105 protein-coding genes and 3 pseudogenes are annotated in these 113,555 nt (G+C 71.2%); 54 read left to right on the top strand and 54 right to left on the bottom strand.

The features are described 5' to 3' along the window. Positions 1 to 37: 37 nt before the first annotated feature. The 3 genes from H295_RS0132965 (at position 38) to H295_RS0132955 (ending at position 5,797) form a co-directional block, all read left to right on the top strand. Positions 38 to 601, top strand: a complete 564-nt coding sequence (locus H295_RS0132965; RefSeq protein ID WP_020139621.1) for a CGNR zinc finger domain-containing protein — start codon at positions 38 to 40, stop codon at positions 599 to 601. Positions 602 to 866: 265 nt separating this feature from the next. Then, a complete protein-coding gene (locus H295_RS0132960) occupies positions 867 to 4,949 on the top strand; it encodes a discoidin domain-containing protein (RefSeq protein WP_020139620.1) in 4,083 nt (1,360 codons plus the stop codon). 293 nt (positions 4,950 to 5,242) lie between these two features. Then, positions 5,243 to 5,797, top strand: coding sequence for a hypothetical protein (locus tag H295_RS0132955; RefSeq protein WP_020139619.1), 555 nt, complete (start codon positions 5,243 to 5,245; stop codon positions 5,795 to 5,797). Between the two features lie 124 nt (positions 5,798 to 5,921). On the opposite strand, the gene H295_RS0132950 is transcribed toward H295_RS0132955, so the two are convergent. From H295_RS0132950 to H295_RS0132925, 6 genes are all read right to left on the bottom strand, one after another. Further along, positions 5,922 to 6,521: a GPP34 family phosphoprotein gene (locus H295_RS0132950; RefSeq protein WP_020139618.1), complete on the bottom strand. Its 600-nt coding sequence runs from the start codon at positions 6,519 to 6,521 to the stop codon at positions 5,922 to 5,924. Next, positions 6,518 to 7,963, bottom strand: coding sequence for a dihydrolipoyl dehydrogenase family protein (locus H295_RS0132945; protein ID WP_020139617.1), 1,446 nt, complete (start codon positions 7,961 to 7,963; stop codon positions 6,518 to 6,520). Before H295_RS0132945 ends, H295_RS0132950 begins: the two co-directional genes overlap by 4 nt. 44 nt (positions 7,964 to 8,007) lie before the next feature. Continuing rightward, positions 8,008 to 8,454, bottom strand: a complete 447-nt coding sequence (locus H295_RS0132940; RefSeq protein ID WP_020139616.1) for a VOC family protein — start codon at positions 8,452 to 8,454, stop codon at positions 8,008 to 8,010. Between the two features lie 58 nt (positions 8,455 to 8,512). Next, positions 8,513 to 8,710: a hypothetical protein gene (locus H295_RS0132935; protein WP_020139615.1), complete on the bottom strand. Its 198-nt coding sequence runs from the start codon at positions 8,708 to 8,710 to the stop codon at positions 8,513 to 8,515. A gap of 90 nt (positions 8,711 to 8,800) precedes the next feature. After that, complete coding sequence (locus H295_RS0132930) at positions 8,801 to 9,226, bottom strand: Ohr family peroxiredoxin (RefSeq protein WP_020139614.1); 426 nt, start codon at positions 9,224 to 9,226, stop codon at positions 8,801 to 8,803. Between the two features lie 429 nt (positions 9,227 to 9,655). Further along, a complete protein-coding gene (locus H295_RS0132925) occupies positions 9,656 to 11,098 on the bottom strand; it encodes an aldehyde dehydrogenase (RefSeq protein WP_020139613.1) in 1,443 nt (480 codons plus the stop codon). 484 nt (positions 11,099 to 11,582) lie between these two features. On the opposite strand from H295_RS0132925, the gene H295_RS0132920 reads away from it, so the two are divergent. From H295_RS0132920 to H295_RS47285, 6 genes are all read left to right on the top strand, one after another. Then, entirely contained in the window at positions 11,583 to 12,707 is a 1,125-nt protein-coding gene (locus H295_RS0132920) for an alpha/beta fold hydrolase (protein ID WP_020139612.1), read from the top strand. Positions 12,708 to 12,814: 107 nt separating this feature from the next. Then, positions 12,815 to 13,675: an alpha/beta fold hydrolase gene (locus tag H295_RS0132915; protein WP_020139611.1), complete on the top strand. Its 861-nt coding sequence runs from the start codon at positions 12,815 to 12,817 to the stop codon at positions 13,673 to 13,675. 107 nt (positions 13,676 to 13,782) lie between these two features. Next, positions 13,783 to 14,661: a helix-turn-helix domain-containing protein gene (locus H295_RS0132910; RefSeq protein ID WP_020139610.1), complete on the top strand. Its 879-nt coding sequence runs from the start codon at positions 13,783 to 13,785 to the stop codon at positions 14,659 to 14,661. Between the two features lie 178 nt (positions 14,662 to 14,839). Next, positions 14,840 to 15,073, top strand: coding sequence for a hypothetical protein (locus H295_RS47615; RefSeq protein WP_020139609.1), 234 nt, complete (start codon positions 14,840 to 14,842; stop codon positions 15,071 to 15,073). Positions 15,074 to 15,429: 356 nt separating this feature from the next. After that, positions 15,430 to 15,666 carry a hypothetical protein gene (locus tag H295_RS47290; protein WP_020139608.1) on the top strand — a complete coding sequence of 79 codons (237 nt, stop codon included), beginning with the start codon at positions 15,430 to 15,432 and terminating at the stop codon, positions 15,664 to 15,666. After that, complete coding sequence (locus H295_RS47285) at positions 15,663 to 15,803, top strand: hypothetical protein (protein WP_158691086.1); 141 nt, start codon at positions 15,663 to 15,665, stop codon at positions 15,801 to 15,803. Before H295_RS47290 ends, H295_RS47285 begins: the two co-directional genes overlap by 4 nt. Before the next feature lie 67 nt (positions 15,804 to 15,870). Here H295_RS47285 and H295_RS0132895 read toward each other — a convergent pair whose 3' ends face one another. Then, positions 15,871 to 17,442: an MDR family MFS transporter gene (locus tag H295_RS0132895; RefSeq protein ID WP_028809971.1), complete on the bottom strand. Its 1,572-nt coding sequence runs from the start codon at positions 17,440 to 17,442 to the stop codon at positions 15,871 to 15,873. Positions 17,443 to 17,640: 198 nt separating this feature from the next. Between H295_RS0132895 and H295_RS0132890 the strand changes: the two genes are divergently transcribed. Beyond that, positions 17,641 to 18,129, top strand: a complete 489-nt coding sequence (locus H295_RS0132890) for a TetR/AcrR family transcriptional regulator (RefSeq protein ID WP_020139605.1) — start codon at positions 17,641 to 17,643, stop codon at positions 18,127 to 18,129. 551 nt (positions 18,130 to 18,680) lie between these two features. Here H295_RS0132890 and H295_RS0132880 read toward each other — a convergent pair. Then, the gene (locus tag H295_RS0132880; protein WP_020139603.1) at positions 18,681 to 19,349 is read right to left on the bottom strand and encodes an HAD-IA family hydrolase; all 669 of its coding nucleotides are present in this window, start codon (positions 19,347 to 19,349) and stop codon (positions 18,681 to 18,683) included. Between the two features lie 387 nt (positions 19,350 to 19,736). On the opposite strand from H295_RS0132880, the gene H295_RS0132875 reads away from it, so the two are divergent. After that, a complete protein-coding gene (locus H295_RS0132875) occupies positions 19,737 to 22,481 on the top strand; it encodes a helix-turn-helix transcriptional regulator (RefSeq protein WP_199788642.1) in 2,745 nt (914 codons plus the stop codon). On the opposite strand, the gene H295_RS43850 is transcribed toward H295_RS0132875, so the two are convergent. After that, the gene (locus H295_RS43850; protein WP_020139601.1) at positions 22,420 to 23,286 is read right to left on the bottom strand and encodes an alpha/beta hydrolase; all 867 of its coding nucleotides are present in this window, start codon (positions 23,284 to 23,286) and stop codon (positions 22,420 to 22,422) included. The genes H295_RS0132875 and H295_RS43850 overlap by 62 nt on opposite strands. 291 nt (positions 23,287 to 23,577) lie before the next feature. On the opposite strand from H295_RS43850, the gene H295_RS0132865 reads away from it, so the two are divergent. Further along, positions 23,578 to 24,030, top strand: a complete 453-nt coding sequence (locus tag H295_RS0132865; protein ID WP_020139600.1) for an SsgA family sporulation/cell division regulator — start codon at positions 23,578 to 23,580, stop codon at positions 24,028 to 24,030. Positions 24,031 to 24,612: 582 nt separating this feature from the next. Here the strand turns inward: H295_RS0132865 and H295_RS0132855 are convergent. Further along, on the bottom strand, positions 24,613 to 25,548 hold the full coding sequence (locus tag H295_RS0132855) for an SDR family oxidoreductase (protein ID WP_028809970.1): 936 nt from the start codon (positions 25,546 to 25,548) through the stop codon (positions 24,613 to 24,615). 204 nt (positions 25,549 to 25,752) lie between these two features. On the opposite strand from H295_RS0132855, the gene H295_RS0132850 reads away from it, so the two are divergent. Continuing rightward, complete coding sequence (locus tag H295_RS0132850; RefSeq protein WP_199788648.1) at positions 25,753 to 26,595, top strand: helix-turn-helix transcriptional regulator; 843 nt, start codon at positions 25,753 to 25,755, stop codon at positions 26,593 to 26,595. Positions 26,596 to 27,014: 419 nt separating this feature from the next. Then, positions 27,015 to 27,728, top strand: coding sequence for a DUF3472 domain-containing protein (locus H295_RS0132840; protein WP_158691085.1), 714 nt, complete (start codon positions 27,015 to 27,017; stop codon positions 27,726 to 27,728). 400 nt (positions 27,729 to 28,128) lie between these two features. On the opposite strand, the gene H295_RS43845 is transcribed toward H295_RS0132840, so the two are convergent. Beyond that, a complete protein-coding gene (locus H295_RS43845) occupies positions 28,129 to 30,324 on the bottom strand; it encodes an MMPL family transporter (protein WP_020139594.1) in 2,196 nt (731 codons plus the stop codon). Between the two features lie 314 nt (positions 30,325 to 30,638). Here H295_RS43845 and H295_RS0132830 point away from each other — a divergent pair, with 314 nt between their 5' ends. The 4 genes from H295_RS0132830 to H295_RS0132815 all read left to right on the top strand — a co-directional run bounded on the left by H295_RS0132830 (position 30,639) and on the right by H295_RS0132815 (position 35,411). Beyond that, positions 30,639 to 32,018, top strand: a complete 1,380-nt coding sequence (locus tag H295_RS0132830) for a flavin monoamine oxidase family protein (RefSeq protein WP_020139593.1) — start codon at positions 30,639 to 30,641, stop codon at positions 32,016 to 32,018. 43 nt (positions 32,019 to 32,061) lie between these two features. Next, on the top strand, positions 32,062 to 32,550 hold the full coding sequence (locus H295_RS0132825) for an SRPBCC family protein (RefSeq protein WP_020139592.1): 489 nt from the start codon (positions 32,062 to 32,064) through the stop codon (positions 32,548 to 32,550). A gap of 145 nt (positions 32,551 to 32,695) precedes the next feature. Continuing rightward, complete coding sequence (locus tag H295_RS0132820; protein ID WP_020139591.1) at positions 32,696 to 33,283, top strand: TetR/AcrR family transcriptional regulator; 588 nt, start codon at positions 32,696 to 32,698, stop codon at positions 33,281 to 33,283. 628 nt (positions 33,284 to 33,911) lie between these two features. Continuing rightward, positions 33,912 to 35,411, top strand: coding sequence for a hypothetical protein (locus tag H295_RS0132815; RefSeq protein WP_020665702.1), 1,500 nt, complete (start codon positions 33,912 to 33,914; stop codon positions 35,409 to 35,411). A 219-nt stretch (positions 35,412 to 35,630) separates the two neighbouring features. Here the strand turns inward: H295_RS0132815 and H295_RS0132810 are convergent, their stop codons facing one another. Continuing rightward, the gene (locus H295_RS0132810; RefSeq protein ID WP_020139590.1) at positions 35,631 to 36,317 is read right to left on the bottom strand and encodes an alpha/beta fold hydrolase; all 687 of its coding nucleotides are present in this window, start codon (positions 36,315 to 36,317) and stop codon (positions 35,631 to 35,633) included. Positions 36,318 to 36,487: 170 nt separating this feature from the next. On the opposite strand from H295_RS0132810, the gene H295_RS0132805 reads away from it, so the two are divergent. Then, a complete protein-coding gene (locus H295_RS0132805; protein WP_020139589.1) occupies positions 36,488 to 37,459 on the top strand; it encodes a helix-turn-helix transcriptional regulator in 972 nt (323 codons plus the stop codon). Positions 37,460 to 37,516: 57 nt separating this feature from the next. Here the strand turns inward: H295_RS0132805 and H295_RS0132800 are convergent, their stop codons facing one another. Both H295_RS0132800 and H295_RS0132795 read right to left on the bottom strand, forming a co-directional pair. Continuing rightward, positions 37,517 to 37,978: a hypothetical protein gene (locus H295_RS0132800; protein WP_020139588.1), complete on the bottom strand. Its 462-nt coding sequence runs from the start codon at positions 37,976 to 37,978 to the stop codon at positions 37,517 to 37,519. Positions 37,979 to 38,074: 96 nt separating this feature from the next. Next, positions 38,075 to 38,929 carry a LysR family transcriptional regulator gene (locus tag H295_RS0132795; protein ID WP_234021724.1) on the bottom strand — a complete coding sequence of 285 codons (855 nt, stop codon included), beginning with the start codon at positions 38,927 to 38,929 and terminating at the stop codon, positions 38,075 to 38,077. Between the two features lie 81 nt (positions 38,930 to 39,010). Here H295_RS0132795 and H295_RS0132790 point away from each other — a divergent pair, with 81 nt between their 5' ends. The 6 genes from H295_RS0132790 (at position 39,011) to H295_RS0132765 (ending at position 43,260) form a co-directional block, all read left to right on the top strand. Then, positions 39,011 to 39,505, top strand: a complete 495-nt coding sequence (locus H295_RS0132790) for a cupin domain-containing protein (protein WP_028809966.1) — start codon at positions 39,011 to 39,013, stop codon at positions 39,503 to 39,505. Positions 39,506 to 39,590: 85 nt separating this feature from the next. Beyond that, a complete protein-coding gene (locus tag H295_RS0132785; protein WP_020139585.1) occupies positions 39,591 to 39,950 on the top strand; it encodes a DoxX family protein in 360 nt (119 codons plus the stop codon). Between the two features lie 312 nt (positions 39,951 to 40,262). After that, positions 40,263 to 41,120, top strand: a complete 858-nt coding sequence (locus H295_RS0132780; RefSeq protein WP_020139584.1) for a hypothetical protein — start codon at positions 40,263 to 40,265, stop codon at positions 41,118 to 41,120. 699 nt (positions 41,121 to 41,819) lie between these two features. Beyond that, complete coding sequence (locus tag H295_RS43840) at positions 41,820 to 42,005, top strand: hypothetical protein (protein ID WP_020139583.1); 186 nt, start codon at positions 41,820 to 41,822, stop codon at positions 42,003 to 42,005. A 68-nt stretch (positions 42,006 to 42,073) separates the two neighbouring features. Further along, entirely contained in the window at positions 42,074 to 42,442 is a 369-nt protein-coding gene (locus H295_RS0132770) for a hypothetical protein (protein ID WP_020139582.1), read from the top strand. A 188-nt stretch (positions 42,443 to 42,630) separates the two neighbouring features. Next, entirely contained in the window at positions 42,631 to 43,260 is a 630-nt protein-coding gene (locus H295_RS0132765; RefSeq protein WP_106960999.1) for a chloramphenicol phosphotransferase CPT family protein, read from the top strand. Positions 43,261 to 43,545: 285 nt separating this feature from the next. Here the strand turns inward: H295_RS0132765 and H295_RS45895 are convergent. Further along, positions 43,546 to 44,353 (bottom strand): annotated as a pseudogene (locus H295_RS45895) (IS5 family transposase). A 62-nt stretch (positions 44,354 to 44,415) separates the two neighbouring features. Here H295_RS45895 and H295_RS0132755 point away from each other — a divergent pair. The 4 genes from H295_RS0132755 to H295_RS0132740 all read left to right on the top strand — a co-directional run bounded on the left by H295_RS0132755 (position 44,416) and on the right by H295_RS0132740 (position 47,414). After that, positions 44,416 to 44,775 carry a hypothetical protein gene (locus H295_RS0132755; protein ID WP_028809965.1) on the top strand — a complete coding sequence of 120 codons (360 nt, stop codon included), beginning with the start codon at positions 44,416 to 44,418 and terminating at the stop codon, positions 44,773 to 44,775. 270 nt (positions 44,776 to 45,045) lie between these two features. Further along, positions 45,046 to 45,855: an ABC transporter ATP-binding protein gene (locus H295_RS0132750; RefSeq protein WP_028809964.1), complete on the top strand. Its 810-nt coding sequence runs from the start codon at positions 45,046 to 45,048 to the stop codon at positions 45,853 to 45,855. Continuing rightward, entirely contained in the window at positions 45,852 to 46,613 is a 762-nt protein-coding gene (locus H295_RS0132745; RefSeq protein WP_020139576.1) for an ABC transporter permease, read from the top strand. The genes H295_RS0132750 and H295_RS0132745 overlap by 4 nt, the downstream gene beginning before the upstream one ends. A gap of 15 nt (positions 46,614 to 46,628) precedes the next feature. Continuing rightward, positions 46,629 to 47,414 (top strand): MerR family transcriptional regulator, encoded by a 786-nt coding sequence (locus tag H295_RS0132740; RefSeq protein WP_020139575.1) that lies wholly within the window; start codon positions 46,629 to 46,631, stop codon positions 47,412 to 47,414. A 273-nt stretch (positions 47,415 to 47,687) separates the two neighbouring features. Here H295_RS0132740 and H295_RS48135 read toward each other — a convergent pair. The 3 genes and pseudogenes from H295_RS48135 to H295_RS0132730 form a co-directional block, all read right to left on the bottom strand. Next, positions 47,688 to 47,774 (bottom strand): annotated as a pseudogene (locus tag H295_RS48135) (Lrp/AsnC family transcriptional regulator); the annotation flags it as partial. A gap of 55 nt (positions 47,775 to 47,829) precedes the next feature. After that, positions 47,830 to 48,480, bottom strand: a complete 651-nt coding sequence (locus H295_RS0132735; RefSeq protein WP_028809963.1) for a response regulator — start codon at positions 48,478 to 48,480, stop codon at positions 47,830 to 47,832. Beyond that, a complete protein-coding gene (locus H295_RS0132730) occupies positions 48,477 to 49,670 on the bottom strand; it encodes a sensor histidine kinase (protein WP_020139573.1) in 1,194 nt (397 codons plus the stop codon). The genes H295_RS0132735 and H295_RS0132730 overlap by 4 nt, the downstream gene beginning before the upstream one ends. 132 nt (positions 49,671 to 49,802) lie before the next feature. Here H295_RS0132730 and H295_RS0132725 point away from each other — a divergent pair, with 132 nt between their 5' ends. The 3 genes from H295_RS0132725 (at position 49,803) to H295_RS0132715 (ending at position 52,195) form a co-directional block, all read left to right on the top strand. After that, a complete protein-coding gene (locus H295_RS0132725; protein WP_020139572.1) occupies positions 49,803 to 50,528 on the top strand; it encodes a class I SAM-dependent methyltransferase in 726 nt (241 codons plus the stop codon). Beyond that, complete coding sequence (locus H295_RS0132720; RefSeq protein WP_020139571.1) at positions 50,525 to 51,139, top strand: DedA family protein; 615 nt, start codon at positions 50,525 to 50,527, stop codon at positions 51,137 to 51,139. Before H295_RS0132725 ends, H295_RS0132720 begins: the two co-directional genes overlap by 4 nt. Positions 51,140 to 51,676: 537 nt before the next feature. Beyond that, on the top strand, positions 51,677 to 52,195 hold the full coding sequence (locus H295_RS0132715; RefSeq protein ID WP_020139570.1) for a DUF2231 domain-containing protein: 519 nt from the start codon (positions 51,677 to 51,679) through the stop codon (positions 52,193 to 52,195). Positions 52,196 to 52,287: 92 nt separating this feature from the next. Here H295_RS0132715 and H295_RS0132710 read toward each other — a convergent pair whose 3' ends face one another. The 9 genes from H295_RS0132710 to H295_RS0132670 form a co-directional block, all read right to left on the bottom strand. Then, on the bottom strand, positions 52,288 to 52,500 hold the full coding sequence (locus H295_RS0132710) for a ferredoxin (RefSeq protein WP_020139569.1): 213 nt from the start codon (positions 52,498 to 52,500) through the stop codon (positions 52,288 to 52,290). Continuing rightward, on the bottom strand, positions 52,497 to 53,840 hold the full coding sequence (locus tag H295_RS0132705; RefSeq protein WP_020139568.1) for an NADH-ubiquinone oxidoreductase-F iron-sulfur binding region domain-containing protein: 1,344 nt from the start codon (positions 53,838 to 53,840) through the stop codon (positions 52,497 to 52,499). Before H295_RS0132705 ends, H295_RS0132710 begins: the two co-directional genes overlap by 4 nt. Further along, on the bottom strand, positions 53,837 to 54,523 hold the full coding sequence (locus H295_RS0132700; protein ID WP_020139567.1) for a ferric reductase-like transmembrane domain-containing protein: 687 nt from the start codon (positions 54,521 to 54,523) through the stop codon (positions 53,837 to 53,839). The genes H295_RS0132705 and H295_RS0132700 overlap by 4 nt, the downstream gene beginning before the upstream one ends. Further along, positions 54,520 to 55,509, bottom strand: a complete 990-nt coding sequence (locus tag H295_RS0132695; RefSeq protein ID WP_020139566.1) for an FAD:protein FMN transferase — start codon at positions 55,507 to 55,509, stop codon at positions 54,520 to 54,522. The genes H295_RS0132700 and H295_RS0132695 overlap by 4 nt, the downstream gene beginning before the upstream one ends. After that, a complete protein-coding gene (locus H295_RS0132690; protein WP_028809962.1) occupies positions 55,506 to 55,910 on the bottom strand; it encodes a hypothetical protein in 405 nt (134 codons plus the stop codon). Before H295_RS0132690 ends, H295_RS0132695 begins: the two co-directional genes overlap by 4 nt. Before the next feature lie 79 nt (positions 55,911 to 55,989). Continuing rightward, a complete protein-coding gene (locus H295_RS0132685) occupies positions 55,990 to 57,390 on the bottom strand; it encodes a sensor histidine kinase (protein WP_020139565.1) in 1,401 nt (466 codons plus the stop codon). Next, a complete protein-coding gene (locus H295_RS0132680; protein WP_020139564.1) occupies positions 57,387 to 58,052 on the bottom strand; it encodes a response regulator transcription factor in 666 nt (221 codons plus the stop codon). The genes H295_RS0132685 and H295_RS0132680 overlap by 4 nt, the downstream gene beginning before the upstream one ends. 92 nt (positions 58,053 to 58,144) lie before the next feature. Continuing rightward, positions 58,145 to 60,832, bottom strand: coding sequence for a pyruvate, phosphate dikinase (ppdK, locus tag H295_RS0132675; RefSeq protein WP_020139563.1), 2,688 nt, complete (start codon positions 60,830 to 60,832; stop codon positions 58,145 to 58,147). A gap of 56 nt (positions 60,833 to 60,888) precedes the next feature. After that, complete coding sequence (locus tag H295_RS0132670; RefSeq protein WP_020139562.1) at positions 60,889 to 61,776, bottom strand: universal stress protein; 888 nt, start codon at positions 61,774 to 61,776, stop codon at positions 60,889 to 60,891. Positions 61,777 to 62,004: 228 nt separating this feature from the next. Here H295_RS0132670 and H295_RS0132665 point away from each other — a divergent pair, with 228 nt between their 5' ends. The 11 genes from H295_RS0132665 (at position 62,005) to hypE (ending at position 72,474) form a co-directional block, all read left to right on the top strand. Further along, positions 62,005 to 62,511, top strand: coding sequence for a hydrogenase maturation protease (locus H295_RS0132665; protein WP_020139561.1), 507 nt, complete (start codon positions 62,005 to 62,007; stop codon positions 62,509 to 62,511). Beyond that, on the top strand, positions 62,508 to 64,793 hold the full coding sequence (gene hypF, locus H295_RS0132660; protein ID WP_020139560.1) for a carbamoyltransferase HypF: 2,286 nt from the start codon (positions 62,508 to 62,510) through the stop codon (positions 64,791 to 64,793). Before H295_RS0132665 ends, hypF begins: the two co-directional genes overlap by 4 nt. A 6-nt stretch (positions 64,794 to 64,799) precedes the next feature. Continuing rightward, the gene (locus H295_RS0132655) at positions 64,800 to 65,093 is read left to right on the top strand and encodes a HypC/HybG/HupF family hydrogenase formation chaperone (protein ID WP_020139559.1); all 294 of its coding nucleotides are present in this window, start codon (positions 64,800 to 64,802) and stop codon (positions 65,091 to 65,093) included. 123 nt (positions 65,094 to 65,216) lie between these two features. Continuing rightward, on the top strand, positions 65,217 to 66,356 hold the full coding sequence (locus H295_RS0132650) for a 4Fe-4S dicluster domain-containing protein (protein WP_020139558.1): 1,140 nt from the start codon (positions 65,217 to 65,219) through the stop codon (positions 66,354 to 66,356). A 3-nt stretch (positions 66,357 to 66,359) separates the two neighbouring features. Further along, positions 66,360 to 66,824: a Crp/Fnr family transcriptional regulator gene (locus H295_RS0132645; protein ID WP_020139557.1), complete on the top strand. Its 465-nt coding sequence runs from the start codon at positions 66,360 to 66,362 to the stop codon at positions 66,822 to 66,824. Then, positions 66,821 to 67,627, top strand: coding sequence for an FAD/NAD(P)-binding protein (locus H295_RS0132640; protein WP_020139556.1), 807 nt, complete (start codon positions 66,821 to 66,823; stop codon positions 67,625 to 67,627). The genes H295_RS0132645 and H295_RS0132640 overlap by 4 nt, the downstream gene beginning before the upstream one ends. 1 nt (position 67,628) lies before the next feature. Continuing rightward, a complete protein-coding gene (locus H295_RS0132635; RefSeq protein ID WP_020139555.1) occupies positions 67,629 to 68,387 on the top strand; it encodes an oxidoreductase in 759 nt (252 codons plus the stop codon). Beyond that, positions 68,384 to 69,733, top strand: coding sequence for a Ni/Fe hydrogenase subunit alpha (locus tag H295_RS0132630; RefSeq protein ID WP_020139554.1), 1,350 nt, complete (start codon positions 68,384 to 68,386; stop codon positions 69,731 to 69,733). The genes H295_RS0132635 and H295_RS0132630 overlap by 4 nt, the downstream gene beginning before the upstream one ends. Continuing rightward, positions 69,726 to 70,349, top strand: coding sequence for a CBS domain-containing protein (locus tag H295_RS0132625; RefSeq protein WP_020139553.1), 624 nt, complete (start codon positions 69,726 to 69,728; stop codon positions 70,347 to 70,349). Before H295_RS0132630 ends, H295_RS0132625 begins: the two co-directional genes overlap by 8 nt. Next, positions 70,346 to 71,443 carry a hydrogenase formation protein HypD gene (gene hypD / locus H295_RS0132620; protein ID WP_020139552.1) on the top strand — a complete coding sequence of 366 codons (1,098 nt, stop codon included), beginning with the start codon at positions 70,346 to 70,348 and terminating at the stop codon, positions 71,441 to 71,443. Before H295_RS0132625 ends, hypD begins: the two co-directional genes overlap by 4 nt. Then, on the top strand, positions 71,440 to 72,474 hold the full coding sequence (hypE, locus tag H295_RS0132615; protein WP_020139551.1) for a hydrogenase expression/formation protein HypE: 1,035 nt from the start codon (positions 71,440 to 71,442) through the stop codon (positions 72,472 to 72,474). Before hypD ends, hypE begins: the two co-directional genes overlap by 4 nt. An 18-nt stretch (positions 72,475 to 72,492) precedes the next feature. Here the strand turns inward: hypE and H295_RS0132610 are convergent, their stop codons facing one another. The 8 genes from H295_RS0132610 to H295_RS0132575 all read right to left on the bottom strand — a co-directional run bounded on the left by H295_RS0132610 (position 72,493) and on the right by H295_RS0132575 (position 83,108). After that, the gene (locus tag H295_RS0132610) at positions 72,493 to 73,482 is read right to left on the bottom strand and encodes an Acg family FMN-binding oxidoreductase (protein ID WP_020139550.1); all 990 of its coding nucleotides are present in this window, start codon (positions 73,480 to 73,482) and stop codon (positions 72,493 to 72,495) included. A gap of 182 nt (positions 73,483 to 73,664) precedes the next feature. After that, entirely contained in the window at positions 73,665 to 74,171 is a 507-nt protein-coding gene (locus H295_RS0132605) for a flavodoxin domain-containing protein (protein ID WP_020139549.1), read from the bottom strand. A 21-nt stretch (positions 74,172 to 74,192) separates the two neighbouring features. Beyond that, positions 74,193 to 74,924 carry a CBS domain-containing protein gene (locus H295_RS0132600; RefSeq protein ID WP_020139548.1) on the bottom strand — a complete coding sequence of 244 codons (732 nt, stop codon included), beginning with the start codon at positions 74,922 to 74,924 and terminating at the stop codon, positions 74,193 to 74,195. Positions 74,925 to 74,937: 13 nt separating this feature from the next. Further along, positions 74,938 to 77,631 carry a bifunctional GNAT family N-acetyltransferase/acetate--CoA ligase family protein gene (locus tag H295_RS0132595; RefSeq protein WP_020139547.1) on the bottom strand — a complete coding sequence of 898 codons (2,694 nt, stop codon included), beginning with the start codon at positions 77,629 to 77,631 and terminating at the stop codon, positions 74,938 to 74,940. Between the two features lie 156 nt (positions 77,632 to 77,787). Next, positions 77,788 to 78,693 (bottom strand): universal stress protein, encoded by a 906-nt coding sequence (locus tag H295_RS0132590; RefSeq protein WP_020139546.1) that lies wholly within the window; start codon positions 78,691 to 78,693, stop codon positions 77,788 to 77,790. A 149-nt stretch (positions 78,694 to 78,842) separates the two neighbouring features. Further along, positions 78,843 to 79,451, bottom strand: a complete 609-nt coding sequence (locus tag H295_RS0132585) for a membrane protein (protein WP_020139545.1) — start codon at positions 79,449 to 79,451, stop codon at positions 78,843 to 78,845. A 208-nt stretch (positions 79,452 to 79,659) separates the two neighbouring features. Further along, a complete protein-coding gene (locus H295_RS0132580) occupies positions 79,660 to 82,329 on the bottom strand; it encodes a cation-translocating P-type ATPase (protein ID WP_234021723.1) in 2,670 nt (889 codons plus the stop codon). A gap of 2 nt (positions 82,330 to 82,331) precedes the next feature. Next, a complete protein-coding gene (locus H295_RS0132575; RefSeq protein ID WP_028809960.1) occupies positions 82,332 to 83,108 on the bottom strand; it encodes a universal stress protein in 777 nt (258 codons plus the stop codon). Between the two features lie 269 nt (positions 83,109 to 83,377). Here H295_RS0132575 and H295_RS0132570 point away from each other — a divergent pair, with 269 nt between their 5' ends. Both H295_RS0132570 and H295_RS0132565 read left to right on the top strand, forming a co-directional pair. Then, on the top strand, positions 83,378 to 84,247 hold the full coding sequence (locus tag H295_RS0132570) for a universal stress protein (RefSeq protein WP_020139542.1): 870 nt from the start codon (positions 83,378 to 83,380) through the stop codon (positions 84,245 to 84,247). 20 nt (positions 84,248 to 84,267) lie between these two features. Further along, positions 84,268 to 86,589: a heavy metal translocating P-type ATPase gene (locus H295_RS0132565; protein WP_020139541.1), complete on the top strand. Its 2,322-nt coding sequence runs from the start codon at positions 84,268 to 84,270 to the stop codon at positions 86,587 to 86,589. A 243-nt stretch (positions 86,590 to 86,832) separates the two neighbouring features. Here the strand turns inward: H295_RS0132565 and H295_RS0132560 are convergent, their stop codons facing one another. The 7 genes and pseudogenes from H295_RS0132560 to H295_RS0132530 form a co-directional block, all read right to left on the bottom strand. Continuing rightward, positions 86,833 to 87,759 carry a carbamate kinase gene (locus H295_RS0132560; protein WP_020139540.1) on the bottom strand — a complete coding sequence of 309 codons (927 nt, stop codon included), beginning with the start codon at positions 87,757 to 87,759 and terminating at the stop codon, positions 86,833 to 86,835. A gap of 3 nt (positions 87,760 to 87,762) precedes the next feature. Continuing rightward, positions 87,763 to 88,532, bottom strand: a pseudogene (locus tag H295_RS45885) (ornithine carbamoyltransferase subunit F). Further along, positions 88,529 to 89,743, bottom strand: coding sequence for an arginine deiminase (locus H295_RS0132550; protein ID WP_020139538.1), 1,215 nt, complete (start codon positions 89,741 to 89,743; stop codon positions 88,529 to 88,531). Before H295_RS0132550 ends, H295_RS45885 begins: the two are co-directional and overlap by 4 nt. A 303-nt stretch (positions 89,744 to 90,046) precedes the next feature. Further along, on the bottom strand, positions 90,047 to 91,024 hold the full coding sequence (locus H295_RS0132545; RefSeq protein WP_020139537.1) for an Acg family FMN-binding oxidoreductase: 978 nt from the start codon (positions 91,022 to 91,024) through the stop codon (positions 90,047 to 90,049). A 14-nt stretch (positions 91,025 to 91,038) separates the two neighbouring features. After that, positions 91,039 to 91,314, bottom strand: a complete 276-nt coding sequence (locus H295_RS0132540) for an SHOCT domain-containing protein (protein ID WP_020139536.1) — start codon at positions 91,312 to 91,314, stop codon at positions 91,039 to 91,041. A gap of 18 nt (positions 91,315 to 91,332) precedes the next feature. Beyond that, positions 91,333 to 92,214, bottom strand: coding sequence for a universal stress protein (locus tag H295_RS0132535; RefSeq protein WP_028809958.1), 882 nt, complete (start codon positions 92,212 to 92,214; stop codon positions 91,333 to 91,335). A gap of 209 nt (positions 92,215 to 92,423) precedes the next feature. After that, positions 92,424 to 93,299: a universal stress protein gene (locus tag H295_RS0132530; RefSeq protein ID WP_020139534.1), complete on the bottom strand. Its 876-nt coding sequence runs from the start codon at positions 93,297 to 93,299 to the stop codon at positions 92,424 to 92,426. 230 nt (positions 93,300 to 93,529) lie between these two features. On the opposite strand from H295_RS0132530, the gene H295_RS0132525 reads away from it, so the two are divergent. The 3 genes from H295_RS0132525 (at position 93,530) to H295_RS43830 (ending at position 95,122) form a co-directional block, all read left to right on the top strand. Continuing rightward, positions 93,530 to 94,246, top strand: a complete 717-nt coding sequence (locus tag H295_RS0132525) for a CBS domain-containing protein (protein WP_020139533.1) — start codon at positions 93,530 to 93,532, stop codon at positions 94,244 to 94,246. Between the two features lie 36 nt (positions 94,247 to 94,282). Next, the gene (locus tag H295_RS0132520) at positions 94,283 to 94,504 is read left to right on the top strand and encodes a hypothetical protein (protein WP_020139532.1); all 222 of its coding nucleotides are present in this window, start codon (positions 94,283 to 94,285) and stop codon (positions 94,502 to 94,504) included. A gap of 117 nt (positions 94,505 to 94,621) precedes the next feature. Next, positions 94,622 to 95,122 (top strand): universal stress protein, encoded by a 501-nt coding sequence (locus H295_RS43830; protein WP_020139531.1) that lies wholly within the window; start codon positions 94,622 to 94,624, stop codon positions 95,120 to 95,122. A gap of 101 nt (positions 95,123 to 95,223) precedes the next feature. On the opposite strand, the gene H295_RS43825 is transcribed toward H295_RS43830, so the two are convergent. The 5 genes from H295_RS43825 to H295_RS0132490 form a co-directional block, all read right to left on the bottom strand. Continuing rightward, entirely contained in the window at positions 95,224 to 95,433 is a 210-nt protein-coding gene (locus H295_RS43825) for a hypothetical protein (RefSeq protein ID WP_020139530.1), read from the bottom strand. A gap of 135 nt (positions 95,434 to 95,568) precedes the next feature. Beyond that, positions 95,569 to 97,005 carry an MBL fold metallo-hydrolase RNA specificity domain-containing protein gene (locus H295_RS0132505; RefSeq protein WP_051135649.1) on the bottom strand — a complete coding sequence of 479 codons (1,437 nt, stop codon included), beginning with the start codon at positions 97,003 to 97,005 and terminating at the stop codon, positions 95,569 to 95,571. 342 nt (positions 97,006 to 97,347) lie between these two features. Further along, entirely contained in the window at positions 97,348 to 97,770 is a 423-nt protein-coding gene (locus H295_RS0132500; RefSeq protein WP_020139528.1) for an Hsp20/alpha crystallin family protein, read from the bottom strand. A 133-nt stretch (positions 97,771 to 97,903) separates the two neighbouring features. Beyond that, entirely contained in the window at positions 97,904 to 98,491 is a 588-nt protein-coding gene (locus H295_RS0132495; RefSeq protein ID WP_020139527.1) for a hypothetical protein, read from the bottom strand. An 80-nt stretch (positions 98,492 to 98,571) separates the two neighbouring features. Further along, complete coding sequence (locus tag H295_RS0132490; protein WP_020139526.1) at positions 98,572 to 99,312, bottom strand: CBS domain-containing protein; 741 nt, start codon at positions 99,310 to 99,312, stop codon at positions 98,572 to 98,574. A gap of 804 nt (positions 99,313 to 100,116) precedes the next feature. Between H295_RS0132490 and H295_RS0132480 the strand changes: the two genes are divergently transcribed. The 6 genes from H295_RS0132480 (at position 100,117) to H295_RS0132455 (ending at position 106,298) form a co-directional block, all read left to right on the top strand. Next, positions 100,117 to 100,800: a DUF4389 domain-containing protein gene (locus H295_RS0132480; protein ID WP_020139524.1), complete on the top strand. Its 684-nt coding sequence runs from the start codon at positions 100,117 to 100,119 to the stop codon at positions 100,798 to 100,800. 122 nt (positions 100,801 to 100,922) lie between these two features. Then, the gene (locus H295_RS0132475) at positions 100,923 to 101,816 is read left to right on the top strand and encodes a universal stress protein (protein ID WP_028809955.1); all 894 of its coding nucleotides are present in this window, start codon (positions 100,923 to 100,925) and stop codon (positions 101,814 to 101,816) included. Between the two features lie 34 nt (positions 101,817 to 101,850). Beyond that, positions 101,851 to 102,432 carry a 2-oxoacid:acceptor oxidoreductase family protein gene (locus H295_RS0132470; RefSeq protein WP_020139522.1) on the top strand — a complete coding sequence of 194 codons (582 nt, stop codon included), beginning with the start codon at positions 101,851 to 101,853 and terminating at the stop codon, positions 102,430 to 102,432. After that, positions 102,416 to 103,657 carry a pyruvate ferredoxin oxidoreductase gene (gene porA / locus H295_RS0132465; RefSeq protein ID WP_028809954.1) on the top strand — a complete coding sequence of 414 codons (1,242 nt, stop codon included), beginning with the start codon at positions 102,416 to 102,418 and terminating at the stop codon, positions 103,655 to 103,657. Before H295_RS0132470 ends, porA begins: the two co-directional genes overlap by 17 nt. Further along, on the top strand, positions 103,654 to 104,676 hold the full coding sequence (locus H295_RS0132460) for a thiamine pyrophosphate-dependent enzyme (protein WP_020139520.1): 1,023 nt from the start codon (positions 103,654 to 103,656) through the stop codon (positions 104,674 to 104,676). Before porA ends, H295_RS0132460 begins: the two co-directional genes overlap by 4 nt. Then, on the top strand, positions 104,673 to 106,298 hold the full coding sequence (locus H295_RS0132455; protein WP_020139519.1) for an NAD(P)-binding protein: 1,626 nt from the start codon (positions 104,673 to 104,675) through the stop codon (positions 106,296 to 106,298). The genes H295_RS0132460 and H295_RS0132455 overlap by 4 nt, the downstream gene beginning before the upstream one ends. Positions 106,299 to 106,356: 58 nt before the next feature. Here H295_RS0132455 and H295_RS0132450 read toward each other — a convergent pair whose 3' ends face one another. Genes H295_RS0132450 through H295_RS0132420 form a run of 7 tightly spaced genes read right to left on the bottom strand, consistent with a single transcriptional unit; the run spans position 106,357 to position 113,514 of the window. Beyond that, positions 106,357 to 107,763, bottom strand: a complete 1,407-nt coding sequence (locus H295_RS0132450) for an NAD(P)(+) transhydrogenase (Re/Si-specific) subunit beta (protein ID WP_028809953.1) — start codon at positions 107,761 to 107,763, stop codon at positions 106,357 to 106,359. 5 nt (positions 107,764 to 107,768) lie between these two features. Beyond that, positions 107,769 to 108,074, bottom strand: a complete 306-nt coding sequence (locus H295_RS0132445; protein WP_020139517.1) for an NAD(P) transhydrogenase subunit alpha — start codon at positions 108,072 to 108,074, stop codon at positions 107,769 to 107,771. Further along, entirely contained in the window at positions 108,071 to 109,186 is a 1,116-nt protein-coding gene (locus H295_RS0132440) for an NAD(P) transhydrogenase subunit alpha (RefSeq protein WP_020139516.1), read from the bottom strand. Before H295_RS0132440 ends, H295_RS0132445 begins: the two co-directional genes overlap by 4 nt. 46 nt (positions 109,187 to 109,232) lie before the next feature. Beyond that, a complete protein-coding gene (locus H295_RS0132435) occupies positions 109,233 to 110,246 on the bottom strand; it encodes a zinc-dependent alcohol dehydrogenase (protein WP_020139515.1) in 1,014 nt (337 codons plus the stop codon). A 10-nt stretch (positions 110,247 to 110,256) separates the two neighbouring features. Then, a complete protein-coding gene (locus H295_RS0132430; protein WP_020139514.1) occupies positions 110,257 to 110,625 on the bottom strand; it encodes a DUF779 domain-containing protein in 369 nt (122 codons plus the stop codon). 29 nt (positions 110,626 to 110,654) lie between these two features. Next, positions 110,655 to 112,175: an aldehyde dehydrogenase family protein gene (locus H295_RS0132425; RefSeq protein ID WP_028809952.1), complete on the bottom strand. Its 1,521-nt coding sequence runs from the start codon at positions 112,173 to 112,175 to the stop codon at positions 110,655 to 110,657. Positions 112,176 to 112,230: 55 nt separating this feature from the next. Beyond that, positions 112,231 to 113,514, bottom strand: coding sequence for a GAF domain-containing protein (locus tag H295_RS0132420; RefSeq protein ID WP_020139512.1), 1,284 nt, complete (start codon positions 113,512 to 113,514; stop codon positions 112,231 to 112,233). Between the last annotated feature and the right edge of the window lie 41 nt (positions 113,515 to 113,555).

The raw sequence follows: 113,555 nt of genomic DNA, 5'->3' as shown, positions 1-113,555 counted from the left end.
CTTGCGTGCCCGATGAGTCACCTGTCAAGATGGTGATGTGAATCTTGACCATGTCTTCGTATGCGGACACCCGGCTCTCGACTTCGCGGCCACGCTCCGGGCCCGACGCTCGACCCGGTTCGAGATGTTCGTGACGCCGGAGCGCCTGAACGCCTGGTACCTCGAGTCCGGGCTGGTGGATGCGATCACGCCGGGGAAGGAGGCCGACGTCCAGGAGGCCACCACCGTACGCGAAGCCGTCTACCGGCTCGTCACCGACCGCCGGCTCGGCGAGCAGTTCGACCGGGAGGCGCTCGCCGTGCTCAACGCTGCCGCACGCAAGGCGCCCGTGACTCCGCAGCTCACCCTGGCGGGCCGGCACACCGACGCGACGCCCGAGCAGGCACTCGCGACCGTCGCCCGTCAGGCCGTCGAGCTGCTCACCGGCCCCGACATGCCCCTGATGAAGGAGTGCGGCAACCCCGAGTGCACCCGGGTCTACATCGACCGCTCCCGGGGCATGCGGCGCCAGTGGTGCGGCATGGAGTCCTGCGGCAACAAGATCAAGGCCGCCGCCTACCGCGCCCGGAAGAAGTCCGCGCCGGCCACGGCCACCCGCTGACCTTCCCGAAGAGTCCACGAGCCCGGCGCACCGGTGGTGCGCCGGGCTCGTGGCGTTTCCGTAGGTGAGCTACGGCGAGCGACATGTGCCAGAAAGCCACACACCCAGCAGTGCGACCGGGGGTGAAGACCCACATGTCGTCACAGGTCTTGACAGGAACGTGTCCGCCACCACAGCCTATGGCAACGTTGTCAAAGCGGAGGGCGCCCCCGCAGTCGACGATCCGCACCATCCTTTCTCACCCGTTGTGATTGGACGACTACACATGGTCGAACAGGCGTGTCCGCGACACCCCTCCCGACGCACTCTCGTCGCGACCGGCTCGACGCTGCTGGCCGGGTTCGGCCTCGGCGCGGTCTTCGCACCGGCCGCCGAAGGCGCCCCCCGAACCGCCGACGCCACCGCCTCCGCCGCACCGGGTGAGCTCGCTGCCTACCGCCCGGTCCGGGTCTCCTCGCAGGCCTACGCCCCGACTCCCCCCGAGTTCGCGGTGGACGCGCTCCCCGGACAGGGGGTGCGCGGCACCGGATGGCGGGCCGAGGCGGGCGACCCGCAGTGGATCGAGGTCGACCTGCAGGCGGCCTGCCGCATCGACCGCGTACGGCTGACCTTCGAAGCCGACGCGGGCGACCCGGTGTTCACGCCTCCGAGCGAGGGCAACCCCCGGTCGGGCACCACCGGAAAGGAGATCCTCTCCAGCTACGCCAGGGAATTCGTCGTCGAGACGTCTCGCGACCGCGAGTCCTGGAGCAGCGTCTACCGCACCTCGGCCGGCACCGGCGGCGTCGTGGACATCCCCCTGTCGGTCCCCGTCACGGCGCGCTGGGTACGGATGACGGCCCGTCGGCGATCCAGCCCCAACCCCCTTGGCCTCAACGGCTTCGCGGTGTACGGCACCGCCCCGGGCCGGCGTCCCGAGGCCACCGGCTGGACCGACTGGGGCACCCACCGTCACGACGCGCCCCGGCTCACGGTGGCCGCCGACGGCACGGTGCCGCTGGAGTCGGGATGGACGCTCACGATGGACGACTGGGCGAACGGCGACGGCCCGGCCCTGTCGCGGACCGGCACGGACACCAGCCGCTGGCTGCCCGCGACCGTGCCCGGCACCGTCCTGGGCACCCTGGTCGACCAGGGCAGGTTGCCCGACCCGGTCGCGGGGCTGAACAACCTGCGCATCCCCGAGGCGCTGTCCCGTCACTCCTGGTGGTACCGGCGGGACTTCGACCTCCCCCGCGGTCTGCGCACCGGCAGCGGACGGCACGTCTGGCTGGAGTTCGACGGCGTCAACCACAAGGCCGAGATCTGGCTCAACGGACACGGAGTGGGCGAGGTGACGTTCCCCTTCGCCCGCTCCGCCCACAACATCACCGGCCTGCTGGCCGCCGACGGCGGCAACGCGCTCGCCGTCCGTATCTCCCCCATGCCGGTGCCCGGCAGCCCCGGTGACAAGGGCCCCGCGGGCGAGGCCTGGGTGGACGCCGGAGCCAACACGATGAACCTCAACTCGCCGACGTACCTCGCCTCTTCGGGATGGGACTGGATGCCCGCGGTCCGTGACCGGGCGGCCGGCATCTGGAACCACGTACGGCTGAGATCGACCGGCCACATCGTCATCGGCGACCCGCGCGTGGACACCGTGCTGCACGCGCTGCCGGACCTGTCGGTCGCCGAGCTGACCCTGACGGTCCCGGTGCGCAACGCCGACACCACCGACCACGAGGCCACCGTCTCCGCCGCCTTCGGCGACGTCCGCGTCTCGCGCACGGTCACCATCCCGGCGGGGAATGACATCGATGTCATCTTCACGCCAGACGCGTTCGGCGCCCTGCGGGTGAAGAACCCCGACCTGTGGTGGCCCAACGATCTGGGCGAGCCCACCCTGCACGAGCTCACCCTGGTCGCCCGCACCGGCGGCACCGAGAGCGACCGGCGCACTACCCGTTTCGGCATACGGCAGTTCGGCTACGAGTACGACACCTCGCTGAAGTTCGCCCCGTCCTCCGACGCGTACACCCAGACCGTCCAGCTCGGCGACCAGCGCGCCCGGCACGTCCGCGTGCGCTGCCTGACCCGAGCCACCGACTGGGGCAGTTCCCTGTGGACCCTGTCGGTGTCCGACAGCGCCCGCCCCGGCACCGACCTCGCCCTGCACGCCCCCGCCGAAGCCTCCACCACCGACGAGGACGGCCACGCGGCCGCCAACGCCACCGACGGCGACCCGGGCACCCGCTGGTCCTCCGCCTTCGCCGACGACCAGTGGATCCGCGTCGACCTCGGCTCGGTGCAGTCCTTCGACCGGGTCGACCTCGTCTGGGAGCAGGCCTACGCACGGACCTTCGTCGTGCAGGTCTCCGCGGACGGCGACCAGTGGACGGACGCCGCGTCCGTGGACAACACGGCCGTGCCGCTGCCCTTCAACAGCGGTGACGCCAGCCTGCGGGTGACCGACTTCGAGCCCCGTACGGCCCGTTACGTCCGGCTGTCCTGCGGCGTGCGCAACACCAGCTGGGGCAACTCCCTGTGGTCACTCGCCGTCATCGACAGCGCGGAACCGGGCACCGACCTGGCCCTGCACCGGGACGCGAGGGCCTCCAGCGAGGCGGACGGCCACCTGGCGGCCCACGCCACCGACGGCGACCCCGGCACCCGCTGGTCCTCCGCCTACGAGGACCACCAGTGGCTCCAGGTCGACCTGGGCGCCGGCCGGCGTTTCGACCGGGTGGCGGTCGTCTGGGAGCAGGCGTACCCGAAGACGTACACCATCCAGGTCTCCGACGACGGCGACACCTGGACCGATGTCACCACGGTCACCAACACCCCCGACCCGCTGAAGATCAGCGTCAACGGCGTCCGGGTGCTGGTGCGCGGCGGCAACTGGGGCTGGGACGAACTGCTGCGCCGGATGCCCGCCGAGCGGATGGACGCCGCGGTGCGCATGCACCGGGCCATGAACTTCACGATGATCCGCAACTGGGTCGGCAGCAGCAACCGCGAGGAGTTCTACGCCGCCTGCGACGCCCACGGCATCCTGGTGTGGAACGACTTCCCCAACGCCTGGGGCATGGACCCGCCGGACCACGAGGCGTTCGTGTCCGTGGCCCGCGACACCGTGCTGCGTTACCGCATCCACCCGAGCGTGGCGGTGTGGTGCGGCGCCAACGAGGGCAACCCGCCGGCCGCAGTGGACGAGGGCATGCGCCAGGCGGTCGAGAGCCAGGTGCCCGGCGTGCTCTACCAGAACAACTCCGCCGGCGGCATCGTCACCGGTGGCGGCCCCTACGGCTGGGTCGAGCCGGAGCGCTACTTCGACCCGTCGACGTACGGCAGCAAGGACTTCGGTTTCCATACCGAGATCGGCATGCCCGTCGTGTCCACCGCCGCCAGTACCCGCGCGATGGTCGGCGAGGACGGGCCCGAGTGGCCCATCGGGGGCGCCTGGTACCTCCACGACTGGAGCGAGCGCGGCAACCAGGCCCCGCAGAACTACAAGGCGGCCGTCGAGACCCGCCTCGGCACCGCCCGCGACCTGGACGACTTCACCCGCAAGGCACAGTTCGTCAACTACGAGAACTTCCGCGCCATGTTCGAAGCGTGGAACGCCAACCTGTGGGACAACGCCAGCGGACTGATGCTGTGGATGTCCCACCCGGCCTGGCACAGCACGGTCTGGCAGACGTACGACTACGACTTCGACGTCAACGGCGCCTACTTTGGCTGCCGGAGCGCCTGCGAGCCCCTGCACGTCCAGGCAGACCCGGTGAAGTGGCAGGTCATCGCGGTCAACCACACCCGCCAGGCGCTCAAGGGGGCGACGGTCAGGGCGGAGACGTACGACCTGTCCGGCCGCCGGATCGCCGACACACGGACCGCACGGGTGGACGTGGAGCCCGCCGCCTCGGTCCCGGCGTTCACCACGGCGCCCACGGAGGACCTGCCGGATCTGCACCTGCTGCGGCTGACCCTCACGGACGGAGCCGGCCAGGTCCGCTCACGCAACACCTACTGGCGCTGCCGCACACCCGAGGCCCTGCGCGCCCTCAACCAGGTCCAGCAGGCCAAGCTGTCCGCCTCCCTCACGAAGGTGTCGCGTGACGGGGAGAGGCGTACGGCGACCGCCACGGTCCGCAACCGCGGGTCCAAGGTCGCGGCGATGGTCCGGCTCTCCCTGCTCGACGAGGACGGCACCAGGGTGCTGCCGACGCTCTACGACGACAACTACCTGTGGCTGCTGCCCGGTGAGAGCCGGACGGTCACCGTGTCGTGGCCGGCGTCCGCCCTGCCCTCGAACCGGCCGAGGCTGCGGGCCGAGGGATACAACGCTCCCCCGGTCACGGTGCGCGGCTGAGCCGCAGGAGGGTCCGGCCCTCCCACCTCACCCACGCGGGCGCCCTTTCCAGGGCGCCCGCTTTCGTTTCCCGTCAACCGGTCGCGACGGCTGCCCGAGACACATCGGAGTGACATGTGGACCGGGCGCGCAATGGAGGGCGCCGTGGAGGATCGCCTCGGCGGCGGTTCTGCGACACACTTACCGGGCAGTACAAACGAAGGGCGAACCAGTCGGCGGTGACACTTGTCCCACGGGCACCTGGAGCGTGGGTACGATGCGCAACGTCATTCATATCGAGGGAGTGAACGGTTGTGACCAGCCAATCAGCCGCCACGCTCCGATCGCGGTACGTGGCACAGGCCGCATCGGACCTGGAGGAGAACCGTCGGCGACAGAAGGAGCTGGAGGACAGGCTCACTGTCCTGAAGCAGGAGGCGGCCCTCCTCGCGGACATCATCAACCTGGCCGAGCGGTACGAGGGTTTCGCGGACGCGAACCGTCTGCCCGAGCAGGTGCAGGACGAGCCGGCCGTCACGAGGGCGAATCAGAAGCCGGCCCGGGCCTCGTCACGACGTTCCGCACCGGCGAAGTCCTCCACGGCCACCACCACGGTGAAGGCCGGTGCGAAGAGGAAGTCGCACCAGCCGCTGCTCGGTGACCTGTTGTCGGAGCTGCTCGGCCAGTACGAGCAGCCGCGCCCGGCGAAGGAGTTGCGGGAGGAACTCCTGCAGAAACACCCGGACCGCAATCCCACCCCGCAGGTGGTGCGCAACACCCTCGAGTCCCTGGTCGCCAAGGGCCGTATCCGGCGCCACAAGCAGGAGCGGTCCGTCATGTACAGCCTGGTCGAGAACGACTCCGACTGACACCGACGACGGTCGATCGGCCGGCAGTACTTCCGGAGGCCCACCAGATCGGCGGCTCCCAGGGCTCCTGGCACACATGTGCGTGAGACGGGTGTGCAGACTCGGTGCGCTCACTGAAGAGTGTCTACGCTCGCCATACGTTGTCGAACGCCGCGTTCTCCACGTCCCGCCGCAGCCGTACGGCCTCCAACTGGGCCACCGCGTCGCCGACCGCGGCCAGCACGGTGGTGACGGCGTCCCCGGTGAGGCTTTCGACGGCCTTGTCCGGTTCCCCTTCGATGCCCGTGGCTGCCAGCAGCGCGGCGAGCACCGGCTCCCCGTCCGCCCTGCGTGCCTCCGCCGCACGGTGAGCCGGCGAGTCGACCAGGACGGTACGGGCGGACCGGAACCCGAAGTGGCCCCGTGGGTGGCTGACGAGACCGTCCCGCTCCAGGTCGCCGGCGTAGGCGGCGGCGAGTTCGGTGCCGCGCCGCCACGGCCATTCAGCGACCGTGTCGTACGGCTCCCGCCGGGTGAGCGAGGCGGCCGCCGCGTCCAGGAGGCGGTCACCGGTCGTCGGCTCAGGGCCCGGCACCATGCGGTCGCCGTCCAGGGTCAGCGCCCCGCTCTCCAGGAGGTCGATCGCCTCGGCACCGGCGAGGGCGAGGGACAGGTCGCCCTGTGCCACGGGCCGCTCGGCGGACAGTCCGAGTACGACCAGGACGAGGTCGCGTGCGGTGCTCATGAGTCTCTCCTCGTCTCCAGCAGGCGCAGCCACACCTCGCTGATGGTGGGGAAGGCCGGTACGGCGTGCCACAGACGCTCGACCGGCACCTCCCCGGTGATGGCGACGGTCGCCGAGTACAGCAGCTCGGCGACGCCCGGCCCCACGAAGGTGGCGCCGACGACGACCTGCCGTTCCCGGTCGATGAGGATGCGCGCCCGGCCCCGGTAGCCGGGGCGGTACTGGACGGCACCCGCGAGCCGGCCGATGTCGTAGTCGACGACCTCGACGTCCCGTCCGGTGCGCTCGGCCTCGCGGACGGTCAGCCCGACGGAGGCGATCTCGGGGTCGGTGAAGACGACGCCGGGGACGGCCTCGATGTCGGCGGTGCTGCTGTGGGGCGCCCAGCGGCCGGTGTCCAGCCGTTCGCCCCGGGCGCGGGCTGCGATGACGGCTCCGGCGACGCGGGCCTGGTACTTGCCCTGGTGGGTGAACAGGGCCCGGTGGTTGACGTCACCCACGGCGTACAGCCAGTTCCCGGGGACGGCGGTGACGGTGAGGCTGTCGTCGGTGGCGAGCCAGTCCCCCGGTCGCAGCCCGACGGTGTCGAGACCGATGTCCTGCGAGCGGGGGGCGCGGCCGGTGGCGAAGAGGATCTCGTCGGCGGTGATCACCCCGCCGTCCGACATGGTCACCCGGACTTCTCCGTCACCGTCGCCGACCCGTTGCGCGGCGACCACCGAGACGTCGAACCGTACGTCCGCGCCGGCCTCCCGCAGCCGTTCGGTGACCAGTTCACCCGCGAAGGGCTCCAGCTTGGGCAGGAGTGTGTCCTCCCGGGCGAGCAGGGTCACCCGGCTGCCCAGGGCCTGCCAGGCGGTGGCCATCTCGACGCCCACCACCCCGGCGCCGACGATGACGAGGCGGTGCGGCGGCCGCTGGGCGCTGGTCGCCTCCCGGCTGGTCCAGGGCCGCAGTTCCGCCATCCCCGGAAGCGGGGGCAGGGCCGCGCTGCTGCCGGTGCACACGGCGACCGCGTGCCGGGCCCGCAGTCGTACGGTGTCGCCCTCGGGGGTCGACACGGACACCTCCCGCTCCCCCGCCAGCCGGCCGTGACCGCGTAGGAACTCGATGCCCGCCGACTTGATCCACTCGACCTGGCCGTCGTCCTTCCAGTCGGCGGACATGCGGTCGCGGTGGGCCAGGACGGCCTCGACGTCCAGGAGTTGCTCGGCGGCGGCCGCCAGACCCGGGACGTGCGCGGCGTCGGCGCGCAGCAGCACGGGGCGCAGCAGGGCCTTGCTGGGTTCGCAGGCCCAGTAGGAGCATTCGCCGCCGGCCAGTTCGCTCTCCACGAGGACGGTGCTCAGTCCTGCGGCGGTGGTGCGGTCCGCGACGTTCTCGCCGACCGGGCCCGCGCCGATCACTATGACGTCGTAGGTGTGGGTGTTCTCGGTCGGCATGTGTCCTCCGCCGGCAGGTTGCGGGTGGGTAGGGGTTGGCGGGCTCAGCGGCCGGGGGCGCGCTCGGTGACCTCCTGCAGGAACCACTCGTTGCCGTCGAGGTCCTTGAAGGCGGCGAAGGTGCCGTAGCTGGCCCGGTCGGGATGTGTGCCGGGCACGCGGTGGGTGTCGCCGGCGTGGTGGAAGGCGCCGGTCCCGTCGCGGAACGGGCCGGAGACCTCCACACCGCGCGCGGTCAGCTCCTTCCGGGCGTCGAGGATGTCGGTGACGGTCAGTTGGAGGCCGTGGAGCGTGCCCGCCTCCTGCTGGGTGAGGCCGTCGCCGAAGATGACGGAGCACTCGGAGCCGGGCGGGGTGACCTGGACGATCCGGTACCCGTCGTTGACCGGAAAGTCGGCGTCGAGGCGCCAGCCGAGCTGTTCCACGTAGAAGCCCTTGGCCCGGTCCACGTCGGAGACGGGCAGGATGACGACTTCGAGCCTCATGTGCATGGCTGTGATCTCGCTTTCGGTGGTCGTTCTTCGGGTCGTTCGTCGGTCTGGCGCCGGCTCACAGGAAGTCGAGGGCGGACGGGCCGTGTCCGGCGAGGACCGCGCTCTCCGCCCAGTTCCACACCTGTGTGTCGGCCGGCCGGTCCCGGCGCTCGGGTGTCGCCTCGGCCCGGGACAGCCGTTCGTCGCCGGCACGTGCGCGACCCGAGCGGGGCCGGGCGGCGATCCGTACGTGGGTGTGCGTGGTGGCGGCCATGTCCTGCCCTCGCTCGTTCGGTCTGTGGTGCGGCTGGGAAGGGGGCGCGGGTCCCGCGCAGGGGACACGGGACCCGCGGTCAGGGGCCGCTCAGGCGGCGGAGGCGGTGATGGTGACGGGGATGTTGTCGCGCGTGGCCTTGGAGTACGGGCAGATCTGGTGCGCGGCCTCGGCGAGCTCCTGTGCGGTTGCCTGGTCGACGCCGCCGAGGACGGGGCTGAGGACCGCGGAGAGGGAGAACTCGCCGTCGTCGCCGTGGGTGAGCGTTATCTCGGCGGTGATGGTCGTGCCGACGAGCCGGATCCTGCGGGTGGCGGCCGCTCTGCGCAGGGCGCCGAGGAAGCACGCGGCCCAGCCGGCGGCCAGGAGCTGCTCGGGGTTGGTCGCGGTGCCGGCCCCGCCGAGTTCCTTGGGGAGGGCGAGAGAGGTGTCCAGCAGACCGTCGGAAGAGCGGACGTGGCCGCCGTTCCGGCCCTCTCCGTCGACGTCGACAACGGCGGTGTAGCTGACTGCCATGGCTGATGCTCCCCAGCTGGTCGAATGGGCGTGAACACCTCCGGACCGCACACTTCTTGTGTCACCGGTTGAGGCGGTGACGTAATCATGACAGTGGCTGCATCACCCGTCAAGGTGGTGACGGATGATGCGACCACGCTTCGGGACACATATCGCGCACTCGGCAGATTCGATGAAGTCACACTTCATCGAATGTCCCGGACTCCGCACATGCGCATCCTCTTCTCGAGCACTCCGCAGCACGGACATCTTTGGGCCCTTGTTCGCAGCCGAAGGCACCTCCCTGCTCCCCGTCGGCCCCGAGATCCCCGAACTCCTCGTGGAGGTGGCCCGGTTGGCCGGTGTGCCTGACGGGGCGGTTGCGGACCGATGTGTTTCACCGCACGAACAGGTAACTACGCGCGTCGGGACCAGGCTTACGGTTCCCAGTCAGACCGTGATGGTCTTGTACTCCGTGTAGGTGCCGAGTCCGACCGCGCCGTACTCCCTGCCGATGCCGCTGGCCTTGAACCCGCCGAACGGGCCGTCGAAGGCGACGGACGCCCCGTTGACCGTGATGGTGCCGGTGCGTACCCGGCGCGCCACCTCCAGGGCGTGGGACTCGTCGGCGGACCAGACTCCCCCGGACAGGCCGTACTCGGAGTCGTTGGCGATGCCGACCGCCTCGTCCTCGTCGTCGTAGGCGATGACCACCAGGACCGGACCGAAGATCTCCTCCTGGGCGATCCGCATGGAGTTGTCGACGTCAGCGAAGACGGTCGGGGTGACGTAGTTGCCCTTCTCCAGACCCTCGGGAACATGCGGGCCACCGGTGACCAGGCGGGCACCCTCGTCGATGCCGAGCTGGATGTAGTCGCGCACCCGCTCCTGCTGGTCGGGGCGGATCATCGGGCCGATGAAGGTGTCGGGGTCGTTCGGGTCGCCGACCTTCAGGGACTCGACCAGCCCCTTGAGCCCGGCCACGACCTCCTCGTACCGACTGCGCGGGGCCAGGATGCGGGTCTGGGCGATGCAGGACTCTCCGTTGTTGAGGAGAGAGCCGAACTTCACGCCCGCGACCGCCTGGGCGATGTCCGCGTCGGGCAGGATGATCGTGGCGGACTTGCCCCCCAGCTCCAGACTCACCCGCTTGAGCTGCTCACCGGCGATCGCGGCGATGCGGCGGCCGGCCCGGGTGGAGCCGGTGAAGGCGATCTTGTCGACGTCCTGGTGCGAGACCAGGTACTCGCTGGTCTCGCGGTCCGCGGGCAAGATGCTGATCACACCCTGGGGCAGGCCCACCTGTTCGAGGAGTTCGGCCAGGAAGCCCATGCTCAGCGAGTTCTCCGGGGACACCTTCAGGACCACCGAGTTACCCGCGAGAAGCGAGGGGATGATCTTCGAAGTGGCCGAGGAGAAGGGCGAGTTCCAGGGGATGACGGCGGCCACGACGCCGATCGCCTCACGGCGCACCACACTGCGCACCGGGGACGCCGGGTCGGAGGGTGCGAGCGACTCCTCCCACGCGAACTCCTCCGCAGCCTTCAGGTAGGCGTTCGCCTGCCGGGTCAGGCCGGGCTGGCCCGCGCGGGTGAACCAGCCCGCCGAGCCGTTCTCCAGTGAGATCAGGTGGGCGATTTTCTCGGCGTTCTCCTCCCGCAGGGTGTTGAACCGCCGCAGGGTGGCGATGCGTTCGGCGGGCGGGGTCAGGCGCCACTCCCCCTTCTCGAAGGAGGCCCGTGCCGCGGCGACAGCGCGGTCGATGTCCGCCGGCTGCGCCTGGGCGGCGCGGCCGATCACCGACCGGTCGTGCGGGGAGGAGATGTCGAGCAGCTCCGGGTTGCTCGGCTCGGCCCAGGCGCCTCCGATGAAAAGTCGGCCGTAGGTGATCATGTGCGTTCTCTCTTCCGGTGTGGTTCGTGGACCATTGCTTCTAATTGCCACTTCAATGTAGCACTTAGGTGAGTTAAATGCTCATGAGAGTGCCATAACTGGTTCGAGCTTCTACACCATCGATACCCTTGTGCGGCGAGAGCTGATGCAGCGCGCACTCTCGAGTGCCGCCCTGACCGCCGCCGCACCGCGGGGCCACTGCCGCCCGAGCTGGTGCACCTGGCGGCACATCGGCTCGCCCACCCGAGTCGGTGGTTCATCTGGGTCGAATGACTGACCGTGCAACGCGCCGCACACCTGCGCCGACCCTGCGGATCCGACCGTCACATGACTGATGTGTCCGGTTTCCATGTGGGCGAGAGTATGACGAACAAACCCCGCTCGTCACCTGTTTGACAGGTGATACACGCTGTGCGAGAGTCGTCGCGCCGCGGGCTCGACGAGCGCGGGCCGGTCATCTCGAACACACCACGGAGGACTTCACATGATCAACAGGCGTACGTTCAGCAAGGCAATCGGCCTGGGCACCGGCGCGGCCGCGGTCTCCCTGGGCGGGTTGCAGACCCAGGCGTCCGCAGCGACCGCCTCGCAGCGGCCGAGCAGCGCCGCCGTTCCCACGGTGCCGACCATTGAGCCCGGCAGCCACACCGAGTTCAGCACGCTGAAGCACGTCAAGGCGGGGGTCCTGGACATCGGTTACGCCGAAGCCGGCCCCGCGCACGGCCCGGTCGTCGTCCTCCTGCACGGATGGCCGTACGACATCCACAGCTTCGTCGACGTCGCCCCGCTCCTGGCCGACCTGGGCTACCGCGTCCTCGTCCCGTACCTGCGCGGCCACGGCAGCACCCGATTCCTGTCCCGGCACACCCCCCGCACCGCCGAGCAGTCCGCGATCGCGCTGGACGTCATCGCGTTCATGGACGCCCTGAAGATCGACAAGGCGGTCCTCGCGGGCTTCGACTGGGGGTCGCGGACCGCCGACATCATCGCCGCCCTGTGGCCTGAGCGCGTCAAGTCCCTCGTGTCGACGAGCGGTTACCTCATCACGGACCGCAAGGCGCAGCTGGAGCCCGCCGCTCCGGGCGTCGAGCACAACTGGTGGTACCAGTGGTACTTCGCCACCGACCGCGGCGTGAAGACCATGGAGAACGTCGACGAGCGCATCGCGCTGTGCCGCTACGTGTGGACCCTCGTCTCCCCGAACTGGGACTTCTCCGACGCCACCTTCGCGCGCACCGCCGAGGCCTTCAAGAACCCCGACTACGCCGCGATCGTCCTCTACAACTACCGCTGGCGCATCAGCCTGATCGAGGGTGACCGGCGCTACGACCGCTACGAGCGCCGACTGGCCGCGCAGCCCTCCATCGGGGTCCCCACCCTCACCCTCGACGCGGCCCTGGACCCGTTCACGGCGCCGGGCGACGGCACCTCGTACCGCAACCACTTCACCGGTCCCTACCTGCACCGGACGATCGCGAACATCGGCCACGACCTGCCGCAGGAGGCGCCCACCGCCTTCGCCCAGGCCGTGGTGGACGCCGACCACCTCTCAATCACGGCCACCGTCGGTGGTACAGCCTCAGCCGCACGTCACCGTCTTGACAAGTGACGATCTTACATAGAGGATTCGTCACCTATCAGAGCGGTGACTAGCGCCGGTGAGCCGGAGCACCGTAAGTACCGAGACCGATAAGCATTCCTGAGAGGGGTTTTGTCGTGGTGAGCATCAAGGGTGGACGCAAGCGGCTGATGACGGGCGCGGTCGCGACGGCCACTGCGGGGCTCGCGCTCGGCGCGTTCGCCCTCAGCGGCACCGCCAACGGCGCGACCGAGAGCACCGAAGCGGCCGCCGCCGGCAAGCACGCCAAGCCCACCGTCATCCTGGAGCACGGTGCCTTCGCCGACGGCTCCAGCTGGAACGGCGTCATCGCCGACCTGCGCGCGGACGGCTACCCGGTTGTCGCCGCCGCCAACCCCCTGCGCGGCCCGGCCTCCGACGCCGCCGCCCTGCGCACCGTCCTCGACCACGTCAAGGGCCCGAAGATCGTCGTCGGCCACTCCTACGGCGGCAACGTCATCAGCGAGGCCGCCACCGACGACCCCGAGGTCAAGGCCCTGGTCTACGTGGCCGCTTTCCTGCCCGCCCCCGGCGAGAGCGCCCTGGAGCTCACGAACAAGTACCCGGGCTCCACCCTCCCCGGCACCCTGGACCCGGTCAGCTACCAGCAGGCCGACGGCACCACCGCCACCGACCTGTACATCCGGCAGGACAAGTTCCACCACCAGTTCGCCGCCGACGTGCCGGCGGGACAGGCCGCCCTGATGGCCGCCGAGCAGCGTCCCATCGCCCAGGCCGCCCTGGAGGAGAAGGCCACCACCGCGGCCTGGAAGACCATCCCGAGCTGGGACATCGTCACCACCGAAGATCTCAACATCCCCCCGGCCGTGCAGCGCTTCATGGCCAAGCGTGCCCACGCGCACACCACCGAGATCGCCGCCTCCCACTCGGTCGCCGTCTCCCACCCGCACCTGGTGGCCGACGTGATCGAGCGCGCGGCCCGCGCCACCGTCCGCTGACACCCCCAGGAGGGCGGCGGGACTCATCGGAGTCCCGCCGCCCTCGGCCGTTTCCCGATCCCATCGACACATCGCCGAGGTGTGTGACCCGCAGGAGAATCAACGACATGAGCTCACATCCCGACCCGCGTGCGTTCGGTGCCTTTCTGCGGGCCCGCCGGGCACAACTGGACCCCCAGCAGTGCGGCCTGCCCACCATGAACACCCCCCGCCGGGTCACCGGACTGCGCCGCGAAGAAGTCGCCACACTCGCCGCCATCAGCGTCGACTACTACACCCGCCTCGAACAGGGCCGCGTCCGCGCCTCCACCCCCGTCCTGACCACCCTCGCCCGCGCCCTGCGCCTCGACGACGACCAACAGCACTACCTCTACCAACTCGCCGGCCGCACCGACGACCGCCCACAACGCCGCCGACAACCCCAGTACCTACGCCCCGCCATGCGCCGGCTCCTCGACCAACTCACCCACACCCCCGCCCTCGCCCTCGGCAAACACCTCGACATCCTCGCCTGGAACCCCACCGCCACCGCCCTCTACACCGACTTCGCCGCCGTTCCGGCCCACCACCGCAACTACTTGCGCCTCATGTTCACGGACCCCGCTGTCCGGGGGTTGCACACGGAGTGGTCCCACGACGCCCGAGAAGCGGTGGCCGCCCTGCGCATGGAGGCCGCGACCGACCCCACCCACCCCGAACTCGCCCGCCTGGTCGGGGACCTGACCATCCAGGACGCGGACTTCCGCACATGGTGGGCACAGCAGCGCGTCAACAGCGCGACGTACGGCACCAAGCACTACCGCCACCCCCTCGTCGGCAACCTCACCCTGGACTGCGACACCTGGGCCGCCAACGACGGCTCCGGCCAACGCCTCATGGTCCTCACCGCCGAACCCGGCAGCCCCTCCCACGACGCCCTGCGCATCCTCGCCTCCTGGACCGCTGGGCAGACGGAACCGGACTCCACGCGGCACACATCCCGGTAGGCTCCGGCCGGCTGAACCTGCGGACGCTCCTCCCTCGTGGTCCTGGGAAAGCTCGTGCTCGGCGGACACCTGTGAGCTGTTACTGACTGATCCGGCGGCCGAACACACGGTCGTGTCGATCGACCTCCCGGGATTGGGTTGCCACCCCTTGCCCGAAGGCCCGCTGAGGGTCGGCGTCGTGGCCGACCAGTTGGTGGCCACCGCGCGCGAGGCCGGGCTGGCGGAGTTCGTGATCGCCGCGACCTCGCTGGGCGCGGCCGTCGCCGTCGCGGCCCGCCGTCCCCGCCCGGTGCGCAACCCGTTCACCCGCTGCGGATACGCCCGGCCCCGCACCACACTCCGGCTCGGTCTGGAAATGTGGGCGTCAGTGCTGGTCCGCGACGAGGCCGAGCTGAACGCCTTTGTCGCCTAGGCGTCGACCTGCGCGGCGATCTCGCCTCCGTCACCGCTCCCACCCTGGTCGTCGCGGCCACGGGGGCCAGTTGGTGGCCCGGAGCACTCGGTGGAACTCGTCGGCGGGATAGCCGGCGTACGGCCGGCCGCGGTCAAGGGCGGGCACGCAACAACCTTCGAGGAACCGGAACGGATGCTGGAGCTCCTCACCGCCATGAACGCTGACCCCGTCACCGGCCGCGATGCGGAGGGGGCTCAGGTCCTGGTGCCACCCGTTCCAACAGCCGCGCGGCGACTGCCAGTTCGACGCCCGCGTCGAGCCCCGCGTGTGAGGTCACCTCGTGCAGTTCGGAGAGCCAGACCCCGCCTGCCCTGGTGTTCGCGTTGCTCATGGATGTGCCGCGGTGGCCGGAGTGGTTACCGGGCCTCTCCGAGGTCCGGGCCGGGCCGCTCGAGCGGAGTTTCGAGGTGTGGTTCGACGGCCGCCGGTTCGAGATGTTCGCGGGAGAGCATGTGCCGTACACGAGGCTCGGCTGGTCGGGTGTCGGCGCCGGAGTGCATCTCTACCAGGCGTGGCTGCTCAGTCCGGTGGCGGGCGAACCCACGTGGTGACCGAGAACGTGGTCCGGGGGCCCGCCGCCAGGTCTCTGACGGAGCCGCCCCCGCTGTGGGCGCAGCGTCTGAACGCCCTGTGGATCACCCAGCTCAAGCGGCTTTCGCAGGCCACTCCGCAGGAGGACGGGGTGTAGCCGCGTTCCGCGCGACACGCCGCTGGCCGGCACCCGGTGGGGCGTCGGCCGGTCGGGGGCGTGCGGGTCAGGCGGTCCGGACGGGATCCTGGGTGGGCCCAGCCGCGGGCGCGTGCTCGGAGTGGTCGGCGGTCGCGGAGTGGTCGGCGGTCGGGGTCTCGCCGCTCTCGGGTGCCGGCTTCAGGAACAGGGCGAGGACGATCCCGACGGCGAGGGCGGGCGCGATCCAGAGGTAGCCGCCGGCCGTGGCGTGGGCGAAGGCGTCCAGTGCGGTGTCACGCAGGGCGCCGGGGAGGCGGCCGATGGTGTCGGGGCGGGTGGCGTCGAAACCGCCCGCGGTCGGCAGGCCGCTCGTGCGATCGGCGAAGCCGGTGTTGAGGAGGGTGCCGAAGACGGCGACGCCGAAGGCCGCGCCGATCGAGCGGGCGAAGGTGACGACGGCGCTGGCGGCACCGAGGTCGGCGGTGGGCACGCTGTTCTGGACGGTGGTCAGCACGACCATGGGCACCATGCCGATGCCGACGCCGGTGATCAGGAAGTAGACGCTCAGCACGAGGGTGTCGGTGGCCGCTCCGAGGGTGCCGAGCAGGAGAAGTCCGGCGAGGTTGGCGACCAGGCCCGCGAGCAGGATCGTCCGCAGCCGCTCGACGTGTGCGGCCCAGCGTCCGGCCAGGGACTGGCTCACGACGAGTCCGGCGACCAGGGGCAGCATGTGGATGCCGGAGAGGGTGGCCGAGACGCCGTGGACGATCTGGAGGTAGGTCGGCAGGTAGACCAGTACGGAGAACATCGCGGCGTTCGCGAAGAAGGCGATCAGCGAGGAGAACACCACGGTCCGGGAGGCGAACATGGCCGGCGGCAGGACCGGGGCGGCGGCGCGGCGCTCGATGGGCACCAGCGCCACGGCCAACGCGGCGGTTGCGGCGATCAGACCGACGATGGCCGGTGAGCCCCAGCCCCAGCGCTCCCCGAAGGACGTGACAAGGACCAGGCCGGTGGCGATGGCGGCCAGCAGGGTAGCGCCGAGGTAGTCGATACGGGCCCGGGTGCCCCGGGTGGCGGCGGGCAGGAACCGCGCGGCGATGGCCAGTGCGACGATGCCGACCGGCAGGTTCACCAGGAACGCCCACCGCCAGGACAGCTGGTCGGTGAAGACGCCGCCGAGCAGGGGGCCGACGATGCTGGCGACGCCGTAGACCGAGCCGAACATGCCCTGGTAGCGGCCGCGTTCGCTCGGGGTGACGATGTCTCCGACGAGGGCGAAGGTCAGCACGATCATGCCGCCGCCGCCCACGCCCTGCAGTACGCGGGCGCCGACGAGTTCGGGCAGGTTCTGTGCCAGGCCGCAGGCCACGGAGGCGATGAGGAAGACCGAGGTCGAGGCCAGGTACAGCCTCTTGCGGCCGAACATGTCTCCGAGCTTGCCCCACAGAGGTGTGACCGCGGTCGAGGCGAGCAGGTAGGCGGCGCTGACCCACGCGATGTCGTCGAAGCCGTTCAGGTCCTCGGCTATCCGGGGCAGTGCGGTCGAGACGATCGTCTGGTCCAGGGCGGCGAGGAGGACGGCCAGGACCAGCGCGCTCATCGCGGCGGTGACACCATCCGCCCTGGGTGAGGAGGAGTTGTCTGCCTTAGACATCAGCAGGCGCCTTTCTAGAAGACTCAGCGATCTGGCATTACCAGATATATCTGTCACTTCAATGTAGCATTTAAGGCTCGGCCTTCTACTCCCTAGAGGCGCTAGATGTCTCAGGCATCACATTCCGCCACTAGAATCAGTGCGGTGAGAGCTGATGCAGCGCGCAATCTCGAAGCCGTCCTGACCACCGGCGCACGCATGCTCGCCGCCGACCCCGGCACCAGCATCGCGAGCATCGCCACCGCGGCAGGAGTCGACCGACGCACCGTCTACCGACGCTTCGCCTCCCGCGAAGACCTCCTCGCGGCGATCTACGACGCCCGCCTCACCGCCATCGAGCACGCCATCCAGGACGCCCGACTACGCGAAGCACCCGTCACCGTCGCCCTGCACCGCTACGTCGAGAACATCATCACCGTCAACCGCACCTGGCCCGTCGACCTCACCCACATGCTCACCGACGACAGCGTCCACGCCCGCCGCGACGCGGCCATCGAGGAGGTCGACACCTTCCTCCGGCGTGCCACCGACGAGGGCCTGCTGCGGCCGGGTCTCCCACAGGGCTGGGCGAGCGCACTGCTGCCCCAGCTCATGCACCTGGTGTCCCGGCAGTTGCCCGAACTGAGCGCGGGTCAGGCGGCGGACGTCGTGGTCGACACCCTTCTCAACGGTCTCGGGACGTCCTGACACACCTACCCGGTCAGGTGAGAGGGAGGCGGTTGCCTGCCCGAAGTCCACGACCAGTTCGTGCACACCCGCCTCGGAGGGGGTCGGCCGCGGGTTCTCGCGGAGCCCCATGTGCGGGCGGAGGCGTCGCGGTCCGCTTCGACCTCCTCCTTCGTGAGGACCTCCCGCATCCCCATCAGCCGCGGGATCGGCATTGCCACCGGCAGCCGGCCGTCGAGCCGCCGCCCGATGCGGCGCAGTCCCCCTGGGGTGAACGCCGCGAGCAGCACGGCGGACCGGGCCGCTGACGCGGTTTGAGCCGAAGGGTGAACACCGGTCACTGGTGCGCGAGGACGTCGTCGGCCCAGTACTCCCAGCCCAGGCCAAGGCTCACGATCAGTCGTCCCCGGTTGAGCAGCTCGACGGTGGTCAGGCTTCGGGTCGGCATCACCGGCGGCGGGCGCAGGCGCCGGCGGGTCCATGTGGTTGTTAGGCGTGCGGCATCTCACCGTCGGCGCTCGCGCGGAGGGGGGCGCCCGGCACAAGCGGGGCGAGGACGCGGCCGCCGGTCCTCAAGGTGTGACCCGCTCCGGGTCCTGGTCCTGGTCCTGGTCCTGGTCCGTCAACGGGATGCCGAGCAGGGCTTCCATCGCCGCCACCGTCCGTGCCGGCTCCACGGCGTGGACGGTGGCGAATCCCAGCGCGGCCGCGGGTGCCAGATACCGCTCGCTGTCGTCCACGAACACGCACTCCCCGGCCGCCAGGCCGAGTTCGTCCAGCACGATCCGGAAGATCTCCGCCTCGGGCTTGCGCGTTCCGTGCTCCTCCGACAGCACCAGGGCGTCGTAGCGCTTCTCCAACTCGTAACCCTCGTACAGGTTCCAGGGTGCCGGGCCGATGGAGTTGGAGAGGATCCCGACCTTGACGCCCGCCCGGCGGGCTGCGGCGGCCGCGGCGATCACGGAGGACTCGGGACGCAGATCGGCGAAGACACGGCCCATCAGGTTGTCCGGCCGGACACCGAGAAGCCCGGCAGCCTCCTCGTTCCATTCGGCCTGAGTGAGATTGCCGCGCTCGAGCTCCTCGGTGAGCCGGATGCCCACGGGATCGAGGTAGAGACCTGTGAGCAGGGTTCCCTCGGCGAGTCCCTCACGGCGTTCGAAGGCCAGGGCGGCGGGCAGCAGCGGGGTGGTCAGCACACCACCGAAGTCGAGAACGAGGCCCTTGCGGTGCAGAGTCATGGCCCACACTGTAGACATGTTTCTCGGTGGCCGATCACATGGTCGATTCACATGTGTCGCTGGGGACTCCGCATCTCCGCCGGGTGGAGGACCTGGTCGCGGCAGCCGCACGGCATCGAAGTGTGTCTGACGCGCAAGAGTCCTTTTCAGCCATACCGGGTGACGTGAACCCGCCGGGGCATCTACTCTGCTGCGACAGGTGTGAGTGACCGGTGGGCGAACGGGCCTGCTGTCATACACGCAGCCGCCCGGCATGTGGCTGCCCGGGACGACGACGTACCCTCGCCCTGCGCCCGGCGTGATCCGCACGCACGGACGCGAGACCGCTCGGGCCGGGCCGGTTCAGCGGTGAAGGGAGTGGGGGGCGTGGAGTCGATCGTCGGAACCATGGTCGGTCGTGAAAGCGAGCAGGAGGCACTGTCGGCGTTCGTGGCGGCCACCGGGGGGCGCGCGCTCCTGCTGCGCGGCGACGCGGGGGTGGGCAAGAGCGCCCTGCTGGACCACGTCGTCGGCCTGGCGGTGGCCGAGAACCACCGGGTGATCAGGGCGGCAGGTGTCGAGGCCGAGTCGGAGTTGCCGTTCGCCGGGCTGCATCAGTTCCTGTATCCGCTGCTCGGCCACCTCGAACGGCTGGACGAAACGCACCGAAGGGTCTTCGACGTCGTCTTCGGCAGGGCCACGGACGCTCCCCCCTCGGTCATGACGCTCGGGATCGCCGTCCTCGACCTGCTCTCCCTCGCAGCCTCGCAGCAGCCCCTCCTGCTGGTGCTCGACGACGGCCAGTGGCTCGACACCTCCAGCACGGAGGTGTGCGGTTTCGTGGGACGCAGGCTGACCGGCAGTTCCATCAAGCTCGTCGTCGGCCTGCGCTCAGGTGTGCCCTCCGGCTTCGACACGGCCGCGCTGCCGGAACTTCCGGTCACCACGCTGCCGACGGAGATCGCCGAGCGGCTCCTTGACCTGCGCCACCCCGGGCTCGATCCGCAGATCCGCCACCTGGTCCTGGACGAGGCCCGGGGCAACCCGCTGGCGCTGCTCGAACTCCCGCCCCACGTGCGCCGCGGCCGGGCGGGGCGCAGCGCCGGGGAGTTGCTCGGATACACCGGCGTCCCGTTGCCCCAGCGGCTGCAACAGGTGTACGGCGCGCGCATCGAGTCACTCGGCGAGGCCGTGCGCGCCGAACTGCTGCGCGGCGCGCTGGACGGCGTCGGAGCCGGTACGGCCGCCGACCGCACCCGGGGCACCCGCTACCGCATGCGGGACGCCGACGAGGCCGCCGCCTGCGGGCTGCTGGACATCGACCCGCTCAGCGGCGACTTCGTCTTCCGGCACCCGCTGGTCCGCTCGACGGTGGTCCAGACGGCCACCCCCAACGAGCGGCGCGCGGCCCACGCGACCCTCGCCGAGCTGCACCGCGACGACATCGAGCGGCGCGCCTCGCACCTGGCGGCCTCGACGGTCGACCCGGACGAACAGGTGGCCTCGGCACTGGAGGCGGCCGCGGACTCCGCGACCCGGCGCGGCGGTGCGGTGACCGCCGTCGCCTGGCTGACCCGTGCCGCCGAGCTCAGCGAGAGCCGCGAGGAACGGTCCAGGCGACTGGGCAGCGCGGCGTACGTCGCCGGACACTCCGGGCGGCTCGACCACGCCCGACAGCTCGTCCTCTCGGACACCGGGTCCGGCGCAACTGAAACCCCCTCCTCGGTGGTCGCTTCGGGATACGTCGCGTTCTTCGAGGACGGGGACGTACGGTCCTCGCAGCGCCAGGTGTTCGCGGCGATCGAGGACATGCGCGACAGCGGGGTGGACGAGCCGAACGAGGTGCTCACCCGGCTGATCGACCTGCTGCTGGCGATCAACCAGTACGCGAGCGACCAGGACGCGTGGGAACGGTCTCACGCACTGCTGGACTCGCTGGGCGACCTCGTCCCGTCCCACTCGCGGATCTACCAGGACGCGTGGGGCGACGTGGTGCGGCGCGGTGCTGGTGTGGCGGAGCGGGTGGAACGCGCCTTCGCCGCTCCGGGCGAGCTGGAGCCGTGGGACGTCACCCGCCTGGCGGTGGCCGCCTACCACGTGGACACCCTGAGCCGGTACCGGCCGCATCTCCAGCGCACTGTGGACCGTGAGGTGGAGACGGGGGCCCTGGCCGATGCCATGACCATGCTGCACCTGATCATGCTGGACCAGACGGCGGTCGGCGAGTGGGACGAGGCCGAGCGCACGGGGCAGCGCTGCCTGGACCTGACGACGACGCACCGGCACACTCTGTTCGTCCATCACACGCAGGCCTATCTGGGGCTGTTGGCCGCCCTGCGCGGTCAGGTCGACCGCGCCCGCGAACTCCAGGCCGGCGTCGACGCCTGGGCCCGCCCTCGCGGCATCGGCTTCCTCACCCAGATCACCGACACCATCGGCACCATCGCGGCCCTCGCCGAAGGCGACTACGAGGCCGCCTACCTGCACGCCATCGGCATCACACCCCCCGGAACCTTCACCCCCTACGCCCACCAGGCCCCCCGCACCCTCCTCGACCTCACCGAAGCAGCCCTGCACACCGGACGCACCCAACAAGCACACCAACACGCCCAAGCCGCCCACATGCAGGGCCTGCACCACCTCTCCCCCCGCCTCCACCTCCTCACCCACGGCGCCCTCGCCCTCACCAGCCCCGACCCCGCCCAAGCCGACACCCACTACCACCACGCCCAGAACCACCCCGACGCCACCACCTTCCCCTTCGAACTCGCCCGCATCCGGCTCGCCCACGGCACCCGCCGGCGCCACACCCAGGGACGCAAGGCAGCACGTCCTCTCCTCGTGCAGGCCCTGGAGACGTTCGAACGGCTGGGCGCCGTCACCTGGGCCGCACGCGCCCACGACGAGCTGCGGGCCACCGGCGCGACCCTCCACGCCTCCACCCCCCACCTCGCGGCGCTGACCTGGCAGGAACGCCGGATCGCCGACCTCGCCGCGGGCGGCCTGACCAACAAGGAGATCGGCGAACGCATGCACCTCTCGCCTCGCACCGTCAGCTCACACCTGTACCGCGTCTTCCCGAAACTCGGCATCACCAGCCGCGCCGCCCTGCGTGACGCCCTGGGCAGGATGTCCGACGACCAGAAGGTGTGACCTCGCGCCAGCCGTGCCGGGAGGGCAGTCCGTACTCGTCCAGCCAGCCGAGCACGTAGTCGGCGACGAACCGCCATCCGTTGTCGATGACCAGGGAGTGCGCGCGGTCCGCGAACTGCTTGAGGTCGGTGACGGCCGTGGAGTCGCCGTACTGCTTGTACGCCGCGCGCGTCGCGGAGTCGGGTACCAGCAGATCCTCCTGGCCGGAGATCAGCAGCAGCGGGCCGCGGTCGGGGTTGGCGACATCCACCACGGCGTGCTGCTTGCGCGCCGCGCTCGCGTGCCCGAGGTCGTCGAGCAGACGGCGGGGGGCCGGGACGACGTAACGCTCGAAGAGGCGGTCCGACTCCTGCGCCGTGGCGGTGTTGGCGAAGACCCGGTGGAACTGCCGCGGGGAGAGCGTCACCAGAGGTTCGGCGTCAGCCCGGTCCGGGGTCCACAACCGGGCCGAAGCGTCGGGCAGTGCGATGTCGTTGAGCGGGGCGGGCGCGATGGCCACGGCGGCCCGGCCGATGTCGGCGGCGAGGAGACGCTGCGCGATGAGACCGCCGACGGAGTGGCCGACGATCACCGGAGCGGTGTCGAAGGAGCGGACGATGCCGGCGTAGTGGTCGGTCAGCACGTCGAGACCGATGCCCGCGACGGCCCCGGCCGACGTGCGTGACTCCCCTACGGCGGCCGCCTCCCCCGGCCAGCCGGGCGTGAACGCGAGGAACCCCCGACTGGCGAAACGCTCCGCCCATGACTCCCAGGACAGCGCGTGCAGCCAGGTGCCGTGGATGAAGACGACGGGAGTGTGGTTCACAGCGGGCTCCTCCGAGCATGACGATCATCCGGCTCCGGCACGCCGGCGACGGCCTCAGCATCGTTCAGACGCCGGCCGGGGGGCGACAGTCGAATGACTGAAGAAGTCACCGGACAGGGGTGACTGACGAGGTCTCGGAGGCAAGCTCAGCGGTCTGCCGGCCGTGCTCCGCCACCGTGACGCGCCACGCGACTCAGGCGAAGTGGACGGTCAAGTGACTTATGAACGGCGCGTCCGAGGCGACCAGGGTGGATGACGTCAGCTTTCGCCACGGGGAAGGATCCACCCGCAATGAGCAGCAACCAGCCCGGTGTACAGTCCCGGCCGACGTCGTACGCCTGCCCGGAGCTGTTCCTGGACATCGAACGCGTACTGGGTGTCGCAGCCCGGCAGACGATCAGGGCGGCGTTCGGTTTCGACCCGGCGGCTCCCCTGGTCGTGTCCTTGGTGCTGGTCGTCGAGGGCGGCCCGCGGGTCCTGTGGCGGATCGGCCGCGACCTCATGAAGCAAGGGCTCCGCTCGGCCAGCGGCCTCGGCGACGTGCAGATGTGGCCGGCGCGTCCCGGTGAGGGAGGCACCGCATGGCTCCAACTGGCCTCCCAGGACATGGCCGCCCTCTTCGAACTGCCCGTTCCCCCGCTGGAGGAGTGGCTGGAGCACACCTACGAGCTCGTACCCGCGGGTCGCGAACTGGCGCAGGTCGACTGGGACATCACCACGGCGAATCTGCCGGCGGGCTCTTGAGGGGTGGGGTCGGGGCGGGGGGGGCTCCCTGTCTGATGCGCCGGGCGGCCTCGGCATCTGCTACGGCGCGGAGTGTGGGGTCGTCGTAGCTGTCCTGGTCCGCGACGAGTTGTCCCGTCAGGCCTCCGTCGCCGGGGCGCCCTGCTCCCTGCTCCCTGCTCCCTGCGTCCTACGACACGGCCTGCGCGGCGCCCTGTTCTGTGCCGTGCCGGACCGGTTCAGTCGCGGTGCGCGCTGACCCCGCCGATCAGGCCCCACGGGTCGATGCGGACCGTCGGGCCGTCGGGCTCGGTGGGGTTCTTTCCCATGTCAGCACGGTGGTGCCGGTGGGTTGCTCACGCCCTGCAAGGAGTCGCTCATGCCGTACGGCAATCGCTTCAGCGCCGCCCAAGGCCTGACCGCAGGTGATCCGGCGGGACCTCTTCGTTTCGTGGGCCTCCCGTCCAGACGCCTGTTCGTGGCCAGGTTTCGACAGGCAGGACCCCTCCAATGAGTCGCCGCCCGCCGGCAGTCGGAACGCCGGTACAGACCGATGCGGGCACAGCACCTCATCCGGCGCTGCGCCCACCGGGCGGGTCATGACTACAAGCGCAGGCCCGTGAGCTTTTCGGAGGTTTCCCAGACACGAGTGGCTTCTTGCGTGCTGGTGAGGCGGCTGTACGGCTTCTGCGCGGCGGGTGGGCCGCCCAGGTGGAGCGGTCCGCTGGGGCCGTAGAACCGGCCGGGCTCGGCGTCCGGGGACGTGGCGGCGTACAGGGCGGGGAGTTTCGCGCTCTCGACGGTTCCGAGGAGGATGCCGCGGGCGGACAGGAAACGGATCACGCGCACACCGAGGGTGTCCTTGTCACGCCCCACCTCGGGCCGGGCGGCCAGCAGGCTGGTCGGTGCGACACCAGGGTGGGAGATGTTGCTGGTGATGCCCCAACCGCCTGACTCACTGCGCCGGTTCAGCTCCAGACCGAACAGTCCGAACGCGATCTTCGACTGGCTGTAGGCGCGCTGACCGTTGTACGAGCGCTCCCAGTTCAGGTCCTCCCAGTTGATGGCGTTCTGGTTCGCCGCAATGCTGACCTGAGACGTCACCCGGGCCCGGCCGACCCGCAGCAGCGGCAGCAGATGGGCCACCAGAGCGAAGTGCCCCAGGTGGTTGGTGCCGAACTGCAACTCGAACCCGTCCGCGGTGGTCTGCCGGTTCGGCGGCGTCATGACACCCGCATTGTTGATCAGCAGGTGGACCGGCCGGCTCTCTTCGATCAGCGTCTTGCCGAACGCCTCCACCGAGGCGAGCGAGGACAGATCGAGGCTGCGCAGCGACACCTGCCCGCCCGGCACCAGCTGACGGATCCGCGCCAGCGCCGCCTCACCCTTGGCCTCGTTACGGACCGGCATCACCACCTCCGCACCTGCGGCGGCAAGCCATACCGCCATGCCGAACCCCATACCGTCACTCGCGCCGGTCACCACGGCGCGCCTCCCGGACAGATCGGCGACGGGAATGTCAATGGAATCACGCGGCATGCGAACCCACTCCAGATCGTTGCGTCATTTCCTCCACTGTCACGGACGCCGACATCGTTATGCAGGGCCTGCCAATCCCCCGCTGCGGCACCGGGTGCCGCAGCTCGGGGCGGGTCCAAGGGGGGATTGCCAGGCCGTGGCTACCACCCTGTACGGGCGGTAGACATAGCGATCCAAGGAAAGCGGATGGTGAATGAGGAACAGATGCTGATCGACCGGACCGGGCTGGCGGAGTTTCTCAGGCGCCGCCGGGAGGCGCTGCAACCCGAAGACGTGGGTCTCCCGCGTGGGCAACGGCGCAGGACGAGCGGGCTGCGGCGCGAGGAAGTGGCTTTCCTGTGCCACATGTCGACCGACTACTACGCACGGCTGGAGCGGGAGCGTGGCCCTCAGCCTTCCGAGCGGATGATCGCCTCCATCGCGCAGGGGCTCCACCTCTCTCTCGATGAACGCGACCACCTGTTCCGGCTCGCCGGACACGCCTCGCCACCCCGCGGTGCGGCGAGCGACCACATCAGTCCCGGCATGCTGCGCATCCTCGACCGCCTTCAGGACACCCCTGCGGAGATCGTCACCGAGCTCGGCGAGACCCTGCGGCAGACGCCCCTGGCCGTCGCACTCACCGGTGACCTGACCGCCTACGAGGGGCCGGCCCGCAGCCTCGGCTACCGCTGGTTCACCGACCCCGCGACCCGGGCGCTCTACGCCCCCGACGATCACCCGTTCCTGACCCGCATGTTCGCCTCAGGCCTGCGCGGGCTGGTCACCCTGCGCGGGCGCCGGTCCCGCGCGGCTCAGCTCGCCGAACTGCTGCTGGCCCAGAGCGAGGAGTTACGGCAGGCGTGGCAGGCCCACGAGGTCGGCATCCGCCCCCGCGAGACCAAGCGCTTCATCCACCCCGAAGTCGGAGAGATGGAACTGACCTGCCAGACACTTCTGGACCCGGAGCAGTCACACATACTGCTCGTCCACACCGCCACCCCCGGCAGCGAGAGCTACGAACGGCTGCGTTTGCTGTCCGTCGTCGGACCGCAAACGACCCCCTGAGCGTCAGCACGGACGAAGCTCGGGCAGAGAGACATACGTTTCAAAGTCACCAACGCCTCGGCACGCTTGCGACGAAGCCGAGGAGGGTGGGACTCCGGCGGTCCCGCCGGGTCTCGGCGACAGCCTCCAGCCGGTCGAGGTTCCGCAGCTGACGCCGAAGCTCTACGACGAGTGCCTGGTCGAGGTGGGGAACGTCTGCCTCCTCAGTGAGTCGCTCCGAGTGCGCCTCAACGCCGGGCAACGCTCCCTCACGCCTCTTCTGGATGCCGCCCTCCGCCTCCACTCTGAGGCATCGGCCACCGCGCGTGGCCTTGATGGGGGGGCGGATGCACCACACACGAGGACATCTTCGCGGTCGGTCGGCTCATCTCTGCGGGAGGCTTCTGGTTCTGATCACGGCCGTCTGCACGATGGTCGTGATGAGTACTGCGTCGGCGCAGGCTGAGCAGCACCAAGATGCCAACGAGTACGCGTTGTGGGACTTCCATGGCGCCAATGGGTTCTGGAACATCGACCAGCGTGTGCAAATCACCCGCAAGGCCCACCACTCGTACTGGGCGATGATGTGGGACTTCACGACCACGCCGGGCAAGGGCGGCTACATGGGCCTGCAGACCAACGGCACGCGCTTCAACCACACCTCCGGCGAGACAGCGATCTTCTCACTGTGGAACGCGAACGGCAGCAGAGGAGGGAACTGCGGACCCTTCGACGGCGAGGGGACCGGCCTCAGCTGCAGGATCCCGTACGCCATCGACCGGCAGTCCGACTACCGTCTGCGTGTATGGCGGCTGACGGCCGACTCCGGGGGCCAGTGGTGGGGTGCCTGGGTGCGCAACATGAAGACCGGCATCGACACACCCATCGGAAGTCTTCGTGTGCCGGCCGGTCAGCGGCTGTTGGGCACACCGGCCAACTTCAGCGAGTACTACGGCGACGCCGTCCCCTGCCATAGGGTCCCGCTGTCGGTGGCGTACTTCACGCAGCCTGCGGCCAATGCTCTCGGAGGCGGCCGGTACCAGTACACCTCGACGTATGGGTCCTCCAGCCGGGGAGCCTGTACTGGTGGCTCGGTGTCCTTGGTGGATCTCGGGTGGACCAAAGCGGCAAAGGTGACCCTCGGCGGGCCGTGACCCGATTGAGCCTGGGAGTCGGTGCGGAAGCGTGGCATGGATGACTCTTCCTCGGCGGCCAGGTGTCAGGCATTTTGAGAGACCCCGGGCTACGGACGCCCGGGGTCTTGTGCGGCTCGACCTGCGGCTGCGACCTGGCGATCTCCGTGCTGGAAATGAAGACGCAGCCTCACCCGGGCTTTCGGTAGACGCACCACCCGAGCCGGCCACTGAACCCCGCTTCGGATCCTCGAAGCCGCTGAAGAGCCCGTTCCGCCTCGCCGAGCGTGGCCTGCACCCGCTCGCCCTCCTCTTGCAACCGTGTGATCTCTTCCCACGCCTTCTTCTCCAGCGGGCGGTTGTGTGGCGATCACCGCATAACCGCCCGCTGCTCGGCGGACCCGCAGACTCAGGATGTCGATCAGAGTTCGGCAGGGATCCTGTCAGGTCCGGACGTGTCCTTCTCCAGGCTGCTGCCCTCGACATCGAGATCGGGCAGCAGTCGGTCCAGCCAGGCGGGGAGCCACCAGGCCCGTCGTCCGGCCAGGGCCAGGATCGCGGGGACCAGGGTCAGGCGTACGGCGAAGGCGTCGATCGCCACGCCGACGGCCAGCGCGAAGGCGATGGGCTTGATCAAGGCGTCGTCCAGCGGGAAGAAGCCCGCGAAGACAGTGAACATGATCAGCGCGGCAGCGGTGACGACGCGGACACTGTGCCGGGCGCCGTCGACGATCGACTGCCGGGCCCGACCCGAGTGGGTCCACTCCTCCCGTATCCCGGAGACGAGGAACACCTCGTAGTCCATGGCGAGTCCGAAGAGAACGCCGATGAGGATGATCGGCAGAAAGCTGACGACGGGACCGGTGTGCGGAACGCCGAGGACATCCGCGAGCCAGCCCCATTGGAAGAGAGCGACGACCAGGCCGAGCGAGGCGGCCACGGAGAGCAGGAATCCGGCCGCGGCCTTGAGCGGGACGACGAGCGAACGGAACACCGCCATCAGCAGGATCAGGCTGAGTCCGACGACGATGGCGACGAACGGGAGCAGGGAGTCTCCTAGCCGCGTGGAGACGTCGATGTTGACGGCGGTGGTGCCGGTGACGGCGACAGCAGCGCCGGTTGCGGCGCGCAGGTCGGATTCGCTGTTGCGGATGTCCCGGACGAGTTGGTCGGTGTGCACGCTGTCGGGACCGGTCGTGGGGATGACCGTGATGACGGCCCGGCCCGGGTCTTGGGTGGGCTGGGGCGGGAGGACCGCCTTGACGTTCCTGAAGTCGCCCAGCCGCTGGGCGACTTGAGCGGCCGCTCGGCTGCCGCTGCCGTCGTGGGTGCTGGTCAGGATGAGCAGCGGGCCGTTGAACCCGGGGCCGAACTTTTCGCTCACGGTGTCGTACGCCACCCGCTGCGTCGACCCCTTCGCGGCCGATCCGTCGTCGGGCAGGGCGAGGCGCAGGTCGGCGGCGGGCAGGGCAAGGGCGAGCAGGACGCCCGCGGTGCCCAGGACCGCGAGCAGGGGCCTGGCGACGACGGCCTTCACCCAGCGAGCGCCGATGGACGGCTTGCCGGCGCTCTTCTCGGCGTCGGTGGCACGGAGCGCGGCCGCGCTGTCGGCCTTGGGGGCGAGCTTCGCTCCGGCGAAACCGGCAAGCGCGGGCAGCAGGGTGATCGAGGCGAGGACGGCCACGAGAACGGCTCCGGCGGCGCCCAGGCCCATCGTGGTCAGAAAGGGAATGCCTATGACGCTCAGCGCGGCCAGAGCGATGATCACGGTGCCACCGGCGAAGACGACGGCGCTGCCCGCGGTGCCGTTGGCGAGCGCTGCGGACTCCTGGGGATCGGTGCCGCGAGCGAGTTGCTGGCGGTGGCGGGAGAGGATGAACAGGGCGTAGTCGATGCCGACGGCCAGCCCCAGCATCAGCGCAAGGGTGAGGGCCGTCGAGGAGATGCCGGCCAGGGGTGTCAGAGCCAGCAAGCCGGTGAGCCCGACCGCGACCCCTGCCAGGGCGGGCAGCAGTGCCATGCCGGCGGCCAGCAGGGAGCCGAAGGTGAGCACGAGGACGAGGACGGCGACGATCACGCCGATGACCTCCGAGGCGCCGACGTGCACACCCTTGCTGCTGAACACCGAGCCGCCCACCGACGCCGTGAGTCCTTGGCGTTCGGCGGTCTTCGCCACGTCCTTGAGAGCGTTGACGGAGGCGCTGCTCACCTCGGCGTTCGGCACAGAGTACTGGACCTGAACGATGGCCGTGGTCCGGTCCGGCGAGACGGCCCCGGAGGTCCGCGGATCCACCACCGCGCTGACCTGTGGTGCCCTGTCCGCGGCGGCCACGGCCCGGGCGATCGCGGTGGTGTACGGCGTCTGGGAGACGTGGTGCCCCTTGGGCGCTGTGAGAACGATCTGGGCGTTCGCGCCGGACACCTGCGGCAGGGTCGAGCGCAGGGTGTCCAGCGCTTGCTGCGACTCGGTGCCCGGCACGGAGAAGCGGTCGTCGAGCTTGCCGCCGAAGAGCCCGACGCAGGTGACGAGCGCGGCGAGGACGGCGAGCCAGATGCCGAGGACCAGCTTTCGGTGGTGGTAGGCGCGGTGGCCCAGACGGTGGAGCAGGACAGCCATGACGGGCTCCTGTGCGTGAGGGGATACAGCGGCGCCACAGATCAGGCGCACAGATCGCGAGGAGGACGACCTCCACTTGATCATAGGACTTTATCAAGTGCTCAAGTCAAGTGACTAGGTCTCGCGATGTGACGAGAGTCGCCCACCCTGACACCGTCCCGAACAGCGACGATGAACGCAGTCACACAACTGAATAGCTCGACCTTGTCACTCGACAATGTCGTGTGTATGGTCAGGGTTCTACCGGCTCCCGCCGCCCTGCGGAGGAGCGGCCCGCGGGCGTCCCCACGCCTGGACATCACCAAGGAGTGACGATGAACGACCACTGGAGCCATCGGACCGACGTCGTCGTGATCGGCGCAGGTCTCGCGGGACTGAGCGCGGCACGGGACCTGGTGGCGGCCGGCAAGTCGGTCGCCGTACTGGAGGCGCGTGACCGGGTGGGCGGGCGCCTGCTCAACCACGAGCTCGGCGACGGCCAGGTCACCGAGATCGGCGGCCAGTTCGTGGGGCCCACCCAGGACCGCATCCTGGCCCTGGCCAAGGACGTCGGCGTCGAGACCTACCGAGCCGAGGTCCCGGGCGAGAACGTCTATGTGCACCACGGCCGGGCCAGGCGCTTTTCCGGACACACTCCCCCGGACCTGCTCGCCCTTCCCGACATGGGTCTCGCGCTGGCCCGCATCGGCAAGGCGGCCGCCAGGATCGACCCGGCAGCGCCCTGGAAAGCGCCCAACGCACCGGAGCTCGACGGGATGACGTACGAGACGTGGCTGCGCAAGGCCGAGATCACCGGCGGGGCGGTCGACCTGGTCAACATCTTCCTCAACTCCGCCTACGGCGGCGAGGCGCGCGACGCGTCCGCGCTGTTCAGCCTCTGGTACGTGGCCACGTTCGGCGACGAGACGCACCCGGGCACCATGGAACGCGGCACGGGGACCACCGGGGGCGCCCAGGACAGCCGGTTCGTCGGGGGTTCACAGCGTGTCGCCCAGCGGCTGGCCGTCGAGCTCGACGGACGGGTCCACCTCTCGGCGCCGGTACGGCGCGTCACCCAGGACTCCACCGGCGTCACCGTCGTCTCGGACGCGGGTGAGTGGCACGCCGGGCAGGTCATCGTCGCCGTACCTCCGCTGCTGGCCTCACGGATCGTGTGGGATCCGCTCCTGCCGTCGCAGCAGGACCAGCTGTTCCAGCGGCTCCCGTTCGGCACGCTCATGAAGTGTGTGGCCGTCTACGACAAGCCGTTCTGGCGATCGGAAGGCCTGTCCGGCATGGGCCTGCTGCGCGACGGCTCACCGATCCGCGAGATGTTCGACAACACCCCGCCGGACGGCGGACCGGGCGTCCTCATGGGCTTCCTCGGCGGCAAGGAGTGGCGCAGGTGGGCCCACCGACCGGCCGGTGAACGCCGCGGCGCCGTGCTGCGCTGCTTCGCCCAGGTCGTCGGGGAGCGCGCATTCGAGACGGCCGACTACGTCGAGCAGGACTGGACGGCCGAGCAGTGGACCCAGGGCGGCCCCACCTCGGTCGCCGCTCCTGGCGTGCTCACCTCCTACGGCGCGTGGATGGGCCGCGCGTTCGGGCGGGTCCACTGGGCGGGCGCCGAGTTCTCCCCGTACTGGAACGGCTTCATGGACGGCGCGGTCCGCTCCGGCCAGGACGCCGCCGCCGAACTGCTGGGACAGAGCTGACCAACCACCAACGACCAACGACCTACAAGCGAGGACTGCCTCCGTGAACACGTACACCGTCACCGAAACAGCCGTCATCAACGCCCCCGTGGAACGAGTCTGGGAGGTCATCTCCCGCACCGACCGCTATGCGGAGTGGGTCGCCGGAGCGATCGAGGTCACCGAGCACCACGGGGTGGCCGCCCTCGGCAGGACCTATGCCGAACGCAACCGCACCGTCGGGCCACTGCGCACCAACTCGGTGTGGACGGTCAAGGAGATCGACCCGCCACGGCGCCGAGTCGACACCGGCACCGGTTTCGCACCCTTGCAGCAGGTGACCAGCATCTTCGAACTCCACCCGGCAGCCCGCCGGGACGGCGGCCCCGAGGCGACGGAGATGACCTACCAGGTGGAGTACGCCATCGGCCTCGGCCCGATCGGGATCCTCATCAACGCCATCCAGGAACCCGGCATGCGGGCCGGGATGCGGACCTCCATGGCCAATCTCGACCGGCTGATCCGGTCCGAGGACTCCTCGCTCGCCCGGTGAGCAGCGTTCTGCCCAGGCCGACGGCGACCCCCTTCACACCCTGGTCGGCGGCGGTCCTCTTCCGCCCGCCGTCGGCCTGTCCGCCTTACTGCACCGACCTTGTCGTGCGACCCGTTCGAAAGACTGAGTCGAATAGAGTGTCCTCATGGCTCACGTGACCGCGGCCGAACGCCGCCCCCAACTGATCAAAGCGGCGATCGACCTCATGACCAGGGAGGGCGTCGCCGCCGGCAGCACCAGGGCCATCTCCGCCGAGCTGGGTGTCGCCCAGGCGACCGTGCACTACACCTTCGGCACCAAGGAAGAGCTGTACCGGGCCGTCATGGAACAGCTCACCGAGGACCTGGTCTCCCAGGTCGAGCAGGCCGCGCCCACGCACGGCAACTTCGAGGAGTCCGTCCTCGCACTCGTCGAGGCTCTCTGGCGGACTGTGCTGGCCCAGCCGGAGTCGTACCAGCTGCTCACCGAGCTGACCATGTTCGCCCTGCGGACCCCTCACCTCAGCGAGGCCCTCGACAACCACTTCGCCGGCATCACGGCCGTGACCTCCAAGCTCATCGAGCAAGCCGCCGAACGTACCGGTCACCGTCTGCGGCAACCCACCGCGACCACCGCGCGGTTCTTCCTCGCCGCCTTCGACGGCATGAGCATGCAGCACCTGTCGATGCCCGACGAGAAGGCCGAACAGGCCTGCCTCAAGGCGCTCGTGTCAGCCGTGGTGGCCATGGCCTGACGTCGGTACGGGCCTGACCGTGCTCCTCGCACCCCTGCGCACGGTCTTTCACGGCGTGCCACCCCACTCCGGTCCGGGCCCTGGCTCGCCGTAACCGTCGGCCGCGCCCCACAACCTGATCCGGCACCATGTCCCGCACCGGCACCTCCGTCCGCGCAAGCCCTCCCCGCGCTCCGCACCGCGGGCACAGCTGCTCTTTCCGGAGGCGGGCCGACGTATAGCGGAACCGGACGCGAGCGCGGGACGCACCGGGCCGGCCCAGGACCTCGGCAGGCCCGGTGCGCCCGTCCACGCGCATCGCTGGAGTCGCCCTGGGCACAGGCGCCGACAACCCAACCCCCTTGTCCCTGGCGCCAGTTGACCCACAGACGAATGTGCTCCACGTCACCCTGCCGTCAGTGCAGATGTGGCCCCCGCCGCGCCGTCGGCCTGGCATGCTCATGCACATCTACTGACAGGTAACAATCGTCAGCGCACTGTCACCACCACAGCTGCGCCGCTCGACCACGCCCACCCCCTCACGTAGTCGCTCTACGGAATGCCGCCAGGGCACCTACGCGGTGCCCTCACGTCATTCCGTCTCGCAGCACACCCCCCTGCCACCGCCACCGCCCCCGAGGACTCACGCGTGCACAGACGCAGAACGCATGCCCTGATTTCGGCTCTGTCGACCATCACCGTCGCAGCACTGCTGGCCACCGGCTGCTCCGCCCACTCCCCCGCCGCCACCGGCGCCGGTGCCGCCCCGAAGGCCGAAGCGTCAACGCCCGGCACCGGCGAGGATCGACTCGCTGTCGTCTCCGCCCCGACCGGCGACGTCGCCACCCCGACCGCCGTGGCCGCCGCGAACACGCCCGACAAGACCCGGGCCCGGAAGTCCGCGCTCAAGGTCGCGTCGTACGACAGGAAGAGCGGCCGGGCGGTCATCGCGGCACCGCCGTCCGGCTCGGGTGCGGCACCGTCGCCCACTTCGACGGCAACGACCGCCTCCCCGTCCGACGGCTCCGGCACTGTCCCGGACACGGGCTCGGGCTCGGGCTCGGGCGGAGCGAAGTCCAAGGCCGCTGTGGCCGTCGGCGACGTCATAGCCAGCGCCCCCGCCCCCGGCGCCCCCGACGGCGTGCTGGCCAAGGTGACAGACATCGTCGACACCTCGGCGGACGGCAGTGCGACCGTCCAGACGGAACCGGCCAAGCTCAACTCCGTCCTGGGCCAGAGCACAGCGGACGGGGCGGTCCCCGTGGACCCGTCCACCGTGAAGGTCGATCCGCTCGTCGAGGGCGTGAAGATCTCCTGGGCGAAGACCGGTGACCTCACCTTCGGGCCCGAGGGCGCGAAGCTCCCGCTGGGCAGCCTGCGCATCGACGTCGCAACCGCTGTGCAGAGCGCCGCAGGCGCCCCCGCATCGGCCGCCGCCTCGCTCAGGGGATTCGTTCAGCTGGCCCCCGAGGTCGCCTTCTCCTACGACGGATCCGGCGCCGCCGCGAGCTCCTCGCCCAGCGGCGCGTTCCTGGGGCTGACCGGCGCATGGACCTCCCAGTGGCAACTGAAGGGCCGCGCGGCCGGCACGACGAACGGCAAGCCGATCCGCATTCCCTTCGCCGAACTGCACGCCGATCCCGTGATCCAGGTCGGCCCGGTCCCGGTCGTCGTCAATCTCGATCTCGTCTGCTACTTCCGGGTGGACGCCGACGGCCGCGTCACGGTCGACGCCGAACAGGACCTCAAGGGCGACTTCCGCGTAGGCGGCAACTTCACGTGGGCCAAGGGCTGGAGCGGTGTCAGTGAATCCCACATGAGCGGTGAGCCCCTGAAGACGACGGTCACCGCGGTCGGTGATGTGAAAGCCGCCATGGGTGCCGAAGCGACGGTGGGCCTCTACGGCACAGTGGGCGTCACCGCCGACCTCGCCCCCTACCTCCGCGCCGCGAGCACCGCGACCGCCGACGGCTCGGCGGACGGCACCGGATCCGCCTACGGCTCCTGGGCCCTGTACGGCGGCGTCGACCTCACCGGCACGCTGAATCTGCAGCTCTCCATCTTCGGCACACCCGTCTTCCAGACGCGAATCCCTCTGGGCGCTCTGCACAAGGAGTGGTTGCTGACCAAGGGCGAGGTGAAAACGTAGAAACCCCGGCGCGGTCCGCTGCCGGTCCGTGGAGTGGCGCGGCCGGTACGCACGGGGTGGTCCTCTTCGGTCTCCCCGTGGGTGATCCCGTGGCGGCCGCACCCCGCGTCGTAGCTGATGCGTCAGCACCCGCCGCAGATCCTGTCGTTGCGCTCAACGAGCGCGGCGTAGCCCTCCCGGGCGGAGGCGTCCAAGGGCCGGACCTGGCAGGGCCCTGGCTCAGGCGTCCGCGGCCGCCGCGGCCAGCAGCCTGGCGAGTTCGGCCGGCTTGGTGAACATCGGCCAGTGGCCCGAGTCGATGTCGACGAAGTCCAGGTGCCGGGTACGGCTGATCTCGGGCGCGTCGCCGGCGTCGATCCATTCCCGGGCCTGGGCGGGGGTGAACTCGGGGCACACGAGCAGCATCGGGACGTCGAACCTCCGCTCGTCCTTCCACCGCACCGTCCCCTTGGCCACGCTCTCGGGCACGGGGATCGCGGCCGAGGCGATGCGGTTGCGCGTCTCCTCGTCGAGGTCGGCGCTGTCCGGCCCTTCGAACGGGCCCCAGCCGGGAAAGGGCGTCACGCCGTCCTTTGTCTCGAAGAAGTCGGCGTACGGCTGACCGTCGGTGGACGGAAAGCCTCCGATGAGGGCCACCTTGGCGACCCGCTCCGGCCGCGCATCGGCGGCAAGCCAGGCCAGGGTGCAGGCGGCGGAGTGCCCGACCACCATGGGCTTGTCCGTCGCCGCGTCCACGGCGGCGAGCACCGCCGCGACCTGGTCCTCCAGCGTGGCGGACCCGGATCCCTCACCCTGACCAGGAAGGGTGAGGGCCACGGGGCGGTGGCCGAGTTCCTCGAGCACGGGCACGACGTCGTCCCAGGCGGATCCGTCGAGCCACAGGCCGGCGATGAGCAGGATGTCCATGGATCAGTTCTCTTTCCCTTGGAGCCGTAAGGCTGGCTTCCCTTGAAACCGTGAGGTCGGTTTCCCGTGAAGCCGTGAAGCCGGTTTCCCGGGAGGCCGGTGCCCTCACGCTATGCCTGGTTCCGGACAATCTACTTCCGGTACATCCCGTGACCACTTAATCTGCTCGGGTGCCGACCGAGCTCAGTCCCACCGCGCGAGCCCTGCGCACCCTCGAGATCCTCCAGTCCCGTACCGCGGGAGTGACGGCCGACGAGATAGCCGCCTCGCTGGGTGTCACGGAGCGGGCCGCGCGCCGCTACATCGGCATCCTCCGCGAGGCGGGCATCCCCGTGCACTCGACCCGGGGCCCGTGGGGCGGCTACCGACTGGGGCGCGGTGCGCGGCTACCACCAGTCGTCTTCACCGAGCCCGAGGCCCTGGGCCTGGTCATGGCGGTCCTCGACGGACAGCCGGCGGCCGCCGACCCCGACGCCGACGACCTCGTCGGCACCGCCCTGGGCAAGGTCATCCGGGCGCTGCCCGAGAAGGTCGGCCGGCAGGCGGCCGCCCTGCGCGTGCACGCGTCGGCCGCGCCCGACCGTTACGCGTCCCGTCCGGATCCCGCCCTGACCAGCACCCTCGTCGCGGCGAGCGCGGTGCGACGCCGCGTGCTGCTCACGTACCGCAGCGAGTCCGGCAACGAATGGGAGGCCGAGGTGGATCCCTGGGCGGTCGTCGTCCGCTACGGCCGCTGGTATCTCCTGTGCCACGCACACCACGCGGACGCGATCCGCACCTACCGGATCGACCGGGTCCGCGCGGTCCGCGAGACCGCCCGCCGCTTCGAGATGCCCAACGGCCTCGACCCGGTGGCGGCGCTGGAGGAGAACCTCGGCCAGGGCTGGGCGTTTCCCACGCGGGTCGTGTTCGAGGCCCCGCTGGCCGAGGTACTGCCGTCGATCCGCCCGCCCATGGGACGCCTCGAACCGTCAGGAGACGGGTGCGTGCTCGTCGGCAGCACCAGGAACCCGACTATGTACGCGCAGGAATGGCTGGCACAGCTGCCACACGCCTTCCGCGTCGAGGGCGGACAGGAACTGCGCGCGGCAGTAAGGGCGCTCGCCACCCGCTTCACCAACGCCGTCACGGACAAGACCTGAACTTCCAACGCGAACAACCCACACCTGCCGGGCGCGTGGTCCTGCTGGCGTGACGGCCTATACCCGCTCCTCGTACACATCGATCTCACCGGGCACTCGAGCTAGCACCAGTTCGAGGTGCCCCTCCATGGCGGCGAACCACTCGTCAAGGTTCGTATCGGCGTCGTGGAAGAACCAGGAATCGAAGCTCCCCAGGGCATCCAGGACGGGTTCGCACTCGTAGCGGATTTCGCAGTGAACCTGCACGTAGTGCTCGTGCTCACCCTCGTCGTCAGTGATCTCGAACTGTCGAGTGAGATCCACAGTGAACTTCGGTCGCCCGCTGAAGGCGTACGTGCCGTACTGGAAGAGCAAGCCGTCCGAGTCGCGGGTGGGTGCGGTGGCAAAGCGCTGCCGCGCAAATCGCATGAACGCCGACCATGCAGCACGAGCGGTCAACTCGGTCTGCGTCGAGCGCTCGACCTCCAGCTCAGCACGCAGGACATCAAGGGCTTTCTCCATCCGTGGGCTGTCGTGCACGTCGGCGCTCCTCGGTCCGTGAATCAGCACCCTAGCCTCGGGCCGGATCACGTCCAGCCCTGACCACAGAGGCAGCTACCTCCCGACACGTAACGCTCAATCACTGCGGTACGCGGCTGTCGCGATGTCGATGAAGGATCGGATCAACGGGTTGGGGTCACCCTCGTTCCATACGGCCACCACTCGGCTCGGCGCCATGTCGGCCAGCGGTACGACGGCCAACTCGGCGGGCAGGTCGTGCCCGAGCGGAGCCATGCCGACTGTGCCGTTCCACAGCACGGCCTGCAGGCATTCCTGGACGGCGCGTACCACTGGACCTTCGCGCCGGATGCCGCCGTTCCAGTACGACTGCCAGATCGGGTCGGTTCCCTGCGGGAACTGAAACCAGCGGCGATCACTCAGGTCGGCCAGGTGCAGCCGGTCGCGGCAGGCCAGCGGATCATCGGCCCGCAGGACCACGCCGACCGGATCGGTCCGCAGGACACGCACTGTCAGTGCGGTCTCGTCGAACGGCGCTCGAGTCAGGGCCACATCGACCAGTCCGGTGCGTAGCCCACACGTCGGGTCGGTCAGATCGGTGTCGCGGATGCGGATGTCGATGCCGGGGTGGCGCCGGCGGTACGCAGCGGCCAGCCTGGTCATTCCCGGGTCGGTACCGTCCCCCAGGATGCCGACGGTCATGGTCGCGGCGCCGGCCGCCGCGCTGACGCGCCCACGGACGCGATCAGCATGGTCGAGGAGGGCCCTAGCCTCTTCGAGCAGCACGCTGCCCACCGCAGTGAGCCTGACGCCGGCAGACGACCGGGCGAACAGCAAGGCACCGACCTCGGCCTCCAACTGCTTGATCGCCCGGCTCAGCGGCGGCTGGCTCATGTGCAGTCGCGTGGCGGCCCGGCCGAAGTGCAACTCCTCGGCGACCGCCACGAAGTAACGCAGGATCCGCAACTCCACGCTGCAACAATACCGACGAGGTATCGGCCCTGCGAGATGGGTCTTGGACACCGACAGGGCCCCGGCGGTGCACTCGTCGACATGACCGAAGAAACCAAGACCGGCCCGGCGCAAGCCCACCCCTCCGTATCAGTGGTCGGCCCCCACGACGGCGAGACGATCGTCCTGGGCACCACGCGCATGCGCGTTCTGGAGGACGGCAGCCACACAGGTCATCGCCTCGCGATCGCCGAGTCCGTCCTCGCCCCGCACACCCAGGGACCACCGCAGCACCGCCATGCCCGCCACGACGAGGGCTTCTACATCATCTCCGGCACCGTGCGGTTCACCGTCGGCGACGAGGACCACGACGCCACCGCGGGCACGTTCGTGATGGTTCCGCCCGGCAGCCCGCACACCTTCGCCAACCTCACCGACCAACCCGCCGTCATGCTCAGTACGTTCACGCCCGACTTCTACGTGCAGTACTTCCGTGACCTCCAGGACGTGCTCGCCAGCGGCCGGCCGCTGACACCCCAGGCCAACATCGACACGATGAGCCGCTACGCGACCGAGTCCGCCACCGACCTCGCCTGACGACGGACCGGGCCCTCTCCAGGGCTCTTCCGGCAAGCGACGCCATCGACGGGTCCCCGGAAACCGGTGGCCCAGAACGGGAACAATGAACCTCTCCTATTGGATCGCGGCGGGACTTCTCGCCCTCTTCTACTTCTACGCGGGCGCGATGAAGGTGAGCCGCAGCCGCGATCAACTCCGCCCGATGATGGCCTGGGTCGACCGCATACCGTTGTCCGCCGTAAGGGCACTGGGAGCGGTCGAAATACTGGGCGCGACCGGACTGGTCCTGCCGCCGCTGACCGGCATCGCTCCCTCGCTGGCGATGGCCGCGGCCATCGGCTTCGTGCTCCTGCAGATCGGTGCGATCGCTGTCCACCTGACCGGCGAGGACCGCCGGATCACGCTCAACGTTGTCCTTCTGGCCACCGCAGCCGTGACCACATGGCTGGCCACCGGACTGTGACCGCGCACCGCTCCTCCATAGCCTTGGCGGGCGTACCTCTGCCCAGCGGTCCTTCCACGACGTCCGTGCCAGCACGCTCGCCACCTGCAGCTTGATGCCCCCCCAGCGGGAGGTGGCCCCGGTAGTACTGCGAGGCCGAATAGGTTTGTCACGAGGTTGGACGTCAAGGATGATCAGCTCATGACGACCAGAAAGGGCCATGCCGTCTAGGCATCCCGCGCACCCCGCTCCCCTCTCCTCCGCTCGCGCGCCACCGACCGCCGCTCACCGCAGCGCCCGATGGCCGTGACCGCCCACCAGGAGAGCCCGCCCATGCAGAAGACCGCCCTCGTTCCCTACGCCCACCTCCCCCGATCGCACCACGACCGCCACGTTCTGACCAGTACCGTCGACGTCTTCGGCGCCGCCCACTGGCTGCTTACCGAACGCCCTCCGCAGCGCGGCGGCGACGTGCTGCCCTTCGCCGCCCTGGTCGTCTCCGTCCACCCGGGCGGCGACGTCGAACTCACCGAACTGAGTGCCGTGCGGGCCCGCTGGCCGCACCTGGACCGCCTGCCAGATGGCAGGTTCGTCGTCGCCGCGTCGCGCGCTCGCCGGTACGAGGACGCGGACCAGGTCCAGGTCTTCGACGCACTGGGCCGCGAGACCTCGTCCTTCTCCGTCGGGGACGCCATCGAGCACCTGCTCGTGGACGAGACGAGCCACATCTGGGTCGGGCACTTCGACGAGAACCCGGCCGGGATCCGCCGCTGGAGCGCCACGGGCCGGCTCGCCTGGACGTCAGACGGCGCCCACATCCCCGGTCTCTTCGACTGCTACGCCCTGAACGTGTCGGGCACCGCCGCCTGGGCCTGCCCATACACGGATTTTCCGCTCGTCGAGATACGCCCCGACCGGCCTGTAACGGTGTGGGCGAACCGCGTGCGGGGCGCCAAAGCGGTGGCCGTCCACGGCGATCGGGTCGCCTTCTACGGCGGCTACGGCGAAGAGCGGGACTGGCTTACCCACGGAGAACTCACCGAAGCTTTCGTCGAGCCAACGGACGTCGGGCTGCTCACCCTGCCCCATGGCCCTGCCCCCGGCCGTCGGCGCGTCGTCAGCCGAGGAAGCAGGATCTACGTCCAGGCCGAGCCGTTCACCGCGTGGGGTGTGTTCGACCTCAGCAGTTGATACCCAGCACGAGCCAAATTGTGCTCGGCGCCGCTGTCGGTGTGTTCGATGACTCGCCGCCCTTCCTGGACCGCCTGCACGGTCTAGAAGTTACGTGGAATCAGCCCGGGTGATCCTGTAACCCGGCTTCGTCCACGGCCCTGGGGGCGGCTCGGCTACAGACCTGGGAAGACCTCGCCCGCACCACGGACGGTGGACGCATACGCCCGGGGGCCGACCGAATACCTGGACCTGTGTGAGCGAGAAGGAGTCGATCCGCTGGCCGCAGACAGACTGCACGTCGCGTCGTTCGTCCGCGTCCTGACCACCCGGCCTCACAGGCGAGGGGCGAAAGTTGTCTTCACCGAATCGGGGGCAGGGTTGGCCCACGCGACGATCCAGCAGCGTCTGGTGCCCGTTCGTCTATTCTACGACTTCCTCGTGGAGGTAGGCCTGCGCGAGTCGCACCCTGTGGGCCGCGGCCGATACACGCCCGGTCGGCGCGGGGGCGGTGGTCCAGGCCGCCGCTGAGTCTGTGGACCTGGTTGAAGATGGTGTGGCATCTCGCTCTGGCGGCCGGTGTCGAGCGGTTCTCCACGCACACCACCGCCATCTGTGCCTTACCGATCTGGCCTGCATGGGCTAGGAGTTGCATGCCATCGCATCGTTCGCCGGGCACCGCCACACCGACGCGACCTTGCCGAGAAGCTGAAGTACGGCATGGACCACATCCACGCCTGGCGGATCCAGATGCTCGCCGCCGGGGATACACCAAAGGTCGCCGAGTCGCTGCTGGACCGGCTGATCAGCTCCAGCCACCAGGTCATCATGAACGGCGCCAGCCATCGGCCCAACAAGCGGCCCAAGGGCTCGACCGACAAGCCGGGCACACCCTCGAACGGTTGACGCGATGCCAGTCCGCCATTGTCACAGGCCTCCGCTAGTCTCACGGCGTCGAGATCAAGGAGGACCAGGTGCTTGAAGGCGTGCTGATCGCGGAAAGTCTGCAGCTCGGAACGGAATTGGCCGGAGCCCGGCTGCACATCACCAAGATCGCCAGAGTGGAGGTGAACAACGCGGCGGTCGAGCAGCCGCAGCAGTGGACTCTCCTGGACTTCACCGCCGAGGAGGCCGACGCCGAGCGTCTGGCCGAGCAGCTGGCTGCCTGCCTGGCCCCGACCGGGGGCTGGTATGTCAACTACAACACCACCACGCAGGCGTTCGTGATCTTCGCCGAGAAGATCTTCCGCTATCCGCGCAAGCAGGCAGAGGGCCGTCGGCAGGCACAGGACTACGCCCGCTCCATCGGTATCCCCGAGCCACAGCTGGACTGGCAGGACTGACCCGACGGGCCCCACCAGCGGGGCCGACCGCAGCTACGGCCGCCACCTGGGGAATTACGTCAACACGGGGGAGATGGGGAATCAGCTGAACGTCGACAGTAAACAATCTGCTGCTGTCCCAGTTCGGCTTGGTGAACGAGTACTCCCCATTGCTGCTGACACGGGCGCTTATGACGAGGGGGAAGATGATGGCGGCACCAAGAGGAAGTGAATCGCACGAGAGCGTGAACTCGGCGGGTGCTTCGCAGGTAGTCGGCGGACTGGTCATCTTTCTGAACGGCACGTCGAGTTCTGGGAAGTCGAGCATCGCCGAGGCGCTCCTCACCGCCTTGGACGACATGTACTTCCACATGCCGGTGGACATGCTTGATGCCATGCGGCCCCAGCGGGCCATCGCTTCGGAGGAATTACCCTCGCTGCTCAGGCGTGCATTGATGGGCTTCCACCGTGCGGTCGCCGGAATGGCCGCAGCAGGCAACAACATCGTGGTCGACCACGTCCTGAGCGAGCCGTGGCACCTGCTCGACTGCGTCTCGCTCTTTGCCCCCAAGGACGTGATTCTGGTCGGAGTGCACTGTCCTCTGCCCGAACTCCAACGGCGCGAGCAGGAGCGCGCAGACCGCACACCGGGGCTGGCCGCACGCCAGATCGCCCAGGTCCATGCCCACGGCCTTTACGACATCGAGTGCGACACGAGTACCGCCAGCCCGGCCGACTGTGCTCAACAGATCAAGAACTTCCTGTCGCACCGCTCGACGCCCACCGCCTTCGAGAGGCTCAAAACGAACCTCCCTGCCAAGCCGCCACCTTCCGCCTAACCCCCGGCCCGCCCGAACGCCTGGCTCCGGCGAGCACGAACAACAGGTGGGGAAGTACTCGCCTGCATCACATCCCCCGTAATCGCCGTCCTACGAGACGGTGCTGGGTCCGCTAGAAGTGACGTCTCATGAGGTTGGTTCCACGGCGTCTTCGAACGTGAGCTACTGCAGAAGGTTGTCGAGCGGTTCCGGCGGTTGATCGTAGACAGCCTCCTAGAGCGGCTCGCGGCGTGTCCACTCCTTCTGGTGCCACCCCGCGCTAGCTCTTGCCACTTACTGATCGTTTCAGAATGCGGTGCGCAGTCGCCTCAAACAGATGATTCTGCAGGCGAGTTGAAGGAGGCCCTGGTGGAGGTCGGCGCGTATCTCGTAGCGGATGCGGAGTCGTTGAACTGGTGGAGCCATGCGGAACTCCGCCTCTACCACTCAGCGGATCTTGCCCAAGCCGGAGCCGTGTAGGGCACTTCGGCGAGCGATCTTCGGAGTGATCCCTCGACCACGAAGGAGTCGCCGGTACATGTCGAAGTCGTAGCCGCGGTCGGCGAACAGCCACTTGGGCCGGTGTCGGGGACGCCCGCGGTGGCCGCCGATTCGGGGACCGCGTCGAGCAAGGGGATCAGTCGGGTGACATCGTGTCGATTTCCGCCGGTCAGCGATACCGCGAGCGGAGTACCGAGCTGGTCGACGATCAGGTGATGCTTACTGCCGGGACGGCCACAGTCGACCGACGACGGCCCAGTGTGAAGCCCCCTTTGAGACCGCGGACATGCGAGCCGTCAACGGCGCATTTGTCCATCTCCAGCAGGCCGGCGCCTCGGAGTTCGGCGAGCAGGGCGGCGTGCAGCCGGGGCCAGATGCCGGCTTCCGTCCAGTCCCGCAAGCGGCGCCAGGCTGTGACACCGGAGCAGCCCACCACCTGACGTGGCGCGTCGCGCCAGGCCACTCCGGTACGCAGCACGTTGAGGATGCCGGCCAGGACGATGCGGTCGGCTATCCGATGCCGTCCCGCATGCCGGTGCCGCCGCTCAGGGTGTCGCGGGAGTAATGGAGCCACGCGCGCCCACAAGTCATCCGGCACAAGATCGCCGTTCATGGCGGGAAGCGTGCCAGAAGAACGCAGTTGAGGTGATCCGTTCAGCCCTGCACACTCGTCCGGTGAGTCACAGCACACAGCCGGGCATGTGGGACGGGCCCTGGTACCGCGTCCACACGGAGCACTTCGAGGCAGCATTCCTGCCGAACGCCGGCGAGGGCCTGGAGACCGTGGACAACGTCGATGTCTTCGTGGACCTTGAGGACGGCTCGCGCTGGAGCGCGACCATAATCACCCTTGCCCAGGTCGAGGTCATCATGGCGAGATGGGCCGAAAGCGGGGAAGCCCTCGGAAGCCGCTACTTCTGGTGCTCAGACGGACTCATCGTCCGGGACGCCGGCATCAGCAAGATGACCGAGGTCCTGGTCGGTCTGACTGAGAACGGCGAGCTCACGCAAGTCCTTCACCGCCTCGATGACTGACCGCGGTTGCCTCGGCCGGGGCAACCGCATTCTGAAACGATCAGTTACTGAGCTGCCGCCCTCTTGAAACGGCAGATCTGGGACACACAGTGGCGTTGCTGGGTGGCCCGCACTGATCGACGGCGGCAGTAGGCCGCACCGATCGTGCCCGTGCATTGGGCGCCGTGATCGGGAGGCAGCTTGACCTTGACGCAGGGTCAACCCTTCATGCTTCCGGGCGGAGCTTCCTCGCAGTCGCTTGGAGCAACTCCATGAAGGAGGCAGATGACCATGACGGCCCAATCGATCGCCGGTCCGGTGATTCGCGTGCAAGGCTTGGAGAAGTCGTACGGGAAGCTCGAAGTCCTGCGCGGTGTGGACTTCGACGTGGTGCCGGGCAGCATCTTCGCCCTGCTCGGTTCCAACGGGGCGGGCAAGACCACGACCGTGAGGATCCTCGCCACGCTCCTGAAAGCCGACGCGGGGGCGGCGAGCGTCAATGGGTTCGACGTCGCCACGCAAGCGGCGAACGTGCGGGGGTCCATCAGTCTCACCGGGCAGTTCGCGGCCGTCGACGGGATCCTCAGCGGTCGGGAGAACCTGTCCCTGGTCGCCAGGCTGCGCCACCTCAAAGACCCTGGCGCGACTGCGGACGATCTGCTGAGGCGCTTCTCGTTGAGCGAGGCGGGCGCGCGGCGAGTGTCCACGTACTCGGGTGGGATGCGCCGCCGGCTGGATATCGCGATGAGCCTCATCGGAAACTCGCCGGTGATATTCCTGGACGAGCCGACGGCCGGACTCGACCCCGAGGCCCGTAACGAGGTGTGGGATGCGGTCAAGGAGCTCGCCGGCCACGGCACGACGGTGCTGCTCACCACGCAGTACCTGGAGGAGGCCGAGCAGCTCGCCGACCGGATCGCGATCCTCCACCAGGGCCGGATCATCGTGAACGGCACCCTCGCCGAGCTCAAGCAGCTCTTCCCGCCCGCCAAGGTCGAGTACGTCGAGAAGCAGCCGACGCTGGAGGAGATCTTCCTCGCGGTCATCGGCAGGGACGACAAGAGCAACGCCACCAGCACGACCCCCGGGGGACAACGATGACCGCGTACTTCTTCAGCGACACCGCCGCGCTCACGGGGCGGACTCTGCGCCACGTCACACGCAGCCTGGACACCATCATCACGACCGTCATCACGCCGGTCGCCATGATGCTGATGTTCGTCTACGTGTTCGGAGGCGCCATCGATACCGGGTCGGTCCCGTACGTGAACTACATGCTGCCCGGCATCCTGCTCATGACCATCGCATCGGGCATCTCCTACACCGCGTACCGGCTGTTCACCGACGTGAAGAGCGGGATCTTCGAGCGATCCCAGTCCATGCCGATCGCTCGGTCGGGTGTGCTGTGGGCCCACGTCGTCACCTCGCTGGTCGCCAACCTGATCGCGCTCGTGCTCGTCGTGGGCGTCGCTGTGCTCATGGGCTTCCGCTCCGGCGCAGGAGTGTCGGCATGGCTCGCGGTCGCCGGCATCCTCTTCTTGTTCACCCTGGCGTTGACCTGGCTCGCCGTGATCCCCGGGCTCTCCGCGTCCTCGGTCGAGGGAGCGGGCGCGTTCGCCTACCCGCTCATCTTCCTTCCGTTCGTCAGTTCGGCGTTCGTGCCCACCAAGACGATGCCCGGCCCGGTGCGCTGGTTCGCGGAACATCAGCCGGTGACGTCGATCGTCAACACGATCCGCAATCTGTTCGCCCAGCAGCCGGTCGGCGACACCATCTGGACCGCCCTCGCCTGGTGCGTCGGCATCCTCGTCCTGGCGTACGTCTTCGCGATGGCCGCCTATCGCCGGAAGATCGTCTGAGGCAGGCTGGGACCCATGCTCACCATCAGCCAGCTTGCGGCGTACGCCGGGGTGACAGTGCGGGCGGTACGCCACTATCACCGGATCGGGTTGCTGCCAGAACCCGAGCGCGACCGGTCCGGATACCGGACCTATGACGCTGTCGCGGTCGTGCGACTGATCCGGATCCGCACCCTGGCTGATGCAGGCGTGCCACTGGCGCGGGTGCAGGAACTCCTCGACGCCGACCCGGAGGAGTTCGCCGGCAGAGTACAGGAGATCGACAAGGCCCTGCGCGCCGAGATCCGGCGGCTGCAGGACACTCGCAGCCGACTGGCCAGGCTCGCCGCCGGAGAGCACCTGGCGCTCCCGCCGAGCGTGGTGGACTACCTCGAGCGGCTGCGCGGTCTCGGCGTTGAGGAGCGGTACATCGAGATGGAACGGGACGCCTGGATCATGATCGCCGCCCAGGTGCCGCACTCGATCGACTCCGTCATCGCCAAGAAGCACGAGGAGCTGAACGACCCCGACATGGTGAAGCTCTACAGCCTTCTCAGCGGGGCACTCGACTGGCCGGTCGACGATCCTCGGCTCGTCGAGGTCGCCGACATCATGGAGCGCTTGATGATTCGCGCCCTTGAGGCCGGCGAGGTCGGTGCCGACGACGGCATCGACGACCAGTTCGTCGACCTGCTGGACTCGACCATGGCCGAGTCCTCACCGCACGCCGCGCGGCTGTTGGCGATCCTGGAGAAGCGGGGCTGGAGCGGCTGGACCCGGATCAAGCGGGTACCGGCCGACAGACTCAACACCCCCAGGTGACGTCGCCCGGCTCATGCCGACCCCGGCCGTCATCCGCCGCGCCCAGCAAGACAGTTGACGCATTTGATTCCACAGGATCCGGGTCTGGCACGCCCTGTGGCTGCACCGGATCGACGCCAAGATCACCCGCCTGGAACTGCAAGCAGTCGAGCTGCGGGCGTCGCTGGACGAACGCGAGGCTGCACGGACTGCCAACCGGCACCTAACCCGATCGTGGAACCGACCAGACCGCCCTCGACGTGCACCACGACAGCCGTGGAGACTCCATGGACAGGCGTGAGGCCGTAGAAGGTCGCGCAGTCGGCGGTGGCAGGGCGAGACGCTGGGCCGTACGCGGGTGGCCGACTCGGTGATCGTCAGACGGCCGTCCTGTCAGCCCTTCCCCCGGGGGCTGGCATCGCCCCCATTGGCCGGCTCACGAGGTGAGGTCCGCGTCGCGGGCCGCGAGGGCTGCCTGCACGCGGTTGCTGACGTCCAGTGTGGTCAGGATGCGGCTGACGTGGGCCTTGACGGTGCTCTCGCGCATGGTGAGGCGGGCGGCGATCTCGGCGTTGGTCTCGCCGTGGGCAAGGAGGGCGAGTACGTCGCGTTCCCGGGGCGTGAGCCGGTCGATGCGGGCCTGGGCCCGGGCGGCCTGGGGCCGGGTGGTGGCGTGGTAGCGGTCGATGAGACGGCGGGCCGCTGTGGGGTGGAGCATCGCGGAGCCCGCCGCGACCAGGTGGACGGCGCGCAGGATCTCGGCCGGGTCGGTGTCCTTGAGGAGGAAGCCGTCGGCTCCGGCACCGAGGGCGTCGTAGACGTACTGGTCGAGGTCGAAGGTGGTCAGGGTGATGACCTTCGGCGGGTGCGGCAGTGCCCTCAGCCGGGCGGTGGCGGTGATGCCGTCCATGCGGGGCATGCGTACGTCGACCAGGGCGACGTCGATGCGGTGGGCGGAGGCCCGCTCGATGGCCTGGAGGCCGTCGGCGGCCTCGGCGACGAGGTCGATGCCCGGGTCGCTGTCGAGGAGGTCGGCCAGGCCGAGGCGGACCAGGGCGTCGTCGTCGACGATCATTGCGCGGATCATGCGGGAGTCTCGTTCTCTTCCGTGCCGTTCCTGTCCGTGCCGTTCTTGTCCGTTCCGGCCGGGTGGGGGATGCGGGCGGCCAGGCGCCAGGAGCCCGCGCCGGCCGGTCCCGCGTCCAGTCGGCCGTGGAGGGCATGGACGCGTTCGCGCAGGCCGACGAGCCCGTAGCCGGAACTGACGGCGGCCGCCTGTCCGGGAGCACCGACGGGGTTGGTGACCTCCACCCGGGTGGCCGGCGGCCGGTAGTCGATCGTCATGGTCACCAGGGTGCCGTCGGCGTGCTTGCGGGCGTTGGTCAGGGCTTCCTGCGCGATGCGGTACACGGCGAGGCGGTGGGTGGTGGTCGCGTCCTCGGGTCGGCCGTGGATCGTCAGGGCGATGGACTGGGAGGCGGCGCGGGCGTCGGCCACCAGTTGCAGGACGTCGCCGGGAACCGGTGCGGGCACCACGCCGGTACCGTTCGGGGTCGCGCCCGAAGTACGCAGCACGCCGAGCACGTCCCGCAGGTCGGTGAGCGCTTCCGTGGAGGCGCCCCGCAGCAGGGCCAGTCGTTCGGCGACCGGCTCTGGCAGGGTGTCGCTGCGGGTGGCCAGCACGCCCGTGTGCAGGGCGATCAGGCTGAGCCGGTGGGCGAGGACGTCGTGCATCTCCGCCGCGATCCGGGACCGCTCCGCCATCCGCGCGGTCTCCTCGCGCAGCTGGGCCTCCACGCGCAGGTGCTCGACATCGGCGGCCAGCGCCCGCACCAGACGCCGACGGCCGCCGATCCACATGCCGACGACATACGCGAAGGCCCACAGGAACAGCGCGGTGACGTAGTCCTGTTGGTGCCACAGACGGGTGGATGGATAGCCGAGGAGGTTGGCGCCGAGCGCGGCGGCGACACACAGGACCGCCGCCTTCGTCCGGCGGGCCGCGGCCAGGTCGTACAGGACAACGGTCAGCAGCAGCGTGCCGAGCCACCCCCACCACGCGGTGACCGCGGTGACCACGACGGGCGCGACGGGCCACCGCAGCCGCGGCACGAGCAGCACCACCGCGCACGCCACGGCCGAGGCACCGATGGGAACCACATACCGGCCGTCGCTGACCAACTGCGCGCCGTTCACCGCCGCGACGCCTGCGAAGAACGTCACGACCGCGCCGCGCCCGACTGCGGCCGTCCTCGCCTGGATCCTGCTGCTGTTCACCGTCAGAATCCTAGGCGGGCACGCGCCTGCCGCCCCTCGACGACCGGCGACGCCCACCCCCTACTTTCGTCGGGGGAAGCCGTCGAAGAACGGCGGATCCGCTGCCGGGCGGCGATTCCTAGCGTCATATGCATGGATGACTGGACCACCTCCCACGAACGCGTCCTGGCGCAGCGCGAAGCCGACGGCTGGATGTTTCTGATCGAAGCAGCCCGTGATCTGCGCACCACCGGCGCGATCGCACCCAGCGGCAAAGCCCTCGCCCGCGCCCTGACCGAACCCGTCCGGGCCCAGGCGTCCCGTCCGCTGGCCGTCCTGGAAGCGGGTGCCGGCACCGGCCCCATCACCAGGGCCCTGATACCCCATCTGACCGGTGGCAGCCGCCTGGACGTCGTGGAGGCCAACTCGCGCTTCGCCGCCCAGTTGCGTCGCCTGGTGGACGGGCACCCGGACCTGGTCCGTGCCTCCGGCCGGGTCAAGGTGCACGAGATGTTCGTCGAGCAGCTCGACACCGACCAGCGCTACGACGTCATCGTCTCCGGACTGCCCCTGACCAACTTCGCCCCCGCCCAGGTCGAGCGGATCATGGCCCGTTACATGGACCTGCTGCACCCCGGCGGCACGCTCACCTACTTCGCCTACGTCGGAACCCGCAGGGCACGCGCCCTGACCGCCACCCGGGCCGAAGCCCGCCGTCATACCGCGGTGGACGAGGTCATGGCCGCCTACCAGCGCGCCTACGCCACCGGCCGCTGGACGGTCTGGGCCAACCTGCCGCCCGCCCACGTCTGGCACCTGCGCCGGCCCCTCACGGCCGAGGAATCCTCCGACCGGCCTCTCGCGGAGGCGCGGCGGTGACCGCGGTCTCCGACATCCTCGGCCACCTCCCGCCGGTCGCGGTCTACGTGGTCGTGACCACTGCGGTGCTGGCCGAGTCGGTCCTGCTGGTGGGCGCGTTCGTCCCCACCCTGACCCTGCTCCTGACCGCGGGCGCACTCGCCCGGATCGGGCACCTCAGCCTGCCTTTGATCATCGCCGTGGCGGCCGGTGCCGTCGTGGCCGGTGACTTCCTCGCCCACCGCACCGGCCGGTTCCTCGCCGACGGGCTGCGCACCGGCCGGGCCGGCCGCCGCATCCCGCCTGTCCTCTGGACACGGGCAGAGACGCTGATGGCCCGTCACGGCGGCCGCACCGTCTTCCTGGCCCGCTTCGTCCCCGTGGTCCGCACTCTTGCCCCCCACTGCGCGGGCGCCGCCCATCTGCCCTACCACCGCATCGCGCCGTACAGCGTGACCGCGGCCTGCGTCTGGGCGACCGCTGAGGCATCGGCCGGATACGCAGCCGCTTCCTCCCTCCAGCACGTGCTCACCCTGGCGGGTCCTGCCGCGGCCGTGATCGTCCTGACCGCGACCGCAGCCGTGCTCGCCGTGCGGCGAAGCAGACCGCACCAGGAGGAAGGATCGGCCTGACCCGCCAAGTCCGGCGTGCTGAGCCGGCGTTCCGCCGTCGGCGTCCTGCGCTCGTGCCCGGGACTCGCACGGGCTGGACGGGGAAGACGGCGGACCGTACTCAGCGTCCAGTACGCCTGGTGATCAGCCGAATGAGCCTGCCCCGCGCTTCGGTTGCTGCCGCAGGACTGACGGGCTGCCCCTCCTGGATGTGCCCGCCCGTCGTCGCGGATGCTTTCCCGTGCGCTTCGAGCGGATGGAGCCGGGAGACCCGGGGAGTTGTGGCTCATATGGACCCAACTCCCGCGCGGCGTGGCTTCACCTCGCCGAGTTGCACCTGGTGAACATCGAGGTCGGTCGCTCACCGCCGGTTCCTCCTCTGGTCCCGCACCCGCCTGGTCATTGTCGGCCTTGCCGCCTCCGTGCTGCTCCAGGCAACTCGTCCGCCTCGCCCCGTAGGACGCGGTCCGAGGAGCTCAGAGGAGGTTGAGAACTTCCTGTGCGAGGCTGGCGCGCCTTCGACACTTCGTGTCCGACCAACCTGCTGGAGGAACACCTATGAGCCTGATCAACGGCCTGCCTGCGCATGTCCTGATCGTGCATTTCGTCGTCGTGCTCGTTCCGCTCACCGCGCTGGCACTCGCGGTCTGCGCGATCTGGCCGAGCGCGGCGCAGCGCATGGGCATCGTGCTGCCGCTGCTGGCCCTGGTCACCCTCGTGAGCGTCCCGCTGGCCACGCAGGCCGGGGAGTGGCTGGAGGCACACGTCGACAGCAATGCACTGGTGCGTCGGCACGCCGACCTCGGCGACGGCCTGCTGCCCTGGGCCGGAGGCCTGTTCCTGCTGGCGGTCCTCGTCTGGTGGGCGACCCGCCCCAACACCACGTCCGGGTCCGAGACGTCGCGCGGCATACGCCGGTCCGCCGCGCCGGTGCGCATCGCGATTGCCGTTCTGTCCCTCGCGGTAGCCGCTGGAGCCTCCGTGGACGTGTACCGCATCGGTGATTCTGGGGCGAAGGCCGCGTGGCACGACGGCTACTCCAAGACGGCTTCGGGCGGCGAGGGAGACGATCACTGACCCGCATCCGCTCGCCCCGGCATTCGGGGCGAGCGGATGCGGATGCCGGTGCGCGCACGCCCCCGGCCTGTGTCACGGGACACAAGGGTGTGTCACCCGGGAGCGTCGTCGGCGTGGAGAGCCAGGCGGGGGCACGCGGCGACGGCCCGGCGGGCGTGGGCGCGCAGATGGTCGGGGACAGCTTGGTCCTTGATGACGGGGTAGCCCCATTCGTCGAGGCCGATCAGCTCGGGGAGCAGTTCGCCGCACAGTCCCTGGCCCGTGCAGGCGATGCGGTCGACGCGCAGGGTCTTGGTGGAGGTCATCGCCACGTCTCCGGGGGTTCGGCGGGCGGCACCGGGATCCGGGCCGGCCGGTGGGCGGCGGCGCAGGCACCGTGGGTGAGGTGCTGATCGACGTCGTCGGCGAAGACACGCAGCGCGGAGGCAGCCAGGCGGGCCGCGCCGTCGGGATGACGGCAGGCACCACGGTCCGGCAGCAGAGCGGTCCGGCGGTGCAGCCGGGACAGCAGGTCCCGGTCGGCGCGTCCGGCGGCCAGTGAGGTGAAGTCCTCGGCCACTGCGGGTAGTCCGAAGTGGCAGGGACCGCACTGGAGGGCGCTGTGGGCCGCCAGGTAGGCGAGCATCCGGGCCGTCTCGCTGAGCCCGCACGCAGAGTGCGGGAGTGCCACGAGGACGCCCGCGCCGGGTGATGCGCCCAAGGGGTCCAGGTCGCGCCGGGTGAGAGGCGTGCGCACGTCCGCCGCCGGGAGCCAGGTGCCGGCGAAGCCACCGATGAGGACCGCCCGCAGAGCTTCGGTGGGTCCGCCGGCACAGCCGATGATCGTGGTGAGCGGCGTTCCGATGCCGACCTCTTGCACGCCCGGGCCGGCGACGGCGCCGGAGACGGTGACGAGTGTGGTGCCGGGCTCCTCCGGGGTTCCTGCCCGACGGAACCAGTCGGGGCCGCGGCGTGCGATGAGCGCGAGGTGGGCGAGGGTCTCGGCGTTGTGCACGAGGGTGGGGCGGCGGGCGACACCGCGTTCATGGGTGCGTGGCGGGTTGCCCTGCGGGCGGGCCGGGCCTTTGTTGAGCCAGTTCACCAGCGAGGTCGACTCGCTGGAGACGTACGCGTGCGGAAGGGCGTGAAGGCGCCACCGCACCGGGTCCAGGCGGGCACGCAGGCGGTCGTTCAGGGCAGCGCCTAGCTGCGCGTGCTGGACGGCGCGGGTGCGGGGCAGGCACACGTGGACGGTGTCGGCGCCGACCACGTTCGCGGCCAGGACGGCACCGTCGAGGACGAGATGAGGTGCGACGGCCAGCAGGAACTGGTCCTTGCGGCTGGCCGGTTCGCTCTCCATGGCATTGACGACCACCACGGTCCGGCCACCCCGTTCCGCCACGGTGCGCAGCTTGCGGGCGGTGGGGAATCCGGCGCCGCCGCGCCCGGTGAGCCCGGCCCGCTCGACGGCCTCCACCAGTGGCATCGACGTACGGCCGCCGGGAGTCGGCGCGAGGGGTGCCGGTCCGTAGCGCACGAGGTGATCGGCGAGGGTGGCCGGCACCCCGGTGGCGTACCAACCGGCGAGCAGCCGGGCTGCGGTGGTGTCGTCCCGCTGAGGCTCGCGGTACCAGGAAGCCTCGGGCGCCGCGGCGGAGGAGTTCATCGTCCGCCTCCGAGCAGGACCGTGGTCACAGCGGCACGCTGGGCCCAGCCCGGTTGCAGTGGCCCCGCGGCGAGGAACCCGGCCAGCGCGACCGGTACGGCGAGTGCGGTCGCGGCGGCCAGCAGGCGTCCGACCAGTCGCCCCGGTCCGGCCTGCGCGAGCCGCCACCACACCGCACCGACCACCGACACCAGGCAGGCCGCGTAGAGCCACAGCTGGAGGGGTAGCCGGGTGTCGGTGCCGGTTCCGGCGCTGTGGAAGAGGGCGAACGGCCAGGCCGCGTAGGCCAGCCAGTGCACCGCCTTCCAGCGCCGCACCCCGATCCGGCGCCGCAGCGCGCTGGTGACCAGCACCGCGAGCAGCAGATCGAGCGCGACCGTGCCCAGCCCGAGCCAGAGCGGCCGGTAAGAGGCTCCGAACGGGATGACGGACACCGTCCAGCTCAGGTGCACGAACGGATCGAGCACCGCGGTCACCACGTGGACGAGGAGGAACACCACGGTGAGCAGGGACAGGTTGCGGTGCAGCAGCCCGACCTCGAAACGGCCGATCCGCCGGGGCTCGGAACGTCCGCCGGAGGCGATGCCGAGCACCACCGTGGCGGTGAGCAGGATGAAGGCGAGGGTTCCGCCCACGCGGCTGGCGTACCACAGAGGGCTGCCGGTCAGGGCGAGTGTCGTCATCGCGAGCCTCCTGGGGCCGTGCCGCGGGACTCAGCGGGGGCGGGAGCGTGGGAGTCGGGCGGCCAGCCGCCCAGGCGCAGGACCGTGCCGTCGAGGCCGGTCAGCCGGGCCGGCAGGGCGGTGGCCCGCAGCCAGTCCGCGGCACGGTCGCCGAGCACGATCGCCGCGGTACTGGCCGCATTGGCGTCCACGCAGGTGGCGGCCGCGACGGTGACCGTGCGCCACACGGACGTGGCGGGCTCTCCGGTGGCCGGGTCGACAATGTGGTGCAGGACCCGTCCGTCGCGCCGCCAGGTACGCACACGGATGCCGGAGGTCGCCAGCGCCCCGCCGGTCACCGCCACGGCGGGACCGCCCTCGGGGGCGGGGTGGGCGTGGTCGTCGGCGAGGGCGATCCGCCAGCCGCCCGCGGGTGCCGGTCCGGCTGTCGCCAGGTCGCCGCCGAGGCTGACCAGCACCCCGCAGCCGGTCACCGCGGCGGCCTGTCGGACGGCGCGGTCGGCGGCCAGCGCCTTGCCTGTGGCACCCAGGTCGAGGCGGGTGCCCGGGGGCAGGCACAGCCGGCGGGTACGCGGGTCGAAGGCGATCCGACGCCAGCCGGACGCCGGTCGGGACACGGGCACGGGGCGGGCGTCCTCGGGTGCGAGGGAGGCGAAAGTGCGGTCGTAGCCGACCGCGATCACCGCGCTGCCCACCGTCGGGTCCACGGCACCGCCGGTGAGGCGGGCGGCGCGCAGAGCGGCCTGCAGGGCCTCGGCGAAGTAGGCGCTGACCGTCGTCGTGACACCCGCGCCGGCATTGACCCGCGTGAGCTCGGAGTCGGGCCGGAAGCGGCTGCAGCTGCGGTCGACGGCGGCCAGCTCGGCGCGCAGCACCGCTTCCGCTGCGGGCAGCGCGACCGAGTCCGTGACCAGTACGGCAGCCGTCGTACCGAGGGCCGGGAAGACGACCTGGCAACGGGGCCGGTCCGGGGTGCGCGTGGTCATGACGCCCCCGTCGTGGTCTGCGGCTGCTGCCGGGTCGCGGCGGGCGGCTGCGCCGGAGGCTGTGGAGCCGGTTGTGCCGCGGGGGCGGCAGCCTCCTCTTCGTCGTTCTCGTCGTCCTCGTCACCGTTCGGCTCCTCCCGCCCCTTGTCGTCCTTGCCCGTGGTGACGGGATTCGACGTGGCGGGCTGGTGCACCGGTGCGTTCGCCGGGGCGGGGGCCGGGGCGGGGGAACCGCCCGGAATCAGGTGCGTGTAGACGCCGCCGAGAGCGGCCGCACCGGCCGCGGCCGTGGCCGCGATCCACAAGGTGGTGCGGCGGCTGCGGCGCAGGCCGCGGTCGCGTGCGTGCGCGGAGAAGGCGGGGCCGGGTGTCGGCCGGAACTCGTCGGGCGAGGGGGACATGGCAGCGCTCCTGGAGGGTCGGCGGCCCGGATCGGCTGCGTACATCTCCAGGCTGTGCTCACGGCACCCTGGAACGTCCTCACGTCTTCTTCAGAACGGGTAAAGATCTCTCCGCCCTGCCCCGTCCGGGCCCGCTCTCCGGCCACAGCGGCAGATCCAGCACGACGGTCAGGCCACCACCGGGCGTGTCCTCCAGCCGTGCGGTGCCGCCGTTGACGGTGACCAGCCGGTGCACGATCGCCAGCCCCAGGCCCGCACCCCGGGCCTCCGGGTTGCCGAACCGGCGGAAGGCGACCGCCTTCGCCTCGTCCGACATCCCGGGACCGTCGTCCCGTACGTGCACCCGTACCGCGTTCCTCGTCCATTCATGGTCGAGGGTGATGCTTCCGCCATCGGGCACGGCATCCACGGCGTTGGCGATCAGGTTGTCGAGGATCTGCTCCAGATGCCCCGCGCCCAGCGCGACGGCCGGCGCCCGCCCCGCCGAAACGGCTCTCAGCCGGACACCCCGCTCCTCGCAGACGGGCGACCAGGCTGTCACCCGCTCGGCCACCACCTCGCCCACGCGCACCGCGGTGCGACGTGGCGTCGTCTGCTCGGCGCGCGCGACCGCCAGCAGCCCGTCGACCAGCCGGGACAACCGTGCGATCTCCTCCTGCGCGGCGCCCAGTTCCGCGGCCGTGGCGCCCTCGGCACCGGCGGCCAGGACGTCGAGCCGCAGCCGCAGCGCGGTCAACGGGGTGCGCAGCTGATGGGACACATCGGCGATCACGGCCCGGTGACCGTGGACGAGGGCTTCCATACGTGCGGCCATGGTGTTGAAGGTGGCCGCCAGCCGGCGCACTTCCGGCGGACCGGGCCCGACGTCGGCCCGCTCGTTGAGGGCACCCTCGCCCAGTCGCCGGGCGCTGGCGTCCAGCGTCGACAGCGGATGGCCGACCCAGCGGGCCAGGCGCACGGACAGCAGCGCGGACGCGGCCACCCCCGCAGCACCGATGGCGGCGGACCAGCCCCAGATCGCCGCGACCCGGGCGTCCAGCGGGCCGGCCGAGCGGGCCAGGACGACGGCTCCGGCGGGTCGGTGCACCTCGCCGGCCGGTTCCGCGGCCAGCAGCCGTCCCTCGTTCTCCGGTGGCTCGGGCTCGTGCCCGGCCAGCACGTCCTTCACGAGTTCCGCCGCCTCCTCGCCCTGAGCGGCCGCACAGGACGTACTGGCCACGAGGCGCCCGGAGCGGTCGTACACCGCGGCGCAGTCTCCTGCCCGTGCCGCGGCGGCCAGCTCCTGGCGCATGGCGGTCGGCGGCTTGTCGTCCGAGAGGTGTTCCTCGGCCGCCGCCGCGATCACCCGGGTGGCCGCCCGCTGCCCGTCGCGGTAGGCGACCCGCTCACGCGCCGTCAGCGACACCGCCAGCGGCACGACCGCCAGCAACAGCAGCACGGACGTCAGGACCAGGAGCGTCCAGGTGATCCGGCGCTTCACGACCGCTCCCGCGGCTCCTGGACCGCCCCGAGCCGGAAACCCTGCCCGTAGACCGTCTCGATCAGCCCGGGCACGCCGAGCTTGCGGCGCAGCGCCGCCACGTGGACGTCCAGCACCTTGGTGGGCCCGTACCAGTGGGCGTCCCACGCCCGTTCCAGGATCTGCTGCCGGGTCACCGCTCGGCCGGGGTCCGCGGCCAGGCACTCCAGGATGCCGAACTCCTTGGGTGTGAGGGCGACTTCACGGCCGTCGAGGAGGACCTGCCGGGTGCGCAGGTCCAGCGCCAGCGGGCCGTGCCGCAGGATCTCCGGTCCGGCCGGGCGGCGACGGCGCAGTACTGCCCGTATCCGCGCCAGCAGCTCGGCGAGCCCGAAAGGCTTGACGAGGTAGTCGTCGGCGCCCTCGTCCAAGGCGACCACCCGGTCGGCCTCCTCGCCGCGCGCGGTCACCGCGATGATCGCGGCGTCCGACCGGGCACGCAGCCTCCGGCACACCTCGACACCGTCGATGTCCGGCAGACCCAGGTCCAGCAGGACGACGTCGGGGGTGGGCGCCGCCAGGGCCGCCCGCCCGGTCCGGACGCCTTCGGCTCCGTATCCCGCCTGCCGCAGGCCGCGCACCAGGGACTCGGCGATGCCCCGGTCGTCCTCCACGACCAGCACACGAGTCTCCTCGGCACCACCTCTGGTCCGAGCGTTCACGGCCTCTGCCCGCCTTCCCGGGTGAGGGCGACCCAGCGTCCGCCGTCGAGGGATCACCTCGTATCGCTGGTGCCCGTGGTGTCGAGGAGTGCCGCCCGGCCGGCCTCCAGACGCGCCGCCGGGAGACGGAAGGGCGAGCAGGAGACGTAGTTCAGGCCTGCTCGGTGGAAGAAGTGGATGGAGCGCGGGTCGCCGCCGTGCTCGCCGCACACGCCCGTCTCCAGTCCCGGGTCGACCTCGTGGGCCGCCGTGACGGCGAGCTCCACCAGCCTGCCGACGCCCTCCTGGTCGATCGACTCGAAGGGCGAGACCGCGAAGACGCCCTTGTCCAGATACAGCGGGAAGAAGGACGCCTCGGCGTCGTCGCGGGACAGCCCCCAGGTCGTCTGTGTCAGGTCGTTCGTGCCGAAGGAGAAGAAGTCGGCGGCCTCGGCGATCCGGGCCGCGGTCAGCGCGGCGCGCGGCAGCTCGATCATCGTGCCGATCGGGCAGTCCAGCGGCATGCCGGTCTCGGCGGCGACCTCGGCGAGGACGCGTTCGGTCTCCGCGCGGGCCAGGCGGAGTTCCTCCACCGTGCCGACCAGCGGGATCATGATCTCGGCGCACGGTCGGCCGCCGTCGCGCAGGCGCCGTACGACCGCCTCGGCGATCGCCCGCACCTGCATGGCCATCAGACCGGGCACGGCCAGGCCCAGACGGACTCCGCGCAGACCCAGCATGGGGTTCTGCTCGTGCATCCGCTCGACTGCCTCCAGGAGTTCACGGTCGTGGAGGTCCGGGTGGACGGCCTGGGCGAGGCGGACGGCGAGTTCGGTGCGGTCGGGCAGGAACTCGTGAAGCGGCGGGTCGATGAGGCGGATGGTCACGGGCAGGCCGTCCATCGCCTCCAGGATGGCGGTGAAGTCGGCGCGCTGGAGCGGCAGAAGGGCCTCCAGGGCCTCCTCGCGCGCGGTGTCGTCGCGGGCCAGGATCATCGCCTCGACCAGGGCCCTGCGCTCGCCGAGGAACATGTGCTCGGTGCGGCACAGCCCTATGCCCTGGGCACCCAACGCCCTTGCCCGTACGGCGTCTTCGGGCGTGTCGGCGTTGGCGCGCACCTGAAGGCGACGCACCGTGTCGGCATGTGCCAGTGCGCCGAGGACGGCCTCGGTGAGTGCCCCCTCGCCCGTGCCGGACTCCAGTGCGCGACCGACGTCGGACGCGGTCAGCGGCAGGGCGCCGAGGTGGACGGTGCCCTCGGTGCCGTCGACGGAGATGGTGTCGCCCTCGCGGACCGCCGTGCCGGAGGGCGTGGTGAAGCGGCGCGCGACGGGGTCGACGGCGAGTTCCTCGGCGCCGCACACGCACACCTTGCCCATTCCCCGGGCCACGACCGCCGCGTGGCTGGTCTTGCCGCCCCGGCTGGTCAGCACCGCCTGGGCGGCGATCATGCCGGGCAGGTCGTCGGGGGTGGTCTCCCGGCGGACCAGGACCACCTGCTGGCCGGCGGCGGCCCGCCGTACGGCCTCGGCGGAGTCGAAGACGACGGCGCCGACTGCGGCGCCCGGCGAGGCGGGGATCCCGTGCGCGAGCGGGGCGTCGGTGGCCCTGGCGTCGAAGCGGGGGAACATCAGGCGGGAGAGTTCGGCGCCGCTCACCCGGGCGAGGGCTTCGTCCGCCGTGACGGTGCCCTCCTCGCGCAGATCGTGGGCGATGCGGAAGGCGGCCTCGGCGGTGCGCTTGCCGACGCGGGTCTGCAGGATCCACAGCCGTCCGCGCTCCACGGTGAACTCGACGTCGCACAGGTCGCGGTAGTGGCCCTCCAACGTCCGCAGGTGGTCGCCCAGTTCGACGTAGGAGCGGGGGTCGAGCTGCTTCATCTCGCTGATCGGCAGCGCGTCGCGGACGCCCGCGACGACGTCCTCGCCCTGGGCGTCCGGCAGGTAGTCGCCGTAGAGTCCGCGTGCGCCGGTGGCGGGATCGCGGGTGAAGGCGACTCCGGTACCGGAGTCCGGACCGAGGTTGCCGAAGACCATGGCCTGCACGTTGACGGCCGTGCCGAGGTCCTCGGGGATGTGCTCGCGGTGGCGGTAGACGCGGGCGCGTTCGCCGTTCCAGGAGTCGAAGACGGCACGGACCGCGCGGGCGAGCTGCTCGGCCGGGTCCTGGGGGAAGTCCTCACCTGTCTCCCTGCGGATCAGCTCCTTGAACTCCCCTACCAGCGCGACGAGTTCGGTGGTGGCGAGTTCGTGGTCGGTGGCCACTCCCAGCGCGGTCCGGTGTGCGGCGATGGCTTCCTCGAAGAGGTCGCCGTCCACGCCCATCACGGTGTGGCCGAACATCTGCACGAGGCGCCGGTAGGAGTCCCAGGCGGAGCGTTCGTCACCGGTGACCTTGGCGAACCCGGCGACGGACTCGTCGTTCAGGCCGATGTCGAGGATCGTGTCCATCATGCCGGGCATCGAGAAGCGGGCGCCCGAGCGGACGGACACCAGCAGCGGGTCGTCGGCGGCGCCGAGGGTGCGGCCCATGGTGTGTTCCAGTCCGGCCAGGGCCCGGGCGGCCTCGACCCCCAGTTCGGGCGGCTCCTCGCCGGTGGCCAGATAGACCTTGCATGCCTCGGTCGTGACCGTGAACCCGGGCGGCACGGGGAGCCCCAGCCGGGTCATCTCGGCCAGTCCGGCGCCCTTGCCGCCCAGGAGTCCGGCCATCTCCCGGCTGCCCTCGGCGAACGTGTACACGTACTTCGTCGGCGTGCTCATCACGGCTCCAGACCTCTCGCTCGCGGGATCTCGCTCATGGCTCTCGTTCATGGATCTCACTCATGGGGAACGACGGCCACGGGGCAGCCGGCGTGGTGGATGACGGCGTGTGCGACGGGCCCGGTACGGGCGAGCGCCGGACCGTGGGCGATCCGGCGGCCCACGACGAGCAGGCCCGCTCCGGAGGCCGCGTGGATCAATGGCGCGGCGGGCCGGTCCTCGGTGAGGGTCTCGACGACTTCGACGGCGGGGTACTTGTCGCGCCAGGTCTGCAGGACGGCGGCCATGAAGTCCCGCCATTCGTCAGCGCGCCACGGCTCCTCGATCAGACCGATCTCCCCGGGACCGAATCCGAACGGCACAGGCGGCTGCCAGGCGTGCACCGCCCGCAGCCGGCTCCCACGATCCCGTGCGGCCTCGAAGGCGAACTCGATCACCTCGTCGCACGGGTCCGCCAGGTCGAGCCCCAGGACCACGTCCCGCCGAGCACTCCCCCGGGGCCCGGCGGTCTCGTACCCGTCCGCGCGCGTTCCGGCCGCCGGTACGAGGACGACGGGCCGAGCGGCCCGCGCGACGACGCCGAGGGCGACCGACCCCACCAGGAATCCCGTGAAACCGCTCAGCCCCCGTGAGCCCAGCACCAGCACGTCAGCCTGTGCGGCCGCCCGCAACAGGGCCGCCGTGGCGGGCCCCTCCACCTGCTCCTCCTCGAAGCGCGCCTGCGGACAGGCACGGCCGATGCGCTCCCGCGCCTGCCGCAGAGCCCGACGCGCCGCCAGACGCTGGGCCGCCGTGGCGGGTTCACCGTCCTGGCGGGGATGCCAGCTCCAGACGTGCACGAGCCGCAGCGGCCTCCTGCGCCGTACGGCCTCGCGAGCGGCCCACGCGGCCGCCGCGAGGCTCTCGGCCGAACCGTCGACTCCGACGATGACGGACGGGGGCATGGCGCGCACCTCCTGCGCTTCGACTCACCCTGCGATTCGACTGTTCCTCGCTGCCAGCGTCGCTCCGACGCCCCTCCCCCGGTATGGGCCGCCAGGGCTCGGGCCGGGTCCGTTCGGCCCCCTTGCCGAACCCGCCCGCCGCGACGGGTGCGGGGCGGGGAGACCCGGCCCGGAACAGGGGTCGTTCGGCCCCTGTGGGGCCGGCCGGCGGCGGGGCACCGTGTCGGTATGAGGGCGTGTACGCGGATCGCCGTCGTCGGCGTGGGCAACGAGTTCCGGCGCGACGACGGGGTGGGCTGGGCCGTCGTGGCCCGGCTGAGGGAGCGGGCCACGCGGCGGTCGTGGCCGCCGGACGTCGTGCTGGCCACCTGCGACGGAGACCCCGCGCGACTGATCGGCCTGTGGGAGGGCGTGGATCTGGCCGTCGTCGTGGACGCGGCCCACGCCCATCCGGGCACGCCGGGCCGGGTCCACCGCCTCGCGCTGCGCAACGCCCGCCTGTCCGGGCCGACGACCACCAGTTCGCACGGCCTGGGGCTCGGTGAGGCCGTGGAGCTCGCGCGTGTGCTCGGCCTCCTGCCGCGCGAACTCGTCGTCTACGCCGTGGAAGGCGCCGACGGCGACTTCGGTACCGGTCTGTCCCCCGCCGTGGCCGCCGCCGTGAACCCGCTCGCCGACGCCGTCGAGGCCGACATCGCCCGCCTGCGGCTACCGGTGTCCCGGAGCCGGCCGTGAGAGCCCGGCGCTTCGAGGTGTACGGCACCGTCCAGGGCGTCGGCTTCCGTCCCTTCGTGTACCGCACCGCGGCCGAGCTCGGGCTGACCGGCTGGGTGGCCAACGTCAACGGTCATGTGGAGGGCGAGGTCGCCGGACCCGCCGGCCGCATCGAGGCGTTCGCCGACCGGCTGCGGTCCGACGCGCCGGCCCTGGCCCGGGTGCGCCGGGTCCGGCTGACCGAGGGCACCCGGCCGTCGTACGGCGACGGGTTCCGGGTGCGCCACAGCGTGCCCGCCTCCTCGGACCCGGCCGCGCGCGAGATCCCGCCCGACGTCGCGATCTGCGACGCCTGCCTGCGCGAGCTGCGTGACCCGGGCGACCGCCGGCACCGCTATCCGTTCGTCAACTGCACGGACTGCGGGCCCCGCGCCACGATCATCGAGGACCTGCCCTACGACCGGATCCGCACCACGATGCGATCGTTTCCGCTGTGCCGCGACTGCGCCGCCGAGTACGCCGATCCCCGGGACCGGCGCTTCCACGCCGAACCGGTGGCGTGCCCGGTGTGCGGTCCCCGGCTGGCGTGGCAGGACCTGCGCGGCGAGGAGGCGCTGCGGGCGGCGGTCGAGACGATCGCCCGCGGCGGGATCGTCGCCCTGAAGGGCCTGGGCGGTTACCAGCTCGTGTGCGACGCCGGCGATCCGCGCGCGGTGGCCGAGCTGAGGCGCCGCAAGCACCGTCCGGCGAAGCCGTTGGCCGTGATGGTCGACGGGCTGCGCACCGCGTCGCGCCTGGCCATGGTCGGGGCGACGGAGGAGCGCGCCCTGACGGGTCCGGAACGTCCCGTCGTCCTGCTGGCCTGCCGCCGCTCGCGCGGGACTCCCCCGCTCGCCCCGCAGGTGCACCCCGGACTGTCGCGCGTCGGCCTGTTCCTGCCGACCACGGGCCTGCACCACCTCCTCCTCGACGACTTGGCCCGACCCCTCGTGGTCACCAGCGGCAACCTGAGCGACGAGCCCATCGCCGTGGACGACGCCGAGGGCCGCCGTGCCCTGTCGGGTGTGGCGGACGGGTTCCTCACCCACGACCGCCCGATCCGGGCCCGCTACGACGACTCCGTGGTGCAGTTCGCCGGCCGGACCCGCATCACCGTCCGCCGCGCCCGCGGCCTGGCACCCGCACCGCTGCCCCTGCGCGTGCGCGAACCGGTCGCCGGAGCCGGGGCCCAGCTCAAGCACACCTTCACGCTCGCCGCGGACGGCCGTGCCGTGCTCGGCCCGCACACCGGTGACCTGTCCGGTGTGGCGTCCCACGAGGCGTTCCAGGCGTCGTACCGGCACTTGAGGCACCTCACCGGCATCGAGCCGCGTGTCCTGGCGCACGATCTCCACCCCGGCTACCTGTCCACGCAGTGGGCCCGGGCGCAGCCGCTGCACCGCATCGCCGTGCAGCACCACCACGCGCACGTGGCCGCTTGCGCGGCCGAGCACGGGGTGCGCGGGCCGTTCCTCGGCGTCGCCTACGACGGACTCGGGCTCGGGGACGACGGCACCCTGTGGGGCGGCGAGATCCTCGTCGCCGATCTGACCGGCTACCGCCGCGTGGGCAGGTTCGCGACCGCGCCCCTGCCCGGCGGCGACGCGGCGGTACGCCATCCCTCCCGCACCGCCCTCGGCCAGCTGCTCGGCGGCGAGCCGCTGGGCTCGCCCCGGCCGTACCCGTGGCTGACCCGGGCCTTCACCGACCGGCTCGACCCGCGCGAGGTCACGGCTGTGACCGCCATGGTCGCCAGGAACGTCAACTGCCCCCGTGCTTCCAGCGCCGGACGGCTCTTCGACACGGTCGCCTCCCTGCTCGGCCTCGCCGACCGCGTCGGCTACGAGGGCGAGGCGGCCGTCCTGCTGGAGGCGGCGGCCGGTGACGCGCGCGCCGTGCCGCTCGACCACCGGCTGGTGCGGGTGAACGGGCTGTGGGTGTACGACCCGGCCCCCACCCTCACCGACCTGCTGGCACGACAGCACGACGGGGAGCCGGTCGCCCCGCTGGCCGCGGCCTTCCATCTGACCCTGGCGATCGTCACCGCCGACCTCGTCGCCCACGCGGTCGCCGAGGGCGCGCCGCACACCGTGTGCCTGGGCGGCGGCTGCTTCGTCAACCGGCGGCTGCTGACCGAGGTACGGCGCCAGCTGCGCGCGCAGGGGCTGCGAGTGCTGGTCGGCGGACAGGTGCCCGTCGGGGACGGCGGGATCAGCTACGGCCAGGCGGCGGTCGCGGCCGCGCGGCTGGCCGGGAGGGAGTGAGGGCGGATGTGTCTGGGGATCCCGGGGCTGGTGCTGGAGGTCCACGACGACGCGGGGCTGCGGATGGGAACCGTGGACTTCGGGGGGATACGCCGTGAGGCGTGCCTGAGCTGCACGCCGGAGGCGGACGTCGGCTCGTACGTGATCGTCCACGTCGGGTTCGCCATCACGCTGGTCGACGAGGCGGAGGCCCGGCGGACGCTCGATGTGCTGCGGGCGATGGCGGGGGCGGTGGAGGGGGAACTGGGCGAGCCGTTGCCGTCCGCCGGGAAACAGGCCGTGAGCGGTCCGGACGACTGAACAGCGCACGAATTCCGTGGCCCCGGGACCTGACGGTCCCATAAGGGGACGGTTGGCCCATGCCCGCGACGCCGGTCCGGTCCCAGGCTGGAAATGGAACCGTCCGAGGCGAGGAGGACCACCATGACCACCGCCGTCGACACCGCCGTACTGGACCGGGACGGACTCGGTTCTCTGGTCGACGCTCTCGTCGGCGACGGGCGGACCGTCGTCGGGCCGACCGTCAGGGACGGGGCCGTCGTCCTCGCCGAGCTGGCCTCCGCGGACGAGCTGCCCTACGGGTGGGGCGTCGAGCTGGACGCCGGGCGGTACCGGCTGGTCCCCCGCGACGACGGGGCCGTCTTCGCGCACAGCGCGGGGCCGCAGTCCTGGAAGTCCTATCTGCATCCGGCACGGGAACGGTTGTGGAGCGCGGACCGCACGCCGGAGGGTGACGTGTCCTTCGAGCGGCACACGCCGGACGCGCCGGCCTACGCGTTCCTCGGGGTGAGGCCCTGCGACCTGCGGGCCATCGCGATCCAGGACCGTGTCCTGACCGGCGGACGGTACGCGGACGAGGGGTACGGCGCCCGCAGGCGGCGCGCCCTGCTCATCGCCGCCGAGTGCACCGAGCCCGGCGCGACCTGCTTCTGCGTCTCCACGGGCGGCGGCCCGGCGGTCGACCCCGGCTACGACCTCGCACTCACCGAAGTCATCGATGACGACGGGCACCGGTTCTTCGTACGGGTCGGCAGCGAGGAGGGCGCACGGCTGCTGGACCAGGTGCCCCACCACGACGCCGACATGGTCACCGAGGCCCTCGCGCGCGCTTCGGTCGACTCCGCCCGGGACCGCATGGGCCGGGCGCTGCCGCCGGTCGACCTGCGCACGCTGCTGGGCGGGAGCCTGGAGGCCGACCGCTGGGACGATGTCGCGGAGCGCTGTCTGACCTGCGGCAACTGCACCCTGGTCTGCCCCACCTGCTTCTGCACCACCACCGAGGAGGTCACCGATCTCACCGGCGACCACACCGAGCGCTGGCAGCGCTGGGACTCCTGCTTCGACCTGGACTTCTCCTTCCTGCACGAAGGGCCGGTGCGTCCCTCGGCGCGGTCCCGCTACCGGCAGTGGCTCACCCACAAACTCTCCACCTGGCACGACCAGTTCGACAGCTCCGGCTGCGTCGGCTGCGGGCGGTGCATCGCCTGGTGCCCGGTCGGCATCGACATCACGGAGGAAGTCGCCGCCCTGCACGCCGAGTCCGAGTCCGAGACGGAGGCTTGAGCGATGGCCCCCTCGATCGCCCTGCGCCTGACCCACGCGCTGTCCCCCGCGCACCGGGAGCGGCTCCTGCGGGTGGCCCACGAAGTGGACCTTCCGCCGGGCACCCGGCTCTTCGACGAGGGCGGGCACGCCGACCGGTTCTGGATCGTCCGCGAGGGCACGGTCGCCCTCGACCTGCACGTGCCCGGTCATCGCACACCCGTCATCGAGACGGTGGGTACCGGGGATCTCGTGGGCTGGTCCTGGCTGTTCGCGCCGTACGTCTGGCAGCTGGGCGCCCGCACCGTGACGCGGGTGGCGGCCTACGAGTTCGACGCCGTGGCCGTACGCCTGCTGTGCGCGGACGACGCCGAGTTCGGCCGGGACGTCGCCGTGTGGCTCGGCCGGGTGCTGTCCCAGCGGCTGAGCGCGGCCCGGACCCGGCTGGTCGACCTGTACGGGGCACCGGCGGGCGGTGACGGGCGATGACCGCCGTACCCGTCCCGTATCTCGTGGTCGACCGCAAGCGGGAGACCTCGGAGTCGGTCACGCTGTGGGTCGAACCGCTGACCGAGGCGCTGGACGACTTCGTGCCGGGGCAGTTCGCGATGGTGCACTGCTTCGGGCGCGGGGAGATACCGCTGTCCGTGAGCTCCGTGCAGGCCACGGGCGGGCTCGCCCACACGGTCCGCAGCGTCGGCGCGGTCTCCGCGGGCCTGTGCGAGGCCCGCACCGGGGACGTCCTCGGGCTGCGTGGACCGTACGGCACCGGCTGGGACCTCGCACAGGCCCGCGGCCGGGACCTGCTGGTCGTCGCGGGCGGCATCGGGCTCGCCCCGCTGCGGCCACTGGTCCTGAGCGCGCTGGCCGAGCCGGAGGCCTACGGGCGGATCAGTGTGCTGATCGGCGCCCGGACCCCGGCCGACCTGATCGCCCGCGAGGAGCCGAAGCTCTGGCGCACGGCGTACACCGGGACGACCGTCGACCGGCCCGACGCCGGCTGGCGCGGCGATGTCGGCGTGGTCACGCAGCTCGTGGACCGGGCGCCCTTCGAACCGGCGGACACCACCGCGTTCGTCTGCGGCCCCGAGCCCATGATCCGCGCCACCGCACGCGAACTCGCCCGGCTGGGCCTGCCCCCGCACCGGATACAGGTCTCCCTGGAACGGAACATGCGCTGCGCCACCGGGCACTGCGGACACTGCCAGCTCGGCCCGCTGCTGGTGTGCCGGGACGGTCCGGTCGTCGGCTGGAACCAGGCAGAAGACCTGCTGTCCGTAAGGGAGTTGTGAGATGAGCACCCCCACCCTCGCCGTGTTCAAACTGGCCTCCTGCGACGGCTGCCAGCTCACCCTGCTGGACTGCGAGGACGAACTCCTGACGCTGGCGGGTGGGGTGCGCATCGCCCACTTCCTGGAGGCGTCCAGCGCGGTGGAGCCCGGACCGTACGACCTGACGCTCGTCGAGGGCTCGGTCACCACGCCCGACGACGCCGAACGGATCCGCGCGATCCGTGCCGCCTCCCGCCGCCTGGTGACGATCGGCGCCTGCGCGACGGCGGGCGGCATCCAGGCCCTCAGGAACTACGCGGACGTGGACGAGTTCCGGCGCGTGGTCTACGCCCACCCCGAGTACATCTCCACGCTCGCCACCTCCACGCCGGTCTCCGCCCATGTGGACGTCGACTTCGAGCTGCGCGGCTGCCCCGTCGACCGGCGTCAGCTCCTCGAAGTGATCACGGCGTTCCTCGCCGGGCGCAAGCCGGACGTGCCGAACCACAGTGTCTGCTTCGAGTGCAAGCAGCGCGGCACGGTGTGCGTCACCGTCGCGCACGGCACGCCCTGCCTCGGCCCGGTCACCCATGCCGGCTGCGGGGCGCTGTGTCCGGCGTACCGGCGCGGCTGCTTCGGCTGCTTCGGGCCGTCCGGATCCGTCAACCTGCCCGCACTCATCCCCCTGCTGCGCCGCGACGGCCTCGACGAGGAAGACGTGGAACGCTTCCTGCACACCTTCAACGCCGCCGCTTTCGACGAGGAGTTGAGGACGCCGTGACGCACCGCGGATCCCGTGTGCTGCATGTCGGCTCGCTGTCCCGAGTCGAGGGCGAAGGTGCGCTGCGCCTGCGCGTCGAGGGCCGCACGGTCACCGAGGCGCACCTGGAGATCTACGAACCGCCGCGCTTCTTCGAGGCGTTCCTGCGCGGCCGTTCCTACACGGAGCCTCCGGACATCACCGCGCGGGTGTGCGGGATCTGCCCGGTGGCCTACCAGATGAGCGCCTGCGCGGCGATCGAGGACGCCTGCGGAGTGAGCGTCGACCCGGTGATCCGTGATCTGCGGCGGCTGCTGTACTGCGGGGAGTGGATCGAGAGCCAGGCCCTGCACCTCTATCTGCTGCACGCCCCGGACTTCCTGGGACGGGCGAGCGCCATCGAACTGGCGCGGACCCACCGGACCGAGGTCGAGCGGGGGCTGCGGCTGAAGAAGGCCGGCAACTCGCTGATGGAGGTGCTCGGGGGGCGGGCCGTCCATCCCGTGAACGTGCGCCTCGGCGGCTTCCACCGGGCCCCGGCCCGCAGCGAACTCCGCTCCCTTTCGGAGGAGTTGAAGCGGGCCCTCGACGACGCCTGGGCCACCGTGCGCTGGGTGTCCGGGTTCGAGTTCCCGGACGCGCACACCGACGCCGCCCTGCTCGCGCTCGCCCGCCCCGACACGTACGCGATAGAGAGCGGCACCCCGACCGTGCTGCGCGCCGACGGCACCTGGGGCTCCTTCCCGGTACGGGACTTCACCGAGCGGGTCCGCGAGAGCCATGTCCCGCACTCCACCGCGCTGCACTCCCGGCTCGACGGACAGCTGCACCTGACCGGTTCCCTCGCCCGCTTCGCCGTCGGTGGCAGACGACTGTCGTCGGTGGCGATCCAGGCCGCGATCGAGGCCGGTCTGGGCGACCCACGCGAAGGCGTCGTGTGCCGCAACCCCTACCGGTCCATCCTGGTGCGGGCGGTCGAGATCGTCTACGCCGTCGGTGAGGCGCTGCGCATCATCCAGGCGTACGAGCCCCCCGGGCATTCCTTCGTCGAGGTGCCGCCCCTCGCAGGCGTCGGGCACGGCGCCACCGAGGCGCCCCGCGGGCTCCTCTACCACCGCTACGAACTGGCCGCGGACGGGACGGTGACCGACGCGCTGCTGATCCCGCCCACCGCCCAGAACCAGGGCGCGATCGAACACGACCTGCTCCGGCTCGCGCAGCGTGCCCTGGCCGAACACGAGCCAGGAGACGAGGAGTTGACGGCGCTGTGCGAGCGGGCGATCCGCAACCACGACCCGTGCATCTCCTGCTCCACCCACTTCCTCGACCTGACGGTCGTCCGCACCCCGGGAGGCCCTCATGCCTGAATCCCCCTACACCGTGAGCGACGTGATGACCCACACCGTCATCGCCGTCGGACGCGACGCGCCCTTCAAGGAGGTCGTCGGACTCATCGACCAGTGGAAGGTCAGCGCCCTGCCCGTCGTGGTGGGTGAGGGCCGGGTGATCGGAGTGGTCTCCGAGGCCGACCTGCTGCCCAAGGAGGAGTTCCGCGACACCGACGAGGGCGATCCGGCGGAGCGGGCCAAGGCGGACGGCGTCACCGCGGGCGAGCTGATGAGCACGCCTGCCGTGACCGTGCACGCGGACGCCTCGCTCGCCGAGGCCGCCCGGATCATGGCCCGGCGGCACGTCAAGCGGCTGCCCGTGGTGGACGCCGTGGGCATCCTCCAGGGCGTGGTGAGCCGCAGTGACCTGCTGAAGGTCTTCCTGCGTGAGGACGAGGAGATCGCCGAGGAGATACGGCACGCCGTGCTGTCCCGGCTCCCGGTCACCACCGGCGCCCTGCACGTGGCGGTGGCCGAGGGCGTGGTCACCCTGGGCGGCTCCCTTCCCGAGCGGACCCTGGTCCCGGTGGTGGCCCGAGCGGTCCGGGCGGTCGAGGGGGTCGTGGACGTGCGACTGGACCTGACGCATCGATGAAGTACCTCGACGAGTACCGGGACCCCGTGCTCGCCCGGCGTCTGCTGGGCGAGCTGCGGGAGGTCGCCACGCGCCCCTGGCGGATCATGGAGGTGTGCGGCGGGCAGACCCACACGCTCGTCCGTCAGGGCATCGACGAACTGCTGCCCGCCGGCATGCGTATGATCCACGGCCCCGGCTGTCCCGTCTGCGTCACGCCGCTGGAGACCCTGGACCGGGCCATGGCCGTAGCCGCACGCCCCGGCGTGATCTTCACCAGCTTCGGCGACATGCTGCGCGTCCCCGGCACCGACACCGACCTGCTGTCCCTGCGGGCGCGGGGCGCGGACGTACGGGTGGTGTACGCCCCGATGGACGCCGTACGCCTGGCCGCCGAGCATCCCGACCGCGACGTGGTCTTCCTCGCGGTCGGATTCGAGACGACGGCCCCCGCCAACGCCATGGCCGTGCTGCACGCGGCCCGCCTGGGCCTCGCCAACTTCTCGGTGCTCGTCAGCCATGTCCTGGTGCCGCCCGCCATGACCGCACTCCTCGACGACCCGGACTGCGAGGTCCAGGCCTTCCTGGCGGCCGGACATGTGTGCGCGGTGATGGGGTGGCGCGAGTACGAACCGATCGCCGACCGCTACCGCGTGCCGATCGTGGTCACCGGCTTCGAGCCGCTGGACCTTCTGGAGGGCATCCTGATGTCCGTGCGACAGCTGGAGGCGGGCCGGCACGAGGTGGAGAACCAGTACGTACGGGCCGTGCGGAGGTCCGGCAACACCGCCGCCCAGGACGCGGTCCGCGAGGTCTTCCGGGTCACCGACCGGTCCTGGCGGGGGATCGGCGCCCTGCCTGCGAGCGGCCTCGAACTCACCGACGCCTACGCCCGGTTCGACGCCTCCCGCCGCTTCGACGTGTCCGGGCTGTGCCCGGTCGAGGACTCCGAGTGCGTCGCGGGCGCCATCCTCACCGGGGCGAAGCTGCCCACCGACTGCACCGCGTACGGCACCCGCTGCACGCCCCGTCATCCGCTCGGCGCGCCGATGGTGTCGTCCGAGGGCACCTGTGCCGCGTTCTTCGCGGCCGGACGTACCAGGAGTGCGACATGAGCGTCGAATGCCCCACCCCGAACCATGAGGACGAGGTCGTACTGCTGGGGCACGGGGCCGGCGGCCGGCTCACGGCGGAGCTGCTCGACGAGATCGTCCTGCCGTCCCTGGACGGTGAGCGGGGTCCCATGGAGGACGCGGCTCTGCTGCCCGGGTACCGGGAACTGGTGATCAGTACGGACAGCTTCGTCGTGAGCCCGCTGTTCTTCCCCGGCGGCGACATCGGCTCCCTGGCTGTCCACGGCACGGTCAACGACCTGGCCATGCGGGGCGCCCGGCCCGTCGCCCTGTCGGTCTCGCTCATCATCGAGGAGGGCCTTCCGCTGGCCGAACTCCGTTCCGTGATGCACTCGTTGGGCAAGGCCGCGCAGAGCGTCGGGGTGCCGGTCGTCACCGGGGACACCAAGGTCGTGGGGCGGGGCGCGGCGGACCGGCTGTTCGTCAACACCACCGGCGTCGGGCGGCGGCACGGCTCACTGCACCCGTCCGCCGCGCTGGCCCGGCCCGGGGACGCGGTGCTGCTGTCCGGCCCGATCGGGCTGCACGGCACGACCGTGCTCAGCACCCGCGAAGGTCTCGGCTTCGAGGGCGACATCGCCTCCGACAGCCGGCCGCTGCACCGGCTGGTGGGCGCGCTGACGCCGCTCGGTGCGGCGGTGCACGTGCTGCGGGACCCGACGCGTGGCGGCCTCGCCGCCGCCCTGAACGAGATAGCCCGCGACTCGTCCGTGGCCGTGGAGATCGAGGAGAGCGCCGTGCCCGTGCCCGGACCGGTCGCCGCCGCCTGCGACCTGCTCGGTCTGGACCCGCTGGTCGTCGCCAACGAGGGCTGTCTGGTCGCCTTCATGGAGGCGGCTGCCGCCGAGGAGGCACTGGTCGCACTGCGGTCACTGCCCGAGGGCTCCGGGTCCGTACGCATCGGCGAGGTACTGCCCGAGGGCCCGCCCGGGCGGGTGACCCTGCGCACCCTCGTGGGTGCCCGGCGGATCGTGGACATGCCGTTGGGCGAGCAACTCCCCCGTATCTGCTGACGTGTCCGATGGACCCGGTCAGCGGACGAGCGGAGCCGGGCGCTGTGTGAGCACCCGGTCGAGCGGGCGCCGTGGCGTCGGGCAGACATGCGGAGGGCGCCCCAGGCGCAACACCATCTGCGGGCAGCGGCCCGCCGTGACCGTCCGACGCACCTCTTCGCGCAGCTCGGGCCGTTCGAGGGGCTGGGTGTGGAAGGCTGCCATGACGCCGTGCCCGGCCGCATGCAGCAGAAGGCGCTGGAGCGCCTGCCCCGCGAGCAGCCAGTCGGCCCGTTGGTCGTAGGGCGTGCACAGGACGGCGACGATTCCCGTTCCGACGGCGCGTCGGCGCTCCGAAACGGTGTACCGGCGGGACAGCCCGAGGTAGTCACGGCCCGCCAGGAGGGTGAGGTCGGGGTGAGCGCGGCACGCCCCGACCGGTACGCCGGTCGGCCCCACCCGGTGCGCCAGCTCGACGGCGCGCCACAGGTCCCTCCGGTCCGCCCGTTCCGCGGTGTCCACCAGTCGGGCGAGCAGCTCCACCTTTTCCCGGACGTCGAGCACCTGGAGGACCGCGCCCTCCGCCCGCGCCCGGTCGCGCAGTTCCGCGAGGAGCGCCTCGGTCACCGGCTCGGGCCCGAACGGCCCCCGATGGGTGTGCCGCAGGGACAGGGCGCGTGCCGGCGATTCCTCGTCGTCGGCGGGCGTGGCATGGGCCCCGAAGGAGACCCGGGCCAGGAAGTGCTGGTCCGCGGCCTCGGGCAGCACGTCCACGACGGGGCGGAACCCCAGATGCCGTACGGCCGTCCGGACGTTGAAGAGAGCAGCCCCGCAGGCGATGACCATCTCCCTCCCGCCCGGATCGGTCAGGGGCATCCGGCGTCCGGCGTCCGCGTGCACCTCGAACGCCCGGTCATGGCCCTCCTCGACGAAGAACCAGGGCTGGCTGTTGTGCGGCGAGGGAGCGAGGGATGCGGCGCGAGCGAGGTGGAGCGCCGCGCGACCGGGTTTCCCGCCTGTGACGGTCATGGTGGGTACCGCCCTTCGTGGAAGCCAGGGCACCTGGCCTCGGTGCCGTGGCTCGAGGCCGGACGGGCTATTAGCCCTCGGAACACCTGCTGTTGGGGCCGTGGGCAGGGCTCACGACGCGGAGACACCCCGGCGCGGGCCCGTGCGCCGGGGGTCGTCCGTGCGTCGGCGTCATCGCGCGGTCAGTCCTTCCGCGTTCCGGCCAGTTCCTGGGCGACCTGTGCCGCCCACTGCTCGATCGCGGTGCAGTCGCGGAAGTCGCCGCCTTTTCCGTTGCGCAGGATCATGCCCGCTACGCGGCCCTTGGCGCCCTCCTCCAGGCAGCCTCCGAAGGTGACGTGCCCGCGGACGTCGAACCGGGTCATGGCCCGCCGTACCGCCGGAACGGGTGGAATGTCGCGCTCGGAGGCCGAGGCGTCGAGCGGGCCGCTGCTGAACAGCCACAGCGGGCGTTCGGCCAGGGCGCGGCGGTGCCGGCGCAGGAAGCGGCGGGCGTCCTTGTGCCAGCGGCCGGCGTACAGGGCGCCGCCGACCACGACGGCCTCGCAGTCGCCGAGGTCCTCGACGGATCCGGCGGGGCGCGCCCGGGCCGTGAGCCCTTCCTTGTTCAGCACTTCGGCCACGGCCTCGGCGATCTGTGCGGTGGATCCGTTCTTGGTGCCGTAGGCGACCAGCACTTCGGTGGTCATGGCGGTGCGCCTCCTCTCGGGTCAGGTCCGGCGCAGCCAGTCGTCGGCCACACCGTGGAACGCCTGCTGGTCGGGCTCGATCCGGGCGTCGTCGAGCCGGTAGGTGAGCTTGTCCACGACGGCGACCACTCCGTCGACACGCGTCGTCATCGCGGTCGCGATCTCCTTCTCGCTCTTGCGTTCCGTCTGGCCGGTCAGCGTGACCACGCCGTCGGTGACCGAGACGTCCACGCTGCGTGGCGCCAGCCACAGCGCCCGCACCAGGACCTCGTCGATCACTTCCTTGCGGATCTCGGCGTCCGGGCGCAGGAACACCTGGAGCAGGTCGCGCCGGGTGACGATGCCGACCAGTCGGCCCTCCTCGTCGAGGACGGGCAGTCGTTCCACGCGGTTCTTGGCCATGGTGCGGGCCGCCTCGACGATCGTGTCGTCGGCGTGGACCGTGACGGGCGGTTGGCTCATCAGCTGTCCGGCGGTGCGTGCCTTCGCCTTCGCCGCCTGCCGGCGCGCGGCGGGTGTGAGGGCGGTGAGCCGGAAGCGCCTCTGGGTCTCGTACGGATCGGGCAGTTGAGCTTGATGGGTCATCAGGTCGGTTTCGGAGATGACTCCGATGACCTTGTCGTCCTCGTCGACGACCGGCAGTCCGCTGATGCGGTGTTCGCGGAGCAGACGGGCCACTTCCTTGAACGGGGTGCCGTACGTGGCGCGGACGACCTCCATCGTCATGACGGAGCCCACTTTGCTGTGCTTCATGGCTGTCTCCTCCTCAACGGAGCCGGCGAAGGTAGGGGTCCTGCGGCCGGCGCGGCAGCAGGCGGACACGCGCGTCCAGGACGGTCACCGCGCCCGGCTCGGCGAGTACGGGGTTGAAGTCGGCCTCGGCGAGTTGCGCCAGGTCGCTCGCCATCCGGGAGAGCCGGTGCAGCAGCTGTTCGAGACCCGGCAGGTCGACGGGGCCGCCGCCGGCCGCGCCGAAGAGCAGGGGGGCGCAGCGCGGGGAGGTGATCAGGTCGTGCACGTCGTGGTCGGTGAGCGGTGCGAGGCGGGCGGCGTGGTCGGCGAGGATCTCGGTGGCGGTGCCGCCGAGGCCGAACAGGACGAGCGGTCCGAAGACCTCGTCCTGGACGACTCCGGCGAACAGCTCGGTGCCGCGGGCCGCGAGCGGCTGGACCACCACGCCGGTGAGCAGGCCGGCGAACCGGGTCTCCAGGTCGCGGAAGGCGGCGCGGACCTGGCTGTCGCCGCGCAGGTCCAGATGGACCGCGTGCTGCGTGCTCTTGTGGAGCAGACCGGGCCAGTAGCCCTTCATGACCACCAGGCCGTCGGGGCCACGCATCCGGTCGGCGGCCAGGACGGCCTCGTCCTCGGTCGTGGCCCAGGCCCAGGGCAGCTGCGGGATGCCGTAGCAGTCGAGGAGCTCGGCACAGGTGCGCGGGTCGAGCCAGCCTCCGTCGGGGTGGGCCTCGAGGTAGGTCTCGACGCAGGCGTGGGCACGGGCCGAGTCGATGCCGTCGAGCCCGGGGACGGTACCGGCGGGGCGGGCGAGCCAGGCCGCCCGGCGGCCGGCGTGGGCCAGCGCCCGCGCCGCCGCCTGGGGTTCGGCGTACGCGGGCACGGTGCCGCCGTCGGCGCGGGACAACAGCTCGACGGGCAGCGCCTGTTCGAGGCGTACGACGACGACCGGCTTCGGTCGGTGACCCGGCCCTGCGGTGACTGCCCTGACGAGGTCGTCACCGGTGGCGGTCGCGACCGCGGTGGGGACGAGGGCCACCAGGACGGCGTCCACGCCCGGGTGCCGCATGATCCGGTCCACGCAGTCGGCCAGTTGGTCCTCCGTGACGGCGGCCGTCGCGTCCACGGGGTTCCCGATCGCGGCGCCCTCGGGCAGCACGGCGACCAGGTCGTCGACGAGCTTGGCGGGGGGCGCCGGCAGGGTGAGTCCGGCTTCCGCGCAGGCGTCGGCGCTGAGCACACCCGCGCCGCCGGCGTTGGTGACGATCGCCACCCGCGATCCGGCCGGAAGCGGTTGGGAGTGCAACAGGGCCGCGGTCTCCAGGAGTTCACCCACCGAATGGGCGGCGGTGATGCCTGCCTGGGTGAACAGGGCCTGTCGGGTCATCGTGCGGGTGGCGGCCGCGGCCGTGTGCGAGGCGGCGGCGCGGCGCCCGGCGTCGGTGCGCCCGGCGTCCACGGTGAGCACCGGCATGCGCCGGGTCACCCGGCGCGCGGTGTGGGAGAAGGCACGCGGGTTGCCGAACGACTCGAGGTGCAGCAGGGCGATGTCGGTGCGTGTGTCGCTCTCCCACCACTGGAGCATGTCGTTGCCGCTGACGTCGTACTTGTCGCCGAGCGAGACGAAGGAGGACACGCCGATGCCGAGCCGGGACATTCCGTCGAGCAGGGCGATGCCGACTCCGCCGGACTGCACGGCCACGCCGGCGGTGCCGGGGCGTGGGTGGTGCGCGGCGAAGGTCGCGTCGAGGCGGTGCTGCGGGTCGGTGTTCGAGATGCCCAGGCAGTTGGGTCCGACCATGCGCATTCCGTAGGTGCGGCAAGCGGCCAGCAGGGCCTGCGCCTGATGCGCGTCCAGTCCGGCGGTCACGACGAGCAGCGCGCGTACGCCCGCCTTGCCGCACTCCTCGGCGGTCGCCGGAACGGCCGCGGCGGGTACGGCCACCACCACGAGGTCGGGAGTCCTGGGCAGTGCGCTGACGCTCGGGTGGGAGGGGACGCCGAGGACGGAGGTCGCCGCGGGGTTCACCGCCCACAGTCGGCCGGTGTAACCACCGGCCTTCAGCTGGTGCAGGACGGCGCGGCCCACGGAGCCCGGCTTGCGGCCGGCGCCGACCACGGCGACCGCGCCCGGCCGCAGCAAGGGGCGCAGGCTCTCGACATCGGCGGCCCGACCACGCTCCTCCACCGCCGTCAGATAGGTGTCGTCCTCGTCGAGCGCGATGGTGCAGCGCACTTCCGGTCCCTCGAAGCGCCGGGCCGTGCGCAGACCGAGGTCGGCGAAGAGACGCAGCACTTCCTGGTTCTCGCTCAGGGCGTCGGCGGTGAAGGAGGTGACGCCGTCCGCGCGGGCCGCGGAGACCAGGTGCTCGAGCAGGAGCGTGCCCACGCCGCGGTGGTGCAGTCCGTCGGCGACCGCGATGGAGATCTCGGCCGCTGTTCCGGTACCTCCGGTGTCGTACTCGGCGAGGCCGATCACCTGTCCGGACCGCTCGGCGAGCAGGGCACGGTAGCCGACGTGAGGTGTGGCGCAGGCGCGGTCGGCGGCCATCTCGGCGGAGCGTCGGCTCGCCGCGAAGAACCTCAGGCGCAGGTTCTCCGGGGACATCTCCTCGTACAGGCCCTGCAGCTGGTCGTGGTCGGCCGCCGCCACGGGGCGGATGCACACGATGGTGCCGTCCGCGAGCAGGGCATGGGTCCGGGGACCGCTGAGCGTTTCGTTCTTCATCGCGGCTCTCCTCCAGGTCTCTGTGCACTTCGAGCGTCCAGCGGAACGGGGCGGGGGCCCATGGGCTGAGCGGCGGTGATGTGAGGGCCGGTCGGCCCTCGGTGACCGCGCCTCGGGGCCGGCCCGGGACCCGGGCGAGCCCCACCACGCTCGGCGTCAGTGGTGCGGGAGCACGGCGACCGGGACGGCGGAGTGGTGCAGGACCGCGTGGGTGACGGGTCCGATGTGGGCGCCGACGGACCTGCGCCGGACCCGGCGGCCCACGACGACCAGGGAGGCCTCGCGGGACGCGTCGACCAGCTGGCGGCCCGGGCTGTCGGGACGGGACACCTCGGTCACCTCGACCGACGGATACTTCTGCCGCCAGGGGCGCAGGACCTCGCTCAGCCGGGCGGCCTTCTGGCGGGTGATCTCGTCGTGGTACTGCGGGTCGAGGGAGAGGCCGTACACGTAGTACGGCGGCAGGTTCCAGGCGGAGACGGCCCGTAGGGCGGTCTCGCGTCGGGCGGCCTCCTCGAAGGCGAACTCGATCATCGAGTCATCGGGGTCGTCGACGTCGAGGCCCAGCACGACGGGGCGGAACGCGGTGCCCGGCGACGGGACGCCCACGGGGTCCGGCTCGTGCTCGTCGGCGGCCTGTTCCCCGGCACGGACCAGGACGACCGGCCGCTCGGCATGCGCCACGACCGCCAGGCCGACGGAACCGGGCAGGAACCCGCTGATCCCGCTGAGCCTGCCCGAGCCGAGCACCAGCAGTTCGGCGTCCCTTCCCGCCTCCGCCAGGATTTCGGCCGGCCGGCCTGCCACGTCCTGCATGTCGACTTCGAGGCCCGGATGCCGCAGGCGGATGCCGTCCGCCGCGTCTCGTGGGACCTTCTCACTCCAGTACTGCAAGGTCTCACCGCCGAGGAGCGGTGCCTGGGCCATCGGCTCCGGAACGGGCTCCGAGACGTGGACCAGCTTCAGCGGCAGGCCGCGCGAGGCGGCTTCGCGGGCCGCCCACTCGGCGGCCGCGCGGCTTTCGGCGGAGCCGTCGAGACCTGCGACAACGGTGCGGACCATGATTCTGCCTCCTGATCTGGATGTCTGTCTCCAGCGTCGTGCGGTCAGGTTCGGCGAGGCAGGGGCCGCTGGTCCCGGAAGCCGGCCGACCGGCCCCACCGGGCGTGACACGGCGGGCCCCGGCCGGGACCCGCCGTGCCGTTGCGGGGTCACTGCATCCAGCGGTTGCGGCTGACGAAGGGCAGGCGGGCCCACACCTTGCCCAGCCCCCAGACCGCACCGGCGCCCGCGGCCGCCAGGGCGATGAGGACGACGGCGTAGATCAGGTGGTAGTCCACGAACGGGTTCGTCGACATGCTCGGTGAGCCGTCCGAAAGGTGCTTGGCAGGCGGCCACTCCGCGATCCACATCAGCGCCATCATGGCGGTGCCGGCGACAGCGGCGAGCCGCAGGCCGATCCCGGCCATCAGGGCCAGGCCGACGCCCAGCAGACCGAGCATGAAGAGCCAGTCGGCCCAGGCGTCCCCTGCCCACGCGTGGAACGTGGACTCCATCGGGCCCGCGGCGACGCCGCTCAGGAAGCCCTTGGTCGGCGAGCCGCCGTCGATCCAGCCCTTGCCGGACGGGGTCGCGTAGCCGAAGCCGAACGTCTTGTCCAGGAACGCCCACAGGAAGACGAACCCGGTCAGCAGCCGCAGTCCGGCGAGTACGTACGCGCTGGTCGCCGTGGTCGTGACGGCCGCGTCGGCCGTTCCCGTCCTCCGCAGCGACGGGAACCGGAAACCTGCGTGTCGGTGCGGGGTGTCGTGGACAGCCATGGTCGTGATCCTTTCGGGAGTCGGTGCGTTCGCTTGTTCCTTGCACGTCCAATCTGCTCGCCTCAGGGCAGCAGCGCCGCAGGCCGAAGGTCTGGGGCCGGTGGGCTGAACGGCCCCTTCCGCAGGACCTGTTGGGCCCGGCCGAATGGAGTGCGACCGTGAGCGAGGGAGATGAGACGACCGAGGCACGCACCTTCACCGTCCGTCGTCAGTGCACGAGCCGCTTGACTCCGCGCACGAGGAGCTCGACCAGGAGCACCGTGGCTGCGGTCCCCAGGCACAGGGCCCATTGGACCGGGTCGAGCGGCTGCGTGCCGAATACCTCGCGTGCCCAGGGCAGATGGACGGCGGCGATCTGTACGACGAGGACGCCCGCCAGACACCACCACAAAGTGCGGTTGCGCAGTTGGTGACGACCGAACAACGGGCCCTGGTCGGCGCGGGCGTTGAACGAGTTGAAGAGCTGGAACAGGACGAACGCGGTGAACGCCATCGTCAGCGCGGTGTCGGTACCGGCCCACGGCCGGGCGAAGGCCAGCAGACCGACGGTGCCGAGGGCCATGACGGCGCCGGCCCTGCCGATCGTGATCAGGCGGCGGGCGTCCAGGATCCGCTCGCCGGAGTCCCTCGGCGGGTGTCGCATCACGTCGTCCTCGGCCGGGTCGACCGCCAGTGCCATGGCCGGCGGCCCGTCCATGATGATGTTGATCCACAGGAGTTGGGCCGCGGTGAGGGGCGCGGGCAGTCCGGCCGCCGCAGCACCCAGCAGGGTCAGGATGGCGCCGATGTTGGTGGCCAGCTGGAAGCGGACGAACTTGACGATGTTCGCGTAGATGGCGCGCCCTTCCCGCACGGCACGCACGATCGTGGAGAAGTCGTCGTCGGTGAGCACCATGTCGGCGGCTTCCTTGGCCACGTCGGTCCCGGTGACTCCCATGGCCACGCCGATGTGTGCGGCCCGCAGCGCTGCCGCGTCGTTGACGCCGTCACCGGTCATGGCGACGACATGGCCCCGCTCGGACAGCGCCCGCACGATGGCCACCTTGTGCTCCGGGACGACGCGGGCGAACACACCGATGTCGTCGATGCGTCGGGAGAGCTCTTCCGGTGTCATCCGGTCCAGCTCCGCCCCCGTCACCACGTCCCCGTCGATGTCCAGTTCGCGCGCGACGGCCTCCGCGGTGTCCGCGTGGTCGCCGGTGATCATCTTGACGGTCACCCCCGCCGTGCGGCACAGGGCGATCGCGTCCCGTGCCTGCGCGCGCGGTGGATCGGCGATTCCGGCGACGGACACCAAGGTCAGGCCGGTCAGCGACACCTGATCGGACACACCGTCCACGAGGGCCGTGGCGGCGCCGAGGACGCGCAGTCCCGAGCCGCCCAGTTGCCGGGTCACGTCCAGCACCTCGCCGCGGCACCGGTCGTCCAGTTCGCTCACGCCGTCCTCGGTCACCACCTCGGAGCACAGCCCCAGCAGCACGTCCACGGCACCCTTGACGTAGACACGCGTACGACCGTCCGGTTCGGTGTGGAAGGTGGCCATGTACTTGGTGGCCGCGTCGAAGGGCAGTTCGCCGGTGCGCGGCAGTTCGGCCCGCAGCCCGTCGGCGTCCAGGCCCGCCTTCGCCGCGAGGACGACCAGAGCGGCCTCGGTGGGATCACCGACGAAGCCGTCGTCGGTAAGGTGCGCGTCGTTGCAGAGGGCGAACGGCAGGAGCGCGGACAGCGACGTCGCCTCGGCACCTCGCACCACGCCTTTCGTGCCGTAGCCCTCGCCGGTGACCTCGTGCAGACGTCCGCCGGCCCAAAGAGCCCGTACGGTCATCTCGTTGAGGGTCAGGGTCCCGGTCTTGTCGCTGCACACGACCGTGGCCGAGCCCAGCGACTCCACCGAGGCCAGTCGTTTCACGATGGCTCCGCGGCGGGCCATGCGGTACACACCGAGTGCCAGCGTCAGCGCCAGGACGGCCGGCAGTCCTTCGGGGATCGCCGCCACGGCCAGGGCGACGGCACGCAGCGCAATGTCCGCGAGGCTCTCGCCCCGGATCAGGGCGACGAGCGCGTAGGCGACGACCGCGACCCCGCTGACCAGGGCGAGCCGTCGGCCCAGGCTGTCCAACTGGACCTGGAGCGGGCTGGGTGGTTCCGCGTCGGCACGCAACGCCGCGGCTATGGAACCGAGTTCGGTGCGCATGCCGGTAGCCGTGACGATCATCTCGGCACGGCCGCGAGTGAGCGCGGTGTTCATGAACAGCATGCCGGTCCGCTCGGCCAGCGGCACCGGGCCGGTGACGGCAGTGCTCTTGGCGACCGGCAGGGACTCGCCGGTCAGGGCCGCCTCGGCTGCCTCCACCGTCTGCGCGACGATCAGCCGCCCGTCGGCCGGCACCCGGTCGCCCGCCTCCAGCAGGACCACGTCCCCGGGCACCAGGGCGTCCGCCTCCACCAGCCGCTCCATGCCGTCGCGGCGAACCCTGGCGGTCGGCACCAGCATCCGGCGCAACGCCTCCAGGCTCCGCTCGGCACGCCGCTCCTGGAGGTAGCCGAGGACCGCGTTGATCTGCAGGACGACGGTGATCACCAGTGCGTCCCTGATGTCGCCGATCGCTCCGGCGACCACGGCCGCGATGATCAGAATTCCGATGAGCCAGTTGCGGAACTGGTCCAGGAATTTCAGCCATTCCGGCCGCCGGGCGGGTTCGGCCAACTGGTTCGGGCCGTGGACGGCGAGGCGTTCGGCGGCCTCCCGGGAGTTCAGGCCGACGCGCGGGTCGACGTCGAGGCCTGCCGCCGACTGGGCCGGGGTCAACAGATGAGCGTCCAAGGCGTCCGCCCGCGGCGGGATCGGCTCGGTCTGCGCGGCGGTCGGGCCGTCCACGGTCACGTCTTCCGGTGCGGGATCACGGCGACGGGGCAGTGCGCGTGGTCGACGAGGGTCCGGGCGGCGGAGACCCGCAGCGTGTCAGCGACGGTGTGCCGGGCCCCGATCACCACGAGTTGGGCGGTGCCGCTCGCCTCGACGAGGGCGTGCCCGGTCCAGGAGCTCGTCCGACGTTCGTGGACGACGACGTGGGGATGCTTCTTCCGCAGCGCGGACAGCGATCGTGCGGTCCTGGTGCGCGAGTGCAGGACGACCAGGTCGGTGCCGCGTCGGGTGGCCTCCGAGAAAGCGAACTCGGCCGCCTCACGTGACGCGTCGTCACCGATTACCACTGGGCCGTCCGGGTCGCTCCTGCCCCGAATCACGAGCAGCGGGCCACGGCTGCGGGCGGCGAGCCGTCCGGCGACAGAGGCCCGGAGACGACCGCCGACCCCGGCCACCGGACTGCCGCCCACAACGGTGAGCGACGCTGTACGTGACTCCGATTCCAGTACGGCCGAAGGCTCACCGACCAGGACGTCCTGCGTGACGGCCACCCCGGGGGCGATACGCCGGGCCGCTCGCCGGGCCTCGGTCAGCGGGCCCGTGAGCCTGGCACGTGTCGCGGCCCCGTCCCGGTCCCAGGGCGGCACGCCGGGCGGGAGGTGCGTCGACGAGCAGGTCAGGGCGTGGGTCAGCCTGAGCCCCGTGCCCAACCGCTCGGCCTGCCTCGCCGCGGCCTCCACGGCGGCCAGGCTCGACGACCCGTCGACTCCCACAACGACCGGACCACTCATGACGGCCCTCCCCTTCCCTTGTCCGGCTGTCTCCGCCCCACGGGACGACGGCAGTATCGAGCGGCCGGGGCCAGGCGATTCACCATTGGCCGGCCCCGTCCGGCGTCCACGGCTCCAGCCTCCGCTCGACGGGACGGCACCGCAGTGGGCCGTATGGGCCCGAGGAGCACACCGTCCGGCCCTGCCTCGACGGACGAGGGACGACGACCCTTGGGGTGGGAGGCAGATGCGCGACGCTCTTGCGCCGCACCGAGCACCGGAGGTGCGCCATGACCGGATCCGGAGTGAAGGGACCTGTCGTCGTCGGGCTCGACGGCTCCCCCGCGAGTGTCACCGCCGCGTGGTGGGCGGCCCGTTCGGCCGTGGAGCGGCGGCTGCCCGTCCTGCTGCTGCACTCCTGGACCACTCAGCCGCTCGCTACGCCCATCGCCCAGGAAGCTCTCAGCAAGCAGCGCTACGGCGGTGAGGTGCTCGAGCGCATGGAGGCCGAGCTGCTGCACCGCCACGACGACCTGAAGGTGACCACCGAGCTCGTGTCCGCACCCGCCTCGAAGGCCCTCGTGGACCTCGGCGGCACAGCTGCCATGCTGGTGCTCGGCTCCCGCGGGCACGGTTCGATCGCAAGCTTCTTCCTGGGCTCCGTCAGCCTGCACGTTCTGGGTCTGGCCCGGTGTCCCGTGGTGGCGGTGCGGGCGCAGGACACCGACGACGCCGAGCGGTACGAGATCGTCGTCGGGGTGCGGGAGGCGGGGGCGGCCTCCGATCCCCTGTTGGAGTTCGGCTTCACCGCGGCCGAGGCACGGGGAGCGCGAGTGCGCGCGGTTCGGGCGCTGCCTTTGTCGTCCCTGGTGGCCCACCCCCGTGGCACGCATCCGGACGAGGGCTACGAAGTGGACGAACAGGCCCGTCTCGCCGCCGCCGTGGCACCGTGGCGGGAGCGGTTCCCCACGGTCGCCGTCACCTATGAGGTGGCCAGGGGAACCGCCGCGCACGTGCTGCTGACTGCCTCGGCCCACAGCGCGCTCACCGTGGTGGGCCGAAGGCGGCATCCGGCTCCGCTCTCCTGGAAGCTCGGGCCGGTCGCGCACGCGGCCCTGCACCACGTCCCGTGCCCCGTCGCCGTCGTCCCGCACGACTGAGCCCGGCGAAGGGGACTGTCATGGGCCGTACCGATGCGAGGCGTCCGCTGCGCCGGCTGCTCCGGCCACCGGGGCTTGAGAGCGCTCTCCTCGTCGTCACGGCTGCCGCGCTCGCCGCCGGTGTCGTCTGCCGGCTCGTCGGCGCCGCCGGACTGGCCGATCTGTGCTGGGGTCTCGGCACGGTCGCCGCCGTCCTCCCGGCCGTCGGCTGGGTGCTGGACGCGCTGCGGCGCGGACACGCGGGCGTGGACCTGATCGCCGTGCTGGCTCTGGGCGGCACCCTCGCCGTGGGCGAGTACCTGGCGGGCGCGCTCATCGCGCTGATGCTCGCCTCGGGCCGTGCTCTGGAGTCGGCGGCGCAGCGGCGGGCCTCGCGCGATCTGCGCGCGCTGCTGGAACGCGCCCCCCGCACCGCCCGGCTGCGCGTCGGCGAGGAGGTGCGTACCGTGCCGTCGGCCGAGGTCGAGGCCGGCGACCTGCTGGTGGTGGGGCCGGGAGAGGTGGTGGCCGTGGACGGCCTGGTGGCGGGGGAGCCGGCCGTCCTGGACGAGTCCGCGCTCACCGGTGAGTCCCTCGGGGTGCGGCGCGCCCAGGGAGAGCCGGTGCGCAGCGGGGTGGTCAACGCGGGCGGCGCCTTCGAACTGCGCGCCACCGCCCGGGAGCAGGACAGCACCTATGCGGGGATCGTGCGGCTGGCCCAGGAGGCGGGCGCCGAGTCGGCCCCCGTGGTGCGGCTGGCCGACCGTTACGCGGCCTGGTTCCTGCCGCTCTCGGTCGTGGTCGCGGGGCTGGCCTGGCTGCTCAGCGGTTCCGCCGTCCGGGCCGTGGCGGTCCTGGTCGTCGCCACGCCCTGTCCGCTGTTGCTGGCGGCTCCGGTCGCCGTCGTCTCGGGTCTGTCACGGGCCTCCCGCCTCGGGGTCGTGGTCCGTGACGGAGGGGCGCTGGAGAACCTCGGCCGCGCCCGGACCCTGCTGCTCGACAAGACGGGCACCCTCACCGGCGGCCGCCCGCGGGTGCTGGACGTGGTCGCCGCGCCCGGCTGGCAGTCGGCCCAGGTGCTACGCCTGGCGGCCTCACTCGACCAGTACTCCCCGCACGTCCTCGCCCAGGCCGTGGTGGAGGAGGCAAGGCGGCGCGGGCTGCGGCTGTCGGTGCCGGCGGACGTGTCCGAGGAACCGGGCCGCGGTGCGGTCGGCACCGTTGCCGGGCGTCGGATGGGCGTGGGGCGTCTCAGCGACGGCGCCGAACGGCCGTCCTGGGCCCGCTCGGTGGACAACCGTGCCGTGCTCGACGGGGCGTCCGTCGCCTGGCTGACGGTGGACACCATGCCTGTCGGCGCCGTCCTGCTGCGGGATCCGCTGCGCTCGGACGCGTCCCGTACGCTGCGACGGCTGCGCGCTGCGGGCGTCGACCGGTTGGTGATGCTCACCGGCGACCGTCGCGAACCCGCGCGCGAGGTCGGTGCCGTGCTCGGCCTGGACGATGTGCGAGCCGGTCTCACGCCTGCCGGCAAGGTCGCCGCGGTACGCGCCGAACGGGGGCGTGCGGTCACCGTGATGGTCGGCGACGGTGTCAACGACGCGCCCGCCCTCGCCGCCGCGGACATCGGGGTGGCGATGGGCGCCCGAGGGGCCACGGCTTCCTCCGAGGCCGCCGACGTCGTCCTGACCACCGACCGGGTGGACCGCCTGGCCGACGCCGTCGCCATCGCCGTCCGGTCCCGGCGCATCGCCGTGCAGAGCGCGCTGGGCGGCATGGCACTGTCGCTGGCCGCGATGGCCGCGGCGGCGTGCGGTGTGCTGCCGCCGGCCCTGGGTGCCCTGCTCCAGGAGGGCATCGACGTCGCGGTGATCCTCAACGCACTGCGTGTGCTGCGCGACGACCGCGCGGGCAGGCCGGCCCTGACTCCCGCGACCGAGGCCCTCATCCACCGCTTCGCGAGCGAGCACGACGACCTGCGGGACGTCCTCGACGCTGTACGGGAAGCGGCCGACCGGCTGACCGACGACAGCGGGCCGAAGTCCCTCGCCGCCGTGGCCGACGTGCACCGGCTGCTCACCGAACGGCTGTTGCCGCACGAGTACGCCGAGGAGCACGAGTTGTATCCGGCGCTCGCCCCGACGCTCGGCGGTCCCGAGGCGACGGCCACCATGAGCCGCGCGCACTCCGAGATCGACCGCCTCTCCCGGAGGATCGCCACCCACCTCACGCTCGCGGGACCGGACGGCGAACTGGACCCGGAGCAACTCGACGACCTGCGCGCCTGCCTGTACGGGCTGCACACCGTGCTGCGCCTGCACTTCATACAGGAAGAGGAGAACTACTTCTCACTTGCGCCGTGAGGCGTCGCCATGAGTGTCGCCCAGGGGATACCGACGTCCGGACGAAGGCGCCCTGGCCGAACTGAACGCGTCACTTCGCTGCCGACTGCGCCGTCGGCGTCGCGGGAGACATAACCGCGCTGCCCCTTGAGGCCGCCTTCAGAGCCGGATGGGCATGCTCGGCGGCTGCTTGTGGCCCTTGGCCCCCGTTCCGCGCCGCCTGACCGTCGGCTCGGGGATGCGACCGCGCGCGCACCGCACTGCTCATCCGACAACGGGCAGGTCCGGGCGGACCAGCGTGCCCGCGCGGCCGTGCAGCATCTCGTACGCGGCGTCCAGGGAGCCGATGGCCGCCAGGCCGCCGGTGCGTTCGACGAAGCGGGCGGCGGCCTCGGTCTTGGGACCCATCGAGGCGGCGTCGAAGTACCCGTGGCGCAAGGTGGTGGGGGTGGCGTCGTGGAGCGGTTTCTGTCGAGGAGTGCCGTAGTGGGCGTAGACGTTGGGTACGTCGGTGAGGACGAGGAGGAAGTCCGCCTTGAGGTCCTCGGCGAGCAGGGCGGCCGTGAGGTCCTTGTCGAGGACGGCTTCCGCCCCGGTGAGAGAGCCGGTGTCGGTGTCCGCGATCACGGGGATGCCGCCGCCGCCGGCACAGATCACGAGGGTGCCGCCGGCCAGGAGGTCGTGGATGGTGTCCGTCTCCACGATCCGCTCGGGCAACGGTGAGGCGACCACGCGCCGCCAGCCGGTCGTGTCCTCGGCGACCCGCCAGCCATGGTCACGCGCGAGCCTGCCCGCCACGTCCTGCGGGTACACCTGACCGATGAACTTCGTCGGCCGCTGGAAAGCCGGATCGTCCGCCCGGACCACCGTGTGGGTGACCAGCGCTGCGATGCGGTGCCCCGGCAGGGTGTCGTACAGGCCGCGCAGCAGCAGGGAGCCGATCATGCCCTGGGTCTGGGCGCCGAGGAGGTCGAGCGGGTAGGAGGCGCTCAGGGCCGGGTCGGTGGCGCTTTCCAGGGCGAGCAGGCCGATCTGGGGGCCGTTGCCGTGGGTGAGGACGACCTCGTGGTCGATGGCGAGGGCGGCGATCGCCGTGGCCACCCGGTCGATGTCGGCGATCTGAACCTCCGCGTCGGGGCGTTCGCCACGGCGGAGCAGGGCGTTGCCGCCGAGAGCGACGACGATGCGCATGGTTCAGTCCTCCAATGTGGCGACGAGAACGGCCTTGACGGTGTGCAGCCGGTTCTCCGCCTGATCGAAGACGATCGAGGCGGGGGACGAGAAGACGGCGTCGGTGATCTCCCGTGCGTCCACGCCGTGGTTGTGCAGGACGTCCCGGCCGAGACGGGTGCCGCAGTCGTGCAGGTCAGACGGGCAGTGCATGAACCGGACGTCAGGGTTGCCAGTCAGCGCGAGCGCCTTGTCGTCGACCTGGTACGGCAGCGGGAGGTCGGTCCTCCCCCGGCTTTCGGCCGGGGGACCCCCATCTCGCTTCCGCTCGCCCCACGCCTCGGCCGGTTCGCCCATGGAGACCCAGACGTCGGTGTACAGGAAGTCGGCGCCGCGGACGGCGGTCTCGACATGTTTTTGCGGGCGTCGCCGAGGTAGCAGTAGGCGATGTCGGTCAGAGGTTTGCGGCAGTGCTCGCGCATGGTGAACACGTCGCACAGGCTCTCGGTGGGGTGCGTGGCATCGGTCAGGCCGTTGCAGACGGGAACACCCGCGTGCGTGGCGAGGTCCGTGACAAGCGTGTGGGCCGTACCGCGGTAGGCGACCGCGTCGAACATCCGGCCGAGAACGCGGGCGGTGTCTGCGACGGACTCCTTGACTCCGACATGAGTGTCGCCAGGACCGAGGAAGATCAGCGCGAGGTGGCGACCGGTGAGCCGGGGCTCTTCGGTGCCTGTACGCCTGTGCGCCTTCAACCGGGCCGCGAAGCATGATGTCCCCCTCCACTCCGTCACCCGGCCGCGTCGCGCTCGATCGGGCAGCTCATGCAGCGCGGTCCGCCTCGGCTGCGCCCGAGTTCGGCGCCGCTGATGGTGACGATCTCGATGCCCTGCCGGCGCAGGTGGGTGTTGGTGGTGACGTTGCGCTCGTAGCCGACGATCACGCCGGGGGCGACGGCGAGGAAGTTGCTGCCGTCGTCCCACTGTTCGCTCTCGGCGCCCCGGATGTCCGGGGGTGCCGAGAGCATGCGCACCTTGTCCAGGCCGAGGGCTTCGGACAGTGCTGTGGCCAGGTCGAAGTTCGGCCTGACGTCGAACCCGGTGGCGAGCGCGGAGCTCGGGGCGAGCGTCCAGGAGCGCAGGGAGTCCGCGAGACCCGGAGCGATGGTGAAGGCGTCCCGGTCGACCATGGTGAGCACGGTGTCGAGGTGCAGGTGCGCCCGGGTCGGAGGCAGTTGGACCGCGAGCAGTCGCTGTGCCGTGCCTGTGGTGAACAGCCGGGACGCCAGGTTCTCCACGGCCTGTGCGGTGGTCCGCTCCCCCATGCCGACCATGACGGCTCCGTTGCCGAGGACATGGACATCCCCGCCTTCGAGGGTACCGACCGGGCCTTCCAGGAGCGGCGGGGTCGCGAGGGCGGCGAACATGGGATGGAAGCGGTAGACGGCTTGGGCGTGCAGGCTCTCGCGGCGCCGGGCGGGCACGGCCATCGGGTTGACCGACAGACGGTCGTACACCCAGCAGGAGGTGTCCCGCGGAAAGAGGTGCCGGGGCAGCGGGGTGAGCACGAAGTCGTCCACGTCCAGGGCGCTCCACAGCAGACTGCGCGGCGCGGCGATCCTCAGGTCGCTCTTGAGGATTCCGCCGATCAGGTAGTCCGCGAGGGTCTCCCCGTCCGCTTCCGTGCAGAGCCGGCGCACGGGATCGACCAGCGCCGGGCCGACGGTCGCGGGGGTGACGACCCGTTCGAGCAGCCAGTCGCGGGCGTCCGGCACGTCCAGGGTCTGGGCCAGCAGCTCAGCGAAGTAGTGCACCCGGGCCCCGTGGTCACGCAGTACCCGGGCGAAGGCGTCGTGCTCCTCGCGGGCCCGCTCGGCCCACAGGATGCCGTCGAAGAGGAGCGCGTCGACGTTGCGCGGGGTCAGCCGGGACAGTTCGAGTCCGGGTCGGTGCAGGATCACCTGGCGGAGCCGGCCGACCTCGGAGTCGACGTGGAAGCGGTTCATGGTGTGCCTTCCCAAGGCCGTACGCACGGATCAGCCCTCGCGGGCATGCGCAGCGGGGCCGCCGGCCTCGACAGGCCGAGTCGCGCAGCGGCAGCGGGCTGTGCCTCGCCTGCTCTGCGACCTCGACATTGCTCTACTCCTGGTTCTCCGCAGTGCCCGCAGTGCCCGCAGTGCCCGCAGTGCTGCGGAAGTTCCCTCCTGCTTCGATCCTTCTCCGCCGCATCCACCCCGGTGAGCGGCCACAGGTCCCTTTCCCCCGCCATTGGTCCTGGTCCGGCAGGTCCGCTCGGCCCACGCCACCACTCACATCAGGTCGAGCACCTCGGACACGGGCCGGCGGGGCGATGCGGTGCCGGGGGTGCCGTAGCCGAGGCGCAGCACCATGTGCACGAACCCCATGCCGGATGCGGGGTCCCGGGCCAGCTCGCGCAGGTCGGGCTCTTCCAGGGCGTGTGAACTGAGGGCCGTGGCCAGTCCGTTCAGTGTGGCCAGCAGCAGGACCCGCTCCAGCGCCTGCCCTGCCCGCAGCCAGTCGGCGGGGCGGTCGCGGCCGGTGCCCAGGAGCGCGAGGTTCGGGGCGGCCTCGAAGGCGGCCGTGGGGCGGCCGGGAACGTGCCGGCGACCCGCGAAGTCCCGAACCGGGGCCCGGCCGGAGCCCACGCGCGGTCCGAAAGCGTATTCCGGGATCCCGTCGCCGGTCCGCTGGTCCCGGTGCGTCCAGCGCTGCATGTCAGCGAGGCGCCCGGGTTCCAGGGTGTCGCGTCCTTCGGCGTCCCGGACGTGGTCCAGCAGTGCCTCCAGGTGCCAGACACCGGGGAAGACGAGCTGTGCGCCCTCCTGGGCGGCGGCGGCCCGCAGCGCCTGCTGCACGTCGGCCGGTATCGGCCGGTCCGCGAACGGATGACGGCTGGTGTGGCGCCGCTCGATCGCCGGGAACAGTGCGGACACTTCGCGGTCGGGCGGGCCGGTGCCGCCGACCCGGACCGTGGCGAGCAGGTACGGGTCGGACGGATCGGGCAGCAGCCGGGGGTGGCTCTCCAGGCCCCGGTGTGCCGCGGCCACTCGGAGGTTGAACAGGGCCGCGCCGCAGCCGAGGTGCAGGGCCCGGTGGTCGGGGTCGGTGCGGGGCATCGCGCGGCCGAGGTCGGCACGCAGTTCGAGGACGCGTCCGGCGGAGCGCCAGCAGAAGTGCCACGGCTGGGCGTTGTGCAGCGAAGGAGCGGCCGTCGCGGCCGTGACCAGTTCCGTGACGGTCCTCTCGTCGTACGGAGACACCTGCATGGGGCGCACCCCTTTCAGGATTTGGTGAGGCCCACGTCGTCGGAGGCCAGCACGGACAGACGCCGCCGGTACTCCTCCTCGTCGATCTCGCCCCGGGCGAAGCGCTCGGCGAGCAGTTGCTCGGGGGTCGGCGGGACGTGGGTGCGCGGCTGCTGCGGAGCACCGGTCAGGGATCGGTGCAGCAGCACGGCGACCGTGACGAGCAGGGCCCAGAACAGGACCGTGCCGACCGATGTGGCGAACCAGTCCCAGCCCGTCATGTCGTGGTGGTTCCAGTACACGGCGGTCACTCCCTTTCTGTCGTGCTCTCAGTGGTGCGGGACCACGGCGACCGGACAGTCGACGTGGTGGACGGCCGCGTGGGTGACGGAACCGGTTCGGGGTCCCACGGGCCGGTCGGCGAGCCGGTGACCGACGACGAGGAGGGAGGCACCGGACGCGGCGCGCACCAGCACGGACCGTGCCCGGCCTGTGGCCGCCGTCGCCAGGACCTCGACGTCGGGGTACTTCTCCCGCCACGGCCTCAGCAGATCGTCGAGGAGTGCGCGCGGGGCGGCAGGGGTGGATCCGTGGTGTTGCGGACCGCGCGGTCCGCCGGGCTGCCCGGCATACACCGCACGCAGCCGGGCGCCCCGCAGCCGGGCCTCGCCGAAGGCGAACTCGATCGTCTCCTCACTCGGGTCGGCGACATCGACACCCACCACCACGTCGCGACAGCCGGTGCGCGTGGACGCGCTGCCGTCCGCCGCGGGCAGATGCTCGTCCGCGGCAACCTCACCGGCCCGGACCAGCACCACGGGACATTCGGCCTCGGCGATCACGCCCAACGCGACGGATCCCACGAGGAAGCCCGTGAAACCGCTCAGGCCGCGCGACCCCAGCACCAGCAGGTCCGCCTGTGCGGCCGCGAGCAGCAGCACCTCGGTGGCCGGGCCCCGGGCCTGCTCGTCGTCGACGCGCGTGCCGGGGCTCGCCGCACGGACACGGTCCTCCGCCTGTCGCAGTACGCGCCGTGCCAGGTGGCGCTGCACCGCGCCCGTCGAAGACTCCCCGACAGGACGCGGTCCCCGCTCCCAGGCGTGCACCAGCCGCAGCCTCCGGCCGCGGCGCTCCGCCTCACGCACGGCCCATTCCGCCGCGGCGAGACTCTCGGCGGACCCGTCCACCCCCACGATCACCGGCGCGAGCATCATGACGTACACCTCACCCCCACGCGAACTGCCTGTCATGGCCAGCCTCGCGTCCAGCGCCCTCGGCCGGTATGGGCTGCCTGGGTCTGTCCGAGGGCCGTCCGGCCCCGGCAGTGCCCGGTGGCCATCCGTCACCCGGTCCGGCCTGCGCCGTCAGGCCGACCGCGGACGCCCGGGCGCATCGGGTGGGTCGGTGAGGCGACGCCGGGTCACACCTGCTGGGGCACGATCGCCACCGGGCAGTGCGCGTGGTGCAGGAGCGTGTGGCTCACGCGGCCCAGTTGCAGGCCGAAGTGACCGGTACGGCGGCGGGCTCCGACGATCACGAGGTCAGCGGCGGCGGTGCGGTTCAGCAGCACCTTGCGGGCCGGGCCCTCCACCGTGTGACGACTCACCTGGACTCCGGGGTGGTCGGCCACCGCGTCGTGCAACAGGGCGTCGAGCTGCGCCACTGCACGCTCCTCGTGGAGATGCGCCGGGTCCTCGGCCAGCCGGGGCTCGTCGGCGCTCTCGTGCGCCGGGCAGCGCCAGGCGCGTACGACGTCGAGTACGCCGCCGCGCGCCGCGGCCTCGCGGAAGGCGAACCGCACGGCCTCGGCGCCGGACGCGGGTTCACCCACCCCGAGCAGGATCCGTTCGTGCGATCCCTCCACACCGGCCTTGTCGCCCCGGACCACGATCACCGGGCAGTGTGCCCGGGCTGCCACGGTCAGACCCACCGAACCGAGCAGCAGGCCCTTCAGCTCGCCGCGTCCACGCGAACCCGTCACCAGCGCGGAGGCGTCGTGGCCCGCACGCAACAGCGCGTCCGCCGCTTCCTCGGGAACCACGTCCGCGGACACCTTCACCTCGGGACTGCGCCGCTGGACGCGCTCCACGGCGGTCCCCACGATGTTCTCCGCCATCACCTGCTCGGACGGACGGTCGAGATCCCTGGCCGGGACCACATCCTCGTATCGCTCCCACAAGGAGGCATACACCAGCCGCAGCGGCAGGCCCTGCCGGGCCGCTTCGTCCGCGGCCCAGTCGAGCGCGACCAGGCTCGAGTCCGATCCGTCGACTCCCACGACCAGGGGCAGCTCCATCGTCCCCACCACCTTTCGTCGGACCGCACGGGTGTGCGGCACAAGGCTCCACCTTCACCGTCGCGCCGGTGAGCGGACTCTGCCAGGGGCCGTTCGGCCCTCGCGCGGGGCAGGGGGAACAAGCGCCCGCTCGCCAGTGCCGCTCGGCCCGCCGGCCTGCCCGCTCAGCCCCTGGGCCGGATCCGGCTCCGGCCGGACGCTGCACATGAAGCAGCGAAGGAGGACACACCATGAAAGCCACGAAGATCGGCTCTGTGATGGTCGGGGAGGTAGTCACCGTCGACCGCGGAACCCCGTTCAAGCAAGTCGCCCGCGTGCTGGGTGAGCACCGCATCAGCGGGGTGCCGGTCGTCGACGGCGACGGCAAGGTCCTCGGGGTGGTCTCGGAGACGGACCTGATGCTCCGGCAGGCCCAGGGCTCGCAGGCCCGCTCATGGCTCGGCCGGCTGCGCCGCGGTGTCCGCCGGTCCGTGGCGAAGAGCCGTGCCCGGACAGCCGGCGCACTCATGTCGGCGCCCGCCGTGACCGTGCGGGCCGACGACACCGTTCCCGAAGCCGCCCGGCTCATGGTCCGTCGTCGCGTCGAACGGCTGCCCGTCGTGGACGAGGAGGACCGGCTCGTCGGCATCGTGACCCGCCGCGACCTCCTCGAGGTGTTCCTGCGCAGCGACGAGGAGATCCGCCGGGCCGTGGAGCAGGAGGTTCTCCTCAACACCCTGTGGCTGGCGCCGCAGAACATCGATGTCTCCGTCCGCAACGGTGTCGTGACCCTCGCCGGGGAGTTGGAACGACGCAGCGAGAAGTCCATCGCCCTGCGCACCACAGGGCGGGTGGACGGAGTCGTCGGCGTGGTCGACCGCCTGACGAACCGGCTCGACGACGCCCGGCTCCAGTCGGCCGAACAGGCCCTGAACGGCGTGGCCGGCGACTGGCTGCGGACGTTGTGACCCCCTTTTCGGGCGCACAGAAGAGTGGAGAAAGTCATGGTTCCTCTCCTGCTGATCGGAGCCGCCGTCCTGGGTGCCTGCCTGGTGTTCGGGTACAGCTCCTTCGTCGTCGGCTTCTTCCTGATGGCCGCCGGCGTACTGGGCCTGATCGCGTTCATGGCCACGCCGGGCGTGGTCCGGCGGCCCGGCGAGCACGAGGTGGTCATCGAGAAGCACTTCATCGGTGACGGCGACGACCACCGCCACTACCGCACATGACGGTGTTCAGGCGCGCACCAGGGGCCGGTCGGCACCGATGCGGTGCCGACCGGCCCGGGCGGCGTCCGGGCCTCCCGGGGCACCGTGTCGGCAGGAGCGGCTTTACGGGAGGCGGCCATGACGGAGCACGCCGACGGCGGCGACCGCATCGTGGTGGGTGTCGACGGGTCCAGGGCGTCCCGGGCGGCGTTGCGCTGGGCGGCTCAACAGGCGCCCCGGCTCGGGGCGGAGGTCGTCGCCGTGCACGCCTGGACACCGGCCTCCCTCGCCCCCTACGCCTGTGTGCGGGGCCGTCCCACGCCGGCGGCACAGCGGGAGCGGGCCGCGCAGCTGCTCGCCGACGCCGTCCGGGAGACCTTCGGCCCCCGCGTGGACCCCGCGGTACGAGCCGTCCTGCTGGAGGGTGATCCCGCGCGCGTCCTGGTCCGGCAGGCGCGCGGCGCCTTGCTGCTGGCCCTGGGGCTCAGTCGCCTCGGACCGGACCGACTGCTGCCCGCGGTCGGCCCCGTGGGACGCGAGTGCCTTCGGTGCTCCCCGATTCCCGTGGTGACCGTGCCCTCCTCCGACCGGCCCGCGGCACCGCTCCGGGCCGTGGGACAACACCCGGTCGTCGCATAGCCGACCGGGGGACCCTGCCCCCTCCGAAGCCAGGCCCCCCGGTCTCCGCTGCCTCGGCGGCCCGGCGCCCGGCAGCGGGTATCACCGATTCACGGGCGTTCTCAGTGGCGCACGGGGGTGCGGTCGTGCTTCACCGCGGGCCGGGGCCGGACCTGTGCGGTCGGCGGTGTGGGCGGCGTCTTCGCGCGGCGCCGTGCGATCCGCAGCGCGAGTGCGTCGAAGAACGCGGTGAGGACGATGGTCACGCCCATCGCCGCGAACAGCAGGAGCACGAACCTCTCCCAGAACTCCGGTGTGAGACTGGTACCCACGGTCCTCTCCCCCTCGCGGATCGGTGTCGTTGTCCTCATGTCTCCAGCGAACTCCGCCCTGGTCTCCGGCGCATGAGGCGACCGGCCCGTAGACAGGGCCGCAGGGGCCCTTGAACCGCGGCCAGGGTTCTCATGTCACCGGACCAGGACCCGCTCGCCCGAGCGGGGCACGGCCGCGGTCCAACCCAGGGAGCGGTCGATGCGGTCGCGCAGTGCGGCGGCTGCCTCGGGCTCACCGTGCACGAGATAGGTGACGTTCGGGGCGGGGGCGCCGCGCAGCCAGTCGATGATCTGCGCGGCGTCGGCATGGGCCGAGAAGTGCGGGACGTCGGCGACGAGGGCGCGGACCGGGACGTACTCGCCGAACATCTTGAGCACCTTGGCGCCGTCGACGAGGTCACGTGCCCGGGTGCCCTGGGCGGCGAAGCCCACCACGACGACGGCGTTGCGCGGATCGGGCAGCAGGCGCCGAAGATGATGCAGCACCCGCCCGCCGGTGGCCATTCCGGAGGCCGACACGATCACGGCCGGTCCGCCCGAGCGGCTCAGCTCGGCGGATTCCTCGATCGAGCGTACGGCGCGGAACGGATCGGGGCTCAGAGCGGCCGTACCAGCGACGATGACCTCGGGGCGCAGTTCGGGTGCCCGGGCGGCGATGGCGTCACGGTAGACGTCGAGGGCGGCGAGGGCCATGGGGCTGTCGACGTAGACCGGCACCTCCGCGGGAAGGACGCCCTCGCGGCGCAGTCCGGCGAGTTCGTGCAGGAGGATCTCCGTGCGGTCGAGAGCGAACGCCGGGATGACGACGGTGCCGCCCCGGGCGAGCGTACGGGTGAGCACACTGGCGAAGTGGGTCCGTCCGGCCTTCTCCTCGTGGCGCCGGTTGCCGTAGGTCGACTCCATGAGCAGGACGTCGGCTCCGGTGAAGGGCTCCGGCGGGAGGAGCAGCGGGTGGCCGGGGCGGCCGAGGTCACCGCTGACGGCCAGGGTGCGGCCGTCCTCCAGAGTGAGCCGGGCCCAGGACGATCCGAGGATGTGCCCGGCCGGCCGCAGGCTGAGACTGGTCCCGGTGGCGATGTCCGTGGTCGCGCGGGGCGGCACCGCGTCGATCAGCTTCAGGGTGCGGTCCACGTCGAAGTCGTCGTACAGCGGTTTCGCGGGGCGGTGCTTGGACCATCCGTGCTCGTTGGCGTGCCGGGCGGTCTCCGTCTGGAGTTTGGCGCTGTCGCGCAGCACGATCTCCATGAGCCGCGCGGTGTACTCCGTCGTGACGACACGCCCTCGGAAACCGTGCCGTACGAGCCGGGGCAGGTAGCCGCAGTGGTCCAGGTGGGCGTGGGTGATCACGACCGTCTCGATGTCCGCGGCGTCGCAGGGCAGTCCGCGCCAGTTGCGCCTGCGCAGTTCCGCCACGCCCTGGAAGAGGCCGCAGTCGACGAGCACACGGGCGTGGTCGCTCTCGATCAGGAACTTGCTGCCGGTCACGGTCCCCACAGCGCCGAGGAAGGTCAGCAGAGCGGGCCGGGACGCGCCTGTCGTCCGGCCGGCCGGTCGCGGTTCCACGATGGTCATGATGCCCATCTCCTTCCAAGGTGCCCGTTCCTCCCTCCAGCGTGCGGTCTCACGGATGGTCTGACATGGGCCGACCGGGCTTGAGCGCGGGCCCGGACGGCACCGCTCGTCACGGGGTGCGGGCGCCGGGGTGTACCGAACGGCCGCAGAGCATGCCGCATGCATCGGACGTGCACCGGATCGAGGTCACGGCCACCGGCTCCTGGTCGACCAGCCCGTGAAGGCGGGCGGCACGGACGTCCTGTCCGCTCCTCGTGCTGGAGCCCCAGGACACGTGAGTGGGTGTGCGGCCGGACAGTCGTCCGGCCGCACACCCCTTGGACCGCTCACCGCCGCGGGCGTTCAGCCTTTCTGCACGGGAATGGTCCTGGTCTCCGTCTTCACCTCCGGGACCGGAACCGTGATGGTGAGCACGCCGTCCTTGTACTCCGCCGTGGCATCGTCACCCCTGGCTCCGGCCGGAAGCCGGACGGAACGGGTGAAGGTGCCGTAGCGGAATTCGGTGTGGTGCTTGTCCTCGGTCTCCTCGGTCCGCTCCGCGCGCAGTACGAGCACCCCCTCCGTGACGGTGATCTCGACGTCCTTCGCAGGGTCGACTCCGGGCAGTTCCGCACGCAGGACGTACGTGCCGCCCGTCAACCGCTCCTCGATGCGGATACCGTGCGTCCCCGGCGCGGCGTGCGCCGCGGGAAGCCCGGTCTCGACCCAGCCGAACAGGTCGGGCAGTGCCGGCCAGCCGGTGAGCCGCTCGATCATGTTGCTCATGTCACCCTCCTCTTCGCTCCTGACGATTCAAGGGTCACGCGCGAGGACGGCCACGCGCGTGAGTCGACCGGTCCCGCGAGGGACCCGGTCGGCTCTTTCGCCCGGTCACGTCCTCGCCCTTCTGCCGGACCGGTCACGTCCTTCCCCCGCTCGGCGCGACACGCGTCCACTCCGTCTCCCAGTCGCGCATCCGACGACGGTCCAGCGGGAGCCGGGCCAGCCGGCCGCAGCCGAAGGCAGCGGCGCCGGTACCGACCGCGACCAGCACGCCCGTGAGTGCTGACTGAAAGCCCGCCTGGTCGGCTGTGAGCGGTGCACGGACCAGGTCACCCCGGCGATCGATCCAGACGGTGACCGGGCTCCCCTTCGCGCGACCCGGTTCGATCCGGGTCAGCCCGGTGTGCACGGAACCGTCGGGGGCGGTCCAGCGCACCTTCGCGTGCACCGTGCCACCGATGCCGTCCTCCGTCACCGCGGGGGCCGCGTCCGCGTCCTCGGTGAGTACCGCCGGCACGGCGTGCACGGCGGCTCGCCGGGCGGCGAGGCCGTCCTCCATGGCCGAACCTGCCGCGTTTCCCGCGAGCGGGCCTCCGGCCAAGGCCACGATCCAGGTGGTCAGGACGATCCAGGTCTCCACCCTGTCACTGCGTCGACGGAGCGGATTGCGCCGCCACCGCCACAGCAGCTTCTTCTTCACGCGCGTGCACTTCGTCCCTGCCATGCGCCGGCACCCCCTCTCCCTTCCTCTCGCCACGTCTCGTGAGTCGACGGACCTCCAAAAGGGCCGCCCCGGCACGTCTGTCAGGAAGAGCAGCCGTCCGGCGCGACCGTCCGCTCCTCGGCCGGGTCGTCCGTCGGCGGGGCCTCGGGAAGGTCCGCGTCGAGATCCGGCCTGCGGGGTGGGCCGAGGAGTGCGCAGTCCACGTCGACCACTCCTTCCACGGCCCTCACGAGACGGGCCACGACGGGCACGATCGAGGTGTCCGGCACCCGTCCGGTCAGGGTCACGACGCCGTCGCGGGCCACCACCCGGATCGGCTCCTCGGGATCGGGGAAGAGGAACGCCACAACCTGGTGACGCACCTCGTTCGCGATGTCCTCGTCGTCCCGCAGGAACACCTTGAGCAGGTCCGAACGGCTCACGACGCCCTTCAGGACTCCGTCGGCGTCCACCACCGGCAGCCGCTTGACCCTGCAGCGCGCCATGATCCGCGCCGCGCAGGGGAGGGGCTCGTCGGCCCGGACGGTGACAGCGGGTGCCGTCATCAGCTCCTCGGCGGTTCGCGCCCCGGCCTTGGCCAGGTCGGAGAGACGGCGCAGCCGGGCGTAGCGGTCCGGGTCGCCGTCGCGGAACTCCTCCTTGGGCAGCAGGTCCGCCTCGGAGACCACGCCCAGGACTCGGTGGTCACCATCGACGACGGGCAGGGCGCTCACGCGCCACCGGTCCATGGTCTTCACCAGGTCCTTGAAGACCGTGCCGGCCAGCACAGCTACAACCGTGCGGGTCATCACGTCTGCGACGGTGTGCGGGGTGCCGTGCATGGTGGCCTCCGGTGCTGCCGAGCTACGAACGGCCGTGCCCTCATGGGCGGGCGTACCGCGTCCTGACTACAGACTCCGTCGTCGGCGAGCCCAGCACATGGGCCGATCGGTCCCTGTCAAGGTCCTGAGCATTACCGCGGAAGGGCCTGGTCTCCGGACGGGGGAAGACGGGCTGCCGGCCGAAATCGATGAGCTGAGGTCGGTGAGCTTCACGCCGCCGGTGTGTGCAGCAGATCACCATCCACGCTGCGGCCCCTGCCTTGGCAGGCAGCGGGTAGGGGCCCGGTGCCCCGCAGCCGGCCCGCTCCTGTCCCAGCGCCGCCTGGCCCACCGGCCCAGCCTCCTGGGTCGGCAGCGGTCGCAGTGGCGGATGCCAGCGCCTGCCCAGTCCGGCCACCGCGCAGGGAAACAGGTGCGTGCCGTCCGTCTGGAACAGCATCAGCGCCCAGCCCACCAGTCCCATCCATCCGCACCCTCGCGCCGGCGCCTCCGTCACACCTCCCAGGTCGGCGGCCACCGCCAGCGATTGTTCCAGCGGCCCGAGGCCGGACACCTCGCGGCCCTGGCCCGGGTGCTCCATGCTCTCGCCCACGGCCACGTTCCCCCCTCACCAGCCACGCCCTGCTCCAGCACGCCCACCGTCCCGTGGTCCTGGTGCCGGTCGCCGTGCGGGCCCGTCCGTTGAGGTCTTTCGGACCGGCCGACGGTCCCTTCCGGCCCTCGCGGCCGCGTGCGCGCGGCGGTCACGCTGATCGTGGGAGTGATTCGGCATGTCCCGCCCCGGGACGAAGGAGCTGATCGACCATGACGACCTTGGCTGGAGTACCGGACCGACCGGTCCGGGTCGAAGCGGTGCTCGACGCGCCGTTGTCGCGATGGCTGTGGCTGGTGAAGTGGATCCTGGTCATCCCCCACTACGTGGTGCTGTTCTTCCTCTGGGTCGGCTTCACCCTGGTGAGCGTTGCCGCGTTCTTCGCCATCCTGTTCACCGGGCGATACCCGCGCCCGCTGTTCGACTTCAACCTCGGCGTGCTGCGCTGGAGCTGGCGGGTCGCCTACTACTCGTACGGCGCCCTCGGCACGGACCGCTATCCGCCGTTCAGCCTGAAGGAGGAGCCGGACTATCCGGCCCGGCTGGACATCGCCTACCCCGAGCACCTGTCCCGCGGTCTGGTGCTGGTGAAGTGGTGGCTCCTGGCGATTCCGCACTACGTCGTCATCGGGTTCTTCCTCGGCGGCCTGCGCATGGGCTGGTGGGACGGCGGGCTGATCGCCGTGCTGACACTCGTCGCGGCCGTGGTCCTGGCCTTCACCGAGAAGTACCCGAAGGAGATCTTCGACTTGGTGCTCGGCCTCAACCGCTGGGTGCTGCGCGTCGCGGCCTACGTCGCCCTGATGACGGACCAGTACCCACCGTTCCGCCTGGACATGGGAGGCACTGAACCGGCCGGACCGGAGCCACGGGACGCCTCCCCCGTGACCACCTGAGGCCCGCGACACAGGCCGTTCGGCACCGGGCAGGGGACCCCCGGCCCCTGCCCGGAGCGTCCGTGCCCCCGGGATGCTGACGCAGAAAGGACGTGGAACACCGGCTCAAGGAGGTGTTGGCCGTGCCTCGACCGATTGTCGTGGGCCTGGACGGTTCACGCGAAAGCCTCGCGGCCGCCGACTGGGCGGCCGAGGAGGCACTGCTGCGCGGACTTCCGCTGCGCCTGGTCCATGCCTGGGAGGGGCTGCCGTCCGATGCGGCCGACCTTCCCGAACTGGATGCGCCGCGTCACTGGGCGTGGCGCATCCTGCGCACCGCCATGGACCGCCTCCACGAGAAGTACCCGCAGGTGCCGCTGAGCGGAGACCAGATCGCCCGGCCCGCGGCCGACGCGCTCGTCACCGCGAACGCCGAGTCCGAACTGCTGGTGCTCGGCAGCCGCGCGTTCAGCGGTATCGGCGGCTTCATGGCCGGATCGGTGGCGTCGGCGACAGTGGCACACGCGGAACGGCCCGTGGTCCTCGTACGGGCCGGCACGACCACCGAGGACGAGCGCCTTCCGGACGCGGCGGGGCGCCCCTCGGCCGTCACCCCGCACCGCGCCGTCGTGGTAGGCCTCGACCCGGCGAACTCGTGCGAGGAACTGCTCGCGTTCGCCTTCGAGTGCGCTGCCTTGCACACGGCACCCCTGCACGTGCTGCACACCTGGCAGTTGCCCTATATGCCGGCCGCGGCCGAGGCCAAGGCGCGCTGGGCACTGCGGGGGGCCGCCACTCGGCGGCTGGACCGGGTGCTCGGCCCCTGGCGGGAGAAGTATCCCGGCGTCGAGCTGCACGCACTGACCGAGGAGGGCCGCCCGGCACAACGGCTGCTGGACGTCACGAAGGACGCCGACCTGCTCGTCGTAGGACGCCGGATGCGCCCTGCCGGGGGGCTCGGCGCCCACACCGGGCCGGTCGCGCACGCGGTGGTGCATCACGCCCGCTGCCCGGTTGCCGTTGTCCCGCACCCGTGACGGGGAAGTGCACCCCGTCCGTAAGGAGGATGCCGTGTTCCAGGTTCGCATCCACGGTCGTGGCGGACAGGGTGCCGTCACGGCCGCGGAACTTCTGTCGGTGGCGGCGTTCGTGGAGGGCAGGTACGCCCAGGCCTTCCCCAGTTTCGGGTCGGAGCGGACCGGCGCCCCGGTGATGGCGTTCTGCCGCATCGACGACCGGCCGATCCGGGTGCGGGAGCCGGTGATGCGGCCGGACGCCCTGGTGGTCCAGGACCCGACGCTGCTGCACCAGGTCGATGTCTTCGACGGACTGCACCCCGGCGGCGCGGTCCTCGTCAACTCACCCCTGACGGCGGCAGAGTTGGGACTTGCGGAGCTCGTCGTGGCCGACCGGGTCCTGACCGTCCCGGCGACTGCGCTGGCCCTGCGCCACTTCGGGCGTCCGGTGCCGAACGCCGTCCTGCTGGGCGGCCTCGCCGCGCTGACGGGCTGCGTGGCGATCGACTCGCTCACCGCGGCCGTACGGGAACGCTTCCCGGGCAGCCTCGGCACCGCCAACGCGGACGCCGCCCGGGAGGCGTACGAGCACGTCAAGCACCTGCGGGAGGAGCCCGTCCATGCTGAAACAGACTGAGGGTTCACGTGCGGTCGCGGAGACCGTCGCGTGCTGCCGACCGGAAGTGATCGCCGCGTATCCGATCTCGCCGCAGACCCACATCGTGGAGGAGCTCAGCCGGCTGGTGAAGTCCGGTGCGCTCGACCCTTGCGAGTACGTCAACGTGGAGTCCGAGTTCGCCGCGATGTCGATGTGCATCGGCGCCTCGGCGGCCGGCGCCCGTACCTACACGGCGACCGCGAGCCAGGGCCTGCTGTACATGGTGGAGGCCCTCTACAACGCCTCCGGCCTGGGCCTGCCGATCGTCATGACGGTCGCCAACCGGGCCATCGGCGCCCCCATCAACATCTGGAACGACCACAGCGACACCATGTCCCAGCGCGACTCGGGCTGGATCCAGCTGTACGCACGCGACAACCAGGAGGCCGCCGACCTGCACCCGCAGGCGTTCCGGCTGGCCGAGGAGCTGTCCCTGCCGGTGATGGTGTGCATGGACGGCTTCGTGCTCACCCACGCCTGGGAGCGGATCGAGGTCCCGGAACAGGCGCAGGTGGACGCCTTTCTGCCGCCGTACGAGCCCCGGCAGGTGCTGGACCCCGACGAGCCGGTCTCGATCGGCGCGATGGTCGGTCCGGAGGCCTTCACCGAGGTGCGCTACCTCGCCCACGCCAAGCAGATGCAGGCTTTGGAGCTGATCCCACAGGTCGCCGCGGACTTCCGTGCGGTGTTCGGCCGCGACAGCGGCGGTCTGGTCCGCCCGTACGCCTGCGAGGACGCCGACACGATCGTCGTGGCCCTCGGGTCCGTGCTGGGCACGGTCTGCGACGTGGTGGACGAGATGCGCGCGGACGGACTGCGGATCGGGGCGCTGGGGATCACCTCCTTCCGCCCGTTCCCGCTGGACGCGGTCCGGGCCGTCCTGTGCGGGGCCCGCCGGGTCGTGGTGCTCGAGCGGGCCTTCGCCGTCGGCATCGGCGGCATCGTCTCGGCGAACGTGCGCACCGCCCTGTCGGGCATCCAGCTGGACGGTCACACGGTGGTCGCCGGGCTCGGCGGACGGCCGATCACCAAGGCGTCGCTGCACCGGCTGTTCGGCGACGCGCTCGGCGGGCGGCTGGAGCCGCTGACGTTCCTGGATCTCGACAAGCCTTTGGTGGAGCGGGAGTTGGCGCGGATGGCGCGGACCCGGAGGTCCGGTCCGTCCGCGGAGAACATCCTGCGTGATGTGGGGAGCAACCGATGAGTGCGACGCCGCAGGTGAAGTTCTACCAGGTCGGCAGTCACGCGGCCGGAAACCGGCTGCTGGCACCGGAGTTGCGCGCCGACCAGGCCGACCCGGGCCGTTGCAACGCGCTCACCTCGGGCCACCGCGCCTGCCAGGGCTGCGGCGAGGCGCTCGGCGCGCGATACGTCCTGGACGCGGCGCAGCGGGCGGCCGGCGGCAAGGTGATTGCGGTCAACGCGACCGGCTGCCTGGAAGTGTTCTCCACGCCGTACCCGGAGACCTCCTGGCAACTGCCCTGGCTGCACTCGCTGTTCGGCAACGCGCCGGCCGTGGCCGCGGGTGTCGCCGCCGCGCTGCGCGCCAAGGGCCGTGGCGACGTCCGGGTGGTCGGCCAGGGCGGGGACGGCGGCACCGTCGACATCGGACTGGGCTGTCTGTCCGGCATGTTCGAGCGCAACGACGACGTCCTGTACGTCTGTTACGACAACGAGGCGTACATGAACACCGGCGTGCAGCGCTCCGGTGCCACTCCCCCCACCGCGCGCACGGCGACCACGCAGGCGGTGGGCGCGGACCCCGGCGCCCCGTTCGGGCAGGGCAAGAACCTGCCGCTGATCGCGATGGCCCACGAGATCCCCTACGTCGCCACGGCGACCGTCGCGGGACTGCGCGATCTGGAGGCCAAGGTGCACCGGGCGATGGAGCTGCGCGGTGCCCGGTATCTGCATGTGCTGGTGCCCTGTCCGCTGGGCTGGGGCACCGCGTCCTGCGACACCGTGCGCATCGCCCGGCTCGCCGAACAGAGCGGTCTGTTCCCGGTGTTCGAGGCGCGCGACGGTGAGGTCACCGACGTGACGCCCATCCGGCGGCGGGTCCTGGTCGAGGACTATCTGCGCCCGCAGAAGCGGTACGCGCACCTCTTCGAGCCCGAGCCGCGCACGGACGTCATCGCCCGCCTCCAGCGGGCCGCCGACCGCAACATCGCCCGCTTCGGGCTGCTGGCACAGGAGCAGGCCCACGAGGAGGTGCCGTCATGAAGGAGAAGCCGTTCGCCATCACCCTGGAGGTGGGCTCGAGTCTGGCCAACCGGACCGGGGCCTGGCGGACCGAGCGCCCGGTCTACGTCGACCGGATGCCGCCGTGCAACCAGGCGTGCCCGGCCGGGGAGAACATCCAGCAGTGGCTGTTCCACGCGGAGAGCGGCGACTACGACTCCGCGTGGCGGCAGCTGATGCGCGACAACCCGCTGCCCGCCGTGATGGGCCGGGTCTGCTATCACCCCTGCGAGACGGCCTGCAACCGGGTCCAGGTCGACAACGCGGTCGGCATCAACGCGGTCGAGCGTTTCCTCGGCGACGAGGCGATCCGGCGCGGCTGGACCGTGGAGGCGCCGAAGGAGACCTCCGGCAAACGGGTCCTGGTCGTCGGTTCCGGGCCGGCCGGACTGTCGGCCGCCTACCATCTGCGGCTGCTCGGCCATGAGGTGACGATCCGTGAGGCGCAGGACAGGCCCGGCGGCATGATGCGCTACGGCATCCCGCGCTACCGTCTGCCGCGCGAGGTGCTGGACGCCGAGACCGACCGCATCCTGGCACTCGGGATCACCCTGGAGCTCGGGCGGCGGGTCGACGACGTGCTCGCCGCGCAGCGGGAGGGCGGTTTCGACGCGGTGTTCCTGGCGGTGGGAGCCGGTATCGGCCGCCGCGCGTACATCCCGGCGGGCGACAGCGCGCGCATCCTCGACGCGGTGGCGCTGCTGGCCGGCGTGGAGGGCGAGGAGCGGCCCCTGCTGGGGCGGCGGGTCGCCGTCTACGGCGGCGGCAACACGGCCATGGACGCGGCCCGCACCGCCCGCAGGCTCGGTGCCACCGACGCCGTGGTGGTCTACCGGCGCACCAGGGACCGGATGCCCGCGCACGATCTGGAGGTCGAGGAGGCCCTGCAGGAGGGTGTGCGGATGAAGTGGCTGTCCACGATCAAGCATGCCGACGGCGGACGCATCACCATCGAGCGCATGGAGCTGGACGAGGCCGGGTTCCCGCAGTCGACGGGCGAGTTGGAGGAGCTGGCCGCCGACTCGGTGGTCCTGGCACTCGGCCAGGACTCCGACCTGTCGCTCCTCAAGGAGGTGCCCGGTCTCGCCGTCGAGCACGGGACGGTACGGGTGGCCGACGGGCTGATGACGGGCCATGAGGGCATCTTCGCCGGTGGCGACATGGTGCCCGCCGAACGGACCGTCACGGTGGCCGTGGGGCACGGCAAGAGGGCGGCGCGGCACATCGACGCGTATCTTCGGGGCACGGCCCACGAGCCCGCTCCCAAGCCCGCGCCGGCCGGCTTCGAGCGGCTGAACACCTGGTACTACTCCGACGCCCCGGCGGCGGTACGGCCCACCCTCGCGCTGGCCCGCCGGGTCTCGACGTTCGACGAGGTGGTCCAGGGGCTCGACCGGTCCACCGCCCTCTTCGAGGCCCGGCGCTGCATGTCGTGCGGGAACTGCTTCGAGTGCGACAACTGCTACGGCGTCTGCCCCGACAACGCCATCACCAAGCTGGGGCCCGGCAAGGGCTTCGCGATCGACCTCGACTACTGCAAGGGCTGCGGGCTGTGCGCGGCCGAGTGCCCGAGCGGGGCGATCGACATGGTGCCCGAGGAGTGACGGGCACGCCGCGTGGGTGAGCCCCCGGGTGTTCCCCGGGGGCTCACCCACGCGACTGTCAGCCCACGAACTCGCCCACGGCCGCCTTCAGCTCGCTCAGTCCCTTCTTCGCGTCGGTGAAGAACATGCCGGTCTTCGGGTCGCTGTAGAGCTCGTTGTCGACGCCCGCGTAACCGTGGCCCATCGACCGCTTGATGACGACGACGCTCCTGGCCTTGTCGACGTCCAGGATCGGCATCCCGGAGATGGCGTTGCCGGGCTTGCGGGCGATCGGGTTGGTGACATCGTTGGCGCCGATCACCAGGGCGACGTCGGCCTGCGGGAACTCGGGGTTGATCTCGTCCATCTCCTTCAGCTGTGTGTACGGAACGTTCGCCTCGGCCAGCAGCACGTTCATGTGGCCGGGCATGCGCCCCGCGACCGGGTGCACGGCGTAGCTGACGTCGATGCCGTGGCCGGTCAGCAGCTTGGCCAGATCACCGAGTTCGTGCTGTGCCTGGGCGGCGGCAAGGCCGTACCCGGGGACGAAGACGACCTTGCTCGCGTACGCCAGCTGGACCGCCACGTCGTCCGCGGACACCGAACGCACCTGGGCCGGCGCCCCGCCCCTGCCGCCCGCCGCCGGTGCGCCGTCGCCGGTGCCGAAGCCGCCGACCATGATCCCCGCGATCGAGCGGTTCATGGCGTCCGCCATCAGCTTGGTGAGGATGCCGCCCGAGGAGCTGACGAGCATGCCCGCGATGATCAACGCGGTCTCGTCGAGGACGAAGCCCGCCATCGCGACCGCCGACCCGGTGAAGGCGTTCAGCAGGGCGATGACGACCGGCATGTCGGCGCCGCCGATGGGCAGCACCAAGGTCACGCCGAACAGGAGCGCCACGACAACGAGTCCGTACAGCGCCGTACGGGAGCCCGGGTCCAGCACCAGCCAGACCGAACCGGCGACGAAGGAGACGGGCAGCAGCACGTTCAGCAACCGCGCCCCCGGGAAGACGACCGGCGCCCCGGACACCAGGCCCTGGAGCTTGCCGGCCGCGACCAGGGACCCCGAGAAGGTCACCGCGCCGATGACGATGTCGAGTGCGCCCGGCACCGAGACGCGCGCACCCGCGTTCTCGATGCGCAGCAGGTCGTTCACGGCGATCAGCGCTGCGGCCCCGCCCCCCACGGCGTTGAAGACACTGACCAGTTGGGGCATGGCGGTCATCCTGACCTCTCGGGCGGCGTAGAGCCCGAGGGCCGCGCCGACGAGTCCGCCCGAGGCCAGTACGAGCCAGCCGGTACGACTGATCGTGCCCTCGTCGGCGACCAGCCACACCGTGGCGGCGATCGCGACGGCCATCGCCGTGGCCGACAACGTGTTGCCGCGGCGGGCGGTGCGCGGGTGGTTCATCAGGTGCAGGCCGAGCACGAAGCAGGCGGCCGCGGCGAGGAAGACGTAGTGGACGGTGTCGGAGACGTTCATGACGGTCACACCTCCTTTCCGGTGGGCGGCTTGGCCTTGAACATCTCCAGCATCCGGTCCGTGACGACGTATCCGCCGACGACGTTCATCGCGCCGAACACCATGGCCACGAAGGCCAGGACGTAGCCGAGCCAGTCGTGCGCCTCGGCCGTGATCAGCATGGCGCCGATCACGACGATGCCGTGCACGGCATTGGAGCCGGACATCAGCGGGGTGTGCAGGGTCGCCGGGACCTTGCTGATGACCTCGACGCCGACGAGGACGCTCAGCACGAACACGGTGATCGCGGTGAGGAGATCGAGTTCGTTCATGACGACGTTCCTCCCATCAGGGCCCCGGTGATCTCGTCGGCCGGGTCGAGGACCAGTTCGCCCTCGTGCACCAGGTGGCGCAGCAGGGCGACGAGGTTGCGGGCGTACGCCGTGGACGCGGCGGTGGCCATCGCGGACGGCAGGTGTCCGGCGCCGACGAGGGTGACGCCGTTGTCCAGTACCTCGGTCTTGTCGGGCTCGGAGCCCTCGATGTTCCCACCGTCTTCACCGGCGGCCAGGTCGACGACGACCGAGCCGGACCGCATGCGTGCCAGCACGGCCGCGGTGACCAGCAGGGGCGGTCGGCGCCCTGGCACCTGCGCGGTGGTGAGGACGATGTCGGAGCGGGCGATGTGGTCGTCCAGAGCTGCCCGCTGGGTCTTCTGCTCCTCGGGCGTGAGCTCTCGTGCGTAGCCGTCCCGTTCGGCGCCCGGTTCCTCGTGTTGAGGGCTCTGGACGTCGAGGAACCGGGCGCCGAGTGACTCCACCTCCCCTCGGGACTCTGGGCGCACGTCGTACGCCGTGACGACGGCACCGAGGCGGCGGGCCGTGGCGATGGCCTGGAGACCTGCCACTCCGGCACCGAGGACGAGGACCTGCGCCGGGCGCATGGTGCCCGCCGCGGTGGTCAGCATCGGGAAGAAGCGGTCGTAGGAATCGGCGGCCAGCAGGGCCGCCTTGTAGCCGGCGATGTTCGCCTGTGAGGTCAGCGCGTCCATGGACTGGGCCCGGCTGAGGGTGCGCGGCAGCAGGTCCAGGCTGATTGTGCGCACCCCGCGCCGGTAGAGGTCCTGGGCCAGGGCGGGCTGCCGGAGCGGTTCGAGCAGCCCGATCAGCGTCTGCCCGGCGCGCAGCGCCTCGGCGGCCTCCGGTGTCGGCGGTCCCACGCACAGCACGGCGTCGGCTCGCGCGAACAGTTCGTCCGGCCCCACGACGGTGGCGCCCGCGGCGGTGTAGTCGGCGTCGGTGAACCAGGCCCCGGAGCCGGCCCCGGTCTCGACCAGGACGTCGATCCCGGCGCGGCGCAGAAGGGTGACGGCCTCGGGGACAAGGGCGACACGGCGTTCGCCGGGTGCCCGCTCCCGTACAGCTCCTACGGTGACGGTGGCCATGATCTGCTGCCTTTCTCCGGGACCCGGATGCCGAGTCCCGGACGTCTCAGAACTCGAAGACGAGCCGGGCCTCGGCCCGTCCGCCGAGGACTTCGTCGAAGGACTCGTTGACCTGGTCCAGGCGCCGCGGTTCGGCGATGACCTGGGTGCGTCCGGCCGCGTGCAGCGCGAACACCTCGGTCAGGTCCTGGCGGGTGCCGACGATGGAGCCGATGACGGAGATGCCGCCGAGCACGGTCTCGAAGATCGGCACCTTGATCGCCGCGTCGTCCGCGGGCAGCGCGACCATGACGAGGCGTCCACCGCGGTTGAGCGACCGGTAGGCCTGCTCGAAGGCCTGGGGTGCGGCGGCGAGCACGACGGCCACGTCCGCGCCGCCGGCCTTCCTGATCTCCTCGACCGGGTCGTGGGTGCGGGCGTTGACGGTCTGGTCGGCGCCGAGACGGTGGGCGAGGCCCAGCTTGTCGGGTTCGAGGTCTACGGCGGTGACGAAGCCCCCGACCAGGCGGGCGTACTGGAGGGCGAGGTGGCCGAGGCCGCCGACACCGAAGACGGCGACGCGTTCGGCAGGGGTCACGCGCGCGACTTTGACGGCCTTGTAGGTGGTGACGCCCGCGCAGGTCAGCGGAGCCGCGTCGAAGGAGGAGACGCCCTCGGGCACCTTGACCACCGCGCCCGCGTTCGCGACGGTGTACTCGGCGTAGCAACCGTCGACGGAGTAGCCGGAGTTGACCTGTGTCTCGCACAGGGTCTCCCAGCCGGAGACGCAGTAGCGGCAGGTGCCGCAGGAGGAACCGAGCCACGGAACCGCGACCCGCTCGCCGACGAGATCCTGGGGGACCCCGGCGCCGACGGCCTCTACGGCACCGATGCCTTCGTGGCCGGGGATGAACGGGGGCCGCGGCTTGACGGGCCAGTCCCCGTGGGCGGCGTGGATGTCGGTGTGGCAGAGCCCTGAGGCCGCGATCCTGACGAGCAGCTGGCCGGGGCCGGGCTCGGGGACCGGCAGGTCCTGGATCTCCAGGGGCTTGCCGAAGTCGGTGACTACTGCTGCCTTCATGGTGCGCTCCTCAACTGGCCTGGCGCCGGGGCGCCTTGATGCGGGTCACGAATCGCAGACCGGTTCCGGCCGCGAGGGAGAAGCCGCCCGGCATGCCCGGTTCCACGTCGAGGACGAAGAAGGGACGGCCGAGGGCCTCGTACTGGTCGGCGTTCATGTGGAAGGTGCATCCGCACACCACGCCGACGAGCATGTCGCCGTCGCCCAGGGTGAATTCACCGTGCGGGAAACACATCGGGTCGCTCCCGTCGCAGCAGCCGGCGGACTGGACGAACATCACCGGTCCGCCGTGGACGGCGTGCAGGGCCGTGATCGCCCTGCGCGCCGCCCGGGTGGCGGTGACGCGCCCGACGGTGCCGTTGTGCAGCTTCTCGGGCATGTCGGTGCACTCCTTGCGAGAGGGTGGGACTAGAACAGCCCGAGCGGCTTGCTGCCGTAGCTGACCAGGAGGTTCTTGGTCTGGCTGTAGTGGTCGAGCATCATCTTGTGGGTCTCGCGGCCGATCCCGGAGACCTTGTAACCGCCGAAGGCGGCGCCGGCCGGGTACTGGTGGTAGCAGTTCGTCCAGACCCGTCCGGCCTTGATGGCGCGGCCCATGCGGTAGGCGAGGGCGCCGTCGCGGCTCCACACGCCGGCGCCGAGGCCGTAGAGCGTGTCGTTGGCGAGGGCGAGTGCCTCGGCCTCGTCCTTGAAGGTGGTGACGGCGAGGACGGGTCCGAAGATCTCCTCCTGGAAGACCCGCATCCTGTTGTGGCCCTTGAGGACGGTCGGCTCGTAGAAGTAGCCGTCCTTGAACTCGCCGCCGATGTCGGCCCGGTGGCCGCCGGTGAGCAGTTCGGCGCCCTCCTTGAGGCCGATCTCGACGTAGGAGGCGATCTTGTCGATCTGCTGCCGGGAGACCTGGGGTCCCATCATGGTGGCGGTATCGAGCGGGTCACCCTGCTTGATGGCGCGGATCCGCTCCACGCAGCGCCCCATGAACTCCTCGTAGATGTCCTCCTGGATCAGTGCGCGGGAGGGGCAGGTGCAGACCTCCCCCTTGTTGAACGCGTAGAGCACCAGCCCCTCGACGGCCTTGTTCAGGAAGTCGTCGTCCTTGGCGGCCACGTCGTTGAAGAAGATGTTCGGCGACTTGCCGCCCAGCTCCAGCGTGACCGGGATGATGTTCTGCGACGCGTACTGCATGATCAGCCGGCCGGTGGTGGTCTCCCCGGTGAAGGCGACCTTGGCGATGCGCTTGTTGGTGGCGAGCGCCTTGCCGATCTCGGCGCCGGGGCCGTTGACGACGTTGAGGACGCCCGGAGGCAGGATGTCGCCCACGACCTCCATCAGCTTCAGGATCGACCACGGGGTGGGCGAGGCGGGCTTGATGACACTGCAGTTGCCGGCGGCGAGCGCCGGGGCCAGCTTCCACGCGGCCATCAGCAGCGGGAAGTTGAACGGGATGATCTGCCCGACCACACCCAGCGGCTCGTGGAAGTGGTAGGCGATGGTGTCCTTGTCGATCTCGGTGATCGAGCTCTCCTCGGCGCGGATGGCGCTCGCGAAGTAGCGGAAGTGGTCGGCGGCGAGCGGCACGTCGGCGGCGAGGGTCTCGCGGACCGGCTTGCCGTTCTCCCAGCTCTCGGCGACGGCGAGTTCCTCGCGGTGGGCGTCGATCGCGTCGGCGACCTTGTTGAGGACCGCGGCCCGCTGGGCCGTGGTCGCCTCGCCCCACGCGTCCTTGGCGGCGTGGGCGGCGTCCAGGGCGAGTTCGATGTCCTCGGGACCGGACTTCGGGATCTCACAGATCGGCTTGGCGGTGGCGGGGCACAGGTCGGGCGCGTACGCACCGGTGGTGGGCGCCTCCCACTTGCCGCCGATGAAGTTCTCGTAGCGGGGCGCGACATGCACGGGGCTTCCTGACCTGCCCGGAGACTCGTACTTCATGACTGTCCCCTTTCCGAGGGGGTGCATCACGACGGTCGTGGTGACACTCGGCACGCTAGGAGCGGGAACGCTGCAACCACGCTGCATGCCGTCGGACCTGCGACGGGACACCGGTTCGGAGGTCCAGGGCGGCAGCCCTGGCCGCCGCGGCGGCGCGCTGCGGGGAGCCGCCCGGCAGGACCCGGGCGAGCGCGGCCCACGCAGCGAGGTCGTCGGCGCCCCAGGAGGCGTCAACCCAGCGGCGCAGCAGCCCGGTGTCGCCGCTGCCGAGGACGGCACCGCGCACCTGCTGTTCCAGGCACCGCCGGTGTTCCACGACGACCGGCGCCTCGGAGCACGGCAGCAACGGTCCCGGATATCGGGTGAGCGCCTCGCCGACGCGGCCCTCGGCGAGCAGCTCGCACACCTCCGCGTAGTCGCTGCGCACAGGACGCAGCAGGGCGTACGGCCGCGAGCCGAGCAGTCCGGGGCCGAGGAGGGCACGCAACCGGGTGAGCTCGGCGCGCAGCGTCGAGGCGGGGACCTCCCGCTCCGACAGGTCCACGGCGAGCCGGTCTCCGCTCACGCCCTGGCCGGACAGCGCGAGTGCCAGAACGATCTCGCTGTGCCGCGGACTGAGCCGGTGCACCTGCCCGGCGTGCTCCATGAGCGCACGGTCGCGGCCGAGGGCCCGCAGTCGCACCACGTTCCCGGTGTGTGGCCGTGGCATCCGGGCCAGCTCGGCCTCAGCCGCCAGCGCGGCCCCGCGTACGGCCGCCAGGGCCGGCGGCGTGGCGATGTCGGCGCCGCCGGACAGGTCGATCACACCGAGCAGCCGCCCGGTGCCGGGATCGTGGACCGGGGCGGCCGCACATGACCAGGCGTGCGCGGCGGCGCTGTAGTGCTCGCCCGTCACGATCTGGACGGGGCGGCCCAACTCCAGTGCGGTGCCGGGGGCGTTGGTTCCGGCCTGCCGCTCGGACCACACGGCACCGACGGCGAAGCGCATGCGCTCGGCCCGGCCGAGGGCGGGGGCGTCCCCCTCGACCCACAGGAGGGTGCCGTCGGTGTCGGCCACGGCGAAGACATGACCGTCGTCCGCCGCGCCGGCGCCCAGCAGCTCACGGAACAGCGGCAGCACACCGTGGAGCGGATGGGCGCACCGGCGGGCGTCGAGCTCGTCCAGGTCCGAGCGGAGCGGAGGCAGACGGCTGCCGTCGGGGCGTATGTCGGATGCCGCGCAGCGCCGCCAGGAGTCGGCCACGATGCTCCGTACTCCCGTCGCCGCCCCCGGTGAGGCCGCGGACCGCTCGTGCGCGGTGCGTGGGTCCACGTCCGAGGCAGGAAGGAAAGCGTTCATGGCACCTCCCGTGCACCTTCCGACGACCAGGCTCACCCGCG

This window comes from Streptomyces sp. 351MFTsu5.1 (assembly GCF_000383655.1).
Classification (GTDB): domain Bacteria; phylum Actinomycetota; class Actinomycetes; order Streptomycetales; family Streptomycetaceae; genus Streptomyces; species Streptomyces griseorubiginosus.
This window is presented reverse-complemented; position numbering and strand designations above follow the sequence as displayed.

Bases quoted from the DNA above. Each gene is read 5' to 3' on its own strand.
- H295_RS0132960 (WP_020139620.1), top strand. From the start codon at position 867: ATGGTCGAACAGGCGTGTCCGCGACACCCCTCCCGACGCACTCTCGTC.
- H295_RS0132950 (WP_020139618.1), bottom strand. From the start codon at position 6,521: ATGAGCACCGCACGCGACCTCGTCCTGGTCGTACTCGGACTGTCCGCC.
- H295_RS0132945 (WP_020139617.1), bottom strand. From the start codon at position 7,963: ATGCCGACCGAGAACACCCACACCTACGACGTCATAGTGATCGGCGCG.
- H295_RS0132940 (WP_020139616.1), bottom strand. From the start codon at position 8,454: ATGCACATGAGGCTCGAAGTCGTCATCCTGCCCGTCTCCGACGTGGAC.
- H295_RS0132935 (WP_020139615.1), bottom strand. From the start codon at position 8,710: ATGGCCGCCACCACGCACACCCACGTACGGATCGCCGCCCGGCCCCGC.
- H295_RS0132930 (WP_020139614.1), bottom strand. From the start codon at position 9,226: ATGGCAGTCAGCTACACCGCCGTTGTCGACGTCGACGGAGAGGGCCGG.
- H295_RS0132925 (WP_020139613.1), bottom strand. From the start codon at position 11,098: ATGATCACCTACGGCCGACTTTTCATCGGAGGCGCCTGGGCCGAGCCG.
- H295_RS0132920 (WP_020139612.1), top strand. From the start codon at position 11,583: ATGATCAACAGGCGTACGTTCAGCAAGGCAATCGGCCTGGGCACCGGC.
- H295_RS0132910 (WP_020139610.1), top strand. From the start codon at position 13,783: ATGAGCTCACATCCCGACCCGCGTGCGTTCGGTGCCTTTCTGCGGGCC.
- H295_RS0132895 (WP_028809971.1), bottom strand. From the start codon at position 17,442: ATGTCTAAGGCAGACAACTCCTCCTCACCCAGGGCGGATGGTGTCACC.
- H295_RS0132890 (WP_020139605.1), top strand. From the start codon at position 17,641: ATGCTCGCCGCCGACCCCGGCACCAGCATCGCGAGCATCGCCACCGCG.
- H295_RS0132880 (WP_020139603.1), bottom strand. From the start codon at position 19,349: ATGACTCTGCACCGCAAGGGCCTCGTTCTCGACTTCGGTGGTGTGCTG.
- H295_RS0132875 (WP_199788642.1), top strand. From the start codon at position 19,737: ATGGTCGGTCGTGAAAGCGAGCAGGAGGCACTGTCGGCGTTCGTGGCG.
- H295_RS0132865 (WP_020139600.1), top strand. From the start codon at position 23,578: ATGAGCAGCAACCAGCCCGGTGTACAGTCCCGGCCGACGTCGTACGCC.
- H295_RS0132855 (WP_028809970.1), bottom strand. From the start codon at position 25,548: ATGCCGCGTGATTCCATTGACATTCCCGTCGCCGATCTGTCCGGGAGG.
- H295_RS0132850 (WP_199788648.1), top strand. From the start codon at position 25,753: ATGCTGATCGACCGGACCGGGCTGGCGGAGTTTCTCAGGCGCCGCCGG.
- H295_RS0132840 (WP_158691085.1), top strand. From the start codon at position 27,015: ATGAGTACTGCGTCGGCGCAGGCTGAGCAGCACCAAGATGCCAACGAG.
- H295_RS43845 (WP_020139594.1), bottom strand. From the start codon at position 30,324: ATGGCTGTCCTGCTCCACCGTCTGGGCCACCGCGCCTACCACCACCGA.
- H295_RS0132830 (WP_020139593.1), top strand. From the start codon at position 30,639: ATGAACGACCACTGGAGCCATCGGACCGACGTCGTCGTGATCGGCGCA.
- H295_RS0132820 (WP_020139591.1), top strand. From the start codon at position 32,696: ATGGCTCACGTGACCGCGGCCGAACGCCGCCCCCAACTGATCAAAGCG.
- H295_RS0132810 (WP_020139590.1), bottom strand. From the start codon at position 36,317: ATGGACATCCTGCTCATCGCCGGCCTGTGGCTCGACGGATCCGCCTGG.
- H295_RS0132790 (WP_028809966.1), top strand. From the start codon at position 39,011: ATGACCGAAGAAACCAAGACCGGCCCGGCGCAAGCCCACCCCTCCGTA.
- H295_RS0132785 (WP_020139585.1), top strand. From the start codon at position 39,591: ATGAACCTCTCCTATTGGATCGCGGCGGGACTTCTCGCCCTCTTCTAC.
- H295_RS0132780 (WP_020139584.1), top strand. From the start codon at position 40,263: ATGCAGAAGACCGCCCTCGTTCCCTACGCCCACCTCCCCCGATCGCAC.
- H295_RS43840 (WP_020139583.1), top strand. From the start codon at position 41,820: ATGGACCACATCCACGCCTGGCGGATCCAGATGCTCGCCGCCGGGGAT.
- H295_RS0132765 (WP_106960999.1), top strand. From the start codon at position 42,631: ATGGCGGCACCAAGAGGAAGTGAATCGCACGAGAGCGTGAACTCGGCG.
- H295_RS0132750 (WP_028809964.1), top strand. From the start codon at position 45,046: ATGACGGCCCAATCGATCGCCGGTCCGGTGATTCGCGTGCAAGGCTTG.
- H295_RS0132745 (WP_020139576.1), top strand. From the start codon at position 45,852: ATGACCGCGTACTTCTTCAGCGACACCGCCGCGCTCACGGGGCGGACT.
- H295_RS0132740 (WP_020139575.1), top strand. From the start codon at position 46,629: ATGCTCACCATCAGCCAGCTTGCGGCGTACGCCGGGGTGACAGTGCGG.
- H295_RS0132735 (WP_028809963.1), bottom strand. From the start codon at position 48,480: ATGATCCGCGCAATGATCGTCGACGACGACGCCCTGGTCCGCCTCGGC.
- H295_RS0132725 (WP_020139572.1), top strand. From the start codon at position 49,803: ATGGATGACTGGACCACCTCCCACGAACGCGTCCTGGCGCAGCGCGAA.
- H295_RS0132715 (WP_020139570.1), top strand. From the start codon at position 51,677: ATGAGCCTGATCAACGGCCTGCCTGCGCATGTCCTGATCGTGCATTTC.
- H295_RS0132710 (WP_020139569.1), bottom strand. From the start codon at position 52,500: ATGACCTCCACCAAGACCCTGCGCGTCGACCGCATCGCCTGCACGGGC.
- H295_RS0132705 (WP_020139568.1), bottom strand. From the start codon at position 53,840: ATGAACTCCTCCGCCGCGGCGCCCGAGGCTTCCTGGTACCGCGAGCCT.
- H295_RS0132700 (WP_020139567.1), bottom strand. From the start codon at position 54,523: ATGACGACACTCGCCCTGACCGGCAGCCCTCTGTGGTACGCCAGCCGC.
- H295_RS0132695 (WP_020139566.1), bottom strand. From the start codon at position 55,509: ATGACCACGCGCACCCCGGACCGGCCCCGTTGCCAGGTCGTCTTCCCG.
- H295_RS0132690 (WP_028809962.1), bottom strand. From the start codon at position 55,910: ATGTCCCCCTCGCCCGACGAGTTCCGGCCGACACCCGGCCCCGCCTTC.
- ppdK (WP_020139563.1), bottom strand. From the start codon at position 60,832: ATGAGCACGCCGACGAAGTACGTGTACACGTTCGCCGAGGGCAGCCGG.
- H295_RS0132670 (WP_020139562.1), bottom strand. From the start codon at position 61,776: ATGCCCCCGTCCGTCATCGTCGGAGTCGACGGTTCGGCCGAGAGCCTC.
- H295_RS0132665 (WP_020139561.1), top strand. From the start codon at position 62,005: ATGAGGGCGTGTACGCGGATCGCCGTCGTCGGCGTGGGCAACGAGTTC.
- H295_RS0132655 (WP_020139559.1), top strand. From the start codon at position 64,800: ATGTGTCTGGGGATCCCGGGGCTGGTGCTGGAGGTCCACGACGACGCG.
- H295_RS0132650 (WP_020139558.1), top strand. From the start codon at position 65,217: ATGACCACCGCCGTCGACACCGCCGTACTGGACCGGGACGGACTCGGT.
- H295_RS0132645 (WP_020139557.1), top strand. From the start codon at position 66,360: ATGGCCCCCTCGATCGCCCTGCGCCTGACCCACGCGCTGTCCCCCGCG.
- H295_RS0132640 (WP_020139556.1), top strand. From the start codon at position 66,821: ATGACCGCCGTACCCGTCCCGTATCTCGTGGTCGACCGCAAGCGGGAG.
- H295_RS0132635 (WP_020139555.1), top strand. From the start codon at position 67,629: ATGAGCACCCCCACCCTCGCCGTGTTCAAACTGGCCTCCTGCGACGGC.
- H295_RS0132625 (WP_020139553.1), top strand. From the start codon at position 69,726: ATGCCTGAATCCCCCTACACCGTGAGCGACGTGATGACCCACACCGTC.
- hypD (WP_020139552.1), top strand. From the start codon at position 70,346: ATGAAGTACCTCGACGAGTACCGGGACCCCGTGCTCGCCCGGCGTCTG.
- hypE (WP_020139551.1), top strand. From the start codon at position 71,440: ATGAGCGTCGAATGCCCCACCCCGAACCATGAGGACGAGGTCGTACTG.
- H295_RS0132610 (WP_020139550.1), bottom strand. From the start codon at position 73,482: ATGACCGTCACAGGCGGGAAACCCGGTCGCGCGGCGCTCCACCTCGCT.
- H295_RS0132605 (WP_020139549.1), bottom strand. From the start codon at position 74,171: ATGACCACCGAAGTGCTGGTCGCCTACGGCACCAAGAACGGATCCACC.
- H295_RS0132600 (WP_020139548.1), bottom strand. From the start codon at position 74,924: ATGAAGCACAGCAAAGTGGGCTCCGTCATGACGATGGAGGTCGTCCGC.
- H295_RS0132595 (WP_020139547.1), bottom strand. From the start codon at position 77,631: ATGAAGAACGAAACGCTCAGCGGTCCCCGGACCCATGCCCTGCTCGCG.
- H295_RS0132590 (WP_020139546.1), bottom strand. From the start codon at position 78,693: ATGGTCCGCACCGTTGTCGCAGGTCTCGACGGCTCCGCCGAAAGCCGC.
- H295_RS0132585 (WP_020139545.1), bottom strand. From the start codon at position 79,451: ATGGCTGTCCACGACACCCCGCACCGACACGCAGGTTTCCGGTTCCCG.
- H295_RS0132575 (WP_028809960.1), bottom strand. From the start codon at position 83,108: ATGAGTGGTCCGGTCGTTGTGGGAGTCGACGGGTCGTCGAGCCTGGCC.
- H295_RS0132570 (WP_020139542.1), top strand. From the start codon at position 83,378: ATGACCGGATCCGGAGTGAAGGGACCTGTCGTCGTCGGGCTCGACGGC.
- H295_RS0132565 (WP_020139541.1), top strand. From the start codon at position 84,268: ATGGGCCGTACCGATGCGAGGCGTCCGCTGCGCCGGCTGCTCCGGCCA.
- H295_RS0132560 (WP_020139540.1), bottom strand. From the start codon at position 87,759: ATGCGCATCGTCGTCGCTCTCGGCGGCAACGCCCTGCTCCGCCGTGGC.
- H295_RS0132550 (WP_020139538.1), bottom strand. From the start codon at position 89,743: ATGAACCGCTTCCACGTCGACTCCGAGGTCGGCCGGCTCCGCCAGGTG.
- H295_RS0132545 (WP_020139537.1), bottom strand. From the start codon at position 91,024: ATGCAGGTGTCTCCGTACGACGAGAGGACCGTCACGGAACTGGTCACG.
- H295_RS0132535 (WP_028809958.1), bottom strand. From the start codon at position 92,214: ATGCTCGCGCCGGTGATCGTGGGGGTGGACGGGTCCGCCGAGAGTCTC.
- H295_RS0132530 (WP_020139534.1), bottom strand. From the start codon at position 93,299: ATGGAGCTGCCCCTGGTCGTGGGAGTCGACGGATCGGACTCGAGCCTG.
- H295_RS0132525 (WP_020139533.1), top strand. From the start codon at position 93,530: ATGAAAGCCACGAAGATCGGCTCTGTGATGGTCGGGGAGGTAGTCACC.
- H295_RS0132520 (WP_020139532.1), top strand. From the start codon at position 94,283: ATGGTTCCTCTCCTGCTGATCGGAGCCGCCGTCCTGGGTGCCTGCCTG.
- H295_RS43830 (WP_020139531.1), top strand. From the start codon at position 94,622: ATGACGGAGCACGCCGACGGCGGCGACCGCATCGTGGTGGGTGTCGAC.
- H295_RS0132505 (WP_051135649.1), bottom strand. From the start codon at position 97,005: ATGACCATCGTGGAACCGCGACCGGCCGGCCGGACGACAGGCGCGTCC.
- H295_RS0132500 (WP_020139528.1), bottom strand. From the start codon at position 97,770: ATGAGCAACATGATCGAGCGGCTCACCGGCTGGCCGGCACTGCCCGAC.
- H295_RS0132495 (WP_020139527.1), bottom strand. From the start codon at position 98,491: ATGGCAGGGACGAAGTGCACGCGCGTGAAGAAGAAGCTGCTGTGGCGG.
- H295_RS0132490 (WP_020139526.1), bottom strand. From the start codon at position 99,312: ATGCACGGCACCCCGCACACCGTCGCAGACGTGATGACCCGCACGGTT.
- H295_RS0132480 (WP_020139524.1), top strand. From the start codon at position 100,117: ATGACGACCTTGGCTGGAGTACCGGACCGACCGGTCCGGGTCGAAGCG.
- porA (WP_028809954.1), top strand. From the start codon at position 102,416: ATGCTGAAACAGACTGAGGGTTCACGTGCGGTCGCGGAGACCGTCGCG.
- H295_RS0132460 (WP_020139520.1), top strand. From the start codon at position 103,654: ATGAGTGCGACGCCGCAGGTGAAGTTCTACCAGGTCGGCAGTCACGCG.
- H295_RS0132455 (WP_020139519.1), top strand. From the start codon at position 104,673: ATGAAGGAGAAGCCGTTCGCCATCACCCTGGAGGTGGGCTCGAGTCTG.
- H295_RS0132450 (WP_028809953.1), bottom strand. From the start codon at position 107,763: ATGAACGTCTCCGACACCGTCCACTACGTCTTCCTCGCCGCGGCCGCC.
- H295_RS0132445 (WP_020139517.1), bottom strand. From the start codon at position 108,074: ATGAACGAACTCGATCTCCTCACCGCGATCACCGTGTTCGTGCTGAGC.
- H295_RS0132440 (WP_020139516.1), bottom strand. From the start codon at position 109,186: ATGGCCACCGTCACCGTAGGAGCTGTACGGGAGCGGGCACCCGGCGAA.
- H295_RS0132435 (WP_020139515.1), bottom strand. From the start codon at position 110,246: ATGAAGGCAGCAGTAGTCACCGACTTCGGCAAGCCCCTGGAGATCCAG.
- H295_RS0132430 (WP_020139514.1), bottom strand. From the start codon at position 110,625: ATGCCCGAGAAGCTGCACAACGGCACCGTCGGGCGCGTCACCGCCACC.
- H295_RS0132425 (WP_028809952.1), bottom strand. From the start codon at position 112,175: ATGAAGTACGAGTCTCCGGGCAGGTCAGGAAGCCCCGTGCATGTCGCG.
- H295_RS0132420 (WP_020139512.1), bottom strand. From the start codon at position 113,514: ATGAACGCTTTCCTTCCTGCCTCGGACGTGGACCCACGCACCGCGCAC.